This is a genomic window from Streptomyces sp. NPDC107498 (assembly GCF_055582805.1).
Window position 1 is genome coordinate 1 of sequence record NZ_JBVJPE010000001.1, and the last position, 115,343, is coordinate 115,343.

96 protein-coding genes, 1 tRNA gene and 8 pseudogenes (1 of these 105 running past the window's edge) are annotated in these 115,343 nt (G+C 70.4%); 51 read left to right on the forward strand and 54 right to left on the reverse strand.

Going from position 1 to position 115,343, the window contains the following annotated elements; all coding sequences use genetic code 11:
- Positions 1-781: FAD binding domain-containing protein (locus tag ACZ66Z_RS00005; protein WP_469931657.1), on the reverse strand; the 781-nt coding region annotated here is incomplete at its 3' end.
- Between the two features lie 226 nt (positions 782-1,007).
- Here ACZ66Z_RS00005 and ACZ66Z_RS00010 point away from each other — a divergent pair.
- On the forward strand, positions 1,008-2,534 hold the full coding sequence (locus ACZ66Z_RS00010; protein ID WP_469931658.1) for a PucR family transcriptional regulator: 1,527 nt from the start codon (positions 1,008-1,010) through the stop codon (positions 2,532-2,534).
- Between the two features lie 38 nt (positions 2,535-2,572).
- Here the strand turns inward: ACZ66Z_RS00010 and ACZ66Z_RS00015 are convergent, their stop codons facing one another.
- On the reverse strand, positions 2,573-2,971 hold the full coding sequence (locus ACZ66Z_RS00015) for a TOBE domain-containing protein (protein ID WP_469931659.1): 399 nt from the start codon (positions 2,969-2,971) through the stop codon (positions 2,573-2,575).
- Between the two features lie 109 nt (positions 2,972-3,080).
- On the opposite strand from ACZ66Z_RS00015, the gene ACZ66Z_RS00020 reads away from it, so the two are divergent.
- From ACZ66Z_RS00020 to ACZ66Z_RS00040, 5 genes are all read left to right on the forward strand, one after another.
- Complete coding sequence (locus ACZ66Z_RS00020; RefSeq protein WP_469931660.1) at positions 3,081-3,773, forward strand: M24 family metallopeptidase; 693 nt, start codon at positions 3,081-3,083, stop codon at positions 3,771-3,773.
- A 205-nt stretch (positions 3,774-3,978) separates the two neighbouring features.
- Positions 3,979-4,665 (forward strand): DUF488 family protein, N3 subclade, encoded by a 687-nt coding sequence (locus tag ACZ66Z_RS00025; RefSeq protein WP_469931661.1) that lies wholly within the window; start codon positions 3,979-3,981, stop codon positions 4,663-4,665.
- A 119-nt stretch (positions 4,666-4,784) separates the two neighbouring features.
- Positions 4,785-5,570, forward strand: coding sequence for a hypothetical protein (locus tag ACZ66Z_RS00030; RefSeq protein WP_469931662.1), 786 nt, complete (start codon positions 4,785-4,787; stop codon positions 5,568-5,570).
- A 519-nt stretch (positions 5,571-6,089) separates the two neighbouring features.
- Positions 6,090-6,791 (forward strand): M24 family metallopeptidase, encoded by a 702-nt coding sequence (locus tag ACZ66Z_RS00035; RefSeq protein ID WP_469931663.1) that lies wholly within the window; start codon positions 6,090-6,092, stop codon positions 6,789-6,791.
- A gap of 38 nt (positions 6,792-6,829) precedes the next feature.
- On the forward strand, positions 6,830-7,324 hold the full coding sequence (locus ACZ66Z_RS00040; protein WP_469931664.1) for a tRNA adenosine deaminase-associated protein: 495 nt from the start codon (positions 6,830-6,832) through the stop codon (positions 7,322-7,324).
- A 683-nt stretch (positions 7,325-8,007) separates the two neighbouring features.
- On the opposite strand, the gene ACZ66Z_RS00045 is transcribed toward ACZ66Z_RS00040, so the two are convergent.
- From ACZ66Z_RS00045 to ACZ66Z_RS00055, 3 genes are all read right to left on the reverse strand, one after another.
- Complete coding sequence (locus ACZ66Z_RS00045) at positions 8,008-8,310, reverse strand: excalibur calcium-binding domain-containing protein (protein WP_469931665.1); 303 nt, start codon at positions 8,308-8,310, stop codon at positions 8,008-8,010.
- 88 nt (positions 8,311-8,398) lie between these two features.
- A complete protein-coding gene (locus ACZ66Z_RS00050) occupies positions 8,399-10,072 on the reverse strand; it encodes a prepilin-type N-terminal cleavage/methylation domain-containing protein (RefSeq protein WP_469931666.1) in 1,674 nt (557 codons plus the stop codon).
- Positions 10,069-10,692 carry a hypothetical protein gene (locus tag ACZ66Z_RS00055; RefSeq protein WP_469931667.1) on the reverse strand — a complete coding sequence of 208 codons (624 nt, stop codon included), beginning with the start codon at positions 10,690-10,692 and terminating at the stop codon, positions 10,069-10,071. Before ACZ66Z_RS00055 ends, ACZ66Z_RS00050 begins: the two co-directional genes overlap by 4 nt.
- 298 nt (positions 10,693-10,990) lie before the next feature.
- On the opposite strand from ACZ66Z_RS00055, the gene ACZ66Z_RS00060 reads away from it, so the two are divergent.
- The gene (locus tag ACZ66Z_RS00060) at positions 10,991-12,220 is read left to right on the forward strand and encodes a type 2 periplasmic-binding domain-containing protein (protein WP_469931668.1); all 1,230 of its coding nucleotides are present in this window, start codon (positions 10,991-10,993) and stop codon (positions 12,218-12,220) included.
- Between the two features lie 280 nt (positions 12,221-12,500).
- A complete protein-coding gene (locus ACZ66Z_RS00065; protein WP_469931669.1) occupies positions 12,501-14,489 on the forward strand; it encodes an FG-GAP-like repeat-containing protein in 1,989 nt (662 codons plus the stop codon).
- Positions 14,490-14,638: 149 nt separating this feature from the next.
- Here the strand turns inward: ACZ66Z_RS00065 and ACZ66Z_RS00070 are convergent, their stop codons facing one another.
- From ACZ66Z_RS00070 to ACZ66Z_RS00080, 3 genes are all read right to left on the reverse strand, one after another.
- Positions 14,639-15,190, reverse strand: a complete 552-nt coding sequence (locus tag ACZ66Z_RS00070; RefSeq protein ID WP_469931670.1) for a PadR family transcriptional regulator — start codon at positions 15,188-15,190, stop codon at positions 14,639-14,641.
- 157 nt (positions 15,191-15,347) lie between these two features.
- A complete protein-coding gene (locus ACZ66Z_RS00075) occupies positions 15,348-16,310 on the reverse strand; it encodes a prepilin peptidase (RefSeq protein WP_469931671.1) in 963 nt (320 codons plus the stop codon).
- A complete protein-coding gene (locus tag ACZ66Z_RS00080) occupies positions 16,310-16,669 on the reverse strand; it encodes a type IV pilin protein (protein WP_469931672.1) in 360 nt (119 codons plus the stop codon). The genes ACZ66Z_RS00075 and ACZ66Z_RS00080 overlap by 1 nt, the downstream gene beginning before the upstream one ends.
- 255 nt (positions 16,670-16,924) lie before the next feature.
- Between ACZ66Z_RS00080 and ACZ66Z_RS00085 the strand changes: the two genes are divergently transcribed.
- The 6 genes from ACZ66Z_RS00085 to ACZ66Z_RS00110 all read left to right on the forward strand — a co-directional run bounded on the left by ACZ66Z_RS00085 (position 16,925) and on the right by ACZ66Z_RS00110 (position 25,983).
- Positions 16,925-18,766, forward strand: coding sequence for a GspE/PulE family protein (locus tag ACZ66Z_RS00085; protein WP_469931673.1), 1,842 nt, complete (start codon positions 16,925-16,927; stop codon positions 18,764-18,766).
- A gap of 75 nt (positions 18,767-18,841) precedes the next feature.
- A complete protein-coding gene (locus tag ACZ66Z_RS00090; protein ID WP_469931674.1) occupies positions 18,842-20,053 on the forward strand; it encodes a type II secretion system F family protein in 1,212 nt (403 codons plus the stop codon).
- A gap of 80 nt (positions 20,054-20,133) precedes the next feature.
- On the forward strand, positions 20,134-20,484 hold the full coding sequence (locus tag ACZ66Z_RS00095) for a type II secretion system protein (RefSeq protein WP_469932231.1): 351 nt from the start codon (positions 20,134-20,136) through the stop codon (positions 20,482-20,484).
- Positions 20,481-21,005 carry a type II secretion system protein gene (locus ACZ66Z_RS00100; RefSeq protein ID WP_469931675.1) on the forward strand — a complete coding sequence of 175 codons (525 nt, stop codon included), beginning with the start codon at positions 20,481-20,483 and terminating at the stop codon, positions 21,003-21,005. The genes ACZ66Z_RS00095 and ACZ66Z_RS00100 overlap by 4 nt, the downstream gene beginning before the upstream one ends.
- Entirely contained in the window at positions 21,002-24,874 is a 3,873-nt protein-coding gene (locus tag ACZ66Z_RS00105) for a hypothetical protein (RefSeq protein ID WP_469931676.1), read from the forward strand. The genes ACZ66Z_RS00100 and ACZ66Z_RS00105 overlap by 4 nt, the downstream gene beginning before the upstream one ends.
- On the forward strand, positions 24,871-25,983 hold the full coding sequence (locus tag ACZ66Z_RS00110) for a type IV pilus twitching motility protein PilT (protein WP_469931677.1): 1,113 nt from the start codon (positions 24,871-24,873) through the stop codon (positions 25,981-25,983). Before ACZ66Z_RS00105 ends, ACZ66Z_RS00110 begins: the two co-directional genes overlap by 4 nt.
- Positions 25,984-26,327: 344 nt before the next feature.
- Here the strand turns inward: ACZ66Z_RS00110 and ACZ66Z_RS00115 are convergent, their stop codons facing one another.
- Complete coding sequence (locus ACZ66Z_RS00115; RefSeq protein ID WP_469931678.1) at positions 26,328-27,218, reverse strand: SDR family oxidoreductase; 891 nt, start codon at positions 27,216-27,218, stop codon at positions 26,328-26,330.
- A gap of 522 nt (positions 27,219-27,740) precedes the next feature.
- Between ACZ66Z_RS00115 and ACZ66Z_RS00120 the strand changes: the two genes are divergently transcribed.
- The 5 genes from ACZ66Z_RS00120 to ACZ66Z_RS00140 all read left to right on the forward strand — a co-directional run bounded on the left by ACZ66Z_RS00120 (position 27,741) and on the right by ACZ66Z_RS00140 (position 40,613).
- The gene (locus ACZ66Z_RS00120) at positions 27,741-28,292 is read left to right on the forward strand and encodes an EF-hand domain-containing protein (protein ID WP_469931679.1); all 552 of its coding nucleotides are present in this window, start codon (positions 27,741-27,743) and stop codon (positions 28,290-28,292) included.
- 568 nt (positions 28,293-28,860) lie between these two features.
- A complete protein-coding gene (chcA, locus tag ACZ66Z_RS00125; RefSeq protein WP_469931680.1) occupies positions 28,861-29,661 on the forward strand; it encodes a 1-cyclohexenylcarbonyl-CoA reductase in 801 nt (266 codons plus the stop codon).
- A 239-nt stretch (positions 29,662-29,900) separates the two neighbouring features.
- On the forward strand, positions 29,901-37,094 hold the full coding sequence (locus ACZ66Z_RS00130; RefSeq protein WP_469931681.1) for an amino acid adenylation domain-containing protein: 7,194 nt from the start codon (positions 29,901-29,903) through the stop codon (positions 37,092-37,094).
- 4 nt (positions 37,095-37,098) lie between these two features.
- Positions 37,099-39,639 carry an FAD-dependent monooxygenase gene (locus ACZ66Z_RS00135; RefSeq protein WP_469931682.1) on the forward strand — a complete coding sequence of 847 codons (2,541 nt, stop codon included), beginning with the start codon at positions 37,099-37,101 and terminating at the stop codon, positions 39,637-39,639.
- 137 nt (positions 39,640-39,776) lie between these two features.
- Entirely contained in the window at positions 39,777-40,613 is an 837-nt protein-coding gene (locus tag ACZ66Z_RS00140; protein ID WP_469931683.1) for a methyltransferase, read from the forward strand.
- A gap of 212 nt (positions 40,614-40,825) precedes the next feature.
- Here the strand turns inward: ACZ66Z_RS00140 and ACZ66Z_RS00145 are convergent, their stop codons facing one another.
- Both ACZ66Z_RS00145 and ACZ66Z_RS00150 read right to left on the reverse strand, forming a co-directional pair.
- Positions 40,826-41,857: a 3-oxoacyl-ACP synthase III family protein gene (locus tag ACZ66Z_RS00145; protein WP_469931684.1), complete on the reverse strand. Its 1,032-nt coding sequence runs from the start codon at positions 41,855-41,857 to the stop codon at positions 40,826-40,828.
- A gap of 630 nt (positions 41,858-42,487) precedes the next feature.
- Positions 42,488-42,586 (reverse strand): annotated as a pseudogene (locus ACZ66Z_RS00150) (IS5/IS1182 family transposase); the annotation flags it as partial.
- Positions 42,587-42,988: 402 nt separating this feature from the next.
- Here ACZ66Z_RS00150 and ACZ66Z_RS00155 point away from each other — a divergent pair.
- The 6 genes from ACZ66Z_RS00155 (at position 42,989) to ACZ66Z_RS00180 (ending at position 47,568) form a co-directional block, all read left to right on the forward strand.
- A complete protein-coding gene (locus tag ACZ66Z_RS00155) occupies positions 42,989-44,566 on the forward strand; it encodes a prenyltransferase/squalene oxidase repeat-containing protein (RefSeq protein ID WP_469931685.1) in 1,578 nt (525 codons plus the stop codon).
- Between the two features lie 10 nt (positions 44,567-44,576).
- Positions 44,577-45,830, forward strand: a complete 1,254-nt coding sequence (locus tag ACZ66Z_RS00160; protein WP_469931686.1) for a cytochrome P450 — start codon at positions 44,577-44,579, stop codon at positions 45,828-45,830.
- A 5-nt stretch (positions 45,831-45,835) separates the two neighbouring features.
- Positions 45,836-46,402 (forward strand): HAD family hydrolase, encoded by a 567-nt coding sequence (locus ACZ66Z_RS00165; protein ID WP_469932232.1) that lies wholly within the window; start codon positions 45,836-45,838, stop codon positions 46,400-46,402.
- 33 nt (positions 46,403-46,435) lie between these two features.
- Positions 46,436-46,843, forward strand: a complete 408-nt coding sequence (locus tag ACZ66Z_RS00170; RefSeq protein WP_469931687.1) for a hypothetical protein — start codon at positions 46,436-46,438, stop codon at positions 46,841-46,843.
- Complete coding sequence (locus ACZ66Z_RS00175; protein WP_469931688.1) at positions 46,810-47,139, forward strand: arginine deiminase family protein; 330 nt, start codon at positions 46,810-46,812, stop codon at positions 47,137-47,139. Before ACZ66Z_RS00170 ends, ACZ66Z_RS00175 begins: the two co-directional genes overlap by 34 nt.
- Before the next feature lie 177 nt (positions 47,140-47,316).
- Complete coding sequence (locus tag ACZ66Z_RS00180; RefSeq protein ID WP_469931689.1) at positions 47,317-47,568, forward strand: hypothetical protein; 252 nt, start codon at positions 47,317-47,319, stop codon at positions 47,566-47,568.
- Between the two features lie 1,333 nt (positions 47,569-48,901).
- On the opposite strand, the gene ACZ66Z_RS00185 is transcribed toward ACZ66Z_RS00180, so the two are convergent.
- A complete protein-coding gene (locus ACZ66Z_RS00185; protein ID WP_469932233.1) occupies positions 48,902-50,014 on the reverse strand; it encodes a tyrosine-type recombinase/integrase in 1,113 nt (370 codons plus the stop codon).
- 423 nt (positions 50,015-50,437) lie between these two features.
- Here ACZ66Z_RS00185 and ACZ66Z_RS00190 point away from each other — a divergent pair, with 423 nt between their 5' ends.
- Positions 50,438-50,629, forward strand: coding sequence for a hypothetical protein (locus ACZ66Z_RS00190; protein WP_469931690.1), 192 nt, complete (start codon positions 50,438-50,440; stop codon positions 50,627-50,629).
- 87 nt (positions 50,630-50,716) lie between these two features.
- The gene (locus tag ACZ66Z_RS00195; protein WP_469931691.1) at positions 50,717-51,145 is read left to right on the forward strand and encodes a hypothetical protein; all 429 of its coding nucleotides are present in this window, start codon (positions 50,717-50,719) and stop codon (positions 51,143-51,145) included.
- 273 nt (positions 51,146-51,418) lie between these two features.
- Here the strand turns inward: ACZ66Z_RS00195 and ACZ66Z_RS00200 are convergent, their stop codons facing one another.
- The gene (locus tag ACZ66Z_RS00200; protein ID WP_469931692.1) at positions 51,419-53,482 is read right to left on the reverse strand and encodes a SpoIIE family protein phosphatase; all 2,064 of its coding nucleotides are present in this window, start codon (positions 53,480-53,482) and stop codon (positions 51,419-51,421) included.
- Between the two features lie 332 nt (positions 53,483-53,814).
- On the opposite strand from ACZ66Z_RS00200, the gene ACZ66Z_RS00205 reads away from it, so the two are divergent.
- A complete protein-coding gene (locus ACZ66Z_RS00205; protein ID WP_469931693.1) occupies positions 53,815-56,481 on the forward strand; it encodes a SpoIIE family protein phosphatase in 2,667 nt (888 codons plus the stop codon).
- A 122-nt stretch (positions 56,482-56,603) separates the two neighbouring features.
- Positions 56,604-57,746 carry an ABC transporter substrate-binding protein gene (locus ACZ66Z_RS00210; RefSeq protein ID WP_469931694.1) on the forward strand — a complete coding sequence of 381 codons (1,143 nt, stop codon included), beginning with the start codon at positions 56,604-56,606 and terminating at the stop codon, positions 57,744-57,746.
- A gap of 102 nt (positions 57,747-57,848) precedes the next feature.
- On the opposite strand, the gene ACZ66Z_RS00215 is transcribed toward ACZ66Z_RS00210, so the two are convergent.
- The 3 genes from ACZ66Z_RS00215 to ACZ66Z_RS00225 form a co-directional block, all read right to left on the reverse strand.
- Positions 57,849-58,022 (reverse strand): hypothetical protein, encoded by a 174-nt coding sequence (locus ACZ66Z_RS00215; RefSeq protein WP_469931695.1) that lies wholly within the window; start codon positions 58,020-58,022, stop codon positions 57,849-57,851.
- A 402-nt stretch (positions 58,023-58,424) separates the two neighbouring features.
- Complete coding sequence (locus tag ACZ66Z_RS00220) at positions 58,425-59,336, reverse strand: HipA family kinase (RefSeq protein WP_469931696.1); 912 nt, start codon at positions 59,334-59,336, stop codon at positions 58,425-58,427.
- A gap of 74 nt (positions 59,337-59,410) precedes the next feature.
- Positions 59,411-59,821 carry a hypothetical protein gene (locus ACZ66Z_RS00225; RefSeq protein ID WP_469931697.1) on the reverse strand — a complete coding sequence of 137 codons (411 nt, stop codon included), beginning with the start codon at positions 59,819-59,821 and terminating at the stop codon, positions 59,411-59,413.
- A gap of 232 nt (positions 59,822-60,053) precedes the next feature.
- Between ACZ66Z_RS00225 and ACZ66Z_RS00230 the strand changes: the two genes are divergently transcribed.
- The gene (locus ACZ66Z_RS00230) at positions 60,054-61,937 is read left to right on the forward strand and encodes a galactose oxidase-like domain-containing protein (protein WP_469931698.1); all 1,884 of its coding nucleotides are present in this window, start codon (positions 60,054-60,056) and stop codon (positions 61,935-61,937) included.
- A gap of 41 nt (positions 61,938-61,978) precedes the next feature.
- Complete coding sequence (locus ACZ66Z_RS00235) at positions 61,979-64,252, forward strand: Dyp-type peroxidase (protein ID WP_469931699.1); 2,274 nt, start codon at positions 61,979-61,981, stop codon at positions 64,250-64,252.
- A gap of 110 nt (positions 64,253-64,362) precedes the next feature.
- On the opposite strand, the gene ACZ66Z_RS00240 is transcribed toward ACZ66Z_RS00235, so the two are convergent.
- The 3 genes from ACZ66Z_RS00240 to ACZ66Z_RS00250 are packed head-to-tail and all read right to left on the reverse strand — an operon-like array spanning position 64,363 to position 67,011.
- Positions 64,363-64,923, reverse strand: coding sequence for a DM13 domain-containing protein (locus ACZ66Z_RS00240; protein WP_469931700.1), 561 nt, complete (start codon positions 64,921-64,923; stop codon positions 64,363-64,365).
- A 59-nt stretch (positions 64,924-64,982) separates the two neighbouring features.
- Positions 64,983-65,573: a phosphorylase family protein gene (locus ACZ66Z_RS00245; protein ID WP_469932234.1), complete on the reverse strand. Its 591-nt coding sequence runs from the start codon at positions 65,571-65,573 to the stop codon at positions 64,983-64,985.
- A gap of 19 nt (positions 65,574-65,592) precedes the next feature.
- Entirely contained in the window at positions 65,593-67,011 is a 1,419-nt protein-coding gene (locus ACZ66Z_RS00250; RefSeq protein WP_469931701.1) for a glycosyltransferase 87 family protein, read from the reverse strand.
- A 113-nt stretch (positions 67,012-67,124) separates the two neighbouring features.
- On the opposite strand from ACZ66Z_RS00250, the gene ACZ66Z_RS00255 reads away from it, so the two are divergent.
- Together ACZ66Z_RS00255 and ACZ66Z_RS00260 are read left to right on the forward strand one after the other, a co-directional pair.
- On the forward strand, positions 67,125-68,294 hold the full coding sequence (locus ACZ66Z_RS00255) for a molybdopterin-dependent oxidoreductase (protein ID WP_469932235.1): 1,170 nt from the start codon (positions 67,125-67,127) through the stop codon (positions 68,292-68,294).
- Positions 68,291-68,713, forward strand: coding sequence for a hypothetical protein (locus ACZ66Z_RS00260; protein ID WP_469931702.1), 423 nt, complete (start codon positions 68,291-68,293; stop codon positions 68,711-68,713). The genes ACZ66Z_RS00255 and ACZ66Z_RS00260 overlap by 4 nt, the downstream gene beginning before the upstream one ends.
- Here ACZ66Z_RS00260 and ACZ66Z_RS00265 read toward each other — a convergent pair.
- Genes ACZ66Z_RS00265 through ACZ66Z_RS00275 form a run of 3 tightly spaced genes read right to left on the reverse strand, consistent with a single transcriptional unit; the run spans position 68,686 to position 70,651 of the window.
- Complete coding sequence (locus tag ACZ66Z_RS00265) at positions 68,686-69,348, reverse strand: class I SAM-dependent methyltransferase (protein WP_469931703.1); 663 nt, start codon at positions 69,346-69,348, stop codon at positions 68,686-68,688. The genes ACZ66Z_RS00260 and ACZ66Z_RS00265 overlap by 28 nt on opposite strands.
- Positions 69,345-69,977, reverse strand: a complete 633-nt coding sequence (locus ACZ66Z_RS00270) for a TIGR04282 family arsenosugar biosynthesis glycosyltransferase (RefSeq protein ID WP_469931704.1) — start codon at positions 69,975-69,977, stop codon at positions 69,345-69,347. The genes ACZ66Z_RS00265 and ACZ66Z_RS00270 overlap by 4 nt, the downstream gene beginning before the upstream one ends.
- Entirely contained in the window at positions 69,974-70,651 is a 678-nt protein-coding gene (locus ACZ66Z_RS00275; RefSeq protein WP_469931705.1) for a glycosyltransferase family 2 protein, read from the reverse strand. Before ACZ66Z_RS00275 ends, ACZ66Z_RS00270 begins: the two co-directional genes overlap by 4 nt.
- 135 nt (positions 70,652-70,786) lie before the next feature.
- On the opposite strand from ACZ66Z_RS00275, the gene ACZ66Z_RS00280 reads away from it, so the two are divergent.
- Entirely contained in the window at positions 70,787-71,536 is a 750-nt protein-coding gene (locus ACZ66Z_RS00280; protein ID WP_469931706.1) for a response regulator transcription factor, read from the forward strand.
- The gene (locus ACZ66Z_RS00285; protein WP_469931707.1) at positions 71,533-72,645 is read left to right on the forward strand and encodes a sensor histidine kinase; all 1,113 of its coding nucleotides are present in this window, start codon (positions 71,533-71,535) and stop codon (positions 72,643-72,645) included. The genes ACZ66Z_RS00280 and ACZ66Z_RS00285 overlap by 4 nt, the downstream gene beginning before the upstream one ends.
- Positions 72,646-72,654: 9 nt before the next feature.
- On the opposite strand, the gene ACZ66Z_RS00290 is transcribed toward ACZ66Z_RS00285, so the two are convergent.
- The 9 genes and pseudogenes from ACZ66Z_RS00290 to ACZ66Z_RS00330 all read right to left on the reverse strand — a co-directional run bounded on the left by ACZ66Z_RS00290 (position 72,655) and on the right by ACZ66Z_RS00330 (position 81,830).
- Positions 72,655-73,716 carry an NAD-dependent epimerase/dehydratase family protein gene (locus tag ACZ66Z_RS00290; protein WP_469931708.1) on the reverse strand — a complete coding sequence of 354 codons (1,062 nt, stop codon included), beginning with the start codon at positions 73,714-73,716 and terminating at the stop codon, positions 72,655-72,657.
- 203 nt (positions 73,717-73,919) lie between these two features.
- A complete protein-coding gene (locus ACZ66Z_RS00295) occupies positions 73,920-75,395 on the reverse strand; it encodes a non-reducing end alpha-L-arabinofuranosidase family hydrolase (RefSeq protein WP_469931709.1) in 1,476 nt (491 codons plus the stop codon).
- Positions 75,396-75,408: 13 nt separating this feature from the next.
- Positions 75,409-75,687, reverse strand: coding sequence for a cupin domain-containing protein (locus ACZ66Z_RS00300; RefSeq protein ID WP_469931710.1), 279 nt, complete (start codon positions 75,685-75,687; stop codon positions 75,409-75,411).
- Between the two features lie 66 nt (positions 75,688-75,753).
- On the reverse strand, positions 75,754-76,140 hold the full coding sequence (locus tag ACZ66Z_RS00305; RefSeq protein WP_469931711.1) for a DUF6807 family protein: 387 nt from the start codon (positions 76,138-76,140) through the stop codon (positions 75,754-75,756).
- Between the two features lie 36 nt (positions 76,141-76,176).
- Positions 76,177-76,317, reverse strand: a pseudogene (locus ACZ66Z_RS00310) (carbohydrate ABC transporter permease); the annotation flags it as partial.
- An 80-nt stretch (positions 76,318-76,397) separates the two neighbouring features.
- Complete coding sequence (gene araD / locus ACZ66Z_RS00315; protein WP_469931712.1) at positions 76,398-77,111, reverse strand: L-ribulose-5-phosphate 4-epimerase AraD; 714 nt, start codon at positions 77,109-77,111, stop codon at positions 76,398-76,400.
- Between the two features lie 44 nt (positions 77,112-77,155).
- Positions 77,156-78,664 carry an L-arabinose isomerase gene (gene araA / locus ACZ66Z_RS00320; protein WP_469931713.1) on the reverse strand — a complete coding sequence of 503 codons (1,509 nt, stop codon included), beginning with the start codon at positions 78,662-78,664 and terminating at the stop codon, positions 77,156-77,158.
- A 72-nt stretch (positions 78,665-78,736) separates the two neighbouring features.
- Positions 78,737-80,443, reverse strand: coding sequence for a ribulokinase (gene araB / locus ACZ66Z_RS00325; RefSeq protein ID WP_469931714.1), 1,707 nt, complete (start codon positions 80,441-80,443; stop codon positions 78,737-78,739).
- 340 nt (positions 80,444-80,783) lie between these two features.
- On the reverse strand, positions 80,784-81,830 hold the full coding sequence (locus tag ACZ66Z_RS00330; protein WP_469931715.1) for a LacI family DNA-binding transcriptional regulator: 1,047 nt from the start codon (positions 81,828-81,830) through the stop codon (positions 80,784-80,786).
- A 226-nt stretch (positions 81,831-82,056) separates the two neighbouring features.
- Between ACZ66Z_RS00330 and chvE the strand changes: the two genes are divergently transcribed.
- From chvE to mmsB, 3 genes are read left to right on the forward strand one after another with little or no spacing between them, the layout of a single operon-like run.
- Positions 82,057-83,166, forward strand: a complete 1,110-nt coding sequence (gene chvE / locus ACZ66Z_RS00335) for a multiple monosaccharide ABC transporter substrate-binding protein (RefSeq protein ID WP_469931716.1) — start codon at positions 82,057-82,059, stop codon at positions 83,164-83,166.
- Positions 83,163-84,806 (forward strand): multiple monosaccharide ABC transporter ATP-binding protein, encoded by a 1,644-nt coding sequence (gene mmsA / locus ACZ66Z_RS00340; protein WP_469931717.1) that lies wholly within the window; start codon positions 83,163-83,165, stop codon positions 84,804-84,806. The genes chvE and mmsA overlap by 4 nt, the downstream gene beginning before the upstream one ends.
- The gene (gene mmsB / locus ACZ66Z_RS00345) at positions 84,803-86,047 is read left to right on the forward strand and encodes a multiple monosaccharide ABC transporter permease (RefSeq protein ID WP_469931718.1); all 1,245 of its coding nucleotides are present in this window, start codon (positions 84,803-84,805) and stop codon (positions 86,045-86,047) included. The genes mmsA and mmsB overlap by 4 nt, the downstream gene beginning before the upstream one ends.
- A 75-nt stretch (positions 86,048-86,122) precedes the next feature.
- Here mmsB and ACZ66Z_RS00350 read toward each other — a convergent pair.
- The 6 genes and pseudogenes from ACZ66Z_RS00350 to ACZ66Z_RS00375 all read right to left on the reverse strand — a co-directional run.
- Positions 86,123-86,266, reverse strand: a pseudogene (locus ACZ66Z_RS00350) (aldose epimerase family protein); the annotation flags it as partial.
- A 56-nt stretch (positions 86,267-86,322) separates the two neighbouring features.
- A complete protein-coding gene (locus tag ACZ66Z_RS00355) occupies positions 86,323-86,703 on the reverse strand; it encodes an aldose epimerase family protein (RefSeq protein WP_469931719.1) in 381 nt (126 codons plus the stop codon).
- Between the two features lie 118 nt (positions 86,704-86,821).
- A complete protein-coding gene (gene yjfF / locus ACZ66Z_RS00360) occupies positions 86,822-87,820 on the reverse strand; it encodes a galactofuranose ABC transporter, permease protein YjfF (protein ID WP_469931720.1) in 999 nt (332 codons plus the stop codon).
- Positions 87,817-88,932 carry an ABC transporter permease gene (locus ACZ66Z_RS00365; RefSeq protein ID WP_469931721.1) on the reverse strand — a complete coding sequence of 372 codons (1,116 nt, stop codon included), beginning with the start codon at positions 88,930-88,932 and terminating at the stop codon, positions 87,817-87,819. Before ACZ66Z_RS00365 ends, yjfF begins: the two co-directional genes overlap by 4 nt.
- Positions 88,929-90,488 carry a sugar ABC transporter ATP-binding protein gene (locus ACZ66Z_RS00370; protein WP_469931722.1) on the reverse strand — a complete coding sequence of 520 codons (1,560 nt, stop codon included), beginning with the start codon at positions 90,486-90,488 and terminating at the stop codon, positions 88,929-88,931. Before ACZ66Z_RS00370 ends, ACZ66Z_RS00365 begins: the two co-directional genes overlap by 4 nt.
- Before the next feature lie 68 nt (positions 90,489-90,556).
- Entirely contained in the window at positions 90,557-91,558 is a 1,002-nt protein-coding gene (locus ACZ66Z_RS00375; RefSeq protein ID WP_469931723.1) for an ABC transporter substrate-binding protein, read from the reverse strand.
- Between the two features lie 965 nt (positions 91,559-92,523).
- Between ACZ66Z_RS00375 and ACZ66Z_RS00380 the strand changes: the two genes are divergently transcribed.
- The 4 genes and pseudogenes from ACZ66Z_RS00380 to ACZ66Z_RS00395 form a co-directional block, all read left to right on the forward strand.
- Positions 92,524-92,946 carry a hypothetical protein gene (locus tag ACZ66Z_RS00380; protein ID WP_469931724.1) on the forward strand — a complete coding sequence of 141 codons (423 nt, stop codon included), beginning with the start codon at positions 92,524-92,526 and terminating at the stop codon, positions 92,944-92,946.
- Positions 92,947-93,516: 570 nt separating this feature from the next.
- A complete protein-coding gene (locus ACZ66Z_RS00385) occupies positions 93,517-94,344 on the forward strand; it encodes an AraC family transcriptional regulator (protein WP_469931725.1) in 828 nt (275 codons plus the stop codon).
- Between the two features lie 81 nt (positions 94,345-94,425).
- The gene (locus tag ACZ66Z_RS00390; protein WP_469931726.1) at positions 94,426-94,896 is read left to right on the forward strand and encodes a cupin domain-containing protein; all 471 of its coding nucleotides are present in this window, start codon (positions 94,426-94,428) and stop codon (positions 94,894-94,896) included.
- Positions 94,893-95,278: pseudogene (locus ACZ66Z_RS00395) on the forward strand (SGNH/GDSL hydrolase family protein); the annotation flags it as partial. The gene ACZ66Z_RS00390 and the pseudogene ACZ66Z_RS00395, both read left to right, overlap by 4 nt.
- A gap of 233 nt (positions 95,279-95,511) precedes the next feature.
- Here the strand turns inward: ACZ66Z_RS00395 and ACZ66Z_RS00400 are convergent.
- From ACZ66Z_RS00400 to ACZ66Z_RS00420, 5 genes and pseudogenes are all read right to left on the reverse strand, one after another.
- Positions 95,512-95,585 (reverse strand) — tRNA-Met (locus ACZ66Z_RS00400).
- A 98-nt stretch (positions 95,586-95,683) separates the two neighbouring features.
- Positions 95,684-96,261, reverse strand: a pseudogene (locus ACZ66Z_RS00405) (IS256 family transposase); the annotation flags it as partial.
- Positions 96,198-96,647, reverse strand: a complete 450-nt coding sequence (locus tag ACZ66Z_RS00410) for a hypothetical protein (protein WP_469931727.1) — start codon at positions 96,645-96,647, stop codon at positions 96,198-96,200. The pseudogene ACZ66Z_RS00405 and the gene ACZ66Z_RS00410, both read right to left, overlap by 64 nt.
- 150 nt (positions 96,648-96,797) lie before the next feature.
- Entirely contained in the window at positions 96,798-97,457 is a 660-nt protein-coding gene (locus tag ACZ66Z_RS00415) for a nucleotidyl transferase AbiEii/AbiGii toxin family protein (protein WP_469931728.1), read from the reverse strand.
- Positions 97,454-97,816, reverse strand: a complete 363-nt coding sequence (locus tag ACZ66Z_RS00420) for a hypothetical protein (RefSeq protein ID WP_469931729.1) — start codon at positions 97,814-97,816, stop codon at positions 97,454-97,456. Before ACZ66Z_RS00420 ends, ACZ66Z_RS00415 begins: the two co-directional genes overlap by 4 nt.
- Positions 97,817-98,098: 282 nt before the next feature.
- Between ACZ66Z_RS00420 and ACZ66Z_RS00425 the strand changes: the two genes are divergently transcribed.
- Complete coding sequence (locus tag ACZ66Z_RS00425; protein ID WP_469931730.1) at positions 98,099-98,575, forward strand: transposase; 477 nt, start codon at positions 98,099-98,101, stop codon at positions 98,573-98,575.
- A 144-nt stretch (positions 98,576-98,719) separates the two neighbouring features.
- Entirely contained in the window at positions 98,720-99,253 is a 534-nt protein-coding gene (locus ACZ66Z_RS00430; RefSeq protein WP_469931731.1) for an EF-hand domain-containing protein, read from the forward strand.
- A gap of 69 nt (positions 99,254-99,322) precedes the next feature.
- On the opposite strand, the gene ACZ66Z_RS00435 is transcribed toward ACZ66Z_RS00430, so the two are convergent.
- From ACZ66Z_RS00435 to ACZ66Z_RS00455, 5 genes are all read right to left on the reverse strand, one after another.
- A complete protein-coding gene (locus ACZ66Z_RS00435; RefSeq protein ID WP_469931732.1) occupies positions 99,323-100,282 on the reverse strand; it encodes a class I SAM-dependent methyltransferase in 960 nt (319 codons plus the stop codon).
- Complete coding sequence (locus ACZ66Z_RS00440; protein ID WP_469931733.1) at positions 100,279-101,388, reverse strand: NAD(P)-dependent alcohol dehydrogenase; 1,110 nt, start codon at positions 101,386-101,388, stop codon at positions 100,279-100,281. Before ACZ66Z_RS00440 ends, ACZ66Z_RS00435 begins: the two co-directional genes overlap by 4 nt.
- Entirely contained in the window at positions 101,385-102,794 is a 1,410-nt protein-coding gene (locus ACZ66Z_RS00445; protein ID WP_469931734.1) for an aldehyde dehydrogenase family protein, read from the reverse strand. The genes ACZ66Z_RS00440 and ACZ66Z_RS00445 overlap by 4 nt, the downstream gene beginning before the upstream one ends.
- A gap of 8 nt (positions 102,795-102,802) precedes the next feature.
- Complete coding sequence (locus ACZ66Z_RS00450) at positions 102,803-103,558, reverse strand: (5-formylfuran-3-yl)methyl phosphate synthase (RefSeq protein WP_469932236.1); 756 nt, start codon at positions 103,556-103,558, stop codon at positions 102,803-102,805.
- 329 nt (positions 103,559-103,887) lie between these two features.
- Positions 103,888-104,946: a hypothetical protein gene (locus tag ACZ66Z_RS00455; protein ID WP_469931735.1), complete on the reverse strand. Its 1,059-nt coding sequence runs from the start codon at positions 104,944-104,946 to the stop codon at positions 103,888-103,890.
- A 700-nt stretch (positions 104,947-105,646) separates the two neighbouring features.
- On the opposite strand from ACZ66Z_RS00455, the gene ACZ66Z_RS00460 reads away from it, so the two are divergent.
- On the forward strand, positions 105,647-106,282 hold the full coding sequence (locus ACZ66Z_RS00460; RefSeq protein WP_469931736.1) for a VOC family protein: 636 nt from the start codon (positions 105,647-105,649) through the stop codon (positions 106,280-106,282).
- 279 nt (positions 106,283-106,561) lie between these two features.
- Here ACZ66Z_RS00460 and ACZ66Z_RS00465 read toward each other — a convergent pair whose 3' ends face one another.
- The gene (locus tag ACZ66Z_RS00465) at positions 106,562-107,086 is read right to left on the reverse strand and encodes a peptidylprolyl isomerase (protein WP_469931737.1); all 525 of its coding nucleotides are present in this window, start codon (positions 107,084-107,086) and stop codon (positions 106,562-106,564) included.
- A gap of 444 nt (positions 107,087-107,530) precedes the next feature.
- On the opposite strand from ACZ66Z_RS00465, the gene ACZ66Z_RS00470 reads away from it, so the two are divergent.
- The gene (locus ACZ66Z_RS00470) at positions 107,531-108,802 is read left to right on the forward strand and encodes a competence protein CoiA family protein (protein ID WP_469931738.1); all 1,272 of its coding nucleotides are present in this window, start codon (positions 107,531-107,533) and stop codon (positions 108,800-108,802) included.
- 4 nt (positions 108,803-108,806) lie between these two features.
- On the opposite strand, the gene ACZ66Z_RS00475 is transcribed toward ACZ66Z_RS00470, so the two are convergent.
- Positions 108,807-109,292 (reverse strand): DUF6003 family protein, encoded by a 486-nt coding sequence (locus tag ACZ66Z_RS00475; protein ID WP_469931739.1) that lies wholly within the window; start codon positions 109,290-109,292, stop codon positions 108,807-108,809.
- A gap of 142 nt (positions 109,293-109,434) precedes the next feature.
- Positions 109,435-109,698 carry a hypothetical protein gene (locus ACZ66Z_RS00480; RefSeq protein WP_469931740.1) on the reverse strand — a complete coding sequence of 88 codons (264 nt, stop codon included), beginning with the start codon at positions 109,696-109,698 and terminating at the stop codon, positions 109,435-109,437.
- Positions 109,699-109,967: 269 nt separating this feature from the next.
- On the opposite strand from ACZ66Z_RS00480, the gene ACZ66Z_RS00485 reads away from it, so the two are divergent.
- The gene (locus ACZ66Z_RS00485; RefSeq protein WP_469931741.1) at positions 109,968-110,864 is read left to right on the forward strand and encodes a PP2C family protein-serine/threonine phosphatase; all 897 of its coding nucleotides are present in this window, start codon (positions 109,968-109,970) and stop codon (positions 110,862-110,864) included.
- A gap of 57 nt (positions 110,865-110,921) precedes the next feature.
- Positions 110,922-111,929, forward strand: coding sequence for an MASE1 domain-containing protein (locus ACZ66Z_RS00490; protein WP_469931742.1), 1,008 nt, complete (start codon positions 110,922-110,924; stop codon positions 111,927-111,929).
- 73 nt (positions 111,930-112,002) lie between these two features.
- Here ACZ66Z_RS00490 and ACZ66Z_RS00495 read toward each other — a convergent pair.
- Positions 112,003-112,191 (reverse strand): annotated as a pseudogene (locus ACZ66Z_RS00495) (hypothetical protein); the annotation flags it as partial.
- Positions 112,192-112,831: 640 nt separating this feature from the next.
- On the opposite strand from ACZ66Z_RS00495, the gene ACZ66Z_RS00500 reads away from it, so the two are divergent.
- Complete coding sequence (locus ACZ66Z_RS00500; RefSeq protein WP_469931743.1) at positions 112,832-113,245, forward strand: cytidine deaminase family protein; 414 nt, start codon at positions 112,832-112,834, stop codon at positions 113,243-113,245.
- A 62-nt stretch (positions 113,246-113,307) separates the two neighbouring features.
- On the opposite strand, the gene ACZ66Z_RS00505 is transcribed toward ACZ66Z_RS00500, so the two are convergent.
- Both ACZ66Z_RS00505 and ACZ66Z_RS00510 read right to left on the reverse strand, forming a co-directional pair.
- On the reverse strand, positions 113,308-113,835 hold the full coding sequence (locus ACZ66Z_RS00505; protein WP_469932269.1) for a VOC family protein: 528 nt from the start codon (positions 113,833-113,835) through the stop codon (positions 113,308-113,310).
- 138 nt (positions 113,836-113,973) lie between these two features.
- Positions 113,974-114,141: pseudogene (locus ACZ66Z_RS00510) on the reverse strand (ATP-binding protein); the annotation flags it as partial.
- Between the two features lie 158 nt (positions 114,142-114,299).
- Here ACZ66Z_RS00510 and ACZ66Z_RS00515 point away from each other — a divergent pair.
- Positions 114,300-114,677 carry an STAS domain-containing protein gene (locus ACZ66Z_RS00515; RefSeq protein WP_469931744.1) on the forward strand — a complete coding sequence of 126 codons (378 nt, stop codon included), beginning with the start codon at positions 114,300-114,302 and terminating at the stop codon, positions 114,675-114,677.
- Between the two features lies 1 nt (position 114,678).
- Here ACZ66Z_RS00515 and ACZ66Z_RS00520 read toward each other — a convergent pair.
- Positions 114,679-114,879: pseudogene (locus tag ACZ66Z_RS00520) on the reverse strand (transposase); the annotation flags it as partial.
- Positions 114,880-115,316: 437 nt separating this feature from the next.
- On the opposite strand from ACZ66Z_RS00520, the gene ACZ66Z_RS00525 reads away from it, so the two are divergent.
- Positions 115,317-115,343: the start of an STAS domain-containing protein gene (locus ACZ66Z_RS00525; RefSeq protein WP_469931745.1), read on the forward strand. It continues 351 nt past the right edge of the window; 27 of the gene's 378 nt are visible here — the first part of the coding sequence; the start codon lies at positions 115,317-115,319; the stop codon falls past the right edge of the window.

Consider the following 115,343-nt stretch of genomic DNA (forward strand, 5'->3'; position numbering starts at 1 on the left):
GGCGCAGCGCCATGTGCCGTCGCCACGCGGGCAGTCCGTGGATGTCGTCGAACCACTCGGCGTCGGATACGGCGGAGTCGATGGCCGTGCGGAGGTGTTCCGCGTCCGGCGGCAGGGGGAACCAGAACCGGAACGGCCGGGTGGTGGCCGCGGTCACCGTCACGGTCAGCGAACCGTCCAGGGGGTCGAGCGTGCCGATCACCAGCGCGCCGGAGCGGCCGAGGCCGTACAGCGAGGCCTGCCGGAACGCCGTACGGCATTCCAGCGCCCGCCCCGGCAGCGTCACCGAGCGCAGCAGCTCGCCCTCCGCGAGGTCCTTGACGCCCGCGCCCCGGATGAAATCGGCCACCTTCACCTCGCGCGTCGAGCCGTCCTGCGCCTGGAGGAGGCACGTGCCGTCGAGCGCGGCGGTGAGCGAGATCATCGGCCCGGCGGGCAGGCCGTTGCACAGGTTCCCGCCGACGGTCGCCATGTTCCAGATCTTGAACGAGGCCAGGAAGGCCCGGCAGCACTGCTCGAACAGCGGCGCCGCGGGCGCGTCCAGGGACCGCCGCCCGAAGCGGGACAGCTGGGCGACGGTGCACGTGGCGGCGATCTCCAGCGAGCCGTCCTCGTGCCGGGTGAGCGGCTCCCAGCCCGTCCGGCTCAGGTCGACCAGCCGGCGCAGATGCGGCTGCGGCTCCGAGAACAGGTACGTCCCGCCCCCCAGCCACGCGTCCCCCGGACGCCAGGGCTCGCGCCGGCGCGCGTCCCTCACGTCCACGATCGTGTTCAGATCCATCCCACGCCTGCCTCTTGACCGATGACTTCAGGCCAGTGAAGCCCGAGACGGACCTCCGGCACGACTGGACGGGAACCCGGAAATCATCCATGGAGCAGCCCTCTCCCCTGGATGATCAACCAAGAGCTATTTTCGGCTTCGACCTAGGCATCTACGATGCATCGACTCACATCATCCTCGTGAATGTGAGTGCGGGCCTGTCCCGCAACCGCACTAGGAGCCTCTGATGCACGTCGACCACCTCCTCCGACTCGACCGCCTGGACCTCTCCCTCGTCTGGGGCGACGACACACTCCTCGGCCAGGAGATCGGCGGGGTCACCGCGACCGACCTGGAGGACCCCGCCCGTTTCCTCCAGCCCGGCGAGATCGTGCTGAGCGGGCTCGTGTGGTGGAGCCACGACGGGACTGCGGCCAAGGCCGACCGCTTCGTCTCCGCGCTGCGCGAGGCGGGCGCGGTGGCACTCCTGGCGGGCGAGGAGACCCTCGGGCATGTGCCTCGCGAACTCACCGACGCCTGCCGCAGGCACCGCGTCCCCCTCATCGCCGTGCCGGCGCACACGACCTTCCGGGCCATCACCGAGGCGGTCTACCTGCGGCAGTGGAGCGGGCTCAACCGTCACCCGTCCGATCACCACGCCCTGCCGGAGAACGTCCGCCTCGACCTCGACCGCGCCTTCGAACGCGGCGCGACGACAGGTGAGCTCCTCGACCGCGCCTTCGCCCATCTCGGCGCACCCGCCTGCCATCTGCTCACCGCGAGTGGCCGGACCGTGGCCCGCACCGGCGATGCTGCGGAGCTCCCCGCACAGGAGGCCGTGGGCGCCCTGGCCGACGCGCGGGGCACGCTGCGCGTCGAGGCTCAGGACACCGACTTCGATGCCTGGTACCTGCACCTGCCCGAGAAGGACCAAGTGCCGCCGAGGGTCCTGCAGGAGATAGCCGAACTCCTGGGCCGCCACCGCCGCCGCGAGGACCGGAATCGTTCCGGACGGAGCCCCTACGCGGCCAGGCTGATGGAAGCCATCGGCGCCCTGCACGTCGACACCGACCACCTCCAGCGCGCCCTTGCCTCCTGCGGACTGGCCGACCGGTCGTCCTACCTGGTCCTCACCGCGACGCTGGAGCCGAGCGGCGACGCCGGCGCCGACGGCGTCGCCGCTCTCACCGAGGCGCTCGAACACCTGCAGCCGGCGGCGTTCGCCGCGGCCTTGGGCGACGGCGAGGAGGCGACAGCCGTCCTCGCGCACGATGACGGCACAGGGAACGACACGGTCGAGCGTCTGCGCGAGGCCTCGCAGCTGATCCAATCCTGTCGGCCGGAGAGCGCCTGGCACGTCGGCGTGAGCAACCCGGTCCCCGCATCCGCGTTGAACACCGGTCTGACGCAAGCACGTTATGCCCTCGCCGGTGCCCGTACCGCGACACCGTCATCGCCGCGGGTTGCCCACATAGGCGACCTCGGCGGTCTGGCCATGCTCCTGGCCGGCGTCCCCGCCTCCGTACGCGACGTCTACCGCGAAACGGTCCTGGGCCCCCTTGCGAGGGCCGGACGGGGGTCGGGCGCCATGCTCCTGGATACCCTGGAGGTCTTCCTCGCGCACGACTGCTCCTGGACCCGGACCGCCGAGACCCTCCACGTCCACATCAACACGGTCCACTACCGCATCGAACGCATCGAGGCCCTCACCGGCCGCGACCTGTCCCGCCTCGACGACCGCGTGGACCTGCGCGCCGCGCTCCTGAGCCGCTGATGCCCGCGCCACGGCTCCTCGCTCCCAGCCGGCGCGGTTCAGGGCAGGTCGATGTGTACGCTGGTCGACTTCACGCGGGCGGTCACGGTGACCCCGACGTCGAGCGCGAGCTCCTCGACGGCCTCGCGGGTCACCAGGGACACCAGCCGGTGCGGGCCCGACTGGACCTCCACCTGCGCGGCCACCTCGTCGGCCCGTACGCCGGTCACGATCCCCACGAAGGAGTTCCGCACCGAGGTCGGCACGTCGTCCTCCGGGACGGCGTGCAGCCCGGCCCCCCGCTCCTGGGCGAAACGGGCCAGGGCCACGCCCTCGATCACCCGCCGGCCGGACCCGTCGCGCTCCATGCCCAGCTTGCCGCCGTCCGCCCACCGGCGAACGGTCTCCGAACTCACTCCGAGCAGCTGCGCGGCCTGCCCAATGCTGTACGACGCCACATCCGCACTCTAGGACACACCCGGACCCCCGCGTCACAACGAGGTAGCAACATATGCAAACCTTAATGATCACTTCACCTGGCAAGTGTGAATTCGAAGAGGGGGCATCATGGCATTCGTGGAGGATGCGCGCGTCGCGGGTCTGGTCGCCGCGCAGGAAAAGGCCATCGCGCTGTTCGCGGAGGTGGAGGCACGCGGGCTCGTGGCACCCGGTCGAGGAGAGCGGGAGGTGAGCGACGCGATCCGTGACCTGGCGAACGACATGTTCGGCACCACCAAGCACTGGCACAAGCGGATCATCCGCTCCGGCCCCAACACGCTCCTGCCCTACCGGGACAACCCCCCGGACCGGATCATCGGCGAGGACGACGTGGCCTTCGCCGACTTCGGACCGATTTTCGAGGAGTACGAGGCGGACTTCGGCCGCACTTACGCCTTCGGCGACGACCCCGACAAGCACCGACTCCTGACCGACCTCCCGCGCATCTTCGATGCGGGTCGCGGGATCTTCGAAGCCGACGAGGACATCACCGGCGCGCAGCTCTACGCCGAGGTCGAGCGCATGGCCGCCGAATCCGGTTGGGACATCGGCATCTGGCACGCCGGCCACCTCGTCGGAGAGTTCCCGCACGAGACGAACGACGGTGCCAAGGCGGAGTCGTACATCACGCCGGAGAACCACACGCCGCTCCGCCGCACCGACCGATCCGGCCGCCGCTGCCACTGGATCCTGGAGCTCCACTTCGTCGACCGGGGGAAGGGATTCGGCGGCTTCTACGAACAGCTCCTGGACCTGGCGTGATCACTGCGGCGGGGTAGAAATGTGCTCCGGTCCACCTTCGCCGTGCGCGGTGGACACGACCGCTCAGGACTCCCCCATACGCCCCTCGGTCCGCGTCACCTGCCCTCGGCCGCATGAGGCGGTCGAGGGGCGAGCAGACCCGAGAGAGTGGAATGGAACGGGGCGGCACTGCTGGGGAGTTCGCCGCCCGTTAGGATCACGACCCATGGCCGGTCGACACCCCGCGAACACTTCTGACCACACTCGTGCCCGGGCGCTCGCGCGTCAGGTCCGAATTCTTCGCGGCGCGCTCGGGTGGTCGACAGAGCGCCTCGCCGTGGAGGCCGGCATCGGTCTCAGCACGCTCAAGCGCCTCGAAAGCGAAGGTGCAATCCAGCCAGGTTTCTTCACGGTCGGAGCCGTCGCGGAAGCGCTGAACGTCTCCCTCGACGAGCTCTATCGGCAGGCGACGCCCTCCCCCGGCCTCTGGTCCGCAGGCTACGAAGGGCGAGACATCGACTCGTTCGTCTCCTCCTTGCTGGAGAGTGACATCCAGGTAGTGGCCGACGTCAGGCTCACACCCATCAGCCGCAAGCCCGGATTCAGCAAGACCCGTCTCGGCCAGGCGCTCGCCGAGGCCGGGATCGAATACACGCACCTGCGTGCCCTGGGAAACCCCAAGGACAACCGGGCCCCCTTCTGGGACGGCCGGGTCGGCGTGGGCCGGGCTCGCTTCCGCAGCGTGCTCCGGTCGGACGAGGCCCAGTCCGACCTCGACCGCCTCACCGAGCGCGCCGTACAGTCCCGCGTCGCCGTGCTGTGCTTCGAGAAGGACGAGGAACGCTGCCACCGCAAGGTGGTCCTGGACACCGTTCGCCGACGGGCCTCCGTAGACGTACATCCCCTGGCCTGAGATCAACCCTCCTTATCGTCCGCGGTCTTGACCGCCGCCGGTGGCCTCCCTTCCCATCGAATCGGGGCGATCCACCGGAGGGGGCGACCATGGCAGGCGACTGGCAAAGAGCTCGGATCATGATCACGGTCAAGACCTATCCAGAGCTGTCGTCCAAATACCGGGAGACAAGCTGCGTCGCCGGCATCCGCCTGGACCTGGGAGCACCACGGCACGTCCGGCTCTTCCCGGTTCCGTTCCGTCTGCTGCAACAGGAGGCGCAGTTCAAGAAGTACTCGATCATCGAGGTCGATGTGCGCCCTCACCACGGGGACCGCCGCCCTGAAAGCCTGCGCCCCAACCTCGAAACACTGAGCGTCGTCGACCACGTCCCACCGACCGACGGCTGGAAGCATCGGTACACCCACGTCGAGCCCCTCATTGCCCGATCGCTGTGCGCCATCAAGCGGGACCAGGAGGCCAACGGAACGTCCCTCGGCATCTTCCGGCCTGCGGAGATCACTGATCTGCGCCTCGAAGCGGCAGAGCCCTGGCCCGCGGCGAAGGCCGCCCTGGCCGACCAGCTCGACCTCTTCGACCAGGAGCTGCGTCGCCTTCAATGGGTGCCGTACGAGTTCCGGTACAGCTTCCGCTGCGCGGAGGACGACTGCCCGGGCCACAAGATGGGTCTCAAAGACTGGGAAGCCGGCGAGTCCTACCGGAAGTACCTCCGCAACTACGGCGAGCAGGTGGTTCTGAACAAGCTGCGAGAGCGATGGTTCGACCGCATGGTCACGCCGGACAAGGCCGTGCACTGCTTCGTCGGCAACATCGCCGCCCACCCTCGGACTTTCATGCTGCTCGGTCTGTTCTATCCGCATCGCAACGTGGCCGACTTCGTCCAGGACGATCTGTTCTCCGTGTAACCGGCCGCCTGATGAACTGGTTCGTCCTGGCCGGCGATCGGCGTCCCGGAGGCCGCTACTCGGACGTGGAGCGAACAGCTGACCCTGGGGCACGTCCGACGGCAGCGCGCCGCTCACACAATCGCCTCAGCCGCGGACGCCGCCGCTGCCGAAATCTCCCGCTTGGCGGCGTCCGTGTCCGTGGCCTGACCCCCACAGCCGCGCGGCACGCACGCCCGAAGGCGCCCCGGGACACGGGGCCGAATACTACGCAGCCCTTGCTGCGCCGTCGGCCCCTGTATGACCAACCAGTGTAGGCAGGCGCCATCGGCCGAGCGCTGGATGATCAACCGGTGATGCCGCGCAGGTGGCCGCTGTTAGGTTCGGCCACGTGCTCAGGGCTCCTTCCTTCGCGCCGGTCGATCGCTCCTTGCGCTTCGGGCCCGCTCCGGCGCGCCACGGCCGGTTCGGGTGACCGCCCGGGCGTCGACGGGCCCGGCAGCAAGCGGCACGGGCATGGGCTGACAGCAGGGACGCACGATGACGACGTTGGACCGGATGGACATGGGGCTGCGGGCCTTGCGCCTGCTGGAAGGCCAGCGCATGGCGCGGCACTTGTTCACCCACGTGATGGCCACGCAGGTGATCAAGCCCGGACGCAGCGAGGAGGAGATAGACAACCGGATCGCCCTAATCGCCCGGGAGGAGTTCGGCGTACGGGCGGGTCTGGTCGGCCGTAGGTTCGTGCGGTCGGGGTCGAACACCGTGGTGGGCGGGCAATGGCAGGAACGGGTCATCGGCGCGCAGGACCTGGTCGTGCTGGACTTCGAGCCCCTGCTGGCCCCGTACGAGACGGGCTTCGCCCGGACCGTGGTCCTCGGTGACGATCTCGTGCACCAGCGCCTCGTGCATGACCTCGCCGTCGTGGCCGCCGGCGCCCGGGATGCCTTGCGGGCCGACACTTCCCTCACCGGTCGCGAGCTCTACGAGAAGGTCCGCAACCTGGCGGCCGAGGCCGACCGGAGTCTGGGCGACTGGCATTGCGGTCGGCTGACCGGCACCGCGCCCGCCACGCGCGCTGAGGCGACGCGGCCGGAGGTCTTCATCGGCCCGGCCAACGACCAGCCCCTGCGCCGCACGCTGGAGGAGGGGTGGCGGGCCCACTGGATCCTTCAGATCCACCTCGTCGACGAACTCCGTGGCCATGCAGCCGTGCACACGGAACTGCTCGACCTCATCTGATCCGACTGTTGGTCCGTGTGGACCGTGCCGGGCCACATGTGGCTACCGGGTGGGCCGACGGGGCCCTCTGGGGCCGCGACAGAACACAAGGACGTCAGGATCCGAATGCGGTGCTCGAGTTCTTCAACGGGGACGAATCGTTGTTCCTGATCCTTCGTCCCACACCGGCCGGAACTGTTCTGCTGCTGTCGGATGTACCCGCCGCGCACTGGCACACGCTCGCGAGCCAGGGTCTGGGCGTCCTGCGCATCGCCCCTTCTGGAGACGACGCACCCGGCGCCCGCCCGGCTGGAGATCTAGGCATACTCGCCGACCTGGGGCTCGCCGCGGAAGGCATGGGCCCCATCCTGGCCCGGCCGGACGGCCTGCCCGACGACCAGCTGCGGACCGTCGCGGAGCGTATGGCCACGGGCAGGCCGCCGACGTTCACGTCCACCTTCACGGAGGCTATGGCCGGGCCGGCGGCTGCGTCGACCTGGAGGGCGCGCTCGGCGGACTACGACCCAGCCACGCAGAGATCGTCACCTCGTTAAGAGCCTCCCTCATACGGGGTCCCTCAGGGTCGCCGCGCCAGTGGTCGCCCCGGGCCGATCGCCCGCGCCGCGCTCACCTGGGCGAGCACGGCGCCACCATCGCCTTCGCCGGGAACCTGTCCGGTGTCCCCCAGACTCGGCCGCTCCAGATGTACCTGCTGTCGCAGGACTCCCCCGAAGCCGCGACCTCACTGTCCCTGTTGCTCCTGTGGGCATGGCGGTGATCGTCCTGATCGGATCGCCCGGTCGGTGGACGTCAGAACACGTCGTCTGCGTCGCCCACTGCACCGCCCCCGCCGGGAAGCCGTCGCCTGCGCGTCCTCCTCGGCCTGGCCCCCGCGTGCCCGTGCCGAACTCCGGCTCGGCATCGTCACTCAGGGCCCCGTCGAGGCCGACTTCCTCACCGACCGGGCCTTGCCCTGGCCCACCGCTATGCCCCTCCCGGGGCGCCCCGCGCTCCGAGGTCATCTGCAGACCATGGTCTCCCCGGGTGGCGCGGCTGCCGGGCTGCAGCACCTGGCAAGGCACCACGACGGCAGACGGACTGAAGTTCGCCGCCGAGCAGGCTCCGCAGGTCGGGCCCTCGTCTGCTCCGAGGTTCCTCGCGTCGAGACGGCTCTGCGCCATGACCGGCTGTGCGCGTCGGAAAGACATCCGTGCCGGCCATGACACTTCCGCCGTTGCTACGTCGGCGGCGGCTTGATCGACCCGATGATCGGCGCTCCGTCCTTGTCGGTCATGAAGTCGCGGTGGACCGGCTTCTTGTCCGTCGGGGCGGGCAAGTTCGGGCACGCGATGCCGTCGCCGTCCCGGTCGAGTCCGTTCGGGTCGAGTGCGTCCGCTCGCAGCACCGCTTGCGCGGCGGCCTGGGCCTTGAACGCGTCGCAGTCGACCACGTGTCCCTTGTGCACATACGGGGCTACGTCAAAGGTGCGCTCCGGGGGTTCCTCGTCGGCGCATGCGGTCAGTGTGATCGCCGCGATCACACCGACCGTCGCGATGAAGACACGGCGCCCCGGTCGCAGTCGACGGTCCCAGCCTTTGTGGAGAGTGCGTGACTGGTCTGACATGGTCCTAGGCCGACCCCGTCCGGAACACCGCGACCGTTCCCGACGGATCGACCGCGTATACCTTCGCCGTCTTGTTGTTCACGGCCAGCGAGCCGAACTGGCGAGGCGTGCCGAGCGCAGCCTGCCCCAGGAGCGTGGTGCCGTCGACCACGCCGACACCGCCCGGCGCGACAACGGCGCCGGCCCCGTCGGTCCCATACGGTTGTGCGACGAAGACCCTGTTGAAGTTGTTCAGCACGGCCATCTTGTGTGTGAGGTTCCCGATGGCGGATGAGATCGCGCAGACCGACGTCTGCCTCCCGGCCGTCGTCCCGACGATTCGGCCGATGCGGCCCTCATTGCCGCCGCAGTGCGCTCCTCCCCCACGGGAGTAGACGTAGACCGACCCTGCTGCGGAGTTGTAGATCGCGGAAAACGGAGTGTAGGTCGCTCCCGCCGGGTCGTCGATCGCCGTTGAACTGCCGTCAGCGGGGTTGACGGCGATCGTCGTCGCAACGGTTTTCGCGCCCGTGGGAGTCATCCCGTCCGGAACGCACCTCTTGGCGAGGAGGTAGACGAGGTTGCGGTTCGGATCGACAGCGATACTGCCACGAACGGAGAGCGCTTCGAGGAAGTTCCCGCTGTAGATGCTGCCGCAGGCCGACTTCGTCCGGAACTTCCAGGCGAGTCTGGCCTCGTGGGTCTTCGACGAGATCGCGAAGAGGCCGATGCTGGCGGCGTCGCTCTCGCCGACGCCGACATTGTTCTTTGCGAGGTACACCGCGTGGTGCGCGGTGTCGAAGGCGAAGTCCGTGCCGCTGACTGCCCCCACGAGTCCTGCGACAGGCAGGAGGATCGGCGTCGCCGACGAGCTGCCGGCCGCTATGTAGGCAACCGCCGAGCTGCCGGACGAACCGCCGGCGACGTAGACGTCGCCGTTCTCGGGAGAGACGGCCAGGGCGCTCACGGTCGGCGTGAAGTCAATGTGGGTCACTCGATTGGCGTCGGCCGTGTCGATGACAGCGACACCGCCCGTACCCCCGACGTAGACCTGCCCCGTCTCGGTGTTGACGGCAATCCGCGTCGGCTTCGACACGGCGCTGGAAACGTCGACCGGAGAACCGATGGGGGTGTCGGTCTTGCCGTCGATCACTGTCACGTTGTTGCTGCCCTCGGCCACGACGTACACGCGATTGGCCTTCTCGTCCACCACGAGGTCGTTCGGTCCCGTGCCCACCGGGATCGCGTTCGCCCCGCCCTCCATCGGTGAGGTGTCGTACAGCGTGAACGACGATTTCTCGCCTCGACCGCACTTGTTCTCGTCGCCGACCGCCACCATGTTGTAGACCGGTTCGCCGGCCAACAGCCCGTCGGCCTTCAGATCGTCGATCGTCCCGTAGCGTCCGTGTTTGGCGCAGTAGGACTCTTCTGCCGTTCGCAGGGTCGCGGCGTCGGCGGCGACCGCGTTCTTGCGGCCCTTGTCGCCGATGCCCCGGACGGAGAACACCACGACCGCGGCAAGGACACCCAGGATCACGATGGCCACGAGCAACTCGATGAGCGTGAAGCCGTCCTGGCGTCTGGTGCGCAAGGTGAACAGGTGATGGTCCGGTTTCATGTCGGTCGGGGCTTCCTTCGATCGATGGGTCACGTCCGGCCCGAGCGCACGCGCGAGCCCTTGCCGCGTCGCGGTGTTCACCGGCGCACGGGCTGGTTGTCCTTGGGGCCCGGCAGGTCCGGGCACGCGATGCCGTTCCTGTCGTCGTCAAGACGATTCGGGTCGGCCGGATCGAAGCGCAGGACGGCCTGCGCGTCCGCCTGGCGGGCGAAGTCGGAGCAGTCGTAGGCGTCATTGCCGAAGCGCAGGAAATAGCGGGCGTCGAAGGCCCGCTTCGACTGCGGGCACAGCGCGCTGCGCGTGTCGCCGGGACCACACGTGGGCTGCCGCGCGCGCCGCACCGGTGTGGTGTCGCGCGGTTCCGGCAATCCGCGGCACGCGACGCCGCCTCCGTCATCGAGGCGATTCGGATCGCGGGGATCGGCCCGCAGCACCGCCTGGGCATCCGCCTGACTGGCAAAGTTGACGCACTCGAAGGCATTGCCATGGGTGGCGTACTCCTTCGCGTCGAACACCTCGCTGTTCGGGCAGAGCGCGGTACGCGGGGTGCCCGGCGTGCACCACTCGGGGTCGGAGTTCTGGGCCTGCGCCGCGGAATCCGACCCACCGCGCACCAGCATCGCCACTACCAGCGCCACCGCGACCAACGCGAGAACCAGCGCACCCCGCCCGATCGCGCGCGAGCGCGACAGTCTGCTCATCACTGCCATAAGACGCCTCTGCTCATCGTGCCGCCAGCCCTTCCCTTACGTGCCGCAGCGGACCGACGGCACTCGCCTGTCGGCCCGCTGCGGGCTGGGCGTGTGCATTACATCCACAGCGAGCAAAGTTGTCAATCATTGACTACCGAGTGATCGCGTGAGCACCATCTAGGCGTGCGCGGCACCACCACGCCGGGAAGCCCGGCAGATGCCTAGGAGTTATCGGACATCCGCTGACTCTTTTCAGCAGGGCGCTCATGCGGCAGTCGCCGCCATCCGGATCAACAAGGAGTAGCAAATGCAAAGACAGTCCAGGCGTACTCGGAGCGCTTACCGCTCCGGCCTCACCGCGATGCGCCGGATACGGAATGCGTTCGCGGCGGGCGCCCTGGCCACGGCGCTGATCGCCGCCGCGGCGCCGGCGGCGTCCGCCACGACGGATTCGCAGGTCGGTATCGCGAACAACATGTATCCCGCCCTGAAGGACGTGAAGGGCCGGATCGCGACGCTCGAGGGGTTCACGCCGTTCACGGCGAACGCCGCATCGCAGGTCGGCGGGTTCTGGAACAAGCCGGCGATCGACACGTCGACGATGCGGGGCATCACGTCGGGAAGCCTGCGTCAGCAGCTGAAGAGCGCCGGCCCCTACACCACGTGCAACCCCTCCACGTCAAACAACTGCGTCGACGGGCCGCTGCACATCGACGCGTTCCTGTCGGCGGACGAGGCCAACGTGGACGCGGTCATCCCCACCTCGGACGGCGGCACGTGCACGGCGAGCGCGAGCGTCCAGTGCAACGGCGATGTCAACAGCAAGCACCCCGTGGCGATCGGGCACTTGGCGATCTACAGCTGCAGCGGCAGCTGGGCGGGCTCGACCAAGGGCGATGACCCGTCCAACGGCGGGACTCCGCCGCTGGCGCTCGGCGCGGACGCGAATGGCAGCGGCAATGGCAAGGCACAGTCACCTCGCTGTGACGCCTCGCCGGTCTCCGGCGGCGCTCCCACGACGGTCTCGGGCCTGGTGACCTGGCTCGCGACGAGCGGACACCGGGTCGCGGTCGCCGACCCGGCTTCCGCGCCGTTCGGTGCGGCGTCCAAGCAGGCGCTGATCCAGAACGGGTTCACGTGGACCGACAGCGGTGCGGGCCAGAACGTGTTCCGAGGCAGTGCGTGCGACAGCGCGGGGACGGCGTGCAAGGTGCGGCTGGAGTCGGGGATCAGCCAGGTGCGTGGCGCGGTGACGGCGAACGCCGGCGGGAACACCCAGCTGGGTCTCGTCGCGAAGTCGAACGTCGTACACGTGAGCTGGACGTCGAGTTCGCTGAACGGCACCACGGGCAACGACCCCAACACCTGGACCGAGGTCGATCCGAGCGAGTACTCCGGCTACGGAGACATCCAGCAGTTCGGTGTCGCTCTGACCGGCGGCAACGCCGGCGCGGCCGCCGCCTGGAGCGACCTGTTCAACAACCTGTGGGACACCGACAGCACCATTCAGTCGACCCTCGCCGCCTACGGCTACTAGGAACCCCGAGCACGGACCGTCGGCCGGGCACGCACGTCGCCCGCCGGCGGTCCCGGTCCGCCGATCCTCGTCGTTGGTCCCGCCGCGTTGAACGGCACGTTTCGCGTACGCCTGCATCAATTGTCAACCATTGACTACCGCAATCGGGTAAACGACTTCATCCCGCCATGGGTGCCGACCGGATCGACAACATCCGGCTCGGCACCTCTCCCTTCGGCGGTCGCACCGCCGAAACGCGTCACCGACTCTCCGTTCTTCAGGCCCTAGGAGGGGCCTCACCATGAGCAGATCACCACGTCGTCGCCCCATGCCGGACGGCCACTCGGTCACGGCCACGCGCGTTCGGCCGCGCCGGATTCCGGCGCTCGTCCTCGCGGTGGCGACCGTCGCCATGGCCGCCACCGCGGCCTCGGCGACCGGCGCCAACACGACCGGCTTCTCCACCGCGGTGAACCTCGACGACAACGGCCGCGGCGGCTCCGCCGTGGCGATCGGCGATCTCAACGACGACGGGACGCCGGACCTCGTGACAGGGATCCGCACTGAGGGCCTCGGCGTGTTCCTCGGCTCGGGCGGCGGCAGCTTCGGCGCCGTGACGAAGTACGCGGCGCCGCGCACCTCGTCGAGCCTCTTCCTCCACTCGGCGGTGATCCGCGACGTCGACGGCGACGGCCACCAGGACGTCATCAGCCAGGACGCCCGCGGCAATGTCGCTCTGGTCTGGCTCGGCGACGGCTCCGGCGCTCTCGGCGACGGAACGGCCGTGCAGCTCAACCCGACGCCCGGGTGCGACACCACGGGCGACAACCCGTGTGTCGTGCGCTTCCCGACCGACGTCGCCGTAGGCGACTTCGACGAGGACGGCAAGCCGGACCTCGCGACGTCCAACACGAACACGAACAACGTCTCCGTGGTGCCCGGCGACGGCGACGGCACGTTCGGCGCGGCGACGCAGCTCGGCCTGGCCGCCGGCACCGGCCCGCAGGGCATCGCGGCCGCCGATCTCGACGGCGACGGCCATCTGGACCTCGTCACGGCGAACGCCGCGAACGGCACGCTCTCCGTGCTGGCGGGCGACGGGAACGGGGGCTTCGGCACGGCGTCGAGCGTCCCGGCCGGGGTGGCGCTGCCGTCCGGGCTCGAGCTCGCCGACGTCAACGAGGACGGCACGCTGGACGCAGTCCTCGTGGCGCCCGGCTCGCCGGGGCGCGTCGCCGTCCTGCTCGGCGACGGCGCGGGCGGGTTCGGCACCGCGAGCGTCCTGTCGGCGGGGGCGAACCCCACCTCCGTGTCCGTGTCCGACCTGAACGGCGACGGCCACGCCGACCTGGTCGTCTCCAGCGCCCAGTCGAACGAGGTCGTGGTACTCGAGGGCGACGGCACCGGCGCGTTCGGCGGCCCGCTCGCCTTCGGGCTCAACGGCGGCAGCAACCCGCAGGCCACCGCGGTGGCCGACCTCGACGGCGACGGGCGTCCCGATGTCGTCACGGCCAACAGCAACAGCCTGGCGACGTTCGTCAAGGACTCGTCGGTCCTCCTCAACGCGACGAACCGGACGCCGACCGCCGCGAACGAGTCGTACGGCAAGGTCGGCGCGGACACCCCGCTGGCCGTCGCCGCCCCCGGCGTCCTCGGCAACGACACGGACCCCGACGGCACCACGCTGACGGCCTCGGTCGTGACCGGGCCGACGCACGGCACCCTCACGCTGAACCCGGACGGCTCCTTCGGCTACCAGCCGGGCAGCGGCTACGTAGGAAGCGACAGCTTCACGTACAAGGCGACCGACGGCACGGTCGACTCGAACATCGCGACGGTGACCATCGGAGTCACGGCCGGCTGCAACGGCCTCGCCGCCACGATCACCGGAAACGGGACCGTGAACGGCACGAGCGGCTCCGACGTGATCGTGACCGGCAACGGGAACGACAGTGTCAGCGGGAACGGCGGCAACGACACGATCTGCACGTTCGGCGGCGACGACGCCGTTTCCGCCGGCAGCGGCAACGACTACGTCGACGGCGGTGACGGCAACGACGCCATCAGCGGCGGTGACGGCACCGACACCGTCAAGGGCGGAGCGGGCAACGACGCGCTCTCCGCCGGCAACGGCAACGACACCGTGGTCGGTGGCGTCGGCAGCGACACCCTCTCCGGCGGCAGCGGCGCGGACGTCTGCGCCGGCGACGCCAACGGCGGCCCGACGCTCCCGGGCACGGATGCGATCGCGGTCGGCGGCTCCTGCGAGACCGTCGTCGAGGTGCCGTAGCCGACGAGCCGTCCCGGGCGGCTGCCTAGAGGACGCTGACGTGCGAGAAGGGCTCGGCGATCGCGGGGAGCGATCGTCGAGCCCTTCTCATTGGTACGCGCGCGGCGGTGAAGGGGATACCGAAGGGCGGCACGACCACGAGCGTGACGTCAGCCGGTCTTGACCGCCGGCTGCGTCGAGTCGACGTCCACGGCGTCGAGAAACCGGCGCGCGGCGCGGACGTGCTCCTGGCGCCAGGCGTAGCTCGCGCGGGTGATGTGATCACCGGCGGCGTCCTCCTTGACGCGCAGCGCCTCCTCGATCTCGTCGAGGACGGCCCGCTGGCGCTCGACCAGACGAGCCGGGCTGGAGTCGCGGCGCTGGAGCAGCAGAAGCTTGCACGTGAGCTCGGCGCGGACGTCGAACAGTTCGGTCACGGGTTCGCTGAGCCACCGGCTGACCGTCGTCTTCGCCGAGCGGGTGGCGGCGTAGATCATGCGCTGCGGTCCGCGATTGCCTTCCTCGGCGCCCACCGGCGTGATCAGTTCGCGCTCGACCAGCCGCGTGATCGAGCGGTAGACCATGGGACGCGAGATGTACCAGAACTCACCGATTTCTGCGCCTTCCGCGGTGAGGGAGGCGATGGCGAAGCCGTGGGTGGGGCGCTCGGCCAGGAGCGCGAGCACGATCCACTCGGCGAGTGGCAGATCAGGTTTTCCCATGAGTAACAGAGTAAGGGCGTCGATGGTATCCGCGGTGTCGCCCCCGTACGAAGCCGGAAGGGCCGAGATCCGAAACAGGGACCTGGATGCGGGAGGACGGACCGCATGGTCCTGCGGGCGGTCGCGTGAGGGAAACCCTCCGGCCCGGGGGCCGTGGTCAGGGGTGGACCACGGCGAACGGCACACCTGTCGCGTACGGGTCACTCACGCTCTCGCACCAATGGACGACGGGAGCGCCGACGAGGAGGGCAGTGATGGCGCCGGCGGCGAGGAACACGCCGAAGGGGAGACGGGTGTGGCGGTTCGCTCGTCCCGCCGCCATGAGCGCGACACCCACCATCAACCCGGCGACGCTGCCGGCCATCAGCGCGAAGACGAGATGCCCGGGCCCGAGCCAGCCCAGCCCGGTGCCGAGCAGGCCGGCCAGGCGCACGTCGCCGAAACCGAGCCAAGCCGGCCGCACCCAGTGCAGGACGAAGAAAACGGCGAACCCGCCCACTCCGCAGGCCGCGGTCACGCCCAGCCTCTGCCACTGGCCGGTGGCCGCCGCGGCGACGAGCAGACACGCGGCGGTGAGCCCGAGAGTCGGGTAGATCAGCCGCCGAGGGAGCAGGAACCGCTCGGCGTCGCAGGCGGCCAGGGCCAGGAGCCCCGCCGTGAAGACCAGTGCGGCCGGAAGCACTTCCGACCGGCCGAAGCGCAGCGCCTCGGCGACGAACAGGATCGCGGTGAGCGCTTCGAGGAGCGGGTAGCGCGCGGGGATCGGAACCCGACAGGCGCGGCAACGCCGGCCCAGCAGGAGCCAGGACACGACGGGGATGTTGTCCCGGGCCGCGATCGGCGCGGCGCATCGCGGACACGCAGAGCGGGGCTGTACGAGCGAGCGGCCGGCCGGTACCCGGGATACGGCGACGTTGAGGAACGAGCCGACCGCGAGCCCCAACAAGCCGATGATTACGACATATATGGATGACATGGGAATAATGGTGCCGTACCGCTCGCGCCTCTCGCCACGGGGGCGAGACGCTCCAACGGCTCGGTGGCCGAGGTCGCGTCGCGGGGCGCGGACACCGGTGCGCCGGGTGGCGCTTCCACTGCCACCCGGCGACGATCCCCGCATCAGGGGCAGGTCGTGCCCAACGGCTTGATCTTGTAGTCGACGCCCTCGCCCACCAGCTCGATGCCGTACCACTGGGACCTGGTGGACAGGAACTTCCCCTCCAGGTCGTCCATGCCGCCGTACTTGTTGTTGGACGCGTAGTAGGCCTGCTCCGCGGTCTCGATCGTGGCCTTGTCGGCCTTGCACGCCTGGCTCTGACCCTTGTCGTTGATGCCACGGACGGAGAAGACGACGATGGCGGACAGGACGCCGAGGATCACGATGACCACGAGAAGCTCGATGAGCGTGAAGCCGGCCTCCGCCGTCTCGTTCGGCGCGCGCATGCGACGGCGCGGCTTGCCTTGCAGGTATGTGGACATCTTTCTCCATCTACAGCGACCGGCCCCACGGAACCGAGTACTAGTAACAACCTGATTAATCAGCGGCAGACTACGCAGCTCACGGTGCACTTACAAGAGGCGGTTGCGGCTGGCACCGCCGCTTCGGGACCGCAGATGACAGTGCGGACACGTGATGTAGTGTGCAGCTGACTAATCAGCGGCTGACGATTCCGGCGGACGTGTTCGCGTCGTGTGACCGGCCGTTCTTCCGGAAGCGCGAAAGGGGTGGGTTCCTTGGCGAATCGCCGACTTCTCCGGCGCCGCGCGGCGACGACGAACTCTGCGGGCGAGGACGGCACCCTCCACGAGGGAGCGGGGAGCCCGGCGCCGTCCCCGGTCCCGGCGGGCGAACCGGTCCGGGACGATCCGTCCGGCACCGAGCAGTCGTCGCCCGCGGGACAGGAGCGGCCGCGCCTGGGAGAACTGCTGGTGCGGCGCGGACTGCTCACCCCAGCGCAGGTGGACGAGGCGCTCCTGCAGCAATCGGCATCGGGCAAGCGACTCGGCGCCCTGCTGATCGAACTCGGCATGGTCGACGAGCGGTCGCTGATCGAGGCGCTGTCAGTTCAACTCGACGTCCCCGTAGCCGACCTGCGCCAGAGCGAGCCCGATCCCGAGGCAGCCGCCCGGGTGCCGGAGGCGCTGGCCCGCTCGCTGGGCGTCGTCGCGGTGCGGCGGACCGAGGGCACCCTGCTGATCGCGGCGGGCGACCCGGGTGACCCGCGCGTGCGCGACGAGGTCGGCCGGGCCGTCGCGCCGGATCAGGTGCGGTGGGCGATCGCGGCCCCCTCGGACATCCGGCGCTCGATCGACAGCGCCTACCGGGCGTTGACCGGCGTCAGCAGTCTGGTCGAGGCCTTCGAGGCGACCGAGACCGTCCGCAACGCCCAGTCGGGGGCCAGGGTGGTGAGCGAGGACGCGCCGGTCGTGCACCTCGTCAACCTCATGCTGACCCAGGGCCTGCGTGACCGGGCCTCGGACATCCACATCGAACCGCACGCCGACCGGGTCCGGGTCCGGTACCGCATCGACGGCGCGCTGCATGACGTACTGAGCCTTCCGGAGAGCATGGGCCCGTCCGTGGTCAGCCGTATCAAGATCATGGCCAACATGAACATCGTCGACAAACGGCGCCCGCAAGACGGGCAGATCGCCACCGAGATCGACGGCAGGTCCGTGGACATCCGGGTCGCGACCACCCCCACCATCTGGGGCGAGAAGGCGGTACTGCGACTGCTCGACAGCAATCGCACACTGTTGCGACTGGCCGAGCTCGGCATGCCCGCCGCGACCTACGAACGGTTCTCGTCCCTGCTGCGCTCGCCCTACGGCATGGTCGCCTGCGGCGGACCGACCGGCAGCGGCAAGACGACCACCCTGTACGCCACGCTCGGTGAGCTGAACCAGAGCGAGCGCAACATCACCACCATCGAGGACCCGGTGGAGTACGTGGTCCCGTCGGTCAACCAGATCCAGATCAACGAACAGGCGGGCGTCACGTTCGCGACCGGGCTGCGCTCGATCCTCCGGCAGGACCCCGACGTGATCCTGGTCGGCGAGATCCGAGACGGCGAGACCGCGCGGATCGCCGTCGAGTCCGCCCTCACCGGCCACTTCGTCCTGTCGTCCATCCACGCCGCCGACGCCTGCTCCGCGCTGCACCGGTTCACCGACATGGGCATCGAACCGTTCCTGATCACCTCCACGGTCTCCGGGGTGGTCAGCCAGCGACTGGTCCGGCGGATCTGCGACCAGTGCCGCGAGCCCCACCAGCCGGGCGTGGACGAACTGGCCTTCTTCGCGAAGGCCGGCGGGTCGACCGACATCGAATTCTGGCAGGGCCGGGGCTGCAACTTCTGCTCACGAACCGGCTACCAGGAGCGGATCGGCGTCTTCGAACTGCTCGTGATGAGCGACACGGTCAAGCGGCTGCTCGTCGAGAAGGCGCCGATCAGCAGCCTGCGCAAGGCCGCCCGCGAGCAGCACATGGACAGCCTCCTGGACGGAGGCGTCCGCCTGGTGGAGGAGGGGGTCACGACCATCGCCGAGATCATGGCCAGCGTGTACGTGGCCTAGTACCCGGCTCACCGGACACCGCACCCCACACCGACGACACGAACCTCTGACACCGGAAACCAGGAGGGCACCGGCATGGCCACCTTCAAGTACGTCGCGGTCGGCCCGGACGGGAAACAGGCCACCGGCGTACTGGCCGGCTCCAGTGTCGACGGCGTGACCGACAGCCTGACCAAGCAGGGCTACGACGTGCGTTCGGTCAAGGCCGCGGGCCGCAACCTGCTGCAGCTCGAACTCACCACGGAGAAGGTCGACCTAGTCGAACTGAGCAACTTCTCCCGGCAGATGGCCGCCTTCATCAAAGCCGGAGTGCCCCTCCTGGACGCCCTGGAGATCATCCGCGCCGAGACCAAGGACAAGAAGCTGGGCAAGGTGCTCGTCGACGTCATGGACGCACTGCGCTTCGGCGAAAGCTTCGCCGGCGCGATGGCCGTCCACACCAAGGCGCTCCCGCCGTTCTACATCTCCGTCCTGCGTTCGGCGGAGGCGACCGGTGAACTCGACGTGGTGATGGGCCAGTTGGGTCGGTACATCGAGCGGGACGTCGAAGGCCGGCGTACCATCCGCTCCGCCCTAACCTATCCGAGCCTGGTGATGGCCCTGGCAGTCGGCGTCATCCTCGTCCTCGTCATCTTCGTGCTGCCCCGCTTCAAGCAGTTCTTCGATTCCTTCAACGCGGAATTGCCTCTGCCGACCCGGATCCTGCTGGGCTTCACCGACTTCGTCACAGCCTGGTATCCGGTCATCGTCGGCGCGCTCCTCGCGCTCGTCGCGGCGGTGATCGCCGGTGTGCGGACCGAGCGGGGACGGGCACTGCGCGACCGCTTCCTGCTGGCGATGCCGGTGGTCGGCGACGTGGTCCGCTACATGGTCATCGAGCGGTTCTGCCGCATCCTGACCTCGATGATCAAGGCCGGCGTGCCCATACCGGAAGCGCTCGGCCTGGCCAGTGCGGGCGCCAACAACCTGGTGTACGAGCGGGCCATCGGGAGGGCCCGGGTGGAGATGCTCGAAGGCGGCGGCATCTCGGGGCCGATCGCCCGCACCAAGCTCTTCCCCGGCGCGGTCACCCAGATGATGCGCGTGGGGGAAGAGACCGGAACCCTCGACGACCAGCTCGAGAACGTGTCGGAGTTCTACGAGAAGGAACTGCAGCACAAACTCAAGCGGCTGACCAGCCTGTTCGAGCCGGCCATCGTGATCATGGTCGGGGTCGTCGTGGGGTTCGTGGCCGTCGCCCTCCTCTCTGCGATCTACGGCGTCTACAACCAAGTCGAGGTCCAATGACCGGCCGGACACGCCGCCCGCGACGCCCCCGTGGGGAAGAGGGCGAGACTCTGATCGAGGTTCTCGTCGCCGTGGCGCTCATGGGCGTCGCCTTCGTGACCATCTTCGGGGGCATCAGCACCGCGATCATCAGCTCGGTCAGGCAGCAGAAGGTGACCAGCGCCGACTCGGTCATCCGCAGCGCCGCCGAGAAGGTCCTCAGCGATCCGTACGTGCCCTGCGCCGACAGCTACGAGACTCCGGTGCCGCCGGCCGGGTACACAGTGGCCGTAGAGATCGAGTACTGGGACGGGGTAGGCGCCTTCGGCCCGTCCTGCCCGACGGCCGACACCGGAGTGCAGAAGGTGACGCTCACCGTGCACGCGACCGGCCCGCATCCCGTCAGGGACGCGACGCTCGAGGTCGTCAAGCGGGAGTCGATGCTGTCATGAGGACGCAACGGCGAACCGGACAAACGGAGTCGGGGTTCACCCTGACCGAATTGCTGGTCACGATCGTCATCGTGGGCATCATCGCGGCACTGCTGCCCAAGGCGATCCTCCTCGGACTGCGGTTGACGGCCGGCACCGAGAAGCGGGTGGCCGCCACCGGCACGGTGGGCACGCTCAACCGCTACTTCTACGACGACGTGCACAGCGCGGACGACGTCACGACCGACCCCGCGTGCGGCGTTGCCGACGCAATCGTCCACCTGAGCCGGCCCGGCACCGACGTCGTCTACACCTACGATCGGCCGGCCGGCGCCCTCAACCGGGTGAAGTGCACCGACGAAGGCGTCGTCACCACGTTGCTGGGCCGGTTTGACAACGCCCCCTCGACCCGTCCGGTGACTCTGAGCTGCGGTGCCGAGACCTCGTGCACCTCGCCCAAGGAGGTAACGCTGACCGTGCAGAGCGACCCCGCCGCTCCCCCGACGACCCTCACCGCCGTCCGACGATCGAGCTCGTCATGACCGGCCGCCCGGATCCGCGCCGCCTGCGCGACGACGAACAGGGCGCGACGCTGATCCTCGCGCTGGCCTTCGTCGTCGTCTTCAGCCTGATCGTCGTGTCGCTCCTGTCCTTCGTCGGCACGGGACTGAAAGCCGCGGGCGTATACGTCGACCAGGGCAAGCGGAGTTACAGCGCGGACGGTGCCACGCAGCTCGCGATCAAGAACTTCTCGCAGGGCAACCCGTGCGCCGACTACACCGCCCCGCCGATCAACGGCCGGCAGATGATCGTCCACTGCGACCCCCTCAACTCGTCCCCCGCGACCACGCGCGCGACCCAACCGCAGGACGCGCTGCGCAGCCTGGGCCGGGCGGCGAAGGACGGCATCAACGTGACCACGCGCGGCCTGCGCGTGCAGGGCAGCGTGTTCTCCCACTCGAACATCACCACCGGCACCGGCGCCTCGATGGTGGTGTCGGGTGACGTGTCCGCCGTCGGCGACTGCTCCGGTGCCGTGTCACAGACCCGACTACCCGCGACCCAGGCTCCGTACGTGCACGGCTGCGCGAACGACACCCCACCGGCTCCCGCCGACGAGATTGTGGGCGCCGACCCGGACTACACCCCGCCCGCCACGGCCGTCCCGGTCCGGCGGACGGTGCCCGCATGCCCCGGCCCCGGTTCCTGGCTGGTGCGGTTGCAGCCCGGCTCCTACGACGACGCCCGCGCCCTCACCCGTCTCACCGGTGGCGATTGTCCCAACGCCGTCGTGTGGCTGCAGCCAGGTGTCTACTACTTCGACTTCACCTTCACCGGCGGCACCGCGGTCTGGACGGTCAACGACCCCACGGTCAGCGTGGTCGGCGGGACGCAGACGGGCTGGGACCCCGGGGCCTCCACCCGTCCGGCCATCCCCAACCCGGGTGGTTGTGACAAGACGCGGTCCGAAGGCGTCGAGGTCATGATGGGCGGCGGCAGCCGGCTCCAGGTCGACCGTGGACACGTCGAGCTGTGCGCCCCGGTGTCCCCGGACACGCAGCAGGTTGCGGTGTACGGGGTCCAGCCGCCGAAGCCGTCACACACGCTGAAGCCGACAGCGGTGGTCACGAACACCGGCTTCGCCAACCCGGGCCATGCCCTGACCAGTGGCGAACGGCCGACCCTGCCCGGGTGCCCGCAGCCGACGGGCACCCCGAGCTGCACGGCCGACGCCGCCCTCGACCCGACGAAACACCGGTCGGCCTCGATGCAGCTCGCCGGCTTCACCCCCCAGGTGCCCCCCGGCTCGGTCATCACCAGCGCGACGCTGCGCGTCAGGCACGAGGACGACGGCGACCTGACCGCCCCCGGCGCGGTGAAGGTCACCACCGCCGTCGGCGGAGACACCTGCCGCACCGACGACCTGCCCCGCCACACGGCGCTCGCCACGGATCCCCCGATCGACCTGCTGGGCGCGTGCGGGCTCACCGACCCGGCCCGGCTCGCCGACCTGACGGTGACCTACGCCGCCACCCTGGAGTCCAACGGCACCACCGCCACGGAACGCCTGGACGGTATCTGGCTGGAGGTCGCCTACCGCACGCCCACCACGTTCAAGCCGACCGCCGTGACCGCGTCCACCGGGTTCACCGCCGCTGGCACCGCTCCCGACAACGCCCTGGAGATCGGCGAACAGCCGACAGCGTCGGTGGCCGGCGCCGACCTGACCACGGCGGCACCATCCGCGTCGATCACCCTGGCCGGGTTCGGTCAGCCACCCCTGCCGCCGGGGTCGACGATCGACTCCGTCGTGTTGCGGGTGGCCCATCAGGAGACCGGGGACGCGGCGGCACCCAGAATCAAGGTCACCCCCGCGGTCGGCGGTAGCGGTTGTGCTGACCTGCCGCTCACCGCGCGAGCCGACCTAGGCGACGACCGCGTCGACCTGAAGGCCTGCGGCATCACCGACCCCGCCCAGCTGACCGGTCTGACCGCGACCTACACCACCGGACTGAACGCGGGCGGCACCACGGGCGCCACTTCTCTGGACGGCATATGGCTCGAAGTCGTCCACGACCCGTCGGCGCCACGACCTGCGACGAGCGCCGAGTCGACGACGTTCGCCGCCGCGACCAACGCCCAGGCAATCGACGGCACCGACACGGCCCGCGCGGCACTCGACTCGGTCACCACGCCGACCGCCACCCTCGACCTCGGTGGTTTCGACAGCCCTGCGGTGGTGCCCGGCTCGGTCCTGGACGGGGTCCTGCTGCACGTCGCACACCGCGACGATCCCGGGCCGGCCGGAGGAGCACTGCCGACGGTCGCGGTCACCCTGACCGGGCCCGGCATACCCCGCTCCTGCAGCACCCCGCAGAAGCTCGCCACGCACCCGGGCGTCCTGGGCACCGACACCCTGGACCTGGTCGCCGCCTGCAGGCTGACCGACCCCACCCAGCTGACCGGCTTGGTCGTGACGTACACCGCCACCCTCGGCACCGGCAGCACCTCTGCCACCGATCAGCTCGACGGCGTCGCCCTGGAACTGGCCTACCGGCCCCCGATCTCGGTACGCCCCACCAAGGCGATCAGCACCGCGACGCCCACCGCTGCGGGGTTCCTCGACCCAAAGAACGCACAAGCGATTGACAGCACCACCTCGACCGCGACGCTTACCACGGCCACCCCGTCGGCGTCGATCCGGCTCGGCGGGTTCGCGAAGCTGCCCCTGCCGGCGGGGGCGGTGATCGACAAGGTCGTGCTGCGCGTATCGCACCAGGACGACGACACCACCCCGGCACCGCCTCCGCCGACGGAGCCGACGGAACCGACAGAGCCACCCGAGTCGCCTGAGCCGACGACGAATCCGCCCACGGCCGCGCTGACCGTCTCCGGTACCGGCACCGCCTGCGACGCGAACCACGCCCTGGCCGCCCGTGAAGGGACACTGGGTGTCGACGTGGTCGACCTCGGCGCCTGCGGGGTCACGAAGGGCGACCAGTTGTCCGAGCTCGCCGTCGACTACGCGGTGAGGCTGGGCACGGGCGGTACCGACGCCGCCGACCAGCTCGACGGCGTCGAGCTCGACCTCGTGTTCCGAGCACCGTCCATCAGGGCCCTGTCCGGCTGCCTCACCGTGGACAACCGCTGCGCGGTGCTGAAGTCGACCGACGGCGCAGACACCAACACCGATCACAGCCGTCTGGTGATCAACGGCACCGTCTACGCGCCGACCGCTGCCGTCGACCTGTCGATGAGCCGGGTCAGCTCGCAGGTCGTCACCCGCGGCATCATCGCCCGGACCATCGATCTCGGCGTCAGCCCGGCCACCGGGTACCTCCGCCCGGTGATCGGGATCCCACCGGAGCCGGTGCTGTTCACGACCTATCCGGCCGTGATCGCGAAACCGGTGTCGGTCACCGCGATCACTGGGTTCACGACCCCGGCTCCCGGCGCGCCCGTCGACGTCACGGACGCCACCATCCCTGACGGCAGCCAGGCGTCCCTCACACTCGGTGGCTATACCCGGCCGGCACCGGCAACGACCGGATCGCTCGACCACGTCGTCCTGCAGGTGGCGCACCACGAGGACGGCGACGTGGAGTCGGTGAGGATGTCGGTGGACTTCCCCGGCAGCACCTGCACCGGCGTCGACTCACTGGCCGTGCCGGTCCGTCTCGGCTCGAGCGGCCCGGTGACCGACCAGGTCGACCTGGCGCCGTGCGGGCTGACCAAAGCCTCCCAACTTACCGGGTTGACCGTGACCTACACCGTCACCGCCGGGAGCAGTGACGCGACCGCGCACCTCGGCGGAACCCGGATCGACCTGCTGTCCGGCCCGCTCGTCCGGGCCGCCGTGTCCTTCGACGGCCACACCAGCACCGTCAAGCAGTGGACGGTCCTGCCATGAGCAAGCACACCACCTTGGAGACCACCATGCCCGGGCCGAGTTCCGCGACCATCGACCATCTGCTCGGTGAGCTGTGGAAGCGGGGCGGCAGCGACCTGCTGCTCACCGCCGGATCGGCGCCGTTCCTCCGCGTCGACGGCGCCCTGCGCCCGGTCGAGGGGGCCGCGCTGACCGAGCCGGAGGTCGATCGCCTGGTGACCGGAGTGCTGGGCGAGGAGCTTACGGAGCGGTTCCGTCGGGAGAAGCAGGTCGATTTCGCGTTCAGCTGGGAGGAGAAGGCCAGGTTGCGCGGGAACGCCTTCGTGCAGCGTGGCTCGTCGGCGCTGGCTCTGCGGATCATCCCGTTCGACGTGCCGTCGTCCGAGCAGCTCGGGCTCCCCCCGGTCGTCATCGGGTGGGCGGGCATGCCGCGCGGGCTCGTGCTGGTCACCGGGCCGACCGGGTCGGGGAAGTCGACGAGCCTGGCGGCGCTCCTCGACCACGTCAACACGCACCGGTCCGCCCACATCCTCACCATCGAAGACCCGATCGAGTACCTGCACCGGCACAAGCGCTCGGCGGTCAGCCAGCGCGAGGTCGGCACCGACACCGACTCGTTCCCCGCCGCGCTGCGCTCGGCCCTGCGCGAGGACCCCGACGTCCTGCTCCTCGGCGAGATGCGCGACCCGGAAAGCATCTCCGCGGCCCTGACCATCGCCGAGACCGGACACCTGGTGTTCGCCACCCTGCACACCAACGACACGTCTCAGACGCTGGACCGCATCGTCGACGTGTTCCCGGCCGAGCAACAGCCCCAGATCCGCCTGCAGTTGGCGCACACCCTGGTCGGCATCCTCAACCAGACGCTCGTCCCCCGGATCGGCGGGGGCCGGGTGGCCGCCTTCGAAGTGCTGGTCGGCACGTCGGCGATCCGCAATCTGATCCGCGAGGGCAAGACCCGCCAGATCCGCAACATGATCTCGACCGGCCACCGTGACGGCATGCAGACCCTCGAGGCCGGCATCAACGCCCTCGTCGCGACGGGCACCATCGCCTACGAGGAGGCCGTGCTGCACACGGCCCACCCGGAGGACATCCAGCGGCCCCACGCCCCGGTCGGCCGCACCTGACCGTCCGACGGCCTCCTCCGTTGCGGGGAGGGCAGGCCAGCCGCCCTGTTGCCGGACGACCGCTCCCGGCCACTCCCGAAACTTCTCAGCTTACCCCCGCACCCTCCCAGGACCGCCGGGACCAAGATCCGGACCATTTCCGGACCAGTCCGGCAGAAGGCCGCGTCAAGCACTCTTTCACCTGATCAACATGGGTGCGGTTGCTGCATCCCAGGAGATGATGAACCGGTTGTGCCCTCAAAGCGGGAAATCAGGCTGCTTCGCAGGAGCCGAATTCCAGGACCCGGTTGGAATACCCACCCTTTCCCGGAACGCCTGGAGCAGCGGGGCCGGACCAGCCCGTCTCAGCGGCCTGGCCTGGTGGCCACGGCGAAGCAACTGTCCAGCGCAGCATCCGGTAGCAGCCGCGAGAGCACCGTCGCCACCCGGACGTCCACACCGACGTAGTAACGGCTTTTGGCACGAGTGGCGGTCAGCGCGCGGAAGACTTGCCGTGCAAAGTGCTCCGGCTGCGTCCTGCTCATCTGCGCCCGTCGCTCATTGAGCTGCAAGAAGCGCTCGAACGACGGACGGTAGACGGCGGCGACGTCAGCGGGCGCTTGGTTCAGGACCTCGTTGCCGGTCTCCCGCACCTTATCCCAGAGCGGCGTCATGATCGCACCAGGCCGCACGACCGATACCGTCACGCCGGAGGGCCGCAGTTCGCGACGGAGGGCATCGCTCATTCCTTCCTTGGCGAACTGCCCGGCGGCATAGGCACCAAGGTAGGGAAGGGCCACAGCGCCCAGGCCAGAGCTGATGTTGACGACACGTCCGCGCATTCGCCGCAGTTGAGGCAGGAGCGCCTGGGTGACGGCGAGAGCGCCGATGACGTTGATGTCCAGCTGTTGCCGCAGCTGTGCGGGTGAGACGCACTCCAAGGGAGCCGAGACGCATGTTCCGGCGTTGTTCACCAGAGCCCACAAGCCCTGTCCGTTCACTGCCTCGCTGACCGACTCCGCTGCGGCCCTGATCGATGCCTGGTCGGTCACGTCCAGAATCACAGGCTGCAGTCGAGTGGAGGACGCCTCGGCACGCAGCTTTTCACCGTCCACTTCGCTGCGTACACCAGCGAAGACGCGAAACCCGCGCTGTTCCAGGTAGAGCGCGCACGCCCTGCCGAGCCCGGATGACGCGCCGGTGATGACGACGGCGCGTCCGGACGGCGGAACGACAACCGTTGCCTGTCGGTTCAACAAAGCTCTTCTCCTACGCTTTCGGCAACCAGCAATCCTGAGGCGCGAAGCGGACAGGGCCAGGCCCAACTCCCCGGGCGCACTGTCGCACTGGGATCGCACCCTCACTGTAGGTGAAGATTTATGCCCTTCTGCTCACGATCGGTGCTGACCGCTCGTCACGGGCAATGACGCCATACCAGGGCCTGGTCATACTGTCAGACTTGCGCCCATCGGCTTTACCCATGAAGACGGATAACCCCTTCCGCTCCATGAAGCCAAAAAAGCGACCGCTTAAGCGGACTTGCGCGCAAGAAACTGGTCCCGGATCGTTGAAACCGCCACCATTTACCTCACCCGTCGCTCAAGGTGAATATCGCGGCGGAACGTTTCACCCAGATTAGTTACATCTACATCCGGCAGTGCGCCAATCGAAGCAAGCCGATACCCCGGAGGAGTGAAGGCCGAGGGGACCGGTTGCGCTCCTCCATTACCGACCGCTCATATTGATCATGACCCAACCCCCTCCCTGGAGGACGCAACATGTCTCCTGCAACGACTGACGTCATCGGCACCAAGAACGAGAACGCGTTCGACACCATGGACGCCAACAACGACGGCTACGTGGACTGGTCGGACTACCAGCAGCTCGCGGAGCGGTACATCAAGGCGTACAAGCTCAGCAAGGACGACCGCCGAGCCCGGGCGCTCCAGGCCTTCTGCCAGATGTACTGGCTGGAGCTGCTGCGTCACTCGGGCGTCCAGGGGGATCGCCTCACGAAGGAGCAGTTCGTCACGGCCAGCCGCCTCGCGAGCATCGACACCAGCCGGCTCAACGTGGCCGATGGCACCGGTGACGTGATCTTCGACGTCATCGACACCGACGGCGACAACCAGATCAGCAAGGAGGAGTTCTCCCGCTTCCTGAAGGATGTCTGGCAGGTCCAGGCGCCCGACGCGATGGACATGTTCAGCAGGCTGGACATCGACGGGGACGGCGCGATCTCGCGCCACGAGCTCATCCGCGCGCTGCGCGAGTACTTCCTCTCCAACGACGCGGACGCGCCGGGCAGCCTGTTCTTCGGGCACATCTGAGCAGTCCGCGGGCTCCCGGCCACCCTCTGCGCCCTCCTCAGGTCGGCGCAGGGGGTGGCCCCTGTCTGCCCCTTCCGCCAGACAGGTGAGGAAAGTACCCGAAGAGGTGAAATCTCCGTTCACCCGAACTGCCCTATTCACGGCCTTGGATACGCTTGCTCCGCCCCGCCCCCACTGAGGCCGCATGGGGCGTCTAGGCATATTGCGGCAACTGGCCTAACGGGCCGTGAAAGGGCACGTCGATGCTCACGCAGCACCCTCGCTCGTCCGGCGGAGCGAGGAACCTCCGCACCGTTCAAGCGGATGCGTCCGCTCCCTCGTTCGGCAGAGGTCTCCGCGTCTCCCACCAGGACGCCGTAACGGGTGACCGCCCCGCGCATGCGTCGATCGGCCGGTTACCGAACAACACCTCCGCACGCTCCGCCTTCGCCCCAGGCCATCAGCCGCTCGATCTGCGCGACCGTCACGGGCGTATCGCTGCTCATGTCGCCGCGTGCCACGTCCTGCGGATTACCGACTCCGAGGTCAGCAAGCAGCGATGACGTGTAGCGGACAGTTCCAGAACCAGGTGGCGCTGATCACCGGCGCCTCCCGCGGCATCGGGCGCGCACTAGCCTGCACCCTCGGACGCGGCGGAGCCACCGTGGTGGTGAACTACAAGAAGAACGCGGATCTCGCGGAGAAGGTCGTGGCCGGCCTCGAAGAGGCGGGGGGACGTGGCCTCGCAGTCCAAGCGGACGTCGAGACGGTCGAAGGGGTAGAGGCTCTTTTCGCCAGGGTGAAAGACGAGTTCGGCCGGTTGGACCATTTCGTCTCCAACGCCGCGGCCAGCGCTTTCAAGAAGATTCTCGATCTGAAGCCCCACCACTTGGATCGCTCACACGCCATGAACCTGCGGCCACTCGTCCTCGGTGCACAACACGCGGTGCCGCTGATGAAGGCCGGGGGGCGGATCGTGGCCCTGTCGAGTTACGGCAGCGCCCGAGCCTTCCCGACATACGCGGCTCTCGGCCCGATGAAGGCCGCGATCGAGTCCTGGGTTCGGTACATGGCGCTGGAGTTCGCTCCGTATTCCATCAACGTGAACGCGGTCAGCGGCGGCCTGATCGCTTCCGATTCGTTGCAGCACTTCTTCGGTACGCCCGGAATGCCGAGCATGAGCTCGGTGCTTGATCGCATCCCGAAGGGTCGCCTTGGCACGGTCCAAGAGATGGCCGATACGGTCGCCTTCCTGCTCTCGCCCGGCGCCGAGTACATCACCGGTCAGACGATAGTGGTGGACGGCGGGCTGAGCATGGTTGCCCCTCCCTTTTTCGCCGACAGCTCCGCGCCCCTCAGCCCGTCGAAAAGACCGGCAGGGAAGGAATAGACACCGAGGCGCGGCGTCTGCTCGGCCTCGGCCGACCACGCCGACTGGATCCCTGCCGGCCAAACCGCTCGGGTTAGAGCAGGCAGGGCGGACGCCGGCCGTCAAGCACGCCGGCCTCATCCTGATGACACGGCCATCCCTGACGAACACGGGATGTGCCCGGAAAGCCATGACCCGCTGCCTTCCGCCGCCTTCAGCAAGCACCGGGTGATCCAAGGTTCGAAAGGGAACCTCGACAGATGGGTACGAGCGACCAAGTGTTGCACCAACTGACGGCTTATCAGCGCGACCTGTGGTCCGTCGCTTCCCGAACTCCGAAATCACCGCAGTTCAACGCCGTTCTTCACGAACGTCTACGAGGCGAAGTGGATCGCGACAGGCTTGTCGCTTCCGCGGAACGCGTCTTGTACCACCACGACACTTTCCGGTTGCACTTCGGTGAAAGCGGCGGCGTTCCCTCTCAATGGGTGGCATCCGACCGAGTCCCCGTCACCGTGGTCGATCTTTCGCGAGAGCCCGAACCGGACGCGGCATGCGCTGAGTGGATGCGCCGTTCGATGGCGAGCGCCCTCCCGCTCACGGGTGGTCCCCTGGTAGAGGCCGCGCTGCTGGTACAGAGTCCGGACGTCACACATCTGCACATCAAGGCACACCACATCATCGCCGACGGCTGGACCCTCGACCGGTTGAGCTACGAGATCGTCCAGGACTACGTCCGAGCGACGCACGGCGATCGGTGCGGAGCAGCCCTCCGGTCGTCTTCTTACCTGCCGTTCGTAGAGGAGGATGCCGCTTTCCGCGTCAGCACGGACGGTGACCGTGCCCGGTCGTTCTACGGGGAGTACCTCCTCGGCGCCGCACCCGCTCTCTTCGCCCGTACGACGAGCGGAGACGCACGGGAACGCGGGCTCCACTCCTTCACGATCGACAGCGCTCTCGTGGCCCGGATCCGCGCCGTCGGCTTCTCGCCGTTCACGTACCTCGCCGGCGTGCTCGGCATCTATCTGACGCGCCTGCACCGCAGCGATGAGGTGATCCTCGGCGTCCCCTTCCTCAACAGGCCGACGAAGCGCCACAAGGACACCCTTGGCGAGTTCGCCAACATCCTGCCGCTGCGCGTCCCCGCACGTGGCGCGCGGGACCTGCGGGAACTCCTCTCCCAGATCCAAGAGGCGACCCGCGCCCTCAGGCAGCACGAGCGGCTCTCGATGGGCGACATCCTGCCCGTACTACCCGCATCGGCCCGAAACTCTCGGCAGCTCTTCGACGTGACGCTCTCCTACATGCACTGGCCTCCGCCGGAGCGGATTCCCGGAGTCGAACGGCTCCGGTCCCTGAAGGCCCTCTCGCACGACCAGGACGCGTTGAACGTCCTGGTGTCCGCCTTCGACGACACGGCCGACATCCATGTCGACCTGAACTACGCCTGTGACGTCTTCGACGAAGATCTCCCCATCACATCGGTGGTCGGCCACCTCACGACTCTCCTTCGGCACGGCCTCGACATGGTGGACCAACCCCTGTCCGAGATCCCGATGCTGACCCCTGCCGAATATGAGGACCTCACCTCCGGTCGCGCCGTCGGCCCGCAGGTGCCCTATGCGCATCAGGCCACCCTGCACGGCCTCTTCGAGGCTCAGGCCAAGCTGCGACCCGACCAGACCGCGATCATTTCGGTGTCCGGGGAGACGCTGACCTACGCCGAACTCGACGAACGTTCCAACCGCGTCGCACGTGCCCTGCGCGCCGAGGGCGTGGGCCCGGACGACCGGGTCGCGATCATGATGGAACGGGGACCTCGGCTACTGATCGCGCTGCTCGGCACGCTGAAGTCCGGCGGGGCCTACGTACCGGTGGACCCCGGCTATCCGGCCGAGCGGGTGGACTTCCTGCTGCGCGACAGCCGCGCCAAGGTGGTGATCGTCGATGACGACGCGGCAGCCGACCCTTCCGTAGACGCGCCCGTGCGGCCCATCGGTTCCCTGCTGACCGGCAGCGGCGCCCCGGTCGAGCCACTCGCCACCTCCCGGGACCTCGCCTACGTCATCTACACCTCCGGTTCCACCGGGCAGCCCAAGGGCGTCATGGTCGAGCACCACAGCGTGGTGAACCGCCTCGCGTGGATGCAGCGCCGCTATCCGCTCGGGGAACGGGACGTTCTCCTGCAGAAGACGCCGGTCTCCTTCGACGTCTCGGTGTGGGAACTGTTCTGGTGGGCCGTCGAGGGGGCAGCCGTGGCTCTGCTGCCACCCGGCAGCCAGAAGGACCCGCGTGAGGTCCTGCAGGCCATCCGCGAACACGGCGTCACCAACGTGCACTTCGTCCCCTCGATGCTCGGCCCGTTCCTCGACCTGCTGGAGGACTCGGCGGCGCGAGAGGGCATCGGAAGCTTGCGGTACGTCTTCTGCAGCGGCGAGGTCCTGCCCGGCCCGCGGGTCGAGCAGTTCAACCGGCTGGCCGATCAGTGTCGTCGCGAGGGCGTTGTCGAGCAACCGGTCCGACTGGCCAACCTGTACGGCCCGACTGAGGCCACCGTCGACGTCTCGTTCCACGCCTGCTCCGACGACCCCGTCGGCAGCGTTGCGCGTGTGCCCATCGGCCGACCGATCGACAACACCCGGCTGTATGTGCTGGGCGCCGACGATCTGCCGCAACCTGTCGGCGTGGCGGGCGAGTTGTGCATCGGCGGAGTCTGTGTCGCCAGGGGGTACCTCGACCGTCCGGAACTGACCGCCGAGAAGTTCGGCACCGACCCGTTCACCCCGGACGGTCGTCTGTACCGCAGCGGAGACCTGGTTCGTTGGCTCGCGGACGGGACCTTGGAGTACCTCGGCCGGATCGACGGCCAGGTCAAGATCAGGGGCAACCGTGTCGAGCCCGACGAGGTGGCCGCCGCCCTGCGCACGGTGCCTGGCGTCCAGGACGCCGTCGTGGTGGGCCGTACCACCCCAGACCGGGGAACCATTCTGGCCGGCTATTACGTCGCCGAGGCGCCGATCGACGCGGTGGTGCTGCGTGAACGGCTCGGGCGGATGCTGCCGACGTTCATGGTCCCGGCGTCCTTCACCCGAATCGGCGCCATCCCGCTGACCCCCAACGGGAAGACCGACCGCGACGCGCTCCCCTCGCCCCACGACGCCCTGCGAGCCAGTGAGGGGGAGCAGCCGCGCAACCGTACCGAAGCCGCTCTGGCCGAGATCTGGGCCCGTGCCCTGGGCCACGACGCCGTGGGGGTGCATGACGACTACTTCGCCCTCGGCGGCGACTCGATCACCATGCTCAAAGTGCGAGCAGAGGCGGAGTCCCGCGGCCTGTACTTCTCGCTCACCGATCTCTTGCGGAACCCGACGGTGGCGGGCCTCGCCGCGTGCACCGAGGAATGCGACACATCCCGGACCGCGACCGCTCCGGCTCCGTTCGCTCTCGTAGCCGATGTGGACCGAGCCCGTCTGCGGGACGCCGAAGACGCGTACCCGCTGACCCGGCTCCAGCTCGGTCTGCTCTATCACAGTCGCAGGCACGAGAAATCTGCCAGGTACCGGGACGTCTTCCGGTACACCCTGGAAATGCCCTGGGACGAGGAGGGGTTCCGTCGCGCCTTCGACCGACTGGCGGCACGCCATCCGGTCCTTCGCTCGTCCTTCGACCTGGCCGGAGCCGAGCCGCTGCAGGTCGTTCTCCCCCGTGTCACCGGTGGCTTGGAGATCACCGACCTGCGTCCGCTCGACAGCGCGGCGGCCGAGGCCGAAGTACACGCACACGTCGAGGCACGTCGCCGCCACTCCTACGTGTCCGATCAGCCGCCGTTGTATCTGTTCCGCGCCCATGTGCGGCCCACCACCGTCGACCTGGTCCTCAGCTTCCACCACGCCCTCCTCGATGGCGGCAGCGTCGCCACTCTGCTTCAGGAACTGCTCCAGGACTACGCGCACGGTCTCGGTCTGGACACCGACCCCGTCGAGGGCGCGGCTCCGCCCCCACCGGCGGCTTACGCACGGTTGGAGCAGATCGCCCTCCGGTCGGAAGAGTCCCGGCACTACTGGCGGGAGAAACTCACCGGATGCGAGCCCTTGCCGCTCGAATCGTTCTCGCCGCACCTGTCCGGTACCGCCCATCCGCCGGCCTCACGGCGGGTTGACCTTCCCCGCGACCTCGTCGGGCTTGTGCGGCACTTCGCGGCCGAGCACGCCCTGCCGGTGAAGTCCGTGCTCTTCGCGGCGCACGCGTTGACACTGGCCATGCTCGCCGGCACCGATGACGTGACCACGGGCCTGATCACCCACGGCCGGCCCGAACTGGCCGGGGCGGAGCGCACCGCCGGACTCTTTCTGAACACCGTGCCGCTGCGTCTGGACATTGCGAGGGACAGCTGGCTGGACGTGGCGCGCGAGAGCTTCCGCCAGGAGCAGGACGGGCATCCTCACCGTCGCTACCCGCTGAGCGCCATCCAAGAGGACCACGGTGGGCCCGTCCTGGACACCGCCTTCAACTACGTCCACTTCCATCAGCTCTCCCACGTCCTCGGTCTGCCCGGTCTGCGTCTCAGGGAGTTCCGTACCTGGGAGGAGAACGACCTCCGGCTCATGGTGCACGCCGTCACCGAACCGGACGGCAGCGGCATGTGGCTGCGGATCGACTGCGACGGCGCCACGTTTCCGGCCGAACAGGGTGACCTCTTCGCGGCCGGTTACCTGAACATCCTGCGGCGCATGGTGGAGGACCCGCACAGCACGCCGGACTTCGCCTTCCTCGCCCCTCGCCCCGTTCTCGCCTCCCCTCTGGAGCATCCGACGGTCGTGGCGCGCTTCATTGAGCGGGCCGCGCGCACCCCGGACGCGACCGCCCTGGTGATGGGCGAGGAGCGATGGAGCTACGCCCGGCTCGCCGAGGCCGTCGAGAACGTGGCCGGACGGCTGGCTGCGCTCGGCGCCCCGGCGAACGCCCGGATCGGGATCGCCATGAACCGGTCCCCGCTGACCATGGCCGTGCTGCTGGGCGTCATGCGTGCCGGATGCGCGGCCGTTCCGATGGACGTCGGATACCCCGCCGCCCGGCTGGCCACGATGGTGGAGCAAGCACAGCCCTTCCGCGTCGTGGCCGAGGCCCCGTACGCCCACCTCGCCGGTGACCCGAGGCTCCTGCTGCCCGCCGAATCCGTGACCGCGCCGGCGCCGCCGTGCCCGGCAGGGGGCGGGGAGGACCCCGCGAGCACCGCGTACGTCCTGTTCACCTCGGGCTCCACCGGGACCCCCAAGGGGGTCGCCATGCCGCACCGCACCCTGGCCGCCCTGGTGGCCTGGCAGGCCGCGGCGCCCAGCGCCGCCGCGGGCGGTGTGACCCTGCAGTTCGCACCGCTGAGCTTCGACATCTCCTTCCAGGAGATCTTCTCCACGCTCTGCTCCGGGGGCACCCTGTGCCTGGCCGACGACACGGAGCGGCGCGACATGCCCGCTCTGCTGCGCCTGCTCGATCGCGAGCGCGTCGAGCAGGTCTTCCTCCCCCCGGTGGCCCTCCAGCAACTGGCTGAAGCCGCCGGCACGCTGGGCATCCTTCCGAAGGCCCTGCGGGCGGTGATCACCTGCGGTGAGCAGCTCCGCGTCACTCCGGAGGTCCGCGCGCTGTGCGCCGCGCTCCCCGGAGTCGTGCTGGAGAACCACTACGGTCCGACCGAGACGCATGTGGTCACCGCGTTCACCATGGCCGGGGACCCGGAGACCTTCCCCGCCCTGCCACCGATCGGGCGCGCCATCGACGGGGCCGAGGTGCACGTCCTGGACGAACGGATGCGTCCGGTGCCGGTCGGAGCGCGCGGTGACGTCTACCTGGGCGGCGGGTGCCTGGCAGACGGCTACGAGGGACGCCCGGACCTGACCAAGGAGCGTTTCCTTCCCCATCCCTTCGCAGAGGAAGGCCAAAGGCTCTACTACACGGGCGACGTCGGCCTGGTGCTGCCCGGCGGAGACGTGGTCTTCCTCGGGCGCGACGACGCCCAGGTCAAGGTACGGGGCTTCCGCGTGGAGCCGGCCGAGGTCGAATTGGCCGTCGCCGGTCTGGCCGGGCAGTATCCGGGCCTGCGCGACACCGCGGTCGTGGCGCGTCGGCGTACGAACGGCGAGACCTTCCTCGCCGCTTTCCTCCTCGGTGAGGGCACGGACGAGGATTTGGCCGGCATCCGCGAACGGTTGCGTGCCGCCTTGCCCGACTACATGGTCCCCTCACACCTGCAATGGGTGTCCCAGTGGCCGCTGACCCCCAGCGGCAAGCGCGACGACGCCGCCCTGCGTCGCACTCCGCTGAGCACCTCCAGCCGCGCCCCCGGCACCGGGCCGCGCGACACCTACGAGCAGGCGCTGACCGAGATGCTGGCCGACGTGCTGTCCCTGGACTCGGTGGGTGTCCACGACAGCCTCTTCGACCTCGGAGGCACATCCCTGACCGCGATGCGGCTGGTGGTCCGGATCGAACAGCGCTACCGGGTGCACATTCCCCTGGCGGAGTTCATCGCCGCACCCACCCCCGCCTCACTCGCGGCGCGACTGCGCGAGGGCGGGGCCCGGGCCACGTTCGATCCACTGGTGGCGATCCGCCCGCAGGGCTCCCGCAGGCCACTGTTCATGGTCCACCCGATGGGCGGCAACGTGCTGTGTTACGTGGCTTTCGCCCGGCATCTCCCGGACGACCAACCGCTGTACGCCCTTCAGGCCGCTGGAGCCGAGCCCGGCACCACACCGCTGTGCACGGTGGAGGATCTGGCGGGCAGCTACCTCACCGCGCTGCGGAGAGTCCAGCCACACGGTCCGTACACCATCGGCGGATGGTCCTTCGGCGGCTTGGTCGCCTTCGAGATCACCCGTCGGCTGCGAGCGGCCGGCGAGCAAGTCACCCTGTTGGTGCTGGACACCGTGGCCCTGGACCAGGCGCCGCGCACCGCAGACCACGACGAGCCCTTGATGGAGTGGTTCTTCCACGAACTGCTCTGGCCTCGGGACGGTGGCGGGTCATCCGCTCGGATCATCCCCGACGGGCTCGGCTCCCCGGAGGAGAAGTTCGCCTTCATCGCTCGCGTCGCAAGCGAACAGGGCATCCTGCCGGCCGGAAGTTCCGGGGCTGTCATCCGTCGACTGTTCGAGGTCTACCGGGCCAACTGGAAGGCCACATTGGCCTACCGGCCCCCGCGTGAGGATCAGGACCTCACGCTGATCCGTGCCGAGGAGCCCCTGCCTGCCGTCCTGTCCGCCATGCACGACGCCGCCAAGAGTCGTTACCAGGACCTCTTCAACGGCTGGGGCGCCGTGACCAGTGGTCAGATTCAGCTCGTCCACACTCCTGGCGACCACCTGTCGATCATGGAGGAACCGTACGTGGCCCACATGGTCGGGACCGTCGCTGACCTGATCAGAACCGACGTATCCCCGTCCGAGCGGGGGAACTGACACCATGGCACCTGAACGACCCGCCAAGGCCCTTGTCGTCGGCGCCGGTATCGGCGGTCTGACCTGTGCGGTCGCGCTCAGACGGATCGGCCTCGATGTCGAGATTTTCGAGCGCGCCACCGAGCTACGCGCCGCCGGTTCCGCTCTGTCGGTCATGAGCAACGCCGTCACCGCCTTGGCCACCTTGGACATCGATCTCGACCTGGAAAAACGCGGCCAGGCCGTGGAGTCGTTCACGGTCATGGACCGGCGCGGCCGACGGATCAGAGACCTGCCGTTCAAGGACGCCTGCGGCCAGGCGGGGGCGCCCACCTTCTGTCTGAGTCGTGCGGACCTCCAAGAGGCCCTCCTGGCGGAGGCCGCGGACTGCCCGATCAGCTTGGGAGCCACCGCCGTCGGGTTCGAAACCGTCGGCACGGGTGTCACCGTCCGCTTCGCGGACGGTCGCTCGGCCGACGGGGACATCCTGATCGGTGCTGACGGCTTCAACTCGGCCGTACGGCGCCATCTCGTCGGCCCCGAGGCGGCACGGGACAGCGGCTACTTCTTCCGGCTCGGCATCGTCCCCTTCCAGCACCCACGTGTCACGAAGGGCAGTGTGCGCCACTACTGGGGCAGCGGACAGCGATTCGGCCTCGTGAACATCGGCCAAGGACGCTGCTACTGGTGGGCGGCCTTGAGCACGCCCGCCGACGAGCCTGCCTCCGGCCGCGCCAAGGACGCCCTCGTGCAGGCATACACAGGCTGGGCCGACGAAGTACGAGCGGTGATCGAGGCCACGCCTCAGGAAGACATCCTCACCGTGCCCTCCCATGACCGCGCCTTCCTGGAGCGATGGGGTGACGGCCCCGTCACCCTGCTCGGCGACGCCGCCCACCCCATGTTGACCACGCTCGCCCAAGGGGCCGCCATGGCCATGGAAGACGCCGTCGTGCTGGCACATACGCTCGCCGAGTCGGCCAGCGGCGACGATCTGGCCCCGGCCTTGCGTGCCTATGAAGAACGGCGCCGCGACCGCACCAGGACAATGGTGGCTGAGTCCCGGGCATTGAGCGATCTGGAACAGGGAGCTCACCTCCGGCGACGGCTGGCCCGGAGCAGCTACTTTCGTTTGACGCCCCGCCGCGTCCTGGCCCGGCGGACGGCGCAGGCCCTCACCTTCCCGGGCCGACCGCCTGTCGAAGTCAGCAACGTCCAGCGTCGGCTCAGCGCCGTGGAGCGCATGTACTGGATCGTCGACCAGACTTCCCCTCTCAACGTCATCGCCCGGGCTCGTGTCCATGGACATCTGCCCTCGTCACTGCTCCGCCGTTCCTTGGACGTCCTTCAGAGTCGGCACCCTTTGCTTCGCGTCGCTATCGCCGATGACGGCACCGGAGCGCACCCTGCCTTCGCGCCTCTGGAAGACCGGCAGATTCCGCTCCGACGAGTCCACGTCCCGCCGGACGATTCCACAGCGGGCACCCGCTGGGAGCGCGAGGTCAACGACCGCGAGCTCGTGGAGAGGATCGACTGGCAGACCGGGCCGCTGGTGCGCACGGTGGTGATCACCTCGGAAGGAACTGACGGCGGGGGTGAGAACGACGTTCACGACCTGCTGATCACGGCCTCGCACACCATCGCCGACGGCAAGACGTGCCTGTCCTTGCTTCGAGAGTGGATCGAACTCGCTGCGCGGTTGGACCGAGGCTCGGCACATCGAGTCGCCCCGCGGCGGGTGCTGCCCGCGACGGAAGACCTGCTCCCGCGTCGCCACCGTGGCGCGATCGGCGTCGCGGGCTTGAAGGCCATGCTGTTGCGAGACCGGCAGGCGGGCCGGCGGCACCCGGCACAGCGGATCGTCCCCAGCCGTCAGGTCCCGTTCGAGCAGCGGCGCACCCAGATGGTGCACACGTTCCTCACCACCGAGCAACTGGACCTGTTGGTGCGGGCGGCCAAGCTGCACGGCACGACCGTCCACGGGGCCCTGGCCGCCGCGATGGTGACGGCGGTCGCCCAGGACGTGGGAACCGCAACAGCCACATACTTCTCGATCGGCTCGCCAGTCGACTTCCGCGCCGACCTGGAGCCGGCCGTCCTCCATGACGAGGTCGGCACCTACGTGGCCACTGTCCCTTCCCGCGTCCGCTACGAGCCCGGCCATCCGCTCTGGTCCATGGCTCGAACGATCAGCCAAGACCTGGTACGCCGCCGCAAACGACAGGATCATCTAGCCACGGTCAGCCTGCCGCTTTGGGCAGGACCGAAGTCGCTGGCTGACAGCGCATCATTCATGCACTTCATGGACGAGAAAGGACCGGTCAACCTGTGCCTGTCCAACGTCGGCCGCTATGAGTTTCCCGACCAGGCAGGCTCATGGCTCGTCTGCGACGCCCAGTTCCTCACGGGTGTCTCGGTGATGGGGGCCATCGTGGCAACAGCCACCACCAGCCACGGGCAACTCGCTTGGAATTTCAGCTACGTAGAGGACATGATCTCCGCCCCTCGGGCACAACGCATCGCTGACGAGTCGGTTCGTACCGTCCTGTCCGCCCTATCCGAATGAGCGGCCTGCCCGCCAGGCACCCCGCCTCCCGGAAAGGAATCCGAACCACTCTCACCTGCCCTCAACCGCGCCGCCCCACACGTTGCGCCAACCAACATGTTGATGGCCGGCTCCCGATCTGAAAGGTCCACACTGCAATGACCGTCTCCCCGATTCAGACGCTGACACAGCGCCGTGTCCTGCCCGTCGGAGAAAGCGGATCCCTGTGGATGGCCCGACCCTCATGCGGGATCTTCGAGTTCCGTGGCATGCATCTGCGACTCGAGGTGACAGACCCCACTGAGGTCCTGTTCCCGACCGATTGCGGCCTGAGTCTGATCAGCGCCCTCAACGAGGAAAGCGCTCCCGATCTGAAGGGCGTCAACGCCCTTGACATCGGGGCAGGCTCCGGCCTCTACAGCGTCGCCCTGCTCGCGGCCGGTGCCGAACGGGTGACTGCGCTGGACATCAACCCTGCTTCCGCCGCACAGACAGCGGCGAACGTGCTGAGCAACGGCCTTGACGTCACGCGGCTGACCTGTGTCACCTCTCCGCTGGAGGAGTACACACCAGGCGAGCAATTCGATCTTGTGATCACCAACCCGCCCCACCTCCCCTACGATCCGAGTTATGCCAGGTCTGACGGGCTGGAGACCGCTCTCGTGGCCCGAGGGGGCGGCCGAGCGATGTACAACGCCGTCGTCGAGCAGATGGACACACTCCTCGCACCGGGCGGCACCCTGCTCATGGCTCACTCCTCACTCGCCGACATCCCTCGCACCGTCCAAGAATTCACAGGGCGCGGCTACAAGTGCAGCACCCTCAAAATCTTCGAAATGGACATCCCGCTCCTGGCCTACGCCGAACACAGGGACACCCTGCTGGGCCTACTGGAGCAGCAGCGGGAAGCCGGCCAGGCCGAATTCGAGGGGTCGCGCTTCACGGTGCACGCCCTGATGTTCCAGCGCCCTCACACCGCATTGCCGAAGTACTGACAGAGCAGAACTCGTCGGCCTTGCTGGCATCACCGACCAGGAACGCTTACAGCAGAAAGCGTCCCACTATAAAGGGAACGGTAAGACTACCCGGCGCATTTACGATGGATGCCCGCGAGGAACAATCAACTCCAGCGGGCATCCATTGAGGCTGACGAGAAAACAGAAACCGCCCAGAAAGAGCGTCGCTCCCAGGAAACGAGGCTTTCCTCTTATGAGTGCGACGGAGCCACAGAAGGCCACTGCAGCAGCATCCGCCCCCAGGACATCCCTGCGCCGAAAGTGATCATCAAGATCGTATCCCCGTGCCGGACCCGGCCATCCTTTACCGCCACGTCGAGTCCGATCGGGATGGACGCCGCTCCTGTATTGGCCAACCGATCTCCAGTGACGACGAGCTGCTCGGGCTGGAATCCAGCCGCAAGAGCTACTTCCTCGACGAGCCGAGGGTTTGCCTGGTGGCTGATTACGTGGTCGATCTCGCCCAAAGTGATGCCGCGTTCCTTCACCGCATCGTTGACTAAGTGGGGGAATTTATCCCGGACCAGACCAGCAACGTCCCGGCCGGCCATCTTGAGATAGTGGTCGTCGGCGGCAGGTGCCGTCGACGGCCTCGGGATGCGAGGGCCGCCGGTGACGTAATGAGCGAGCCTGCCATCGGTGCTGATCTCCGCACTGAAGATCCCCTCACCGCCTGGCACCCGACCGAGTACCACGGCGCCGGCTCCGTCGCCGAACAGCGGATACGTCCGCCGATCGGCCGGGTTCATGTAGCGCGAGTACGTGTCGCTCGCAACGACCAGCACATATTTCTGCTGTGGATTCGTGGCCAGCAGGCCGCGACCGATCTCGCAGGCGACAAGGAACCCGGCACACGCCGCGTTCACGTCGAAGGCGAAAGCATCGTGCGCCCCGATCGCGGCTTGCACCTGAACGCCGACGCCCGGAACGGGCCGATCCGCGGTAGATGTTGTAAGCACTACCGCGCCGAGCTCCAGGGGCGACACCCCGGCTGATTCGAGTGCCGCCTTGGCCGCGTTGATCGCGAAGTCGAGGCACGTCTCGTCCTGAGCTGCAAAACGTCGCTCCAGAACACCGATGCGTTCGGCGACCCAGCCTCTTTCTACACCGACAACATCAGCGACTTCACTGCTGAGAACTCGCCTCTCAGGCAGGGACGACCCCGTCCCGAGAATGCTCACATCGGTGCGCCCAGAAAATCCAGGTGAGCTGTGACCAGCCACGCGAACTCCATTTGAGAAAAAGAAATACTTCCCGTATATAATCAACTTCGAACTGCCGATCTATTTTCGGCAACCCGAGTACCCATGTGCCCCTGACTCTACGCTGAAATTGGATAGCGTATGTGCCAAGTAGGTTGGCGTGGCGTGCATGTTGCCTGGCGTCGAACGACGTGGGCCAGCTGCGATCCTCCGTGCGTCGCAGCATCCCCACGAAAGGTAGGGGCATCTCCCAACCGAGATCAGCCAGCGCGCCGTCTCGAATCATCACGCTGCCGTCGTCACTGCCGGCCGCACGGCCCTACAGTTCTCGAATCGCCTCACTGAGCTTTTCCACCCTCATGTCGACCTGCGGTGAAGGGCGATGACGACCTTCACGATCGCGGTGATGCCGTTGGTGCTGCATCGGAGCTTCTGCAGAAGTCGCCAGTCTTTGAGAGTTGGCCATGACCTGCTCAGCGACGCAGCGGATCTGGGCATGGGCGCTGTTGCGCCGACGCTGCCAGCGTCTGAGTCGGCGCCCCCGGAACGGAGCCCGGCCGGAGCTACCGGCGCCTCGAAGCGTGTTGCAGAGGGTCGTGTCCGGGCAGCTTTCGGGCTGGTCTGATCATGCGGCAAGGACGAGGTTGCGCAATGAGCGACAGCATGGACCGCGTGGTGGAGACCGTTGCCGCGTTGACGGCAGTCGCGAAGGATCTTGTAGTGCCTCATGCGGGCGAAGGCGGGCTCGACCATAAAGGTGCTGACTGGGCTGAGCTCTTCGGCGGAACTGCCCGCGCGCTGGACGGCTGGCCGTAAGAGATGCCTCTCGGCGAACGCCAATGGAGACGGACGGCGACCGCATGCGTGCGGTCAGGCGGGGCGACGGCTCAGGACTCGTTCCTTGCTCCGACGCCCAACGAACTGATTGGCACCCCGCCAGAGGTGCACCAGCCTCCGGGGACACCCGCTCCACCCGCACGGCTCGGCGTCCTAACCCCAGGCCTCTCAGTTCAGTTCAGAGAAGACAGCAGCCCGAACTCGTGGCCGTCCACTTTGCGTGTCGTCCCTCCTGTTTATTTCGGCCGCGCCTGTGGCAGAAAGCGTCGCTCCTGCGTGGCTGGGATTGCGTGGGGGTAGCTTCCATCCGCCTTGATGACAGCAGGGAGCGTGACGATGACGTACGGCGACTTCGATGCGGCCGGACTCGGTGCCGCCCGGGCCCGAGTGGTCGCTCACCTGAGCGCGGCCGTCGGCAGCGACGGGGCGGTGCGGAGGCCCTGTGCGAGCCGGACGCTGGAGTCGGCGCTGCTCCTCGTCCTGCTGCGGCGGCACGGTGGTCACCCGGGGGTGGAGGAGCAGCTCGCCGGGTACCTGGCCGCTCCGGGGGCGCAGACGACCGGGTTCGACGCGGCTCTGGCGCAGGCGGTTCTGCACGGGCGGACGGCAGAGCGCGATGTGGTCGCCGACGAACTGCTCGCCGGTTTCGACCACTTCTCCCTCGGCCGCAAGCGGCTGCTGTTCGACGTGTACCTGGCCGTGACGGGCGCGGTCCCGTTCGAGCCGTCGATGCTGCGCCCGGTGCGCACGGCCGGTCCGGGTGAGGACAACACGGTCACCTGGATCGAGATGATCATGCTCGGCGCCCGGGTGCTGGTCGCGTACGGGCTGGGCTCGACATCGCTGATCGGCGAGGCGGAGCGGGAGCGGCTGCTGGAGTTACTGGGTTCCAGCCGGGCCCCGGTGTGGGAGAACTACCCGGCCGCGCACCTGCTGGCGCTGCTGGCCGGGCAGAGGTTCGCCCCCGGCCACCCCCTGGTGGCTCGTGGCGTCGAGGCGCTGGCGGCGTGCCGGAATCCTGACGGCGGGGTGCCGAGCATGTCGAACCTGGACGTGTTCAGCACCGGCCCGGCCGGGCTGGCGCTGGCCCGCGCGAAGGCGGCGCCGGAGCTGCTGCGGCGCATCAGCGACTACCTCCTCGCACGGCAGATGCCGGACGGCGGGTGGTCGTTCGGTGAGGACATGGGGCACAGCGACGTGGACGCCGGCTCGTACGCGGCGGCATGTCTGGCCGCCGTGGATCCGGTACGGCACCGGGATGCCCTGGAGCGGGCCGCCGGGTACTTCCGGGGCATCGTCGGCGAGGACGGCGGCTACCCCACCTATGTGAAGGGCGACCCGTCGGAGGTCGGCATGACCGCGGGCGCGGTCAGTGCGCTCGCCTGGGATCAGGTCGGCAACGCCGATCTGCTGCACGGCGCGGCCCGCTGGCTGCTGGACGCGCAGCGCGCGGACGGGACGTTCGAGCGGAGCTGGAGCCTGAGCGAGGCGAACACGATCTGGCGGGCGATGTGGGCCCTGCACGCGATGCCGGAGCCGACCCGTACCGCCCTCAAGCAGCGCATCGCCGACGCGAGCGCCGCCTCGACACGGTTCCTCGTCGAGGCGCAGAACGCGGACGGCGGCTGGGGCTACCGGCCCGGGGACGCGAGCGACGTCGTCAGCACCTGCTACTCGGTGCTCGCCCTGTCGGCCATGGGCCGGCGCGTCGACGAGGACCCGGCCGTACGCGCCGGCGTGACGTTCCTGCTCGCCCGCCAGGACCCGGACGGAGGCTTCACCGCCGTACCCGATCAGGTGGCGCCCCGGCCACTGCTGTTCGATGCCCCGGTCTTCTCCGACATCTGGGCCCTGCTGGCCCTCGCCGGCTGTGACAGCGACAGGAACGGGTGACACCTCCGATATGGAGACCGCTTCCTCCAGGCCGGAGGACACCGCCCCCGACCGGCCCCCGATCCCGCTCCCGGTAGACCGACCCGGCCCCCTGGAGCTGCCCGCCGACTTCCGGTGGCTGCGCACCGAGCTGCCCGTGGCGCCGCTCGCGTTCCCGGACGGGCCGCCGGGCTGGCTGGTCACCCGTTACGACGACGTCCGCGCCGGCCTGGCCGACCCCCGGCTCTCCTCCCGGCGTCCACACCTCAACTCCCACGTACGGGCCGGGCTCGTCACCGCCGAGGAGATGGCCGTGCTGCGCCCGTCCGACCTGCTCACCAGCGACCCGCCGGAACACACCCGGCTCCGCCGTCTGGTCGCGGGGCAGTTCACCACCCGGCGGATGAACCGACTGGCCCCGCGCATCCAGGCCATCGTCGATGACCACCTCGACGCCCTGGCCACCGCGCTCCGCCCGGCGGACCTGATGAAACACGTCGCCCTCCCCGTGCCATCCCTGGTGATCAGCGAACTCCTCGGCGTCCCCTTCGCCGATCGCGCGCTGTACCAACGCCTCACCGCTGAACTGCTCTCCCTCGACCGCACCCGGGAGCAACTCCTGGCGAGCAAGGCCGAAATGAAGACGTACCTGCTGAGCCTGGTACGCGCCAAACGTGCCGCGCCCGCCGACGACCTGCTGTCCGGTCTCGTCCAGGCCCAGGCCACAGACCCCACGCTCACCGACGACGAGATCGCCGCCCTGGGGCAGCTCATCCTCATCGCCGGACACGAGACCACCGCCAACGTCTTCGGCCTGGCCGTCCTGCTCCTGCTCCGCCCGCCCCGTTTGTGGGGCACACTGCGCGAGCAGCCCGACCTGGCCGCGTGCGTCGACGGCGTGATCGAGGAGACGCTGCGGTTCGCGACCGTGCTCCAGTTCGGCCTGCTCCGCGTCGCCCGCGAACCCCTCACCCTCGCCGGCCAGGCCATCAAGCCCGGCGAGCGCGTCGTCCTGCACCTGCCCGCCGCCAACCACGACCCGGCCCGGTTCCCCGGCCCCGGCCTCTTCGACCCGCGCCGCCCCGACGCCGCCCGGCACCTCAGCTTCGGCCACGGCCCCCACCACTGCCTGGGCGACCAGCTCGCCCGCATCGAACTGCGCACCCTGCTCACCACGCTGCTGACCCGGTTCCCCGACCTGCGCCTGGCCACCGCCCCCGACAAGCTCCGCACCCACCGACACAGAGTCGTCCACGGCCTGCGAGAACTCCCCGTCGACTGGTGAGCAGGATGAGGTACGCCGCCTACGCCTTCGATTTCGACGGCACCCTGGCCGACACGGCGGAGGTCAACCTCGCCGCGGTGCACGCCTCGCTGGCCGCGCACGGCATCCCCGTGCCCCTCTCCTGGGTGACCGCCGAGGCGGTGTTCACCGCCCCTCAGCTCCGCCGCCGGCTCGGCCTCGCACCGGCCGCCCTGCCTGATGACACCTTCGTCCAGGCCGCCCGCGCCTACTGGTTCGCGCACACCGACCGGATCAGGCCGATCGCCGGGGCCGAGACCGCCGCCCGCACCGCCGCCGAGCAAGGCGCCGTCGCGGTCGTCACCGCCAACTACGGCGACATCGTGCGCCACGGTCTCGCGGTCGTGGGACTGGACGACCTGCCCTGGGTCATCGTCGGCCGCGACGACGTCGCGCACCCCAAACCGGCCCCGGACGCCTACCTCCACGCCGCCCGACTACTGGGCGTCGACCCCGGCCGGTGCCTCGCCCACGAGGACACCGACGACGGTGTCACGGCGGCCTCGACCGCCGGGATGGACGTGATCGACATCAGGCTCCGGGCTTGGCGGTGAGGCCCCCGATACGGACAGACCGGAGGCACAGCCATGACAGCCCGCGAAACAGCCGAGTACGCGGCCCGGCCGGGCGCCGTGCTGGTGCACGATCCGGTCCCCGCGGGCGCCTTGACCTCCATGAGCGACGTACCGTCGGCGGAGCTGGAGCGGCGATTGCTGTTCCGCGCACGCCCCGACGCGGCACTCCTCACCGCCCAGCACCGCGCCTTCACCCAGGCGATCGAGGACGCGGGCGTGCCCTGCCTGCACCTGCGCGAACTCCTCGGCGACGAGGACTGGCGGAAGGTCTCGGCGGACGACCCGAACCTCATGTTCACCCGTGACCCGGCGATCACCCCCCGCTGGGAACCAGGCGTCTGCCTCCCGCCCGTATGGCCCGACCCTTACGGCGGCCGGAGACGGCCGTGCTCTCGCGAGCGCTGGAGGCACTCGGGCTGACCCGCGTCGAGTGGGACGGCGGGGCGGAGGACGCGTATGTGGAAGGAGGCGATGTCGTCCCGTATGCACGGGAAGGACGCCGCACCCTCCTCGTCGGCCACGGCCGGCGCACCACCGCGGCCGGCGTACGGCTGCTCGCGGCGGCGCTCGTGCTCGCACTGGTGGCCGAGGTCATCGCCGTCGCCTGCTTCCTCGCCCCGACCCCGAAGCAGCCGACAGACGTCGCGGACCAATCCGAACCGAGAGCCGACAACCTCAGGCCCGTCCTCGGGCGCTGGAGCCCCTACGGCCCCTGAAGCGCCACCCGCCCGATTCCATGTGGACTACGAACATCACTGTCTGGTCGCGTGTGTTCCCTCCTGGAGACAGCGTTCCATCGATCAGGTATCCCCGCGTCCACACGAGCGACCGCTCAGCGAGTGAGCCCGCGAGAGCACGCGCATCCTGAGGCAGGAGCGCTCGTTGCTCCGTACATGAAGAAGATCATGATGCTCGCCAGCCTGCCGCTGGCGGTCCTCGCCCTGTCGGCCCCCGCGCAGGCCGGCAACGACAGTGACCTCGGCAGCGGGGACAATGCCGCTGGCAACTGGAACTTCACTGCGGCTGCCGTCTGCATGCAGGAAGTCGCGGTCGTGCCCGTCCTTGGTGACTGGGTCGGCGACCACGTCAACAACTGCAGCAACGGCAACGTGATCGACCACGCCGTGGGTGCCCTCGGAGGTTGAGTCGAAGGCCCCTCGTCTGCGGGGCGGTGCGGCATCGTGCCGCACCGCTCCCTCGGGTACCCGGTACAGGCGGCAAAGTCCCCAACGCCACCGCGACCAGGACGCCGTACGTTGCTGCCACTACAGCCCGGAGAGGAGGAAAGCCGCAGTTCAGTACCGCTTAAACACCTATCTGCACAGACCAATCCCATGAGGCCGACGACTTTACGAAGACCTCCCCCTGGCAGCAAAACGCTCCGTCGCAGCGTTTATAGCCGGGGTTTCTGAGTCACGGCACCAGATAGCTAACCACCGGCATCAAGGTCCCCAAGCATGTCAGGAATGTAAGCACTGAGAAGCTCACGGCTTCGTGGAAGCTGTCGTTCGCCCGCCGTCGCACCATCCCTGCAATCAGAGCCGCGCAGAGAGAGGTCATAGTCACGAGAAGAACCAGGAGTAGCTTTGTCATCAAATACCCCAGCAGCTATACAAGATGCTGAGCGCTTCGCGCAGAACCTGACAAGTCCCGGACGAACCGCTGCAGCAGCCAAATCGGCCACGACAAGCAGTAAGTCCGCCTGTGAAGGATGACCTGTCGGGTTCGGGTAGACGAACGGCCCGGCCGCGGCTGCGGCTTCACCCCAAGGAACGGTCTCGCTGTAATGACAACGCGATCGTCCCACAATGCTGGGTCCAGTCACTCCTGCCAGACACCAGCGCCCCTCCTGACGCTTATGCATTCACGATCGGGCTGCTGGCAGGACTCGGCGTGCGCCCGGTCGACGCGCATGAGCTCACGCGCCACCAGGATGCTACTCCTACAGACGCAAGCTGTACCGCATTCACCTCGGTCTCGTGCCACTTCGACCTCGCGCGTACGAAGCCGAACTTGACCGCCGAGCTGGCGAGCGGCGAGCCTGAGGGGATTGCCAGGACCTCGACCAGATCAAGGCGGGAGTGGTGACGGACTCGGACTTGGCCAATGCAAGAGCCGCCTGAACGAGGCCGACGGCCGGACTGTTCGGCTTCAAGGTAGTGGGCCGTCTCGTGTGCGAGCAGCACCATCAGCAACCCGGCGGGGGATCACCGTCCCCGCCTGGACACGCGGGCTGGTTGCCAGACGGGGCCCGATCGGCTCATGCAGTCCGAGCAGGCACCGCACGCACAGCCAAGATCCCGTACGCCAACTGCTCCACATCGACTGCATCGTCAGTACGCCTTCACCAAGATCCGGACCATACGCGGCCCAGTGCCCCGCCGCTGACGCCCTGGACCATTAAACCTGCTGGCCAGTGGGGCGTCCCTCCTGTACCACCAGCAGACCAAGAACCTGCTGTTCCCTCAAATCCGGAAATCAGGCTGCTTCCCAAAGGCCGGCGTCCAGGATCCGGGCGGCCTTGGTGATGCTGCCCGGCATCAGGTGCCGGTACGTGCGGTAGGTCTCCTCGATGGACCTGTGCCCCATCCACTCCGCCACGTCGGTGATCGGGATCCCGTTCCCGAGGGCGTTCGAGGCGAAGTAGTGCCGGAAGCCGTACATCCCCACTCCCTCCTCCGGCGGGAGGTCCGCGAAGAGCTTCCTCACCCGGCGTCGCTCCATGCCTTCGGTGAAGTAGCCGCCCGGGCCGCGCAGCAGGTAGCCGTCCCGCGTGGTGCCGTGCTTCTCCACGTACCGCTCGATCGCCTCCCGCACCGACCGCGGCAGAGGCACCTCGCGGAACTCCCCCGCCTTGCGGTGCTTCAGCTTCGCCGGCCGCAGCGTGTTGGAATGGATCTGCTCCCGCACCCGGTACACGTCCTGAGCCACGACATTGTGGACGTTCACCGCCCGCGCCTCGCCGTTGCGCAGGCCGCACCCCGTCATCATGACGATCTCCAGCGCCAGGTCCTCGTCGGCAACGGCCAGCGCCTTCGTCACGTAGCCGAGCGACGGAATGGCCACCGTTCCCCGCACGTATTCCGGCTCCTGGACCCCCTGCACCGGGTCGTCCGCCATCGCCCCCTTGGCGTACGCGTCGCGCAGGATGGTCTTCAGGACCCGGAAGATGTTCACCTGGTTTCCCCGGCCGACCCCGTCGCTCTCCATCTCGTCCAGGAAGCGTTCGACCACCATCGGGGTGACCGAGTTCAGCTTCCGCGCTCCCAGGCGCGGGACGATGTGGACGTTGATCGAGCTGTCGACGTGCTCGCCGGTGGAGTAATCCGTCATCCGGCGCTGCCTCGGCCGCCACTGCCTCGCGTACTCCTCGACCGTCAGCCGGCCCAGCTCACGCCGGGCAGCTGCCACCGACGGCGCCGTGGTCTTCTTCTCCGCATACAACTGGGTGAGGCGTTCGATCGCGTCGTCCTGCGTGGCATATCCGGACTCCTCGCGCTGTTTGCCGAGCGCGTCGCGGAAACGGATCGAGTAGGGGTGGGGGCAGCGGGTGGGCTTCGCGCAGTCGCAGTCCTTGAAGAAGGAACCCATGCCGCGGGCAAGCTGTCGGGCCATCGATGAACCATCCGTTCCAGCCCAAGAATCCTGCTCAGGCGCCGCACTGTAGGTCGAAGGCCGGCAAGCGGGGACAGCATGCGGACGCATGCTGACCGTTTGCTGACCTGAGGGGGGCACATGATGCCCCTGACCTGCGGCGACGCCAAATAGTCAGATCTTGGACTTGAACATTGTCCGGAACATGAAGAAACTCCCGATATTTCTGCTCCCTGCCTACTTCTGCAGGTCAAGGGCGGTCTTCGGAGCGTACAACCATTCGCATGTCCGGTCAGCTGTCCCCAGATGTCGCAGAACTCACGCTGGCCGATGGCTGACTTTTCCGAAGCGCCATCAGGCCAGGTCGGACCATCCTGAACATCCGGTGGCGAGTGGTTCCCGTCCGGTTCGGTGAATGCCGTGACACGTGCTCCGGGCTTCACCGAGGACGAGGACGGCGGGCTCGCCGGCTGGTGCGACTGGCCGTACGGGCGGGAGGGCGATTTCCGCGAGCACCGTGTGGTGGTGGGCCTGGCTGTCCTGGGGCGGGCCGAATCCGTGCCTCGACAGCGGTCGGCCGCCGCGTCGCGTACCCGGCTGCCGGACGCCTGACCGAAGTTCCGTACCGCGAGGAACTGCTCGCCCTGGCACGGGAACGGCTCGCAGGCGACCGCGGCCTGCGCCGCCGCCTCGAACTGCGTGCGGCCGCCGCCGGGGAGGACACCGGGCATCGCCATCGCCCGGGAGCGCATCCTGAGCCTCCTCGACACCCGTCCCTTCGCCCGCTACGGCCACGTCGAGTGCACCGACGCCCGCGCATACGGACAGCAGGCGGCGGAGGCGGTCACCGCCCTGCGGGCGCTGACGGCGAGCGGCCGGGCCGCCGACGCGGTGGGGGTGGCCCGCGAGGCCCTGCGGGCCTTGGAGCGGACGTACGGGGAGCTCGGCGACTCGGACGGGCTGATCGGGGACGTCGCGAACGGCCTGGCCGAGGCCCACCCGGAGGGCCTGCCTGACCGCCCGGCCCGATTCGGTGGAGACCGCCGGGCGGCTCTTGAGCCACCTGCTGGACGACACCGACGACGCCACGGACACGGACCTGTTCGACTACCGGTGGGTGCCGGGTGAGCCGGGCACGGTCCGGGCGCGCGACTTGGTGGTGGTCGCCTGGCGGGCCGACCCCGAGGGGTGGGCGGAGAAGTCCCCCGTGGAGCGTCTCCTGAAGGCGGACGACGGCAGCGTGGACGCGCTGGTCACGATCCACGCTGCGGGCCTCGCCCCGAACGGCCACGCCCACCTCTTGACCGCCGGGGAGCTGGAGGGCCCGCCTCTCGCTGTCCTGAATGGAGCTGCCCACGAGCGCTGCAGCGGCTGCCGGGACACACCGGGCCCGACGCCTCCTCAGCGGGCGCGGCGGACGCGAGCCAGGACCAGAACCGCGTCGTCGGCCGGCGGGGCGGGCAGCAGGCTCGCGAGGATGCGGTCCGCGGTTGCTTCCAACGGGCCTGGGGCTCTGCCCAGTTCGGCGCGCAATGCCTCCAGGCCGACCTCGAGGTCCGCGCCTCGTGTCTCGATGAGGCCGTCGGTGTACAGGGCGAGACTCGCGTTCCCGGGGAGTTCGATCTCGATCGTCCGGAAAGGACAGCCGCCGACGCCGAGAGGGACTCCCAGGACGTCGTCGATGGTCTCCACTGTGCCGTCCGGCCGGAGCACCAGGGGCGGGGGGTGGCCGGCGCTGGCGATGCGGGCTCCTCCGCTCTTCGGGTCGTAGACGATGTACAGGCACGTCGCCAGCTCGATGCCGGCCTCCTGGGCGCATGCGTCGAGCTCGGTGAGGAGTTCGTCGGGCTCGCTGTCGTGCCTGGCCAGGGCCTTGGTGGTGATACGAAGGCGGCCCATGGCTGCGGCGGCCGACACACCGTGCCCCATCACGTCGCCCACCACCAGAGCGACTCGGCCGTCGGGCAGGCTGATCACGTCGTACCAGTCCCCGCCGACCTCGGTGATCCGACTGCCGGGTACGTACCGGTGGGCCACGTCCACGTACGGGCTGGTCGCCAACGCGCTGGGCAACAACGCCCGCTGCAGGGTGAGGGCGATGTCCTGGACGCGGCTGTACAGACGGGCGTTGTCCAGGCAGATCGCAGCCCGCGAGGCGAGCTCACCGGCCAGGCTGACATCGTCCCGGGTGAAGGCCGGCCGGCCCGCGGACCGGCCGAACATGGCGATTCCCTGGACCGTGCCCCTGGCGATGAGCGGGGCGACGAGGACGCAGGCCAATCCACTCTCGGCGAAGAGCCGTGAGCGTGACTCGATGAGGACGGTCCGGGCCAGGAACTCCTCGTCCACCACGGCGGAGACGGCGCGACCGGTCCTCAGCATGTCGTGGATGACGGAGCCGGGCGGATACCGCACCGTCTCCACCCCGCTCACGAGTTCGGTGGCCGGAGGGGGCAGGATCGTCCCGGAGGCGATCCTGCGGGTGAACAGCGGTCGCGCCGGGTCAAAGTCCTCTGCCTCGTCCATCCGCTCCACGACTTCGACCACGGCGCCGTCGCAGAAGTCCGGCATGGAGGCGTCGACCAGCTCCTGGGCGGTGACGTTCACGTCCAGGGTGGTCCCGATGCGAGTGGAGGCGCCGTCCAGCAGAGCCAGCCGTCGACGGCTGGCGGTGGATTCCAGGATGGCCCGTTCCCGGTCGGTCACGTCCAGCATCAGCCCGCCCACTCCGGGGCGCGAGCCGACCGCCTGGCTCAGGGGGAAGAAACTCACCGACCGCACCTGGTCACGGTCCGGATGCCCCCGCGGACGCGTGCCCACCAGGGTCCCCACGACCGGTGCTCCGCCCAGGGCGACGCCGCGGAGCATGCGCCGGTACTCGCCGCCGTCGGACATGATCATGATTTCGTCCATGCGCCGCCCGAGGTGGGCCTCGATCGGCAGACCGTCCATGTCGGCGAGCGCCTGGTTGAGGTGGACGTACCGGAGGTCCTGGTCAAGCATGACCAGACCGATGGGGCACGTCTCGAAGAGGGCGTCGAGGAAGGCGAGGTTGGTCTTGACCCGATCGAGCTCGTCACTACGGCTCGCCAGGACCATCACCACCGGAGGTCCGCCGGATCCGGTCACGGAGAAGGCCCGGAAGCCGCAGTCGAAGACGGTGCCGTCACGATGCCGGGCCGGCAGCCGCCCCCTCCAGTAGCCCCGGGTCCGGCCCCGCTCGGTCAGCCGGGCGCACGGATCGGGGGCGTCCCGGGGCCCGTCGGCGAAGAGAACGGCGCCGGGCCTCGACAGGACGGCGGCGGCGTCGTGTCCGAAGAGGTCCCGCGCGCCGGGCCCCCAGTGACAGACGAGGTCCCCGTCATCGAGGCCGAAGACGGCCACGGGCACGTGCTCGAGCAGCGTCCCCGGCTCGGACCAGAACGGGCCGTGGGTCTCCTCGCCCCCCGGCCGAGCCGATGGCACGAGACGTCCCCTTCCACTCGCCGTTCCATCCATTATCCGGACACCACGGGCATTCCGCGGCGCGAAGCGTGCCGGGACGAGGACTGGGCCGAGAGAAACGCCCCCGGTCGCCGGCGACCGTCGCTCCCCGCTGCCGACGGCCCATAGAGGTTGGAAAATAAAGTATGAGCGACCTACTTGGACAAGTCCGACGTCGGCTGCTCGGCTCGACCACGAGCTCTTCCTCTCCCCCTCGGCGTCCCCGCTCAGGAAGCCACCAGGAGCGTCAGGAGCACGCCCGGCCCCTCGGGGGAAGGGCGCGGCGGCCGCAGCGCCTGTCCTCCCTCCTGAGCGTGCGCAGCGTGGCCGGCGAGGTGTTCCTCCTGCAGCTGGCCGTCGTGGTGCTGCTCGTCGTCGCCGCGGTGGTGGCGCTCGTGGTGCAAGCCCGGAGCGCCGGCATGGTGGACGCCCGGCACCGTACGCTCGCCGCCGCCGGAACGTTCGCGGAATCTCCGGGAATCGTCGCGGCCCTCCGCAGCCCCCATCCGAGCGCAGCGCTACAGCCGAGCGCCGAGGCGGCCCGGAAGATCGCCGGGGTCGACGGCATCAACGTGTACACGCTCTCCGGGGTCACCCTCGCCCACAGCGACCCACGGCAGATCGGGAAGCACGTCGTCGGCCCCTTCTCCAGGGCGGCGGCCGGCCAGTCCTTCACCGAGACCTTCGAGGGGTCCCTGGGGCAGTCCGTGGTGTCGGTGGTCCCCGTCAAGGACTCCGACGGCCGCGTCATCGCCATCGTCTCCTCGCCGGTCACGGTCCAGAACGTGCAGAGCATGGTGAACCGGCAGCTGCCGGTCGTCCTCGGCAGTGCAGCCGCGGTGCTCGCCCTGTCCGCGGGCGGAACCGCCCTGGTGAGCCGTCGGCTGCTGCGCCGGACCCATGGCCTGGGACCGGCCGAGATGACGAGGATGTACGAGCACCACGACGCGGTGCTGCACGCGGTGCGGGAGGGCGTGCTGATCATCGGCGGCGGCGGACGGCTGCTGCTGGCCAATGACGAGGCGCGGCGGCTGCTGCGTCTGCCCGTGGACGCGGAAGGCCTCCCCGTCACGGACCTGGGTCTGGAGGAGGGAATCGCCGAGCCGATCGCATCGGGCCGTTCCGCGACCGACGAGCTGCACATGGCGACCGATCGGCTGTTGTCGGTGAACATCCGGCCCACCGCCCCCTACGGGCCGGCCGGGGCCGTCGTCACGCTGCGGGACACCACCGAGCTGCGGGCACTCTCCGGCAGGGCCGAGGTGGCCCGCGAGCGGCTGAAGCTGCTCTACGACGCGGGGGTGCGGGTGGGAACGACGCTGAACGTCGAGCGCACTGCGGAGGAACTGGCGGAGGTGGCGGTCCCGCGGTTCGCCGACGTGGTCACGGTCGACCTGCTGGACCCGGTGCTGCGCGGCGAGGAGCCGACCGAAGCGAGCACCGAGATGCGCCGCACCGCCGCCGTCGGCCTTCAGGGCGACCACCCGCTCTACCCCGTCGGCGAGCTGATCCGGTTCGTTCCCACCAGCCCCATGGCGGCTGGGCCGGCCGACGGCCGTGCGGTCCTGGAGGCGGACCTGCGCACCACCCACCGCTGGCGGGCCCAGGACCCGGCCAACGCCCTGCGGATCCTGGACCGCGGCATCCACTCCCTGATCGCCGTGCCCCTGCGGGCCCGGGGCACGGTGCTGGGGATGGCCGGCTACTGGCGGGGGCAGGACTCCCCGCCGTTCGACGAGGAGGACGTGTCCTTCGCCGAGGAACTGACCGCCCGGGCGGCACTGGCCGTCGACAACGCCCGCCGCTACACCCGCGAGCACACCATGGCCGTCACCCTGCAGCGCAGCCTGCTGCCCCGGGGCGTACCGGAGCAGTCCGCCGTCGAGGTCGCGCACCGCTACCTGGCTGCCCAGGCCGGTGTGGGTGGTGACTGGTTCGATGTCATCCCGCTGCCCGGCACCCGGGTGGCCCTGGTGGTCGGCGACGTCGTCGGCCACGGCCTCCACGCAGCCGCCACCATGGGCCGCCTGCGCACCGCCGTGTACAACTTCTCCACCCTCGACCTGCCTCCGGACGAACTCCTGAGCCACCTGGACGAACTGGTCGCCCACATCGACACCGACGAGCAGGAGTGGCAGGGGATCACCGGAGCCACCTGCCTGTGCGCCGTCTACGATCCCGTCTCGGGGCAGGTGACGGCCGCCACCGCCGGGCATCCGGGCCCCGCTCTGGTCCGCCCCGACGGAACCGTGTCCTTCCCCGAGGTGCCGGTCTCCCCGCCGCTGGGCCTGGGCGAGGGCCTGCCCATGGAGACCATGACGGTCACCCTGCCCGAGGGCTCCCGGCTGGCCCTCTTCACCGACGGGCTGATCGAGAGCCGCGACCGCGATCCGGACGCGGGCCTGGCAGCGCTGCGCGCCGCCCTGGCCGGGCCCGCCCGCACCCCGGAGGAAACCTGCACCGCGGTGATCGACGCGATGCTGCCCACCAGGCCCAGCGACGACGTCGCGCTGCTGGTGGCCCGCACCCGCCGACTGGACCCCGCGCGGATCGCCGAGTGGGACGTGCGCCCCGACCCTGCGGCGGTGTCCCCGGTGCGCAACGCCTGTGCCCGCCGACTGGCGGACTGGGGTCTGGAAGACATCGCCTACACCACGGAACTCATCCTCAGCGAGCTGATGACCAACGCCATCCGCTACGGCACCGAGCCCATCCGGGTGAGGCTGCTGTACGACCGCAGCCTGATCTGCGAGGTCTCCGACGGGTCCAGCACCTCCCCGCACCTGCGCCGGGCCGAGGCCACCGACGAGGGCGGTCGCGGCCTGTTCCTCGTCGCGCAGTTCGCCGAGCGCTGGGGCACCCGCTACACCGCCCGCGGCAAGATCATCTGGAGCGAGCAGGCCCTCCACGACGGGGCCGCACCGCCCGCGATGGATCTCGGGGAGGCGCTCCTGGCCGGGTGGGACGACGAGGGGTTCTGAGAACGCGCCGGTACGGCAGCCGCAGGGAAGACAGCGGACACCACCGTCTGGGACTGCGCTGCCGGGGCCGCCGAACGTACGCTGGCCCCGATCAGTACGCGACCGCCCGTTATGGAGCCTTCGTGCCCGCACCTCGTCTCCGGACAGCCTCCGTCGCCGCCTGCCTGGTCCTCGCGGCGCCCCTCGGTGCCTGCGGAGACAAGCCCGCCACCGCGCCCAGAGCACCCGCGGTGGCCACCTCCGCCGCGGACGCCGGCGGCATGGCAGCACTGACCACAGCGGCGAGGAAAGAGGGCTCGCTCCACACGATCGCGCTCCCGAGCGACTGGGCCGGCTACGGCGCAGTGATCGACGGCTTCGAGAAGAAGTACGGGATCAAGGTCATGGTGGAGAACCCGGAAGGCACCAGCCAGGACGAGATCAACGCCCTGAAGGAGCACAGGAGCGGAGGCCGCGCCCCCGATGTGATCGACGTGGGGGACTCGTTCGCGCAGTCCGCGGCACGGCAGGGCCTGCTCGCTCCGTACGAGGTCGCCGCGTACGACGAGATCCCCAAGGAACAGAAGGACGACCGGGCCCGCTGGTACAACAACTACGGCGGTTACATCTCGATCGGCTGTGACGCCAAGCGCGTCAAGACCTGCCCCGCGACCTTCGCCGACCTGAGCAAGCCCGAGTACAAGGGCAAGGTCGCGCTCAACGGCAACCCCACCGACTCCGGCTCCGCCTTCGCCGGGGTCTACGCGGCGGCCCTGGCGAACGGGGGTTCCTTCGACGACATCCAGCCCGGCATCGACTTCTTCGCCGAACTCAGCAGGAACGGCAACTTCATCCCGGTCGAATCCACCCCGGCCACGATCGCGAAGGGCCGGACCCCGATCAGCATCGACTGGGACTTCCTCAACCTCGAATACGCCGACGAGTTCCGCGAGAACGGCACGGACGTCGACTGGCGGACCGCCATCCCCTTCGACGGCAGCTTCGCCCAGTACTACGCGAACGGGGTGAACAAGGACGCTCCGCACCCCGCGGCGGCACGTCTGTGGCAGGAGTACGTCTTCAGCCCGGAGGGCCAGAACCTCCGGCTCGGCGCCTATGCACGCCCCGTCCTCATGGACGCCATGGAGAAGGACGGCACCCTCGACGAGACCGCCGCGGAGAAACTGCCGACGGTCGAGGGCACGCCGACGTTTCCGACGGAGGCACAGACGGAGAAGGCGAGAGCGACCGTCAACCGCGGCTGGGCCGAGGCCGTCTCGAGCTGAGGGCCAAGAACGCTCCTGGCCAGGCGTGCACCCGCCCGTCCGGGCCTCACACCGGTGGCCACGGAACCCGCGGCCGCTGTCCGGCCCGACTGCAGGCCGTGCTCACCGTTCGACGATCAGGTCGAGGAGCCCGGCGAGCCGGTCCCTGACCGCCTCACGGTGGTGAAGGGCGTCCGGTGTCGACTCGGCGCTCGGCCGCACGTCCCGGTCCGCGAAGGCGTAGAGCATGCGCAGCGTGCGCAGGCAGTCGGTGAGGTGCGCGGGAACCGGGGTCATGATGCGGATGGGCTCACCCGCCTCTGCGACATCAGCGAGAACGTCATGGGCGTCGACCTCGAAGACCGCCGCGGTGCCGACGCGCCGGGGCTGCCCCTTCGGGCTCCGGATGCCGGCCCGATCGTTCTCGATCGGCCACCCGTCCGGCGTGGGCCCGGCCCGCCTTCCGCGCGTGTGAAACGCAGCAGTTGGCGAGGTCGGCGGGCTCGCGCTTCTTCAGCGAGGACCACGGCAGTTCACCCGGTTGAGCTCCGGTGCGTAAGCCGGTGATCGCTCGAGGGCAAGCCGGTCCTGCTCGGCAACCCAAGCTCGCATCGCCCGGCTCCAACGCCGGTCAGGCCGCGCGCGGCGGCCAGCGGCACTGCGTGCAGTACTCGATCTGGACCCGGCGGATCTCGGACGTCATCCCGGATGCACCGACCAATCCTGTTCGGCCGCGGGCCTGCCGTGCAGGTCGGGGACCTGCTTGAGCCACGCGGGGCGTCCTCGCCGATTCCTCGCCGCCCGCCGCGCGTCCTCGGCGGCGAGCTCGTCCCGGCTGGGGAAGTCGGTGGGCAGCCACTGCCGCGACGCCCGCACGCGCGCGTGGAGGTGGGCCACGTACGCCTCGCGCGCCTCGTCGGGCGTGGCGAACCCGCCGTCGGTGAGCCAGGCGTCCGGCACCTCGGCGACGATCCCGCGCAGCAGCTCCTCGGTCACCTTCGGCGCGAGTTCGGCGTCGGCCGCGCGCACGTCGGGGCCGTAGAGGCCGAGGGCGTGGTGGCGGAAGTCGTACGCCTTGGCGGGGTCCGCGCCGTCCCAGCGGTGGTGGAAGACGAGCGCCGCGCCGTGGTCGATGAGCCACAGCCGCGGCGGTACGGTGCCCAGCGTCGGCCACACCATCAGGTTGGAGCTCTGGACCGTACGGTCGACGTTGACGGTCAGCGCGTCCATCCAGACGATCCGGCCCGCCTCCAGCGGGTCCACGGGGAGGACCTCGGCGATCTCGGGGGTGAAGTCGCGGGCGCCCGGCAGGTGGTCCATGCCGAGGTTGAGGCCGGCGCTCGCCCCGTGCAGGTCGCGCACCTCCTGATGCGGCTCGTGCGCGGCGACGGCCGGGTCGAAGTGCACCAGCACCAGTTCGGGGAAGCGCAGCCCGAGGGCCCGGGCCAGCTCGCCGACGATCACCTCGGCGACCAGCGCCTTGCGGCCCTGTGCGGAGCCGGTGAACTTCACGACGTATGTGCCCAGGTCGTCGGCCTCCACGACTGCGGGCACGGAGCCGCCGGACCGCAGCGGGGTCACGTATCGAACAGCGGTCACGTCGCGCAGCACACCGGCCAGGGTAGTTCAGCGCCGCGGGACCGCCGGCGCGGGACGAGGCGCCGGCGGTCCCGCGGCGGGGACGGTCACATGCCGTGCGTCGGCACGTCCTGTGTGCACACGACGTGGACGACCAGGTCGGCCGGCTCGATCCGCGGGTGTGCGCGGTGGTGGTGCGGTGACGGCAGGAGCTGGCCCTTGCGTACGGCGACGATCCAGCCGGTCGCGGTGTCGTTGGGGCGGCTCTCCAGGAGGTCGGCGGGTTCCTCGATGAAGCGGGCGTCCTTGCGGGCCTTGATGGTGAAGCCGCCGCTGTAGGCCTGGAAGGGCGCGGGACAGAACAGCTCGCGGGGGCGGCCGTCGGCGCCGCCGCGGATCACCTTGCCGGTGATGTGGCGCGGCGGCTGGGGCGGGTCCGCCGAGACCGGGGCGGCGCAGAGGCCGAGCAGGGTCACGGCACTCGCGACGGCCGCGAGAGCGGCCCGAGTCGTGCGCATGGCGGTGGTCCTCCTTGGAGCGGGGGAAGGGGAGACGGCCCATTGCTAGCAGCGCTTCGATCCGCGCCCCGGTGGACACGCAGAGTGAGACACCAACGGGCCATGCCGAATCGTTCCGCTCGGACGTCACCTCCCAAATCGCTACGGTGTGTGATCTACTCGCCCCGTTCAGTCACTCTGTGTGGTCACCCGGCTCCGTCCGGGTGGCTGCCCTGCGCTCTTAAGGAGCCTGATGTCCCGCAGAGGGAGATGGGCGCTCGCGGTCGGCTGTGCCGCGATCGCACTGTCCGCCACCGCGCCCGCCGGCGCCTCCGTCCCGTCCGCCCGCTCGAAGCCCTCCTCGGCGCACGAGTCCCCCGTCCGGTCGGGCGGCATCCGCATCACCGAGGAACAGGTCCGCGCGGAGGTGCGCCCCGCCGAGGTGGAGGCCCTCGGCCAGGACGCCGCCGAACAGCTGGCCCGCGACCGCATCGGCATGCGGGCCATGGACCACGGCTACTCGCAGCCCATGCGGACCCGCAGCCTCAAGCGGCTGACCGAGTCCCAGAAAGAGATCAACTCCGCTTTCGACGCGGAGACCTGGGGCAAGTTCACCGAATACTTCCCCAGCCCGGACTTCGGTGACCACGTCGCGCTGCTGCCCACGGGCAAGGTCCTGCTGTTCTCCTTCGAGCCCGTCGAGGACAGCCCGAACAAGGAGACCGCGCCCACCGACGTCATCGGCGGCGCCAACGCCGGGCGCGCCTACGTCTGGGACCCGGAGGAGGGCACGAAGGCCTCCGCCTTCAAGGCCGTACCGCCACCCGTCGTCGAGGTGGACGACGGCACGGACGAGCCGCGGCCCGCACCGGTCTTCTGCGCCGGGCACTCCTACCTGCCCAACGGCATGGTGGGCGTCTTCGGCGGCAACCTCGGCGGCAACCACGGCTCCGGTGCCCACCTCGCGCTGGTCTTCGACCCGTGGAAGGAGGCCTGGCTCCAGCAGCAGGACATGACGGAGGGCCGCTGGTACCCGACCGTGGTCACCGGTGCCGACGGCCGGCAGTTCATCACCTCCGGCCACGGCGACGTCGGTTGGGGCGTGCTGTCCAAGTCGATCGAGCGCTTCCCGGCCAAGGGCACGGCCGTCTCCCTGGACCCGTCGGCCAGGCCCCGGGGCCAGTCGCTCGACAAGTGGCCCGTCAAGGCCGAGTTCACGGTCGACTACCCGCATCTGTTCTCGCTGCGCGACGGCCTGATCTACGGCTTCGGGCGCAACTACGACGAGCAGTACGTCTTCGACCCGGAGCAGGAGACCAGCCGCAAGCTCACCAACCGGCCCGACGGCGGCATGCGCAACTACGGCTCCGCCGTCGCCCTGCCCAACGGCGTCAACGGCCCGGACTCCGTCCTGATCCTGGGCGGCAACCGCAACGACCCCAACACCTACAGGTTCTCCGGCGGCCGCTGGACGAAGGACACCCCGCGCGCCTTCGGCCGCACCCAGGACGACACGCTGATCCTGCCGGACGGCACGCTGTTCACCGTCAACGGCGGCTACGACATCCGCGACTACGGCAACGGTCCGTACAACCCCAACGCCGACGAGAAGTACCGGCAGATCGAGCTGCGCGACGACAGCGGCCAGTGGCGCCTCGGCCCCGTCCAGCGGCTGCCGCGCGCCTACCACTCCAACGCGGTGCTGCTGCCCGACGGCCGCATCATGGTCACCGGCGACGAGCTCCAGCAGATCGCCAACGACCCGGACGTGAAGTCCGACATGAACGGCACGATCGAGATCTACGAGCCGGCCTACCTGCACCAGGGCGGCCGGCCGGCGCTGTCCGGCGTCCCCACGTCCCCGCAGGGGTACGCCGCCAACCTGCGGGTCAGCACCAGCACTCCGGACCGGGTCAGCCGGGCCGTCCTGATGGCCCCCATCACCTCCACCCACTCGGTGGACACCAGCCAGCGCCGGCTCGAACTGCCCATCACCAGCCGCGCCGGCAACAAGCTGGTGCTGCGGGCCCCCGCCTCGGCCAAGGAAGCGCCCCCCGGGTACTACCTGCTGTTCCTGCTCGACGACCAGGGCGTGCCCAGCACCGCCCAGTGGGTGCAGCTGCGCCCGGGCGCCTGACCGCGCCTCCCCGTCCGTCCCCGACACCCTCAGGGAGACTCATGCCCGCTCAGCTCACGCTGCGCGACAGCACCGAGATCCAGGGCGACATCCTGGCCGGTTTCAAGAAGGACAACATGTCCTTGCTCCTCCTCCAGTTCGGCGACGTCACCGCCGCCCGCTCCTGGCTGGAGGCCCTCGTCCCGCAGATCGCCACCACCCGGCAGGTCGCCGAATTCAACGCCCGGTTCAGCGAGGCCCGGCGCAACTCGATGGGCGACGACCCCCAGCACCTCAAGGCCACCTGGCTGGGACTCGCGCTCACCCATCCCGGACTCCAGTTCTTCACCGGCAAGGAGAAGATCTTCGACTCCGTGCCCGGCGGGAGCACGGTCGAGGCGTTCGTCCAGGGCGCGTCCGACCGGGCGCTGGCCCTGGGCGACACCGACGACAGCGACCCGAAGGGCTGGCTGTTCGGCTACGACCACTCCCGCATCGTGCACGCCGTCCTGACGATCGCCTGCGACACCGAGGACGACCTCAGGAACGAGCTGGACCGGCAGCGTGAGGCGGCTTCCCGCGCCGGGGCCCTCGTGGTCTTCCAGCAGGACGGGACCACCCTGCCCGGCGACTCCGCGGGCAAGGAGCACTTCGGCTTCAAGGACGGCGTCAGCGAGCCGGGCGTGCGCGGCTTCGAGGAGGAGGACCCGGCCCGCCCCGGCTACGTGCTGGGCCACCCCGGCACCCGGCTGGTCCCGGCCGACAAGTTCGTCGTCGACGCCACCGGCGACGGCAAGCGGCCCACCGGTGTCCCGCCCTGGATGCGCAACGGCTCCTTCCAGGTCCTGCGCCGCCTCCACCAGGACGTGCCCGGCTGGTGGGCGCAGGTCGGCGTCGAGCTCAAGCGGCTCAAGGCCGCCAAGGCGGTCGACGACCGGACCACCCAGGAGTGGCTCGCCGCCCGTCTGGTGGGTCGCTGGCCGTCCGGCGCGTCGGTCGCCAACTGCCCGGTGAAGCCGGCCGGGAAGCCCGAGCCCGAGCCGGACAACGACATCACCTTCAAGGACGACCCCGACGGTCTGGTCACCCCGCTCTTCTCCCACCTGCGCAAGACCAACCCGCGCGACGGACTGGTCGACGAGGGGGAGCTCGTCGACGAGAAGTTCATGGACGAGCGGCGCATCATCCGCCGGGGCATCCCCTACGGGCGGCCCTTCAACCCCACCCAGGGCGAGGGAGGCGGCGCCGACGACCCCCGGGGGCTCGTCTTCGTCTGCTACCAGGCCGACCTGGTGCGGCAGTTCGAGTTCATCCAGGCCGACTGGGTCAACGACCCCGACTTCCCGCACGACCGCCCGCACCGGCCGGGCCCCGATCCCATGGTGAGCGGGCAGCTGACCGATGTGAACGACGGCCGGATCAGCTTCGAGAGCCGTAACGCGGCGGGCGAGCGGCAGACCACGACGCTCGGGTTCCGTCCTTTCGTGAGGACCGAGGGCGCGGTGTACGCCTTCTCCCCCTCCCTGAGCACCCTGCGCGGTCTCGCCCAGGGGCGCCTGGAGAGCGGCGGGTCGGTCACGCCCGTGCCGGATCCCCAGGCGCGGCCGGTCGACGCGGTGGTCCCCCGGCCCGGGCACCCGGGCCGCTACCTCGCCTTCCAGGGCGGCAGGGCCGTCCCGCTCGGCTCCTCGGTCGGCGGTGGCGACGCCACCCTCGCGCTCGAAGGCTCGGGCGGGCGGCCGCTGTCCTTCTGGGACGACCTGCACGACGTCAAGCGGGTCGACGCCGCCTGGTCCGTCCCGGGCCGGCAGGAGGTCGGCGGGGAGTCCGGCCACTGGCTGTTCTTCACGGGCGACGACGGCAGGCAGCGCTACCGGTACGTCCTCGTCGACGGACAGGAGCCCGTCCGGGTCAGGGTGGACGGCAACCGGGCGCGGCCGCTGAGCCAGTGGAGCTCGTTCGACGCCGCGCCCGACCCCGTCACCCATGTCGACGCGGTGCTGCCGATCCCCGACAAGCAGCCCGGGGGTGACGGCCGGTACCACTACTGGATGTTCCACACCACGCCCGCGGGCCAGCGGTACCGGATCATCTCCCTGCAGGCCGGGGGGTACCGGGACCGCCGCGAGACGGACGACAGCGGGCTCGGCATGTGGCCGTCCCTCGCCGGGGTGGAGCATGTCGACGCCGTCCAGCCCGTGCCGGGCCGGCAACCGGGCAACGCCCAGAACTGGTACTGGGTCTTCCACAAGGGCGGCTACCGGGTGATCAGCGTCGCCGACGGCTCGGCGCACACCGACGCCGTCGTCCAGCGGGACCGCCCGCTGCCGGGCTGACCCCACCCCACCGCCGAGGCCCCCGGGAACCCGTCCCGGGGGCCTTGCCGTGACCGCTCACCCGCCGGTCAACGGGCTGGGCAGGGGCCGGTGGCGGGCGTCGCGGTCCGTCAGACACGGACGAGTGCGGCAGCTCCGAAGGAGACGTCGAACCGGTCGCACCAGATGCTGACGCTGGGGTGCTTCGACCAGTCGACGCCTGCAGGCAGGGGATAGTTCTGGTCACCTCTGTTGCCCTTGAGTTCAGCCAGGTCGACGTGCTTCCCCTCGTCGAAGACCCTCCAGCCGGCCGGACCCTGCTTGACGGGGGCGTCGCTCAACAGGACGTGCAGGTCGGGGCCGTTGCTGGTGTCGAGCCCCTCCAAGCGCAGGGTGTGGGTGCCGTCGGCAAGACGGACGACCTTCGCCGTGCCGGTGGTCGTGTGCTCGTGGCTGATGAAGGTGCCCTGCGCGACCGTGACCGGCACGACGGACGAAGGGGAAGGGCTCGGATCCATCGCCGGCGTTCCGGTGGACGATGTCGCGGCCGGGGCGTTCGCGACAGGAAGCGTCTCGTGGACCGTCTTGTCCGCCAACACGGCCCACGGCTCGAACCACACCAGTCCTGCCGTCGTGACCACCGCGGCGGTCACGAGGCCCGCCCACCGCTTCCTCTTCCGGTTCTTCTCCACCCGTGCTCCTCCCCGACTGTGACTTCGTCGTCTGATCGTCGTCCTCGGACAGGACTTCCTCATGGCAGCTCGAACGGCAACTCCATGCCGTCGAGCGCCGCGGAACAGGCGCACTCCCTCTCGGGTTCCATGATCCGGACGGTGTGGAGGACGAGGTCCTTCAGCCGCCGGACGTTCGCCGAGAACGCCTCGAACACCTCGTGCTGCGAGACGCCCTCCCCGCCCTCGCTCCCCGCCTTGAGGACGGCGGTCCGCCCCCTTTCGCAGTACGGATCCGCGAAGGAGACGTGCACCGCGCCCCGGTCGTAGTACGTCTGCACGCGCCCGGTCGTGCGGTCGACCAGTTGGTCGGGGACGACCACGCTGCCGGGGCAGAGGTCGTCGCGCAGGGATCCGACGGCGCAGGGTGCGAGGATCCGCCGGACGCCCAGTGAGCGGAGGGCCCACGGGTTGGCGCGGTGGTCGATGCGGTGGGCGGGGAGGGCGTGCGTGGATCCGTGCCCGGGGAGGAAGGCCACCCTGCGCTCGTCCACGGTGCCGATGGTCACGGCGTCGGAGGGCGGACCGTACGGGGTGGTCACCTCGACGCGGTGGGCCGGATCCAGCAGTTCGTGGAAGCCGCTTCCGCCGATGATCGCGATGTCGGCCATCGGGTTCCCGTCGGGTCGTTCATGCACGGTGTCGTGTCTCCGTGGTGGGGACGGCCGGTTCGTCACGCGGCCGTGTTCGTGGTCGTCCCGGATCGGGCCGTGGGCCGCTCGGGCGTCGCCGTGCCCACCGGCCCGCGCAGACCGCAGCCGCCGCAATCCCGTAGGCCGTGGTGGCCACCCCGTACCCCGCCGAAGGAACCGCGAGGTAGGCGGTGGCACCGGCGAGGGCCACGCCCAGCCACTCCCAGCGGCCGTCGAGGGCGACGAGCGCGACCAGGAGGAGGGCGTACCAGGAGTAGCCGGGGGTCAGCAGGAGGAAGGCGGTGCCGGTGGTCACCAGGGCGCCGCGCCAGGGGCGTTCGGGGTCTCCGCGCCACCAGACCGTGAGCACCACGGCCGTCATGCCGAGGGCGACGCCGGGCACCGCCCACGCGTCGGGCAGGACGAGCCGGAGCAGGGCGTACCGGCCGCTCGCGCTCGCGTCGTCGTACCCCTCCTCCTGGGCGTAGCCGCTCAGGTACCCGAGGACGGATTCCCGGGAGAGGAGGACGTACGGGAGGTACAGCGCCCCGACGGTGGCGGCCACCGGCACCAGGACCGCCGGGGCCGCGCGCGGTCGCCTCGCGCCGGACAGCGCTCCGGGTACGAGGAGGGCCGGGAGCATCTTCGTGGCGACCGCGAGGCCGAGCAGCACTCCCCCGGCGACGCGGCGGCGTGCCACGACGGCCAGGGCGGCGACGGAGAGGAGGACCGCGAGGACGTCCACGTGGGCGTTGTTGACGGCTTCGACGGGGACGGCCGGGCACCAGGCCCAGAAGGCGGTCCTCCAGGGATCGCCCCGGCGGCGGGTGATCACGACCAGCAGGCCCGTGACGGCCAGCGCGAGCAGGGCGGCGGCGGTCTGGAGGGCCTTGTGGCGGACGCCGTCCGGTGACAGGGCGTGGACCAGCAGGAACCAGACCTCCGCGGTCGGGGGGTAGACGGTGTGGACCCCGGGCCGGTTGATGCGGGTGCACAGGCCGTCGTCGAGCGGGGCGAGGTCGGTCTCATTCCGCGCGCAGGTCGCGGCGTCGGGGAAGAGCCATCCGTCGCGCAGCCCGGCGAGTGCCGGATCGTCCGGCGCGTGGTCGTACGGGGAGACTCCGGACGCCTGTACCCGCCCGTCCCACGCGTACCGGTAGGAGTCGGTGCTCGTGGCCGGTGCCGCCGTCAGGCCGGTGGCCGTGACCGCGATCGCCCCGGCGACGAGGAGCGGGACGACCGAGCGGCCGGGGACCCGGCGCAGGACGGCGACCGCCGCCGCGAACAGTGCCCACGCCCCCGCGTAACCGGCGAGGAGGCCGGCGCCGCGCGCGTTCCCGTGCAGGAGGACGGCGAGGAGGGCGGTCAGGGCCGCGAGCAGAAGAGCGGCGGCGACGGCGGGGCGGTTGCGGATCACCCACGCAGCCTGACAGCGCGCGGGACCGGCGGGGAGTCGACCCGGCGGGACGTTCGAGTTCCGTAAGGTGTCGAACCGTTCGTACGGCTCCTCGTGGGGGTGTCATGGACCTCATGACCTTCCGCGTGCCCAAACCTGCGGTCCGGGCCCTGTCCGCGCTGCGGCCGCCGTCCTTCGACGGCCGGCTGCACGACGCCAGGACGGCGACGGCCGTCGGCCGGTGGCTCGGCGCCGCCTTCGGCGTCTGCCTGCTGACCGGTCTCGTCAGCCACTACCTCCAGCACCCGCCGGAATGGCTCGCCGATCACCTTCCCGCCCGGCCGGTGTGGGGTTACCGGCTCACTCAGGGCCTGCACGTCGCCAGCGGCATCGCCGCGCTCGTGCTGCTCCCGGTGAAGCTCTGGGCCGTGTACCCGCGCCTGTTCACGTGGCCGCCGGTCCGGTCCGTACGGCACGCGCTGGAACGCCTGTCGATCGCCGTCCTGGTGGCGACCGCCGTCTTCCAGGTGATGACGGGGCTGCTCAACACCGTCGAGTGGTACCCGTGGTCGTTCTCCTTCGTGCCGGTGCACTTCGCCGTCGCCTGGATCGTGGCCGGCTCGATCCTGCTGCACGTCGCCGTCAAGGCGCCCGAGATCGGGGCCCATGGGAGCAGGCGCTCCGAAGGGACGCGCGCGTTGCCGGCCGAGGACGTCACCGACCGGCGTTCGCTGCTCCTCGCCGTGGGCGGAGCGGTCGGCGTGGTGACGCTGACGACGGTCGGCCAGTCCGTCACCCCCCTGAAGGCGTTCGACCTGCTCGCGCCCCGCAGTCCCGACCACGGGCCCCAGGGGCTGCCGGTGAACCGGACCGCCGCCGCGGCGGGCATCACGGCCGACGGCCTGGGACGGTGGCGCCTGGAAGTGCTCGGCCCCCTGCCGTACGTCCTCGCGCTCGACGAGCTGCTGGCGATGCCTTCCGCGCGGGCACGGCTGCCGATCGCCTGCGTGGAGGGCTGGAGCGTCGACGCGGAGTGGGAAGGGGTGCGGGTGCGGGACCTGCTGGAGAGGGCCGGCGGACGGGCGGGCCGGGACGCCCTGCGGGTGACCTCCCTGGAGGCCCGGGGCGCCTACCGGGTGATGGAGATGGGTGCGGAGTACGCGGACGATCCGCTCACCCTCCTCGCCCTCGCGCTCAACGGGCAGCGGCTCTCCCCCGACCACGGCTTCCCCGCCCGGATCATCGCGCCCAACCGGCCCGGAGTCCTGCAGACCAAGTGGGTACACCGCCTGGAGGTGCTGTGAACCCGCTGCGGACGCTGCGTTACGCGGTCGGCGCTCTCGGCGTCGGCCTGATCGGCCTGGGGGCCTGGCTGGTGGCCGCCCAACCGGCTTCCGGCGACGTACTGGTGTGGCTGGCCGGAGCCCTCGTCGTCCACGACGGTCTCCTCGCCCCGCTGGTCCTGGCCGTCGGCCTGCTGATCGCCGGTCGGCCCGAACAGCGCTTGTGGCGCGGGGCGCTGGTGATCTCCGGCAGTGTGGTCCTGGTGACGCTGCCGCTCCTCCTGCGGCCCGGCCCGGCGCCCAACCCGTCGGCGCTGCCGCTCCCCTACGGGCGGAACCTCGTGATCGTGCTGGCGGCCGTGGCCGTGGGAGCGGTGTCGCCGCACCTCGTGCGGCTGTGGCGGCAGCGGTCTCAACGGCGGACCGGCGAAGAGGGCTGAGGAACGAGGGAGAGGAAGGAGCGTCCCGCGGCCGTCCAGCTCTCGGACACGGTCCATCCGGCTCCGGCCGCCCGGGCGGAGAGGGCCCGGGTGCCGACCCGGGCCCAGGGGAACGACTCGCCCCGGCCGCCGCGGCCGTCGTCGACCCGCACCTCGCAGCGCTCGTCGACGTCGACCGGCGCGCACTCGGCGAGGACACGACCGGTGCGGGAGACGATCCGGCGCAACCGTCCCAGCAGGCGGGCCGGATCGCCTCCGATCCCGATGTTCCCGTCGATCAGGAGGGCCGTGTCCCAGCGGCCCTCCCCGGGCAGCGGTTCGAAGACGGACCTGCACAGGGCCGTGCCGCCGACCCTCTCCGTACGGGACACCGCCTCCGGGCTGACGTCGATGCCCAGGGCCCGCCGCCCATCGGCGGCGAGGGCGGCGACGAGCCGTCCGGGACCGCAGCCGATGTCGAGGACCCGGTGGCCGCAGCGCTCCAGGACGGACCGGTCCGCGGCGTCCGGCGCCTCGCACCAGCGCTCGACCTCCAGGGGCAGCAGCCAGCCGTCGTCGCGCCGCAGGAACAGCGGGCCCCGCCCGGTGCGCAGGGCGTCGGTGTACGGATCGGAGCGCCAGGCCGTCGTGGTCACGAGGCCGTCCCCACCGTCGTGGCCGTCAGTCGGGCGTGCCGGGCCGCGAAGCGGGTGTCCGGTGCCTCTGCCGCGACCTGCCGGGCGTCCCGCGCGGTGTCCACGTCCCGCAGGACCGGCAGGAGGCCGACGCCCAGTCCGGCCGTCCGCAGCCGCGCGTGCTGCACGGCCCCCGTGTCGGGCCGGGACATCGGCACGCCGAGCAGGAGGGCGGGATCGGGAGCGGCGAGGCCGAGGGCCCAGAAGCCCCCGTCGGCGGCGGGGCCGAACCAGGCGTCGTGGGTGTCCCAGCACAGGGCGGGGGCGAGGACCTGCGGGGTGAGCTGCGGGGTGTCCATGCCGATGAGGAGCGCCGGACCGTCGCAGGCGGCGAACGCGGCCGCGAGCCGGACGTCGAGCCCGCCCGCCGTCTGGGGGACGACGCGGAAGCCGGGCGGCAGCCACGGTCCCGGTGCGCCGTCGAGCACGAGGACGTGCCGGTCCGCCGGGACGCGCGCCGCGGTGGCGAGCGTGTCCGCGAGGGCCGCCTCGGCGAGGGAGGCCGCCTCCTCCGGAGTGAACGGAGGTGTGAGCCGCGTCTTCGCACGGCCGGGCAGCGGCTGCTTCGCGATGACCAGGAGGGTGGTCACGGGCGGGCACCTCCGACGGCGACGGGCGCGTCGAGCACGCGCCTCATGTCGTTCACGGTCTGCCAGGTGCCCTTCCAGGTGCCGGTGACCTTGGAGCGGCCCGCCCGGGGCAGATAGGGCACGTCGACCTCGCGCACGCGCCAGCCCGCGTCGGCGGCCCGCACCACCATCTCCAGCGGATAGCCGCTGCGCCGGTCCGAGAGGTCCAGTGCCAGGAGGGCTGCGCGGCGGGCCGTGCGCATCGGTCCGAGGTCGCGCAGCCGGAGTCCGGTGCGGCGCTTGAGCAGCCAGGACAGGGCGGTGTTCCCCGCCCTGGCGTGGGCGGGCCAAGTGCCGCGCGCGGTGGGGCGACGGCGGCCGAGGAGCAGGTCGGCGGAGCCGTCGGCCACGGAGCGGACGAGGCCGGGCAGCAGGGCGGGGTCGAGGGAGGCGTCGCAGTCGCAGAAGCACACGAACTCGGCCTCGGCGGCGAGCAGCCCGGCCTGGCAGGCGGCGCCGAACCCGCGCCGGGGCTCGTGCACGACGGTGGCCCCGAGGTCGGCGGCGAGCGCGGCCGAGCCGTCGGTGGAGCCGTTGTCGACGACGATGGGCCGCCATCCGGCGGGGATCCGGGACAGGACCCAGGGGAGGGCCTCGGCTTCGTCGAGGCAGGGCAGGACGACATCTGCGGTCATGGGTGTCACACGTCTCACCGTAGGAACCGCGGGCGGCCTCCAGGCCCTTTCACTCCTTACGAAACGCGGACATCGGTCCGTGTACCCCCGGGTGGACGTGGCCTGCGGAGGCTCGCGGATGCGAGGGTGGGCGCCATGAGCGAGCACGACGCCCCGACCGCACCCGCCCGGATCCTGGTGGTGGACGACGACCCCACGGTGGCCGAGGTGGTCGGCGGCTACCTGGAGCGGGCGGGGTGCTCCGTCGAGCACGCAGCCGACGGCCCCGACGCGCTGCTGCGGGCGGAGCGGCGGCGGCCCGACCTGGTCGTGCTCGACCTGATGCTGCCCGGCCTGGACGGCCTGGAGGTGTGCCGGCGGCTGCGGGCCGACCGGCCCGTGCCGGTGATCATGCTGACGGCCCGCGGCGACGAGGAGGACCGGATCACCGGCTTGGAGGTGGGCGCGGACGACTACGTCACCAAGCCGTTCAGCCCGCGCGAACTGGTGCTGCGGGTCGAGTCGGTGCTGCGACGGACCCGTACGGCCGCCGTCCCGGCGGGCACGGGCCCCGTGCTCCGTGCCGGAGACCTCACCGCGGATCCCGCGACCCGCCGCGCCACCCGGGCGGGACGGGAGCTCTCCCTCACCCTGAGGGAGTTCGACCTGCTCGCGTACTTCCTGGGCCGCCCGCGCGCGGTGCACAGCAGGGAGGAGCTGATGCGGGAGGTGTGGGGCTGGGACTTCGGCGACCTGTCCACCGTCACCGTCCACGTGCGTCGGCTCCGCGCCAAGATCGAGGAGGATCCGGCCCGGCCCCGGTTCGTCCGGACCGTGTGGGGCGTCGGCTACAGCTTCGAGCCGGAGGGCGACGGGGAACACGAGAACGACGGAGAAGCGGCGTGAAGGACGTCCTGTTCATCGCCCTCTTCGCACTCGCGGGGGCCTTCTGCGCCGGTCTCGCGGGCGCGGTGGTCCTCCGGCTCGTGCGCCACCGCTCGGTCGCGGTCTCCCTGACCGTGGTCGCGGCCGTCACGGTGACGGCGATGCTCGCCGGGACGCTGGCCGTCGCCCAAGCCATGTTCCTGTCCGCCCACGACCTGTGGGTCGTGACCGTCGTGGCCGCCATGGCCGCCCTCGTCTCACTGGCCGTCGCGCTCCTCCTCGGACGCTGGGTCGTGGCCCGCAGCCACGCCCTGACGAAGGCGGCGCGGGACTTCGGCGACGGAGGAAGCTTCTCCGCCCCCGGCGGTACCGCCACCGCCGAACTGGCCGCCCTCACCCTCGAACTGGCCTCGACGAGTGCCAAGCTGGACGAGTCCCGTCGGCGCGAGCGCGCCCTGGAGGCGTCCCGGCGGGAGCTGGTCGCCTGGATCTCCCACGACCTGCGCACTCCGCTCGCCGGGCTGCGGGCCATGGCCGAGGCGCTGGAGGACGGCGTGGCGGCCGACCCGGCCCGCTACCACCGGCAGATCCGCACCGAGGTCGAACGCCTCACCACCATGGTCACCGACCTCTTCGAGCTCTCCCGCATCCACGCCGGCGCGCTCACCCTCACCCCGAGCCGCCTGTCCGTCTACGACCTGGTCGGCGACGCGCTCGGCGGCGCCGACCCGCTCGCCCGCGAGCACGGCGTGCGCCTGTCGGGAGATGCGGTCCAGCCGGTGCCCGTCGAGGTGGACGGCAAGGAGATGACCCGCGTCCTGGCCAACCTCCTCGTCAACGCCATCCGCCACACTCCGCCGGACGGCACGGTGGCGGTGGCCGCCGAGCGGCGCGACGACGCCGTCGTCCTGTCCGTCACCGACGGCTGCGGAGGCATCCGGGACGAGGACCTGCCCCGGGTCTTCGACACCGGCTGGCGCGGTACCGAGGCGCGTACCCCGCCCGCCGGAGCGGGCCTGGGGCTCGCGATCGTGAGGGGCATCGTCGAGGCCCACGCGGGCAGCGCGGAGGTGCGCAACGTTCCCGGAGGGTGCCGTTTCGAGGTCACCCTCCCGGCCGCCGCGGGCTGAGCGCGCCGGTCAGCCCGCGGCGGCGGAGGCCCGCTGTCCGGCGCGGGCGAACTCCTCCATCCCCTCGGCGAAACCGACCTCCGGCAGCCAGCCGAGGTCGTGCCGCAGTCGGGTCGAGTCGGCCGTGACGTGCCGGACGTCCCCGAGCCGGAACTCTCCCGTCACCACCGGTTCCGGGCCGCCGTGGGCGCGGGCCAGGGCGGCGGCCATCTCCCCCACCGTGTGCGGCTCCCCGCTGCCGACGTTGTACGGGGTGAGCGCCCCCGCCGGCAGGTCGTCGGCGGCTTCCAGCGCCAGCACGTCGGCGGCGGCGACGTCCCGCACGTGCACGAAGTCCCGGCGCTGTCCGCCGTCCTCGAAGACACGGGGTGCCTCGCCGCGCGCGAGGGCCGAGCGGAACAGGGACGCCACCCCCGCATAGGGGGTGTCGCGGGGCATGCCCGGCCCGTACACGTTGTGGTAGCGCAACGAGACCGCCGTCCCGTCCACCGAGCGGGCCCAGGACGCCGCCAGGTGCTCCTGGGCCAGCTTCGTCGTCGCGTACACGTTCCGGGGGTCGGCCGGAGCGTCCTCCCGGACGAGCCCCGGGACGAGCTCGGCGCCGCACGCGGGGCAGCGGGGCTCGAAGAGTCCGGCCGCCAGGTCCTCGGCGCGCCGGGGGCCGGGCCGTACCGGGCCGTGGCCGGGGCACTCGTACCGCCCCTCCCCGTACACGACCATGGAACCGGCGAGGACGAGGTGCCGCACGCCGCTCTCCGCCATCGCCGCGAGCAGGACCGCGGTCCCCAGGTCGTTGCAGCCGACGTAGTCCGGCGCGTCGGCGAAGTCCTTGCCCAGGCCGACCATGGCGGCCTGGTGGCAGACCGCCCGCACCCCGTCGAAGGCGGCCCGCACCGCCTGCGGGTCCCGGACGTCCGCGTGCAGGAACTCCACCGGGGAGGGGTCCGGGGCCGTGGGGTGTGCGCCGGGCAGCAGCGCGTCCAGGACGACGGGCTCGTGGCCCGCCGAGAGCAGTGCGGTGACGATGTGCGAGCCGATGAACCCGGCTCCTCCGGTGACGAGTACGCGCATGGTGCGACGTTAGGGGCCGATCGCCGTGCGGCGGGAGCGTCCGCGCCGTGACGTAAGGATTCCGTCATCGGGCGGCCCTTCGAGATGCCTCGCGCCCCGACTCCGTGCACACCAGGAAGAACCGCCGAGGCGACGCTGGTCCCGAACGCGGCCCCGGCCCGCGACCGTGGCGGGCTCGGGTGACGACCGAGCCCGCCACGTGGTCAGCGCTGGAGCGTCAGCAGACCCGGGCGGTAGGCCCACTGGCCGTAGTCACCGCCGGAGTCGGGGTCACGACCCTGGTAGAGGAACTGCAGGTTGCAGGGGTCGATCGTGAAGGTCTGGTCGGCGCCGGCGCGGACCAGCTCGCCGTGGCTGATGTCGTTGGTCCAGGTGGCTCCGCTGTTGGCCCTGCCCGCGAAGGGGCTGTTCTCGGTCGCGGCCTGCGGCGTCCACGAGCCGTTGAGGCTGGTGGCCGTGAACGAGCGGAAGTAGCGGCGTTCGTTCGCTCCCCGGGCCTCGACGATCATGAGGTACTGGTTCTGGCCCTTGACCCTGTAGACCTGGGGGGCCTCGAAGAGGTTCTTCTCCGTGTCGCTCATGACCGTCGTGTACGAGGAGCCGAAACTTCCCGGGAAGTTCCCGATCGGCATGCTCGCCCGGTAGATCCTGCCGTTGTCACCGGCGAAGAACAGGTACATGTTCGTCCCGTCGCCGATGAGCGTCTGGTCGATCGGGCCCGTTCCCGAACCGGTGATGCTTCCGGAGAAGAGCTCCTGCTCCGCCGACCACCCGTTCGGGTTGGTGGGGTCGGTCGACGTCCGGTAGGAGAACGCGGTCCCGCCCCACTGGTGGGCGAGCACCCAGATGTTCTTCGGCGCGAAGTAGAAGAGCGTGGGCGCGACGACGGAGTTCGTCATCGCGTTCTGGCCGGTGGAGGCCATCTGCGACCAGTCGGTGAACGGGGTGAAGTTCATCGAGCCCCAGCCCACTCCCGTCCCCGTGGTGCCGTGGGTCGTCGCGTAGACGAGGTGCTTGCCGTTGTGAGGAGCCACGGTGAAGTCCTTGAGCGAGGCCCATCCGGTCTTGGGCTGCGCCAGCGCGCCCGTCGACGACCAGCGGTAGGACGAGGGCAGGGCACAGGTGCCGGGGGTGCCGCCGGCGACCTTGACGAGCTGCCACTGCTGGTTGGCGCCGCCCCAGTCGTCGTACTGGACGACGTTCGCGTTGTCGGCGGTGGAGGCGCCCTGGACCTCGAGGGCCTTGCCACTGTGGCGGGCGACGAGCCTGAGGTGGCCGTCCGCGCTGTCGGCGAGCCGCCACTGTTGGTTGGTGCCGTTCGCATCGGTCCACTGGACGACCGCGGCGCCGTTGGCCGTGGAGCTGTTCTGGACGCCCAGGACCTTGCCGGAGTGGCGGGACTTGACGCGGTAGTAGCCGTCGCCGGAGGCGACGAACTGCCACTGCTGCTGGTTCTGGTCGTTCCTGGTCCACTGGGTGACGCGGGCGCCGTCGCCGGTGGCCAGGTTGTAGACGTCCAGTGCCTTGCCGCTGTTGCGGTTGACCAGCACGTACCAGGCGTCGGTGTCGACGGCCGCCGCTGCGGCGGGCGGGGCGGTGACGAGAGCGGCACCGAGCAGCAGGGACGCCAGGACGGCGAGGACGAGGCCCAGGATCAGCGGTGGCCGACGACGTGTCATCGGGGTTGCTCCTTCAAGGGAGGACGATGGGGATCTGCGGGGACGGTGCAGGAGTGGAGACGGCGTCGCCGGCCTCGGGCAGGCCGCTGTTCTGCATGAGGACCACGAGACGCAGGTCTCCGGCGTTGACGAGACGGTGGATCGTTCCCGGCGTGAACCCGACGACGTCGCCGGGGCGCAGCGGCGTGTCGGCGAAACCGGAGGTGGTGGGGGTCTGGACGCTGCCCGCCCCGCCGATCACGACGTAGGCCTCGGAGCAGACGAGGTGCACGTGGGGGGGGTGCCGCCGCATGCCCGTCGGCGCCCTCCCCCTCGTACACGGTCAGATCGGAGAGTCCCACGCCGCCGGGGAGCGGTGTCACCACGGGCGCTCCTCGACCTGCCGGGTCAGGCGCGCGAGATCCCACGCGCCGTCGGCCACGACCATCCGGTAGCGGCGCGCCAGGGTGTCGCCCAGGGCGAGGGGTGCCTCCTTGTCGAACGCCAGGGACGGATTGACGGCGGGGATGGGCTCGCTGCGGACGAACCACTGACAGGAGTCGTCCGGGTCGTCCAGGAACAGCGGGGTGGAGGATCGGTCGACCTCGTCGTGCGCGTCGACGAAGGCCGGTGGATGGGCTGGAGTTCGCCCCGGAAGTCGATGCCGACGCGTGCGAGGTTGGCCTGAGGCGCGTGCGGAGTCGGCCACTGCATGCGATGTGAGCGCTAACACAATGCCGACTGTCAGGGCGGTCGAGCGTTTCACAGAGTCTCCTCGGGGAGGGAGGCCACGCGGTACGGGTCAGCCCTTGGTCGCGCCGGCGGTGGGGCCGCCGATCAGTCGGCGCTCCGCGACGGCGTAGAAGGCGGGGGCGGGGACCATGGCGAGCACGATGTGCGCGAGGACCAGCGCGTAGTCGGTCGAGTACCGCCCTTGGAACTGGGCAAGGGCAGACGACAGTTCCAGTGACACGACCGCACCGGTGAGGGGAACCAGGATGATCCTGGCTCCCCTTCGTGCGGTCAGAGGGAGGGGGAATTGCCGTAGTAGGCGTCCGGGCCGTGCTTGCGCGTGAAGTGGCGGTCCAGGAGGTGCTGCGGAGGTTCGACCGTGCCCAGGGCGATGGTGTGGAGGGCCATCTCGGCCACCGCCTCGCAGATGACGGCGTGCTCCAGGGACGCGGTGGCGTCGGCGCCCCAGGTGAAGGGGCCGTGGTGGGCGACCAGGGCACCGGGGACCTCGCGGGCCCGGGTGTCGTCACGGCCCAGCAGGTCCACGATGACCTGGCCGGTGTTGTACTCGTAGCCCGTGGCGCACTGCTGGGGGGTGAGGGCCGCGGTGACGGGGACGGGACCGTTGAAGGTGTCGGCGTGGGTCGTGCCGAGCACCGGTATCGGGCGCCGGGCCTGGGCGAAGGCGACGGCGTGGGTGGAGTGCGTGTGGGTCACGCCTCCGATGGAGGGGAAGGCCAGGTAGAGGCTCCGGTGCGTCTCCGTGTCGGTGGACGGTCGCAGGTGGCCCTCCACGACGCTTCCGTCGGACAGGGAGACGACGACCAGGTCCTCCTCGCTCAGCACGTCGTAGGCCACGCCCGAGGGCTTGATGACGAAGACGCCGGCTTGTCGGTCCACACCGCTCACGTTGCCCCAGGTGAGGGTGGCCAGACCGGCCCGGGGGATGCGGAGGTTGGCCTCCAGCACCTCCCGGCGCAGTTCCTCGGAGACGGCGGTGGTCACGGAGGGCTCCGTCCTCGTGGGGGTGGAGGGGGTGGCGGGGGTGCTCACAGGCTCTGGGCCAGACGGTGGTAGGCCTGGCTCCAGCGCAGCTCGCGCGTGAAGGCCCGGACCGTGGTGTCCTCGTCGATGACGGCGAGTTCGGTCCGCAGCATCTCGGCGAGGTCGTCGAGCTCCTCGCCGCCGAGGGCGGTGGTCAGGACGGTGTGGTGCGGTGCTCCGGCCGTCAGCCAGGCTTCGGTGGAAGTGCGCAGGTCGGGACGGGGACGCCAGACGGCCCGGGCGACGGGGAGCTTGGGCAGCGGCTCGGGCGGAGCGACGACGTCGATGTGGTTGGCGACGAGGCGGAACCGGTCGCCCATGTCGGCGAGACCGACGACGACGGCCGGACCGGGATCCGCGTCGAAGACGAGTCGGACCGGGTCCTCGCGTCCGCCGATCCCGAGCGCGTGGATCTCGCAGCTGGGCGTGGCCGTCGTGAGGGAGGGGCAGACCTCCAGCATGTGGGCGCCGAGGATGAGTTCCCGGCCTGGCGTGAGGTCGTACGTGTAGTCCTCCATGAAGGAGGTGCCGCCGGGCAGGCCGTGGGCCATCGCCTTCAGCGCGCGCAGCAGGGTGGAGGTCTTCCAGTCTCCTTCGCCGCCGAAGCCGTAGCCGTCCGCCATCAGGCGCTGCACGGCGAGGCCGGGCAGCTGGCGCAGGCCCCCGAGATCCTCGAAGTTGGTGGTGAAGGCGCGGAACCCGCCTTCCGTGAGGAAGGTGCGCAGACCGGCTTCGACACGGGCGGCGTAGCGCAGGGATGCGTGGCGTTCGCCGCCGGGCCGCAGCTCGGGCGCGAGGGCGTAGAGGTCCTGGTACTCCTTGACGAGGGCGGTGACGGTGTCCTCGTCGGTCGCGTCGACCGCGGCGACGAGGTCGTTGACGCCGTACGTGTTGACCGAGACCCCGAACCGCAGCTGCGCCTCAATCTTGTCGCCCTCGGTGACGGCGACGTCGCGCATGTTGTCGCCGAACCTGGCGAGTTTGAGGGTGGTGAGCTCGGAGCGGCCGACGGCGGCGCGGGTCCAACCGGCGATGCGGTCGACGACGTCGGGGGCGGAGACGTGGCCGGCCACGGTCTTGCGCGCGACACCGAGGCGGGTCTGGACGAAGCCGAACTCGCGGTCGCCGTGGGCGGCCTGGTTCAGGTTCATGAAGTCCATGTCGATGGTGGACCAGGGAAGTCGGCGGTTGGCCTGGGTGTGCAGGTGGAGCAGGGGCTTGCTCAGGGCGTCGAGGCCGGCGATCCACATCTTGGCCGGGGAGAAGGTGTGCATCCAGGCGATGAGGCCGATGCAGCGGTCGTCGGCGTTGGCCTCCAGGCAGATCGCGCGGATGGCGGCCGCGTCGGTGAGGACCGGCTTCCACACCACGCGGACGGTCATCCGGGGCTGCCCGGCGAGGGTGTCGCAGATGGCGCGGGACTGGTCGGCGACCTGGGCCAGGGTGTCGTCGCCGTAAAGGGCTTGGCTGCCGGTGAGAAACCAGATCTCGCGGTCGGGCTGGGCGGGCGTCATGTCGGGTGTGCTCCTCGGAGGTGCTGGGGCGGAGAGGTCGGGCCGGCGCCCGGTGGCGGGAAGGCGCCCCGGTCAGCCGGTGGTGACGAGGCGTGCGGTGTTGCGGATCCGTCGCAGGCGGTGCAGGAGGAGGTCCGCTCCGGTACCGAAGTGGTCGTGCAGGGCGCGGTACTCCTGGAACAGCGCGTCGTAGGCGTCCGCCCGTGAGGGGTCGGGCACGTACGCCTGGCGCTGGACGCTGCCCATCACGGAAGCGGCGGAGCGGACGTCGGGGTAGGCGCCCGCGGCGACGGCGGCGTGGATGGCGGAGCCGAGCGCCGGCCCCTGCTCGGAGGTGCCGACGGACACGGGCCGGCGCAGCACGTCGGCGTAGATCTGCATGAGCAGCGTGTTCTTCCTCAGCCCACCGGTGACGATGAACTCCTCGACCGGGATCCCGCCGCCCTCGAAGGTCTCGACGATCACCCGGGTGCCGTAGGCGGTGGATTCGAGCAGCGCCCGGTAGACGTCCTCGGGCCGGGAGTCGAGGGTGAGGCCGGCTATGACTCCGGAGAGGTGGTGGTCGACCAGGGTGGAGCGGTTGCCGTTCATCCAGTCCAGGGCGACCAGCCCGTGCGCGCCGACCGGCTGGTCCGCGGCCTTGCGGGTCAGGAGTTGGTGGAGGTCCTCGCCCGATGCCCCGGCCTCGGCGCGGTAGTGGTCCGGGACGCCCTGGCGGAGCCACCAGGCGAAGATGTCGCCGACCGCGCTCTGACCGGCCTCGTAACCGTAGGCACCCTCGACGATGCCGCCGTCGACGACACCGCAGATGCCGGGGACCTCGGCGAGGGTGGCGCCGTTGAGGACGTGGCAGGTGGAGGTTCCCATGATGGCGAGCATCCGGCCGTTCTCCACGGCGCCCGCCGCGGGTGCGGCCACGTGGGCGTCGACGTTGCCCGCCGCGACGGCGATGCCCTCGGGGAGACCGGTCCAGTGGGCGGCCCGGCTGCTCAGGGTGCCGACGCGGGAGCCCAGCGGGGAGAGGGGGTGCTCCAGGCGGGTGGCGGGGAAGTCGGCGAAGTCCGGGTGCAGTCCGGTGAGGAAGCCGGGCGAGGGGTAGGTCCCGTCCTGATGGATGCCCTTGTAGCCGGCTGTGCAGGTGTTGCGGGACTCGGTGCCGGTCAGCTGCCAGACGATCCAGTCGGCCGCCTCGATCCAGCGGGCACAGGCCGCGTAGACGGCCGGGTCCTCTTCCAGGACCTGCAGGGCCTTGGCGTACTGCCACTCGGCGGAGATCTTGCCTCCGTACCGTGCGATCCACTTCTCGCCGCGTGCGTGAGCGAGGGCGTTGATGCGGTCGGCCTGGGCCTGGGCCGCGTGGTGCTTCCACAGTTTGGGCCAGGCGTGCGGGCGGTCGGCCCACTCGGGCGTCAGGGCGAGCGGAGTGCCGTCCGGGGCGGTCGGCAGGACCGTGCAGGCGGTGAAGTCGGTGGCGATGCCGATGACACGGGCCGGATCGACTCCGGCGTCGGCGAGCGCCGCCGGAACGGCGGTACGCAGGACGTCGCGCCAGTCCTCGGGGTGTTGCAGTGCCCAGTCGGGGGGCAGGGGGGCGCCGGTGGGGGGAAGGCGGTCCTCGATGACTGCGTGGCGGTACTCGTGGACCGACGAACCGAGTTCTGCGCCGTCCCGGACCCTGACCACGACGGCGCGCCCGGAGAGGGTGCCGAAGTCGACTCCGATGGTGCATGCCTCGGGGTGGTGAGGGGCTGCGGGGCCGGAAGGGGGGCGTGTGGTCACGATGTGGTCTCTCTCGTCATGAGCAGGGCCGGAGAAGCACCCTGATTGTTAACGCTCACAATTACCTTGGACAAGAGTTGCGTGGAGTTCTGTCGAACTTTCGGCAAGAAGAGGGGCCTCTGAAGTGAGCGCTCACCTGCTGCCCAGAGGCAGCCCGGGCGTCGCGACCGGCCCGGCGGGAGAGCCGGGCGGACGGAACGGTCGACGGAGCGCTTGCGCGGGCGGACCGACGCGCGCGCCGCCGGACGCCGGACATCAGGCGGCAGGCGGCAGGCGGCAGACCTGTCACCGGCCTCCACGAGGGCCGCCAGGAGGTCGTGGCGAGAGACCGGCCCCCGCGTCAGGATTCGTTCGAGGGGCGCGTACTCGCGCGCATGATGAGCTGCGGTTCCACCAGGAGGTGCTCGGCCTTCCGGGCGCGACCCTCGATGTGGTCCACCAGGAGCCCGATGCTCCGGCGCCCGATGGCGGCGAAGTCCTGGCGGACCGTCGTCAGCGGCGGAGGGAAGAACTCGGCCTCCGGGATGTCGTCGAAGCCGGCGACGGCGACCTGTCCGGGGGTGCGGATCCCGCCCTCGCGCAGCGCCCGCAGGACGCCGAGCGCCATCTGGTCGTTGGCGACGAAGACGGCCGTGACCGGTGTCGCTCCGCGGCGGGCCAGGGCGAGTCCGGCGAGTTCCTGCCCCGCCCGGTAACCGGACAGCGGGCTCCAGTCACCCGTCAGGACGCGCGGAGGGCGGATGCCGCTCGCCTCCAGGACGGTGCGCCATCCCGTGGTGCGGGCCTCGCTCTCCAGCCAGTCGTCGGGCCCCGCCACGTGCCAGACATTGCCGTGCCCGGCGGCGAGCAGGTGCTCCGTGACCATGCGCGCGCCGAGTTCCTGATCCAGGGAGACGCCGGGCAGGTCGAGCTGGTGCCCCCCCTCCACGGTGACCACGGGGAAGGGTGCGTCCAGCTCGGCGAGCGCCTGCACGTGCGAGCGTTGCGGGGTGATGGCGACGACGCCTTCCACACCCCAGGACGCGAGGTGGTCGATGGCGTCCTTGAGCCCCTGCCCCTCTCCGGTGCGCAGGCTGACGGTCGAGACGAGGTAGCCCTGCTCCCGGGCCGCCTCCTCCAGGCCGGTCAGGGTGCTGGCAGGGCCGTACAGGGCGGTGTTGACGGCGATGACACCCAGCGTCCTCGTGCGGCGCGTCACCAGGGCGCGCGCGGCGGAGTTGCGACGGTAGCCCAGCCGTTCGATGGCCAGGGTGACCTGTTCCCGCGTGGCCGCGCGCACGTTGGGGTGATCGCTCAGCACTCGGGAGACGGTCTGGTGGGAGACCCCCGCCTCTCGCGCGACGTCGGCCATCGTCGGCGGGCGGACGTCTTCCGCGGGATGCGCCACGTTCGCCTCCCTTCTCCCTGCTTACGGCTGTGCATCGATACGAGAAAAACCTTAGCGCCTCTTGTATCACGCCGTTGTGAGCGCTAACAATCAACTTCGACCGGGACGCCGACGTCCCGGCCACCCAGCCGGAACGGCGCCGTCCCGGCGGTGCGAGGTCGCGCGCCGCCGCCGAACCCGTTCCTCGGCCGGAGCCGCCCTCGACGACGGGATTACCGGGTAACCCATGAAGAAGTTCCGATCCGCATCCGCCCTCCTGGCCGTGACCACCGGCTGTGCCCTGCTCCTGACAGCCTGCGGGCAGAACAGCGAGGGCGGCAGCCAGGAGTCGAAGGACTCGAAGGACCACACCATCGGCATCGCGATGCCCACCAAGTCCTCCGAGCGGTGGATCGCCGACGGCCGCAACATGACCGAGAGCCTGAAGAAGGCCGGCTTCGCCACGACCCTGCAGTACGGCGAGGACGACCCCGACCAGCAGGTCGCCCAGATCGAGAACATGATCACCCAGGGCGTCGACGCCCTGGTCGTGGCCGCCATCAACGGCGAGGCACTGTCCAACGTCCTGCAGCAGGCGGCCGACGCCCACATCCCGGTCATCTCCTACGACCGGCTCATCCTGGGCTCCCCGCACGTCGACTACTACGCCTCCTTCGACAACGAGAAGGTCGGCGAACTCCAGGCCTCGTACATCGTCGAGAAGCTGGGACTGAAGGCCGGCACGAAGAAGGGCCCCTTCAACATCGAGTTGTTCGCCGGGTCCAACGACGACAACAACACCAAGTACTTCTTCAACGGTGCCATGAAGGTGCTGAAGCCCTACATGGACAAGAAGCAGCTGGTCGTGCGCTCCGGGCAGACCCGGCTGAACCAGGTCACCACGCTCAGGTGGGACGGCGGTACGGCCCAGAAGCGCATGGACGACCTGCTGACCTCCGCGTACTCCACGGCCAGGGTCGACGCCGTCCTCTCCCCCTACGACGGCATCTCCATCGGCATCCTGTCCGCCCTGAAGTCCGACGACTACGGCAGCAGCGCGAAGCCACTGCCGGTCGTCACCGGCCAGGACGCGGAGGTCGCCTCCGTGAAGTCGATCATCGCGGGCCAGCAGACGCAGACCGTCTACAAGGACACGCGCGCACTCGCACAGGTCGCCGCAGACATGGTGACCGCCGTCCTCGCGGGCAAGAAGCCCGAGGTCAACGACGACGCCACCTACGACAACGGCAAGAAGGTGGTCCCGGCCTTCCTGCTCGATCCGGTCAGCGTCGACAAGACGAACTACCGGAAGGTCCTGGTCGACTCGGGCTACATCGACGCCGAGGAACTGCGGTGACGCCCGCCCCGGCCCCCTCCCCCGAGGTTCCCTCCTCCGCCCCGTCCCCGGCCGGCCCCGTCCTCGAGATGCGGTCCATCGTCAAGACCTTCCCCGGGGTCACAGCACTGTCCGACGTGACCCTGTCCGTGCAGCGCGGCGAGGTGCACGCCCTGTGCGGAGAGAACGGTGCCGGCAAGTCGACGCTCATGAAGGTCCTGTCCGGCGTCCACCCGCACGGCACCTACGAGGGCGAGATCCTCTTCGAAGGCGAGCCGTGCCGGTTCAGGGACATCAAGGCCAGCGAGCAGCGCGGCATCGTCATCATCCACCAGGAGCTCGCACTCGTTCCCCATCTGTCGATCGCCGAGAACGTCTTCCTCGGCAACGAGCCGTCCCGGCGCGGGATCATCGACTGGCACGAGGCGCTGCGCCGTGCTTCCGAACTGCTCGGGCGGGTCGGGCTCGACGAACACCCCGAGACCCGGGTCGCCGACATCGGTGTCGGCAAGCAGCAGCTCGTGGAGATCGCGAAGGCGCTGGCGAAGAACGTCCGCCTGCTGATCCTCGACGAGCCCACCGCGGCGCTCAACGACGAGGACAGCGCGAAGCTGCTGCGGCTGATGCGGGAGCTGAAGAGTCAGGGCATCACGTCGATCATCATCTCGCACAAGCTGAACGAGATCGCCCGGATCGCCGACTCCGTCACCATCCTGCGCGACGGGCGCTCCATCGAGACCCTCGACGTCAGGGACGCCACCACCACCGAGGAGCGCATCATCCGCGGCATGGTGGGGCGGGACCTCGACAGCCGGTTCCCCGACCGCACGCCGTACGAGGGCCCGGCCGACGCCGCCCCTGTCCTGGAGATCCGGAACTGGACCGTACGTCACCCCCTCGACCGCGGCCGCAAGGCCGTCGACGGGGTCTCGCTCCAGGTCCGCCGCGGTGAGATCGTCGGCGTCGCGGGGCTCATGGGTGCCGGCCGGACCGAACTCGCGATGAGCGTCTTCGGACGTTCCTACGGTCACTACGAGCAGGGCACCGTGCTCAAGGACGGCCGTGAGGTACGGACCCGCACGGTCCCCGAGGCGGTCGCCCACGGCATCGCGTACGTCACGGAGGACCGCAAGCACTACGGGCTCGACCTCGGGGACTCCGTGAGCCGGAACATCTCGCTCGCGTCCCTCGGCGCCCTCGCCCGCCGCGGCGTCGTCGACGGGCATGAGGAGCGCAAGGTGGCCGAACGGTACCGGCGGACCATGAACATCAAGGCTCCGAACGTCCTCGAGCCGGTCGGCCGCCTTTCCGGCGGCAACCAGCAGAAGGTCGTTCTCAGCAAGTGGATCCTCGCCGGGCCGGACGTCCTCATCCTCGACGAGCCCACCCGCGGAGTCGACGTGGGAGCCAAGTTCGAGATCTACACCGTGATCGACCGGCTCGCCGCCGAGGGCAAGGCGATTCTCCTCATCTCCTCCGAGCTGCCCGAACTGCTCGGCATGTGCGACCGCGTCTACACCATGGCCGCAGGCCGGCTGACCGGCGAAGTCGCCCGCGAGGAAGCCACCCAGGAAGTCCTGATGCGGCACATGACGCAGGACGCCCCCGCACCACCGGCGGTCACCGCAGGCGCCGCCTCCAGCGAAGGACACCAGGCATGAGCACCGACGTCAGCACGAAAACGACCACACCGACGCCCCCGGGCCGCGGTGCCCCGTCCACCGGGACACCGCTGGCCCGGGTACTCCTGGACGGCGTCCGGCGGAACATGCGCCAGTACGGGATGCTCTTCGCACTCGGCCTGATCGTGCTCCTGTTCCAGATCTGGACGGGCGGCGACCTCCTGCTTCCGCGCAACGTCTCCAACCTGGTGCTGCAGAACAGCTACGTCCTCATCCTGGCGATCGGCATGATGATCGTCATCATCTCCGGGCACATCGACCTGTCGGTGGGCTCCCTGATGGCCCTGGTCGGTGGGATCGGGGCGGTGCTCATGGTCGAGCACCAGGTGCCCTGGCCCGTCGCGGCGCTCCTCACCCTGCTGCTGGGAGCCGTCGCCGGCGCCCTGCAGGGCTTCTTCATCGCGTACCTCGGCATACCGTCGTTCATCGTGACCCTCGCCGGCATGCTGCTGTTCCGCGGACTCACGGAGATCTTCCTCAAGGGTCAGACGCTCGGCCCGTTCCCGGACGGACTGCAGAAGGTCGCCAACGGCTTCCTGCCGGAGGTGGGACCGCAGACCAACTACCACAACGGGACCCTGCTCCTCGGCCTGGGACTGGTCTCCTACGTGGTGTTCCAGGAGGTACGGGACCGGCGTCGCCAGCGTGAATTCGCTCTGGAGCCGCTCCCCACGGGCCTGTTCGCGCTGAAGCTGACGGCACTGGTCGCCGCCGTCCTGGTCACCACCCTGCTGCTCGCGAGCTACAAGGGCGCCCCCGTGGTCCTCCTGATCCTGGCCGCGCTGCTGGTCGGCTTCGGTTACGTGATGCGCAACGCGGTGATCGGCCGCCACGTGTACGCGATCGGGGGGAACCTGCCGGCCGCCAAGCTGTCCGGGGTCAAGGACAAGAAGGTGACCTTCGCCGTGTTCCTCAACATGGGAATGCTCGCGGCGCTCGCCGGGCTCGTCTTCGCCGCGCGCTTCAACGCGGCCTCGCCGAAGGCGGGCGTCAACTTCGAACTGGAGGCCATCGCGGCCGCGTTCATCGGCGGGGCGTCGATGAGCGGTGGGATAGGGACCGTCCTCGGAGCCATCATCGGCGGTCTGGTCCTCGGCGTGCTCAACAACGGCATGAACCTCGTCGGGGTGGGCACCGACTGGCAGCAGGTCATCAAGGGCCTGGTGCTCCTCGCGGCGGTCGGCTTCGACGTGTGGAACAAGCGCAGGGCGGGTGCCTGACACCGCTCCGGACACGGCTGTGCCCGCCAGTTCCTCCCCCGGCGGGCACAGCCGTGTCGACGTGTCCGTACTCGATCAGTCGCGGGTGCTGGACCGCAGGACCGTCCTCGACCGGTACTCGCCGCCGGGTCGCAGCACCGCGGACGGGTCGCCGGAGCGGTTCGGGGAGTCGGGGAAGTGCTGGGTCTCCAGCGCGATGCCGGCGCCCGCCCGGGAGGGCGTACCGCTCTTGCCGAGGACCGCGGCGACCGGTGTGCAGGGGGAGGCGTCGACGGTCAGTGCGTGGTCGAGGACGTCGCCTGCGTCCTCGCCGTCGAGGTCGAAGTAGGGCAGTGGCCGTCCTCCTGCGTGGTCGGCTGGTACGGCTTCGCGTCCGGGGAGAACCGACCGTGTGCGATGCGGTGGGCGTAGCGGCCGACGGCGGCGCCGAAGTACCGGGCGGTGGCGGCCGTCCGGGCCGGGTCGCGAGGAGCGAGGACGGTGTCGGCCGAGGTGCCGCCCCGGTCCGGCGCCCACGGCCCGTGGAGGCGGGCGCCGCGGGTGTGCACCTCCGCCGTGAGGCCGCCGGGGAAGCCGAAGGTCCGTCGTTGTCCGGCGTACGGATCGGGGCGGCAGACCGGGGGGACCCCGGCGAAGGGGGACGGTGGCGGGTTCATGGAGGTTCCCTGTCGGCGAGAGGCGACAGCCGGAAGGGGGCAGGGAAGACCCTGCCCCCTCCTTGGGCGCGTTCGTCCGCGGAGGACGACGGTTCGGGGTTCACTCTTGACGAGGCGTCTATTCCGCCTGGCGGGACCTTCCGAAGAGGCGTTGGAGGAGGATGAAGACGAACAGCAGACCACCGATGACGATGCGGGTCCACCACGAACTGAGCGTGCCCTGGAAGCTGATGACGGTCTGGATCAGGCCGAGGACCGTCACGCCCAGGGCGGTTCCCAGGACGAAGCCGGAACCACCGGTCAGCAGTGTCCCGCCGATCACGGCGGCGGCGATGGCGTCGAGTTCCATGCCGACGGCGTGCAGGGCGTAGCCGGACAACATGTAGAAGGTCAGCAGCAGACCGCCGAGGGCGGAGCACAGACCGCTCACGGCGTACACCACGACCTTGGTGCGGCCCACAGGCAGGCCCATGAGACGGGCGGAGGACTCGTTGCCGCCCAGGGCGTAGACGGTGCGGCCGAAGCGGGTGTGGTGGAGGACGACGAAGGCGAGCACCAGCACGACCAGGGCGATGACCACGGCGGGTGAGACGAACAGGCCCCCGGGCAGGAGCACCCGCGTCTGGGCGATGCGGGTGGTCGTCGGGTCGGTGACGGAGACGGACTCGGTGCTGATCGTGTAGCAGAGGCCGCGGGCGAGGAACATGCCCGCGAGAGTGACGATGAAGGGCTGGATCTCGAAGGCGTGGATCACCCAGCCCATGAGGGCGCCGCCTCCTGCTCCCACCAGCAGGACCACCGGCACCGCCAGGGCGAGCGGCAGGCCGTTCTGTTCGACGAGCCAGGCCGTCAGCATGGTCGACAGGGCCACCACGGAGCCGACCGAGAGGTCGATCCCGCCGGTGAGGACGACGAACGTCATGCCGATCGCCACGACGAGCAGGAAGCCGTTGTCGATCAGGACGTTGAGCAGGATTTGTGCGGAGAAGAAGCCTTCGTACTGCACGGAACCGATCGAGAACATCGCGACCAGCAACGTGGTCGTCACCATGAGCGGCAGGCGGGAGGCGTGCCTCGCCGAGAAGCGGTGGAGCGGCTTGGTGAGGATGGTGCTCACGGGTGGACCTCCTGCCGACGGGCCGTCAGGTCGCCGGCCGCGGATGCCGGGTCCGGGGCGGCCGTTCGGCGACGGCGTGAGAGCCGCGCGCGGAACGCGGGCGACTGGACGAGACACACGACGACGACGACCAGGGCCTTGAAGACGAGGGTGGTCTCGGGCGGTACGCCGAGGGTGTAGATCGTGGTCGAGAGGGTCTGGATGATCAGCGCGCCCAGGACCGTCCCGCCGAGGGAGAAGCGACCGCCCGTCAGGGCGGTGCCACCGATGACGACGGCGAGGATCGCGTCCAGTTCGATCCACAGGCCGGCGTTGTTGCCGTCGGCACTGGACACGTTGGAGCTGATCATCAGGCCGGCCACCGCGGCGCACACGGCGCTGACGACGTAGACCGTGACCAGGAGGCCGGCTGCCCGGATGCCGACGAGTCGGCTGGCGGCCGGGTTGCCGCCCACCGATTCGATGAGCAGCCCGAGCGCGGTCCGCCGGGTGACGAGGGAGGTGACGGCGACGAGGGCCGCGGCGAGGAGGACGGCGAAGGGGAGGGTGAGCCAGTATCCGCCGCCGATCATCCTGTAGGCGCTACTGGAGACGCTGATGATCTGGCCGTCGGTGATCAGTTGGGCCACGCCGCGTCCGGCGACCATGAGGACCAGCGTGGCGACGATGGGCTGGACGCCGAGCCGGGCGACGAGGAAGCCGTTCAGCAGTCCGATCGCGGCGGCCACGCCGATCGCCAGCGCGATCGCGGACAGGAGGGCGGACGAGCTCCCCGGGTCCTTCGCGGTGGCGATGTGCTCGCACGCGAGGGCGCCGGCGATGGCGACCGTCGAGCCGACCGAGAGATCGATGCCCCGGGTGGCGATCACGAGCGTCATGCCGAGCGAGACGAGGGTCAGGGGGGCACCGAACTGCAGGATGTCGATCAGGCTGCCGTACAGGTGTCCGTTCTGGATGCGGACGGCGAGGAAGTCATGGGTGAAGACGACGTTCCCCACCAGCAGGGCGGCCAGCACGGCGGCGGGCCAGAACAGGCGGTGCTCGATGGGCCGCCGGGTGCCGGGCGCCCGGACCGGGCGCTTCCCGGTGCCGGTGTCGTCAGGTGGTGTCATGAGGTGGCTCCGGTGGCGATGGCGCCCAGGATCCGGTCGGGCGTCAGGGTCGTGTCGTTGGGAAGGGTGGCGACGAGCCGGTGGTCGCGCAGGACGCCCACGCGGTGGCTCAGCCGCAGCACTTCCTCGAGTTCGGCGGAGATGAAGAGGACCGCGGCGCCTTCCGCGGCCAGGTTGGTGACCAGTTTCTGGATCTCCGTCTTGGCGCCGATGTCGATGCCCCTGGTGGGTTCGTCCAGGATCAGCAGATCGGGGTCGGTGAGCAGCCACCGGGCGAGCAGCACCTTCTGCTGGTTGCCCCCGCTGAGGTTGCGGACCTGCGCCTCGGGGGCGGCCGGGCGGATGTCGAGGACCTCGATCCACCGGGCGGCGATCTCTTCCTGTCGGGTGCGGGAGAGGGGCCTGGTCCAGCCGCGTGCGGCCTGGAGGGCGAGCACGATGTTCTCGCGGACGGTGAGTTCGCCGATCAGGCCCTCCGCCTTGCGGTTCTCCGAGCAGAAGGCGATCTTGCGGGCGATCGCGGCGCGCGGCGAACGCAGGACGGCGCGCCGGCCGTCGATCCGCAGCTCACCGCCGTCGGCGTGGTCCGCGCCGAAGAGCAGCCGGGCGGCCTCGGTGCGTCCGGAGCCGAGGAGTCCGGCCAGCCCGATGACCTCGCCACGGTGGATGTCCAGGTCGTAGGGCTGGACGGCCCCGGCCCGGGCGAGGCCACGGGCGCTGAGGAAGGGCGTGTCTCCGGAACCGGGGCCGGCCTTGGGACCGGTGTGGGACGTCTCGGCGAGCTCGTCGAGGATGCGCAGTTCGCTGCCGACCATGCGGTGTACGAGGGTGACGGGTGTCAGCTCGTCGATCCGGTACTCGCCTTCGAGACGCCCGTTGCGCAGGACGGTCACCCGGTCGCACAGGTCGAAGACCTGGTCGAGGAAGTGGGTGACGAAGAGGATCGCGGCGCCCCGGTCGCGCAGTCTGCGCACCAGGGTGAACAACTGGGCGACTTCGTCCCGGTCGAGGCTGGAGGTGGGCTCGTCGAGGATGAGGACCTTCGCCTTGACGTCCACGGCCCGTACGATCGCGACCAGTTGCTGGACGGCGAGGGAATGCGCGTTCAGCGGCAGGCGGACGTCGAGGTCCAGGTCCAGTTCGGCGATGAGCCGTGCCGCGCGTTCGCGGAGGGCCGGCCAGTGGACCAGCCCCAGGCGCCGGGGTTCACGGCCGATGAGGATGTTCTCGGCGACGGAGAGGTTGGGGCACAGGTTCACCTCCTGGTACACCGTGCTGATTCCGGCGTGCTGCGCTTCCAGTGGTTCGGCGAATCGCTGGGGGCTGCCGTCGACGGAGACCGTTCCCGCGTCGGGTGGGTGGACGCCGGTGAGCACCTTGATGAGGGTGGACTTGCCGGCGCCGTTCCCGCCCATCAGGGCGTGGACCTCGCCGGGGAAGAGACGCAGATCCACGCCGTCGAGGGCGAGGACTCCGGGGAACACCTTGCGGATGCCCTGGGCCTCCAGGACCGGCCGGCCGGTGTGGGTGGGTGCGGGGGTGGGTGGGGCTGCCATCCGCCCTCCTCTCCTGAGGGGTCGGGGGCGGCGCGAGGACCGCCCCCGGTCCGGTGCGGGCGTCGGGTTCAGTACTGGCGGCCGGGCAGGGCGGCCGCGGCCTGGTCCTGGGTGAAGACGCCCTCCTCGACCTCGACCCGCCGCGGGACGCTCTCCCCCGCCGCGACCCTCTTGGCGAGTTCCATCAGCTGGTCGCCGAGGAGCGGGTTGCACTCGACCACCACGTTGATCTTCTTCTCCCGCATGGCGACGAAGGCGTCCTTGATGCCGTCGACGGAGATCACCTTGATGTCGGTGCCCGGCTTCTTGCCCGCCTCCTCGATGGCCTGAACGGCGCCGAGGGCCATGTCGTCGTTGTGGGCGTACAGGACGTCGATGTCCTTGTGGGACTTGAGGAAGGCCTGCATGACCTCCTTGCCCTTGGCGCGGGTGAAGTCCCCGGTCTGGGACGCGACGACCTTGAACTTGGAGTCGCCCTTGACGACCTCGGCGAAGCCGGCCTTGCGGTCGTTGGCAGGTGCGGAGCCGGTGGTGCCCTGGAGCTCGACGACGTCGACCGGTTCGGAGGACCCCTCGTACTCCTTCACGAGCCACTTGCCGGCCTCCCGCCCCTCCTTGACGAAGTCGGAGCCGAGGAAGGTCCGGTAGAGGGAGGTGTCCTGCGAGTCGACCGCACGGTCGGTGAGGATCACCGGGATGCCGGCGCTCTTGGCCTCCTTCAGGACGGTGTCCCAGCCGGACTCCACCACCGGGGAGAAGGCGATGACGTCCACCTTCTGCTGGATGAACGTGCGGATCGCCTTGATCTGGTTCTCCTGCTTCTGCTGCGCGTCGGAGAACTTCAGCGTGATGCCGGCCTTCTCGGCCGCCTCGCGTACGGACTTGGTGTTGGCGGTGCGCCAGCCGCTTTCGGCTCCCACCTGGGCGAACCCGAGCACCAGCGTGCCGTCGGGGGAGCCCTTGCCCGTGTCGCCGGTGGTGCCGGTGGACGCGGGCTCGGTGGTGCAGGCGGTCAGCACCCCAGCGGCCAGAACGGCGGCGGTGATGACACGGAGGGCTCTGTGGGCCATGTCGAGGTTCCTTTCGGGACGTGCGTCGTACAGGGCGGTGCCCTGAAGGGGCTGGGCCCGGCGAAGGTGGGGCCGCGCAGAGCTGGTCGGGCCGAGCGGAGACGAGTGTGCATGGGCCCCCGACGGCCATCGGGGGTGCCGAACGCGACACATTGTGAGCGCTAACAGAGTCGTAACTCAAGGGCTCGTACAGCCGTTACCCGTTTTTGATGCAGAGAGGCGAGTCGAGTGCACCGTCAGTCGCGACTCAAATATGTGAGCGTTAACAGCAGCCCGCAGGGGCGCCCTGCGACACAGAAGGCCCCACGGAACGAAGCCCGTTGACGCACCCCACCGTGCTTCGTATCGTCGCGACGTCGGAGACGACGCCGAAGCCGAGGCACATGGCGTCGGCGCACGCGCCGTTTCGGCACCGAACGCAGCCCACTCCCTCAGAGCGGGCCCATGCCGCGGACGAGCCGTCGCGTCATGCGGCGAACCTCCCGAAGCGACGGCCTCGCGAGCCGGAGGCACGGTAGGGAACCGGCCCCGGCCGACGGCACACGGGCCCCTTCGGCGCTGGGAGCGGAAGCGCGTACGGGCCCGGCTGCCGACGTTGCCGCACGCGAGCAGCACCGAGCACCTGGGGTGCGAACGTCTGTTCCATGATCCGCAGGACCCGTCAGTACGCGGCCAGTGCGTAACGCGATGGTACAGAGCATCAGGATCTCCCCCGGTGGGGTCACCATGGAACCGGATGACGAGTTCCGCCACCGCAAGCGCCGCCGGCGACGGGTGGATGGCCACCCGTCGCCGGCCCTCAGGATGACGAACGCGTCACGGAGGCCAGTGCGAAACCGGTCCCTCAGAAGCCGTTTCTCCACCGATCGCGGTGGGCGCGAGTTCGAGTGTGCCCGCCCGGCCGGGTGATCTTTCGGTGCTCTGGGTATCAAGCCAAGGGTGATCGGCGAACGGGAGGACTTCGAATGGGGGCAGCGGACGAGCAGGGCCTTCAGGACGGGGAAGGCTGGCTGACGAAGGCCGAAGTCCGGGAGATCTGGCCGCAGATCAGGCCGATCAGCATCAGGGCCGTGGCGCGGGCCAACGGCGTGCGCACCTCGGCTGCGCCCTCCCGGGACCTGACCCGCGAGCCGACCTACCACGCGGCCGACGTGCACCACGTGGCCGCGCGGATCGCCCGGGGCGAGGCCGAGGTCGCGCCCCGGCAGCGCGCCGACTCCGACGCCGCACGCGACGACGCCACACCCGGCCCGCCGGTTCGACAGCCCGTCAGCTGGGGGTCCGAGAACGTGCCGGGGCTGATCCTGCTGGCCATCGTCGTGGGGCTGGTCCTCTGGGGCCTGACCTCTCCCGACAACCACGGCACGGTAACGGGCTTCGTGCGCTGAGTGCACGGTCCTCGTGCCGTGGCTCGCGAGGACCGCGTCCGCCGGAGGGGCCGCCCCCAGCAGCGACAACGACGGGGCGACGACCAGCGATGCGGTCGAGCCGCGCACGAGCAGCGAGTTGCCGTACGGATGAGCGCCTCGTCCTTCGCCGACGAGCACGCTGACTCGACCGCACCCTGCCGGCCCGTACCTTCCGACGGGCGTGTCCCTCACGTGTGGATCCTCCGGTCCGGCATTCGGTTTCAGGGCTCGCGACGTGCGCGGCCGCCGCATCGGCCATCGAACCGCCTCCGCCCCAACCGCTGTACACCGCTGCGCCGAGGACATCCGAGACGGCACCGCCGGCCTGCCCCGTGACGAGCGTGCTGCCCGACGGACAGGTCGTCCAGGGCCGGCTCTGCGCCCGGCAGTGGACGAAGGAGACGCGGGTGCACCGGGTCCGGGATCCCCACGCGGGAGACGGTCGACGACGAGGGGTGCCGGTAAGAACCGTGTCACCGGCCGCAAACGGTGGCGACCGGCCCTTGGACGGTGATCTTGCCGGACTGGGCGGCTCGTACACTGACGAAAATGGAGGACCACACGGCAACCGGGATCGGTGCACGTCCGGCGCCCGCCTTGCGGCAGTACGTCGACTCGTATGTCGGTTTCGACCTCCGCGGGCTCCCGGCGGGGGTGCACTGCGGCCCGCCGAGCCGCGCGCTCACTGCGGTGATCAGCCTGTCCGGCCCTTTGGAGGTGGCGGCGGGCGTCGACGACGGGTCACCGGTCGTCCGATTCAGCAGCGTGGCCGGCGGCCTGATGTGCCGGTCCGTCGCGGTCCACCACGACGGACGCCAGCAAGGCGTGCAGGTATCGCTGACACCGCTCGGGGCCCGGGCCGTCTACGGCATGCCTGCCGCCGAGCTCGCCCACCGACTGCTCCCACTCGACGAGCTTCTCGGAACGCTTGCCGTCGAGCTGGTCGACCGGCTCCGAGCGGCGACGACATGGACCGCGCGGTTCACCGCGCTGGACGAACTGCTCCTCCGAGCCGTCGGCCGCGGCTCCGGCGGCGACCACGTGCGCCCCGAAGTGGCCGAGGCGTGGCGCCGCCTCGTCGCCGCGCGGGGTTGCGTCCAGGTCGGTGCGGTCGCCGCGGAACTCGGCTGGAGCCGTCGGCACCTCACCGAGCGGTTTCGCGGTGAGATGGGCCTGTCGCCGAAGACCTTCGCCCGAGTCCTGCGCTTCGAGCACGCGCACGAACTGGCGACGGCGCACGACCCGCTCCCGTGGGCCGATGTGGCAACCGTCTCCGGCTACGCCGACCAGGCCCATCTCGTTCGGGACTGGCGCGAGTTCACGAACCGATCGCCAACGGCTTGGCGTCGCGGCGAAGTCCTCCTCGGAGCCGGGTAGCCGTCGACCGTCTGCCCGTCGCGTCGGCTTCTCTTCCCTTTCCTTCAAGACCGCCCGATCGCTGTCGTGGACGATCGCCGCATGAGACTCGTCAACCACGAACGCAACGCCGTGGACCTGCGGACCACCCCCGTGCACCTCGGACTGGGATCGAGGGCGAAACCCGTCGAGGGCTTCGCCTGGGACCCGGAGGTGCTCCAGGCCTACAGCGCCGCGGTCGCGACAGACGGTGCCGAGGGCCGGATGGTGATGATCTTCGACGGCGACGGCCCCGGCGACCATTGGGAGAGCCACCCCGCGGGCGACGAACTGGTCGTTTGCCTCAGCGGGTCCGTGACGGTCACCCGCGACGTGGACGGGGTTCACGACCGCGTTCTGCTCGGTCCGGGCGAGGCCACCATCAACCCGGCCGGGGTCTGGCACGTGGTCGACATGGAGGGGCCGACGTCCGTCCTGTCCATCACCGCGGGCCTCGGCACCGACCACCGTCCTCGGACCGGCACCCGCCCGACCGGACGCGTCGGCACGCCCGGCCCGGAAGAAGCGCCGTGACGACACGCATCGCGTGCCTCGGCGACAGCCTCACCCGCGCGCAGTTCGGCGTCGACCACCTGGATCTTCTCGGACGACGCCACCCTCCCGGTGGCGTGCGGCTCGCCCGCTTCGGCGCCAACGGCGACTTCGCCTCCAACCTCTTGCAGCGCCTCGATGCCGTCGTCGCGGACCCGCCCGATGCGATCACCGTGTCGATCGGGACCGACGACGCCCGAGCGAGCCTCGCCGGCTGTCCCGTCGAGCAGGCCATGAAGCGCAAACAGCTCCCCGAACGCCCGTCAGCCGACCGGTTTCCCCGGTACTCGGCCAACGACTCGACGGAGCAGCGGCACAGTCATCGCAGGCGTACAGCCGGATGATCGCCGAGGTTCTCGACGCCGGTCTGCTGCCCCGGAGCGCGTAGCCGGTTCAGGCGCCCGGCCGGTCGGATGCCCCCTACCGCACGGAGGTGGCATCCGGTCCAGGCGGTCAACGCCTACGGCACCAAGATCAACCAACGGTTACGCAACGGGGGGCTCTCCGGCCCGGGGACGAGAACCGGACGGACAGCTTGAGACTCAGGCGCACGCATGAGGCCCGGATCCTGTGGATCCGGGCCTCATGTCACTTCAGTAGCGGGGACAGGATTTGAACCTGCGACCTCTGGGTTATGAGCCCAGCGAGCTACCGAGCTGCTCCACCCCGCGTCGGAAGGCCCAACTGTACGCCATCCACGGCACCGCCCAAGACCAGGCTGCCGAGGGTCCGTCGATCGAGCGGTGCAACCAGGGTGGTGGGGGTGTTGCTGACGGGCTGCCGAGAGCCGGCCGTCAAAGGTGATGTCGAAGGCGTTCAGAGCGGTCTTCCAGCGCAGGGTCCAGCGGGTTTGTCCCTTGCCGACGGGGTCGAGGGACATGACTGCCGTGGAGACGCACTTCAGGGCGGCGGTCTCGTTCGGGAAGCGTCCGCGGGCCTTGACCGCCCGCCGGATCCTGGCGTTCACCGACTCGATCGCGTGGGTGGTGCAGCCGATGGGGCGGATCTCGGCGTCGAACCGCAGGAACGGGGTGAACTCCTCCCAGCCGTTCTCCCAGAGCCGGACGATCGCCGGATACTTTCGGCCCCAGGCATCGGCGAACTCGGCGAACCGTTCCCGGGCCGCTTCCTCGGTCGCCGCGGTGCAGACGGGCTTGAGAGTTTGGCGATCTTGCCCCGGTCCTGGCGGGCCGCATGGCGGAAAGAGTTCCGCAGCAGGTGGACCGCACGGGTCTGGACGGTGGTACGGGGCCAGACGGTCTCGACCGCGTCGGGCAGGCCCTTCAGGCCGTCGCAGACGAGCACGGGGACGCCGTTGACGCCCCGGTTCCTGATTTCGGCGAGGGTGCGCATCCAGCCTTGGTGATTCCGCCCGGCATCAGGTGCCGGTAGGTCCGGTACGTCTCCTCGATGGACTTGCGCCCCGTCCACTCCGCCACGTCGGTGACAGGGATGCCGTTGCCGAGGGCATTCGAGGCGAAGGGGTGCCGGAAGCCGTACGTCCCCGCACCCTGCTCCGGCGGCAGGTCCGTGAAGAGCTTCCTCACCCGGCGCCGCTCCGTTCCCACGGTGAAGCAGCCGCCGGGCCTCGCAGCAGGCAGCCGCCCTTCGTGTTCCCGCGCCTCGCCGTTGCACGGGCCCTGCCCCGCCATCATGACGATCTCCAACGCCAGAGCCTCGTCAGCGGCCGTCAGCGCCTTCGCCGTGCAGGCAAGAGGCGGGATGCGGAACACGCCCTCTTCTGCCCTCAGCCGGTCGGCGGTCGACCGCTCCGCCGCGCAGGGCAGCCTCCCACCGTGGACGACTCCGGGCGGGAACCTGCCGGCTGCACCGCACCCTCTCGTCGCAACGGCGGTAGAGGGGATGGACGCGATGACCGCCTCTCAGGCGTTCTCGTCATGGATCCGTGCACCCAGATCCTCCGCCCACTCCAGCGCCCACGCCTTGAGCTCCTCGATCTGCCGGGAGGCGAGTCCGTACGCGGTGTAGTCCTCGTCCTCGTACCAGTCCGCGCCGATCAGCCGGTCCCGGAGGTCTTCGAGGCTGAACTCGTCACGGGCGCGACGGCGGCCCAGGGATTCCAGGTCGGCGGTGGAGCGGTGGCGGGAAGCGGCCTGGACGTCGATGAGGTCGCGGACGGTGCCGCGGTCGGCGAGGGCACGGACCTTGGTGCCGATCACGTCGTCGAGGGAAAGAACGGGGCCGTAGGGGGTCTGGGCGGGCGGAGCCCAGAACGCCTCCTTGAGGACGTCGACCTCGCACTCCTCGCCGGTGTCCGGATCGGTGACGAGGAACCGGCCGCTGAGCGGATCGGTCTGGACGTGCGCGGTCCGCCATCCGCGCGCGCCGAGGCCCGCTGTGAGCGAGGCGACGATCTCCTGCATCGGTGCGGGGTTCTCGGTGGCGACGTCGAGGTCACGGCTGAAGCGTTCGACCAGGCCGTGGGCCTGCACGGCGTATCCGCCGGTGAGGACCAGAGGGTAGGGGGAGCCGAGGTCGAGGATGTCGGCGAGGAGACGCTCGTGGAGCGGAGTGAGCTTCACGCGGCGGCCGTGTCGGCCGGAGCGGTGCGCAGCAACTCGGGGAAGGCGTCCTCCCAGACTTCGCGGATGTAGGGACTGATCAGGCGCCGCAGCACGGGCCACTGCTCGGTGAGCAGCCGGTGGTGCAGGAGGGTCACCAGGTCCTCGCGCAGTCCTTCGGCGAGGACGGTCCGGTAGAGCGTCATGCGGGACTTCGGACGGTCCAGGCTGTAGCTCGTCCGCCCGGACCAGACGATGTGGAGCGGCAGGTCCACGTCGCCCTCGACGGGGCCGGTCAGCTCCCGCAGGCGCTCGGGCAGGCGGCTGCGGTAGCGGTCCCGCAGCACCTCGGCACGGGGTGCGGTGATCGTCGTGTCCATGCGTCCAGTATCGCTGCCGGGAGGCGACGACACGGTGGATACGGGGATCCGCTGTCGTACGTACGGGTCGGGCGCCGCCCGCCCTTCTCGCGGACATCTCACCCAGCGGGCGCTTGGCGCATCACGGCCTATTCGTGCAGCCCCCGGGTGGCGCGGCAACCGGCTGCCCTGCCGACCCGGCACCGGCCCCGTTCTCGGGCGCGGGCGCGGGCGATCATGAGGCGGCAGATCACGCGGAGGGCCGCGGTGGAGTCGGCTGCGGCTTCGGTCTCGCTGTCGGAAATGCGGACCGGCAAGGTCCACCTCGCCGCCGACCGCAAGCGCCGCCCGACGGCGTTCGTCCTGACCACAGGCCAGGCAGCGGACGGCCCGCAGTTCACCCCCGTCCTGAAGGAGGTACGCGTACGCGGACCCGTCGGTCGCCCCCGCATCCGGCCGGACGCGGTCACCGGGGACAAGGCGTACTCGTCCTGCGGAAACCGCGCCCAGCTGCGCAAACGCCGCATCAAGGCGGTCACCCCGGAGAAGAAGGGCCAGGCCGCCAACCGGAAGGAGAAGGGCTCCAGGGGTGGCAGACCCGTCAGCCACGACGCCGATCTCCACGAGGAGCGGAACGCCGCCGAACGCCTGGTCGGCAAGCTCGAAGCGCGGCGAGGCATCGCCACCCGATACGGCAGGACTCCCGGCAGCCGCCTCGCCGGCCTCCACCTGCACGCCTCGACGATCTGGATCGAAGACCCCACCAGGACCGTCCGATGACCACGACCCGATACGCGCCCCGGATCACTCCTTCCGGTAACGACGACCGCCTCACCGTCACGGCTCTCCCTCCGGCGCGGTTACGTGGGAGAACTCATTGAGCCGGGCCCGGCACCGACGGGCCGCACGAGACAGGTGACGGACATGCGCACTGAGGCCGCCAAGCGGGTCGAGCTGGTCTTCTCCCTCTTCGACGCCAACGGCAACGGAGTCATCGACTCCGGCGACTTCGACCTGATGACGGGACGTGTTCTGGAGGCGGCGGTCGCATCGGACGCCGGCGCCAAGGAGGCCGTCCGGGTCGCGTTCCGCCGTTATTGGACGACGCTGGCCACCGAGCTGGACGCCGACGGCGACGGCGTGATCACCGTCGAGGAGTTCCGCCCCTTCGTGCTCGACCCCGAGCGCTTCGGCCCCACGATCACCGAGTTCGCCCAGGCGCTCTCCGCGCTCGGCGACCCGGACGGGGACGGCCTGATCGAGCGCCCGCTCTTCATGTCGCTGATGACGGCGATCGGCTTCGAGGAGGCGAACATCCACGCGCTCTTCGACGCCTTCGGCCCGGACGCCGATGACCGCATCACCGTGGCCACGTGGGCCGCCGGCATCGAGGACTACTACGCACCGGACCTGGCCGGGATCCCCGGCGACCGGCTGGTGGGCGCACCGGCCGTCTGACACCGCCCGCTCGCGGGCGTCCCGGGGCGGGGTCGACCGTCCCGGGACGCACCGTCGGCCCGGCGGACGTCACGCCCCGGGTTTGTGGGCGAAGACCCATCGGTTCCCCTCCAGGGCGTCGTTCGGCTCGGGAAGGGGACCGCGGCCGTGCCGGCGGGTGAAGTCGAAGGGCGTGCGCATCGACGTCGACCAGCCCCTGGCCGTCAGGTGGCCCGCCGAGTCGGGGCGCGGTCCCGGGTCGAAGAGGTCGAGCAGGTCGATGCCGATCTGCTCGCGCGTCGCCGTGTAGATCGCGCTGTCGCGGTACGCCAGCAGGTCCTTCTCCAGCTTGGCCTCGAAGGCCAGGGCGCTGCCCCCGGTGGTCAGCCGGTCCACCGCGTCGATGAGGTGCGTCTCGGCGGGACCCGGCAGGTAGAAGAGCAACCCCTCGGCCAGCCAGACGCTCGGTGCGGCCGGGTCGAAGCCGGCGGAGCTCAGCGCGGTGGTCCAGTCCTCGCGCAGGTCGACCGGTACGGAGACGCGCTTCGTCCTCGGGGCCGCCGACAGGTCCGTGAGGACCTGCTGTTTGAAGGCCAGCACGCCCGCCCTGTCGATCTCGTAGACCACGCAGTCGGGCGGCAGGTCCAGCCGGAAGGCGCGCGTGTCCAGCCCCGCGCCCAGCAGGACCACCTGGCGGGCGCCGTCGTGGACCGACCGGAGGGCGAAGTCGTCGAGGACCCGGGTCCGCAGCCCGAAGTAGCGGGCGAACCTGCCCCACAGCGGGTCGTCGTCCCCCTCCGGGACCTGCGTGATGCGTACCGGCCAGTCCGCACACGCCGGGGCGGCGCGTACGAAGTGTTCGGCGTGCACGTCCTGGGCCAGGCTGTCGTGGCGGTGGGTCTCGATCGCCCGGGCCGCGGCGACCAGGAGGGCGGTCAGCCCCACACCTCCTTCCACGCCTTCCGCGTCGGCCTGCCGAGTCGCCGTGGCGGCCGCGCCCCCTCCGTCGGCGGGACGGGGGGATTCATCGGTGGTCACGGTTTCCCTCATCGGTCTCTTCTTTCCGGCAGCAGGACGGGTTTGACCACACGGCCGGCGTCGCAGTCGCGTTCGGCCTCGTTGACGTCGGCCAGCGGGTAGGTGCGGATCAGCTGGTCGAAGGGGAAGCGGCCGGCCTGCCACAGACCGGTCAGCCGGGGTATCAGCAGTCCGGGTACCGCGTCGCCTTCGCAGATGTGGCGCAGGCATCGGCCTCGGTCGAGCGTGCCCGGTTCGAGCGGCAGAGGGGTGTGGAGGCGTGCCACGAGTCCGAGGGTGCCGGTGGGTCGCAGAGCGTGGAGCGCGTCGTTGATGAGCGGGGCCGAGGCCGTGGTGTCCAGGGCGTACTGGGCTCCGCCGTCGGTCAGTCGGCGGATACGCTCGGGCAGCCCGCGCGATCCGGCGGACAGAGGTGTCGCGCCGAACCGTTCGGCCAGGTCCAGCCGCACGGGATGGCGGTCGACGGCCACGGTCCGTACGCCGGCGGCGGCGGCCGCCATCACGGCGGCCAGGCCCACCGCTCCCGTGCCGAGGACCACGAGGGTGTCGCCGGGGCCCGCGGCGAAGGTGTTCAGTACGGCTCCGGCACCGGTGAGGAAGCCGCAGCCGAGCGGCCCGAGCAGTTCGAGCGGCAGGGCGGGGTCGACCCGGACGGCGTTGCGGGCCGGGACGAGCGCGTACTCGGCGAACGAGGACTGGCCGAACCACCGGGGAGCCAGCGCCTTTCCGGCCGCGTCGGTGAGTCGCGGCGGGTCCTCCTCGCGTCCTCCGAAGAGGTTGAGGGAGGCGAAGGACTCACAGTGGGCGGGGGCGGCGGCCCGGCAGTTCCGGCAGTGGCCGCAGGAGTCGAAGCTCAGCACGACGTGGTCGCCGACGCCGAGCGCGATGCCGGGGCCGCCCGACGCCACGACGACCCCGGCGCCCTCGTGGCCGAGGATCGCCGGGAGCGGGCTGCGGCCGGCCGACCGCCGTACCGCGAGGTCGGTACGACACATCCCGGCTCCCGCGATCTCGACCAGGACCTCGCCGGGGCCCGGCTCCGTACGCAGGGCCACTTCCTCGACCGTGAACGGGCCCTCGTACGAGCGGAGTACGGCTGCCTGGAACCTCGTGGTCACGCTTCCTCCTTGCGCGGGCGGTGGACGACGAACGGCCGGAGGTTGCCGTAGAGCCCCCACGGCCCGCCCGCGACGCCGAACCCGCTGTCCTTGACGCCCGCGAAGGGCTGGGCGAGGGACAGTTCGGCGTGGTGGTTGATCCAGGCCGTGCCGCATTCGAGCCGGTCGGCCGTCGCCTCGGCCCGGTCGAGATCGGTGCCCCAGACGGAGCCGCCCAGTCCGAAGCCGGTGCCGTTGGCCGCGTCGAGGGCCTCGTCGAGGTTTCGGTACGGAAGCACCGGCAGGACCGGTCCGAACTGTTCCTCGGTCACCACCGGGCTGTCGGGCGGGACGTCGGTGAGGATCGTGGGAGCGAAGAAGTACCCCGCTCCGTCGAGTCGGTGGCCACCGGCCGCGACCCGGGCACCGTCCGCCAGGGCCCGCCCTGTGACCTGCTCGACCCGGGCCAGCTGGGGAGCGTTGTTGACCGGACCGATCCGGGTGTCCGGGTCGAGTCCGGCTCCGACCGGGACGGTCTTCGCGCGCTGGGCGAGGGCTTCGACGACCTCGGCATGGAGTCGGGCAGGGGCGTAGACGCGTTTGACCGCCATGCAGACCTGCCCGCAGTTGCGGAACGCGGCCCAGAACAGCCGGTCCGCGATCCGGTCCACGTCGACGTCGTCCAGGAGGACGGCCGCGTCGTTGCCACCCAGTTCCAGGGTGACCCGGGCGAGCGAGGCCGCCGCAGCCTCGGCGACGGCCCGGCCGGTGGGCACCGAGCCGGTGAAGGTGACGTGACGGATGCCCGGGTGGGCAGCGAGACGGGCACCGAGGGGTTCACGGCCGGTGACGACGGTCAGGACGTCCTCGGGCAGGACGGTGGCGAGGACGGAGCCGAGCAGGCGGGTGGCGAGCGGGGTGTGCGGGGACGGTTTGAGGACCACGGTGTTGCCGGCCGCCAGCGCGGGCGCGAACTTCGCCGCCGCGAGCTGGAGCGGGAAGTTCCACGGCACGATCGCGGCCACGGGCCCGACGGACCGCCAGCGGACCTCGCTGTGCACGGGTCGGCCGTCGTCGATCCGGCGGGTTCGGGGGGCCAGGTCGGCGAAGTAGCGCAGCCGGGCCGCCGTACGGGCGATCTCGGCGTACGCCTCGGCCAGGGGCTTGCCCTGTTCCCGCGTGAGCAGCCGGGCGAGGTCGTCTCCGGCCGTTTCCACGGCGTCGGCCGCGGCGCGCAGGGCGGTGTTGCGGGCGGCGGGGTCGGCGCGCCAGCCGTGCCAGGCGCGCCGGGCGCGGGCGATCACGTCGTCCCATTCGTCCGGCTGCTGGTCGGGGGCCTCGTCGAAGGCCTCCCCCGTGGCGGGGTCGACGACGGAGAAGCGTGCGGCACGGCGCTCGGGGACGTGACCGGCTTCCGGTGTCGGCATCCCGGTGGTCAGCCCACGGCCCGAGCGCCGACGGTGTGCTCCCGGTCCTGCCGGTCCATCTCCGCCCGGAAGGCGGCGATCAGATGCGGCTGGATCCTCCCGGCGTTGCGGTCACCGCCCGCGCAGACCGCTCCCCGCACGCCCACGATGTCCGTGCCCATGCGGGTCAGCGGACCGAGATCGGCCTGCTTGACGCTGCCGGCGAGGGCGGCGAGCAGACCGGAGGCGTGGGCGCGCCGGACGAACTCGGCGCAGGCGTCGGGCGGGACGTGGTCGAAGAGCCGTGTGCCGTCCTTGATCGCGGTGTCCAGCATGGCCGCGTCGGCACCGGAGCGGGCGGCGATGTCGGGCAGGGCGAGTGGGTTGACGCAGCCGATGCGGTGGGCGTCGGCGTAGCCCGAGGCGACGACGAGCGCCTCGGGGCGGTGGTCCTTCACCGCACGGACGACCGCCCTCATCACCTCGACCCCCTGCTCGGGAGTCGTGCAGCCGTACAGGCCGACCTTGATGTACGTGGCGCCGGAGGCAGCCGCGCCCAGCGCGGCCAACGCCACCGTACCGGGCTTGTACGGCACGTCCCCCATGGTGGCGGACACCGGCTTGTCCACCGGCACCGCGTCACGGATCTCCCGGATGACCCAGGGGAAGTTGGCGCCCAGCGAGCCCTCGTCGGGCTTCTTGACATCGACGATGTCGAGGTGTTCCGCGGCCTTCGCACAGTCGAGGGCTTCCTCGACGCCGTCCGGGGAGATGAGAAGCAACACCGTGAGCTCCTTCCGCCGCATGTCCACCTGGCCGAGGACAGGGGTGCGGATCACCTGGTTCACCTGCGGTGCGCTCATCCTTTCCGTCGCCCCGTGGGCACCGGTAGGGCGCACGGAGCTCCAGGGAGGTGCGTAAAGGCACGCTCATGATGCGGTGTGCACCGGCGCCTGCCGGCGCACACCCGATCCTGCCGACCGCCCCCCGATGCCCACTTGTGTGCTCCGCGGGGCCCTGTCTGCCTGCCCCGTCCCGAGGCACGGAAGCCCGAGGCACGGAAGGCCTCGCAGGGGGCGCACGCTCCCCGCGGCGGCGCGCCCCTGGGAGGCCGTCAGCCGGTCGGCAGGCCCAGCCCGTAGTAGGTGACGTGGTAGCCGTCCACGTACCCCGCCTCGCCTCCGACGATCAGGTCGGTGGGATCACTCGCGCCCGCCGCCCTGGCCGTGGCCACGAGCATCTCGGCGAGTGCGTGACCCTTCGGCTCTCCGGGGCCGCCCGCGTCCACACGCCAGACCGGATCGTCGTCGCCGAAGACCGATGACGTGTGCGGGAACTCGGCGACCGTGCCCCAACCGAGTGCGGCCGGCTCGACGTCGTCGGGGGCGAAGCAGGCGATCGAGAGCCGGTCGCCGCACACCACGTCGAAGAGGAGGGGCGCGCTTCGGCCGTTGCGTCCGTAGAACGGCATCCCGAGCCGGATCCCCAGGGCGGTGGTCTCGGCGGGCAGCGCTCCCAGGAACTCTCCCAGCGACCGGGTGACGGTCTCCCAGCTACGGGCGGTCCACCCGCCCGGAAAACCGAGGCCGACGTTGGCCTCATCACGGTTGCTTCCGAAGAAGCCGCTGATCGCCTGCTCCTCGCCGTGGCCTTGACGCCAGAACCAGCTCTCCGCGGGGTCGGTGGGCTGTAGGACCAGCTCCGGTCCCGACTTCCCGGCACGCAGTTCGAGCGTGTCGGGCCTGCCGCGCCAGCGCAGGAAGGGAGCGCCCCAGAGCGGCTGGCTGTCGTAGAAGGGGCCCATGTCACCGTGCGAACCCATGATGGACGGCTTGCCCAGTGCGGCGGTCACTTCCTCCTTCGCGGCGCGGAAGGCCGCCGCCTGCGCCGCGGCGTCCGGCGCGGCGTCCGCCACGGGGACCGCGAGCTCCACGTACGACTCGCCGTCGACGTGACGCTTCTCGTAGTCGCCGACCGGGCGCAGACGAGCATCGCCCGAAGCCCGCCCGGTGATCAGTACAGGAGCATCCGACGTGCCGCCCCAGGCCCACCCCAGCCCGGCCGCCACGGCCCTCACGCCCTCCGGTGTCCAGCCGTCGGTGTCTGCTGCGAGGAGGCGCCGGGCGAGCTCCCCGACGGATTCCTCTTCCGTGCTTCCCTGTTGTGCGTTCATCGGGCCATCCTGCCGCATCCCAGACTGCGTCTCCGCAGGTCGCGCACCGGTGGCCGCCGGTTCCCCTCCGCAGGCGACGGCACACCTCCTACGGCAGAACGAGTCGCAGGTCCGGGCAGCGTTCCCCAGGTCCTTCAGGACTCACGCTGACCACTCGCCGACTTTCCTGACGGATCGGCAGGGGATCCGAGAGGGCTTCGATCGCCCTGCCGAGACCCACCGCGACGGCTGCACAAGCCTACGCAGCCCCCTCCGAACGGCGTCCGCGATCACCGTCACTCCGGCGGTCCGGGCGACGGTCAGGAGCGAGGCCGCAGCCGCACCTCGACGACACCCGCTCCGCGACGACGTCCCACGAAGCTTTCCTCGTCCTCGGACGCGCACCGATCCGCCGGCGACGCCTGACTCGGGGATCCTGATGGTCCGCGGATCGACCACAGGAGCGGACGGGGTGACCGCAGGCGTGCCAGCAGCAGTGGTTCCGGAAGCGCTGATCGGGGGCCGGTCCCGCAGTTGCCCGAGAACCACCAGGAGGTGTTCCGCAGTGGCCGGCGGCACGGCCATTGCCGACCGTTTCATGCCGGATCCCGCCGCCATAGATGACGATGATCGATCCGCTCCACGGCTGAATCCACGGCGGACGCGGTCGGGGCGGGCGTGGCATCGGGGTCTGGACGGGTTGTCGGGTGATGATGCCGACGTGCGACTTGATCACGTGTCTTATGCGGTGGCCCGCGACAGCTTCGTCTCGACCGTCCAGCGGATCGGATCGGCCCTCGGCGCCGGGTTCGTCGACGGGGGCGTGCACCCGCGATTCGGCACCCGGAATTTCCTTCTCCCGCTGAGCGGCGGCACCTACGTCGAGGTCGTCACCACACTCGACCACCCTGCCGCCGACCGCGCGCCCTTCGGCCAGGCGGTCGCGCGCCGCGCCGCCGAGGGCGGCGGCTGGCTCGGTTGGGTGGTCTCCGTCGACGACATCGCCCCGGTCGAGGCCCGCCTCGGCCGCACCTCGACCGAGGGCCACCGTGTCCGCCCCGACGGGTTCGACCTGAGGTGGAAGCAGATCGGCCTGCTGGAGCTACTGGAGGACCCGCAACTGCCCTATTTCCTGCAGTGGTTGGTTCCCAGCGAGGAGCGCCCGAGCGCCGACCCGCGCACCTCCACCACCATTCACGGAGTCTCCATCGCCGGTGACGCCGCCTCCATCGCCGAATTCCTCGGCGAACCGGCCGACCACCCCCTCGACCAGATTGACGTCACCTGGGTCGAGGACGAGGAACCGGGCCTGGTCTCGGTCGAGTTCGCCACCCCCCACGGCCCGGTCACGATCTGACCAGGACCCGACTGCCCCGCGGGAGCAGCCGGCTGGAGTCTCCTGGCTGGCGTGTGCCTCTTCGACGGGAGGCGCGTCACGGCGGACGATTCGGGGCCTCCCGGACGCCGGCGGGCAGCCGTGGGCGCACCGGCGACGGCTGGTGGCGCATGCGTTCGGAGTTGTGCGGGTCGGGCCGCCCGTACGCCCAAGACGGAGTCCGGCCCCGGCAGGGAGCCGGGACCGGACAACTGGTGCGATGTCCACGGGCGGCATCGTACGGAGTGCAGCGGTTGGGCCTTAATGCCGACAGGACGGTCGGACGCGGAGCAGTTCGGTCCGCAGGACGGGTGTGCCGTCGACCGGTGCCGGGTTCTCCGCGGTCGGCTCGATGCCTGCGGCGGCGATCTTGTCGAGTGTCGTCAGGCCGTCGGGGCCGACCGTGCCGAACACCGTGTAGTTCGGTCGCAGGGCGGAGTCGCCGTAGACGACGAAGAACTGCGAGCCGTTCGTGTTCGGACCGGCGTTGGCCATCGCCAGCAGGCCGCGCCCGTAGAGGCGGCGCGTGCCGGTGGGATCGGTGGGTGCGGGCGGCAGGTCCACCGGCAGCTCGTCCTTGTACTTGTACCCGGGGCCGCCCTCACCGGTACCGGTCGGGTCGCCGCACTGCAGGACCTTCAGCGTCGGGTACGCCGTCAGACGGTGGCACACCGTACGGTCGTAGAACCGGTGTCTTGCCAGGTGCAGGAAACTCTGCACCGTGCACGGCGCCTTGGCCCGGTCCAGGTGCAGCAGGAGCGAGCCCTGGCTGGTCGGAACCGCCATGTCCACCGTGCCGCGACCGGGGGTGTGCCGCGGGTCGGGCGGCAGCGGAACAGGGCGCGCCGGCGGCTCGTCCGGGGTCTGCGTGTACTGGCAAGGGCCGTGCGTGGTGCGTGGCGGAGCGCTGTCGGAAGCGGTGGCGACGCTCCCCCCGGACACGACTAACGCCACGGCCGCGAATGCGCTGATCAGTGCTCGTCTCATCTTGCACGCCCTTCCGAAGATCTCCAGGTCTTGGAGCGGTCGCAGTCTAGGGCGTGGTGCGGTCTGCGGGAGTGGAAGTTCCGGCCGATCAGCGTGGCCACAGCCCAATGCTTCAGGAAGACACGCCCTCGGCCGTGCCAGGACGATGGGATCCCCTGCGCGGACGCCGACCGTCAGAACTGCCGCCTCCCCCAACTGCGGTCGTCCTTCCCGTACTTCGCTCGAGCGCTTATCGTCCTTTCCATGGCCAACGGGGTGTACCACACCAAGTACGGCATCACGATCAATCTGACCTTCGAGGACCTGGGCCACCCGGACCGCCCTGGACTGCTGGAAGAAATCACCCGGCCCGTCGGGGAGCGGGACCGTGATCTTCTGCAGTGCCTGACCGACTACCAGGGCGGCGATTGCCGGTGCGCACTCGCCGACAAGACGCCGTGGATGTTCGTACGTCGGCAGCGCCGCGCCGGCCGTGTCGTGTGGGTGGCCGCACACGTACCGCTGACGCACGCCGCGACGCCCGAGGAAAGCGACAAGCACAAGGCCATGAAGGAGCGCATGGCCCGCTCCGCCTTCCGTCACGGGCTTGACGTCCAGGTGGAGGCCCGGTCGTCGGACGGCCGGATCGTCACCGACGTCCTGGTGTCGGGTGCCGGCGGACGGGTGGGGTGGGAGGCACAGTGCTCCCCTATCAGTGCGAGCCGAGTACGGCGGCGCTCCGGGCGGGCCCGGGAGAACGGCATAGCGCCCCTCTGGGTGACCGGCGACGTCTCGTCGGAGGTCATCGATCGCGCACCGTGGACGAGGGTCGACGACGTGCCCTGGCAGCGCATCGTCTCGCCCCTGGCGATGATCGTCCGAGGTGGTGTGCGGCACCTCCAGATCTGGAAGTGCACCGCGAGCAGCGAGCGATCCTGCCCTGAAACGGGTTCCCACTGCGGCAAGTTCCACAGCGGCTGGTTCCTGCCCGCCCTGTGCGTCCCGCAGGAACGCGCCACCGCCCTGGATGAACTCGTCGTCACCAGTGCCGAAGGCGAACACGTAGCCGTGCGTGTCCGCAACGCCCAGGACCCGAGGCGCGCCTCCTCCCTCTGGGCGCTTGCCGAAGACGTGCAGCGGTGGCGCGACCTCACGGACCACGGCGAAGGCGAGCCGGAGGACCTGTCGGCGGATGACGAGCCGGTCACCTACACCGAAGAGGAACTCGACAGTTCCTGCCGCTACGGCAACCAGGACCGCCCGTACTCCAGCGACCCGCGGCCCCGGCGGGGCATGACGTCCGCCACGGGCCTCCACACCTTCGACACCGCCCCCGATCACCCCTACCGAGCCCCCAGCCGGCCGGTGCAGATGCGCCGCCTGTCCACCCGCGAGCGCGCAGTCATCGCAGACGGACTGGGCCGTCCGGTGTGGGAGATCGGACCATGCACGCTCTGCGCGGAGCCGATCCACCGTTACGGCCGGTCGAGTGGCCTCGCCTGCGTCAGCTGCAGGGCCACGACCCTGAGCAGGTGATTGGTCACCGCCGCGGACGACGGCCCGTCCCTACAGCACCACGTTCCACAACGCCCACATGCGGGCTCACGTCCCTGGAGCCCGCCTTCGGAGCAGCGGTGCCGGCCATCGCCGGGAGATTCGCCGTCCGCCGAAGTCGCCAGGTCGGAGCGTCCGCGCAACCCAACGCGCCGCGTGGGACCAGGGTGCCGTCCACGATCCACGGTGACGCGGTGCGGGGCGATTCCCGCCACGGCCCGGGCGAGGAGCGCGTCGCGGTCACCGGCGCAGTCGCAGTGGGCCGGCGGCTCCTCCTCCACCCGAGCGGAGCACCGGGTGCGAGCGCGTGGCGCAGTCGGAGCAGTTCCTCCTCGCTCAGCGGGACGGGCAGTTTCTCCACTCCTTCCGGGGCGGCCGCCGCCTCCTCGGGCGGCAGCAGCCGGAGCGCGCCTGATGAGGGCGGACTCCCTGTGCGTCCAGCCAGGCCCGTATCGCCGGGGTCTCCGGGCACTCCAGGTCCCCACGACGGCGACCGGCGCGCCCGGCCGGGTGGCCGGGCCGTCCGCGAGAAACAGGAGGGCGTCGTCAGTCGTGTTCTCTCCTCGGCGCACGCGACGGCCCTGCGCTGCCCCGCCTGCTCCCTCCGACGCCGGTCACCGCCGTCCTCGTGCGGGAACGCGGTGGAACCGGGTGGTGCAGGGCCGCGCCTCGTAGATCTGGGCGCCCTGCCGGGTGCGGTCGCCGACGACGGAGAAGTGACTGTCGGTGACCAGCAGGGTGCCCGGCCGGGCCTGGTCGGGCTGGATGTCGTGTCCGTTCCCGGCGATGGTGACGTCGGGCCGTGCTTCTCCAGCCGTGCCCCGCGCCGCGTGCCCCCGACGCGACAGGTGCGGACGAGGGTGCCTCCGGTGGCCCACAGCAGCTCGTTCCGGTCGTCCCACAGCACCGCGTGCGCCGAGGTCAGGGGTGGGGTGGTGCCTTCGATCCCGTCGAACCGATGTTCGTTTCCGGCGGTGCGGGGTGACCCCGCCGGGATCCGCCGCGTTCTCCGCCGATGAGATGCGGACGCCGTCCCCTCCGGGCAGAGTGGGGAACGACCTGTTCGTACCGAGGTGGTCCCCCGTGGTCCCGCGTGCTGGAGGCGGGACGGACCGATGCGAGGATTGTCGTGACGTCGGAGTGATCGATGTTCCGCAGACGGCCGGCCGACAACAGCGAGGACCTTCTGGTCCGGCTCGGGTCGCTGACCGCCAGGGCGCGGGAGTTGGCCGAGACGCAGCGTTCCCGCGTCGAGCTCGCCGTGGCCCTGCAGCGCGACATGCTGCCCTCGGACCTGCCCAGTTTTCCGGGTGCCCGGCTGGCCGTCCGCTATGAGCCCGCCAACCACGGGCTCAACGTCGGCGGTGACTGGTACGACGCCTTCTCCCTGCCCGGCGGGCAGATCGGCATGTCCATCGGTGACGTGCAGGGGCACAACATCGAGGCCGCCGCCTTCATGGGACAGGTCCGCGTGGCACTGCGCGCGCTGGCCTCCGTCACCGGGGACCCGGGAGAGCTGCTCGGTCGCACCAACGACCTGCTGATCGCTCTGGGCGCCGACCTCTTCGCCACCTGCACCTTCCTGCGGCTCGACCCCGCTGCCGGCACCCTGGAGTGCGCCCGGGCCGGTCACATCCCCCACATCTGGGCCACCACCGACGGCCGCTCCGGCATCGACGACAGCGAGGGCGGTCCTCCGCTCGGTGTGCTCCGCGGCGTCGACTACCCGGCCACGCGCCACCGGCTCACCGCCGACGGCGTCTTCGTCCTCCTGACCGACGGGGTGGTGGAGGGGCCCTCGCTCCACGTCGACGAGGGTCTGGACCGGGTGACGCGGCTCGCCGGGATCACCGCCGTCGCCGGGCTGGACGTCGACGCACTCGCCACCGCCGTCATGAAGCTGGCGGCCACGGTGGGGCACGAGGACGACGCGGCCGTCCTGGTCGTCGGCCACGACGGCGGTCCGGCCCGGTCGGCGGTCGAGGAGCGGGGGGAGGGGGCTCGCCCCGGCATGGGCCGGTCCTCGGACCGGCCCGTGCCGTAAGGCGGCGCCCGACACGCAGGGGTCCTTGCCCGGTCACGGGGGCCCGGCCGGTGTCTGATGGCTGACGTGTTGGACACTCGGCAGTTCCGGCCCTCTACGGAGGCGGCTCTGATGTCGCTGGCCGTGACGGTTTGCTACTACGCGGCCGGACGACTCGGACTGATGGGTCGCCTCGTCGTCGAAGGCGTGGTGGTCACCCCCATCTGGCCGCCCACCGGCGTCGCCGTCGCCGCCCTGCTGCTGCTCGGCGCGCGGGTCTGGCCCGGGATCGCCCTCGGCTCCTTCCTCGTCATCGCCTCCCTCACCGCTCCGGGGCCCACCACAGTGGTCACCGTGGTGAGCAACACCGTCGCGCCGCTCTGCGCCTTCCTGCTGCTGAGACGGGCCGGCTTCCGGCGCGACATGGCGCGGCTGCGGGACGGGCTCTCCCTGGTCTTCCTCGGCGGGTTCGGCGCCATGCTGATCAGCGCGACCGCGGGGGTCGGACTGCAGGTGGCGAAGGGCTCTCTGGACAAGAGCCAGTTCTGGCCCGTCTGGCTGGCCTGGTGGGTGGGCGACACGATGGGGGTGCTGCTCGTCGCCCCGCTCCTGCTCGTCCTCGCGGGGCCGGCCGGACGGTTCCCGGTACGGCGCTGGAAGGAGGCGGCCTTTCTGGGGCTGACGACCCTGGTCCTCATGCCCATGGCCGTGCTCAGTCCGATGAGCATGCTGTTCCTCGTCTTCCCCCTGCTGATCTGGGCAGCGCTCCGCTTCCAGCTCGCCGGAAGCATGCTGTGCGCGCTCTTCGCCTCCGTGCTCACCACCTTCGAGGCGACCTCCGGGCGGGGCGCGTTCCTCCACCTGACGGACGTCGAGATCATGGCCAAGCTCCAGGCGTTCAACGGTTCCGCCGCCCTGACCGCCCTGCTTCTCGCCGCCGTCATCACCGAGCAGCGTGCGACCCGCCGGTCGGTGCGCCGCGCCTGCCAGGAACTGGCGGAGGTCCTGGAGCACCTCGCGGCGGGCGAGCCCTCGCCGGGTCCACCCAGCCGGGCGGCCCCACACGGCGGGCACCGGGATCCGTGACACCCGCGCCGGAGCCGGAGCGGGGATCAGGAGCCGTACGACGACTGCAAGGCACGGGAACTGTCCGGCGCTGTCAAGCTGGTGCATGATCGCGTGGGAGGTGCACGGTCCTGAGCCGGTGGTTCTGCCGGGTGGCGGCATTGCGGTCGGAGACGAGGCAGTCGATGGCCCGGTAGGTGTCGGGCAGGACCTCTCGCCGGTGGGTCCGACGGGTCAGCCGCTTCCAGCGTTGGTGGTCGGCGCGCGCGTGCTCGACGGTGACGGTGGCTACCGCGGCACCGGCCTGATCACCCCGCTTCACCGAGAACGCGGTCAGGCGGAGCCGTTGGCCCCGAAGGAAGAACACAACGCCTCCCACCGCAGGTCCGCTCGTGTACGGGTGCGGACAGCGGGTGGACGTGACGCAACAGCAGTCCTTGAAGAAGGAGCCGATGCCGCGGGCGAGCTGTCGGACCATGTGACGCACCATCCGATCCAGCCCAGGAATCATGCCCAGGCGCCGTGTTGCGGGTTGAAGGGGGGAGCTTCACCTGCCCCCGCTGGACCCGCCACGACGACTTCACCGGCCTGCGCAGCCCTCGCCCACCAGCCCCCGTGTTCACCGTCCTCCCAACCGATCGGCGATGGCCCCCGATCCCTGCATCCGCGAGGAGGGGGTCTCCTTTCCACGTCTGGAGGGCTCGAAGGCCTCGAACACGAGCCGAGGCCGCGCCGTCGGGCCGCCTGCACCCACCCGCACGGCGTCCGCCACCTGTTCTTCGCCGCCCACGACCCGGGCGAGGAGCAGGGCGGCATGATGCGCCGGTTCGTCATCCGACGGAACGAGCACACCGCCGATACTCGCTTGCGCACCCCCGTCACACGGGTCAACGTCACCTGACACCTGACGAAGGCAGAAGAAGATGACCAGGCGGACCCACCCCGTCGACCACGAACTCATCCAGGCGGCGGCACACGTCGCCCGCGCACGCTGCCGGGGCGACAACCACACCATGGCAGCCGCGGCCCGCGCCCAGGACGGCCGGATCGTCACCGCCGTGAACGCCTACCACTTCACCGGAGGGCCCTGCGCCGAGCTGGTCCTCATCGGCACCGCGGCCGCCCGGGGCGCCTACGACCTCGACACGATCGTCGCCGTGGGCGACCGCGACCGCGGGGTGGTTCCCCCGTGCGGCCGGTGCCGTCAGGTCCTCCTCGACCACTTCCCGGCCCTCAAGGTCGTCGTCGGCCAAGGGGACCGCATCCGAACCGTCCCCGTCACCGACCTGCTGCCCGAAAGCTACGTCTGGGCCGACCACCGGCTCGACACCGAGTGAGCCGCCCGGTCGGGCGCGAGCGCCACCACGTCGCGGGCGTGGTGCTCTGCGAGGGGAGCCGGTCAGGCGGCCAGGGCCGTGCGCGCGGCGTGCAGGGCGTCGTCGAGGGTGTCGGCGGTGCGGTCGTGGCCGGTGAACCCGCTCGCCTCGTCCGGGTCGATGCTCCATCCCCAGCCGGTCTCCGGGTGGCCGTCGACGACGAGGACGTGGCCGTCCAGGGCGATGGTGAGGGAGACGTTCCCGCCGGGGCGGGGGACGGCCTTGACGGCCGCTCCGGGGCCGAGGATGTGGGCGGCGGCGGAGCGGGCTTCGTCTGCGCTGGTCATGCGGTTCTCCTCGTGGGGGACGGTCGGGACGACGGTGCGGTCGTCGGGGTCGGTCGGAATCCGCCGGCCCGGGACGGCGCCGGTGCCGGCGGGCGCGGTCAGGCCGAGCCGGAGGTAGCCGGTGGCCGGGCGGTGGACGGTCGGGTACGGCTCCGGGACGGCGCCGTGCGCGAGTGTTGCGGCGCAGTGCTCGGGGCCGGTGCCGTGCTGTTCGCGTACGAGCGTGGGCCCGGGCCCGCTTCGGTCCAGCGGCCTCCTGCTCACCTGTAGCCCTCCTCGCCGGTGTGCCTGCTCGTGATCCTCGGTGTTCCGTCGGGTTCCGCGTAGATCATGTTGCCCCTGATGGCCGCGATCAGGCGGGAGCCTGTGCTGCCACGTGGCAGCCGCGGTGCCGCTCGCCGTCCCGGGTGGAGTCGCGCCGGGGTCGTCGGTCAAGGCGATGCGGACGGTGATCCGTTTGCCGACCGGTCCGCGCCGGACCTCGAAGCCTCCGGCCACCGCCCTCACGATCTCGAGGCCGCGTTGACCCGCCCGGCCTGCGTCGGCGGCGCGGGTGAAAGGCAGGCCCGGGCCCAGGACAGCCGTGTGTTCCCCGTTCACGGTGGGGTCACTTGCCCCGGTTCTTGTGGGTCACACCCCTGTCCGCTGTGGAGTCGGGCACGTCGGCGCTCCCTCATCGCCGTGGGCGGTGCTGCGGGTGGGCACCCGTCTGTGCCAGGATCACGCACATGCATGACGGAGCGAGTACGAGCAGCGAAAACGCTGGAAGCGCGGACCAGCTGACGGCGGTGGTCACCGCCAGCGACGGCATCCGTGTGTTGAGTCTCGCGGGCGAGATCGACCACCACACCGGTGATGTTCTGCGTCAGGCGCTGCGGGCCCCCGGCGCACCCGGCCCCCACACGGTGGTCGACCTGCGTCAGGTCACCTTCATCGATTCCAGCGGCATCAACATCTTCCTTGCCGCCCATCACGACCTCACCCGGGTCGGTGGCTGGCTGCGCTTGGCCGCCCCGGGCGAATCCGTACGCCGCACCCTCGAGATCGTCGGCATCGATACCGTCATCGACTGCCGCGAAACGCTGCGCCAAGCTCTCGCCGACTGAGCGCCGGGTCGGCGTCGGCCCGGCCGGCACACAGGACCCGGTCCCACGTGCCGTCCGCCGACCAGCGGCGGTGTCGTTCGTCAACGGCCTTCCCACTGCCGAAGCGCTCAGGAAGGTCCCACCGCGGTAGGCCGGTCCGCACGCGGAAGAGGATCCCGTCGACCGCCCTTCGGTGATCGCGCCGACGCCCGCCGCGAGACCCCCGAAACCCGTAGCACCCCGTGTGTCCGCCTCGGCACGCCGGACGCCTCGGGGGCTGGAGGAGGACGAGTCGACCTTGGTGCCGGTCTCGTTGCCGACCCTGTCGTACGGGCAGTTCGCGGTGACGCCGTTCTTCGCGGTGATCTGCTGTGCGTCGTTGACCGTACAGGTGGTGCCGCGCGGGCGGACAGGACCGCCGTGCCGCCCGGGCCCCGTCATCGCGGTTTGACGCACCCGCTAATATTTGCCGGACGACAAGATATGGGGGCGGTCCGAGGTCGAACTCACCGGCGGTGGCACCGATGCGTCCGGGCCGTCGGCCATGAGCTTTCCCGGCTCGTCGCCGGGCGTCCTCCGCCGTGCCGCTCCGGTTCTGCGCCACAAGGCGGGCGCCCCGCCGCTCGCCGGAACCCGTCACGTCTTCAGAAAGCAGGAACCATGACCACTCGTGAAGAAAACCTGGAC

Bases quoted from the DNA above. Each gene is read 5' to 3' on its own strand.
- ACZ66Z_RS00235 (WP_469931699.1), top strand. From the start codon at position 61,979: ATGCCCGCTCAGCTCACGCTGCGCGACAGCACCGAGATCCAGGGCGAC.
- ACZ66Z_RS00275 (WP_469931705.1), bottom strand. From the start codon at position 70,651: ATGACCGCAGATGTCGTCCTGCCCTGCCTCGACGAAGCCGAGGCCCTC.
- ACZ66Z_RS00355 (WP_469931719.1), bottom strand. From the start codon at position 86,703: ATGAACCCGCCACCGTCCCCCTTCGCCGGGGTCCCCCCGGTCTGCCGC.
- ACZ66Z_RS00120 (WP_469931679.1), top strand. From the start codon at position 27,741: ATGTCTCCTGCAACGACTGACGTCATCGGCACCAAGAACGAGAACGCG.
- ACZ66Z_RS00140 (WP_469931683.1), top strand. From the start codon at position 39,777: ATGACCGTCTCCCCGATTCAGACGCTGACACAGCGCCGTGTCCTGCCC.
- ACZ66Z_RS00470 (WP_469931738.1), top strand. From the start codon at position 107,531: ATGGCCAACGGGGTGTACCACACCAAGTACGGCATCACGATCAATCTG.
- ACZ66Z_RS00430 (WP_469931731.1), top strand. From the start codon at position 98,720: ATGCGCACTGAGGCCGCCAAGCGGGTCGAGCTGGTCTTCTCCCTCTTC.
- ACZ66Z_RS00225 (WP_469931697.1), bottom strand. From the start codon at position 59,821: ATGCGCACGACTCGGGCCGCTCTCGCGGCCGTCGCGAGTGCCGTGACC.
- ACZ66Z_RS00110 (WP_469931677.1), top strand. From the start codon at position 24,871: ATGAGCAAGCACACCACCTTGGAGACCACCATGCCCGGGCCGAGTTCC.
- ACZ66Z_RS00215 (WP_469931695.1), bottom strand. From the start codon at position 58,022: ATGACCCCGGTTCCCGCGCACCTCACCGACTGCCTGCGCACGCTGCGC.
- ACZ66Z_RS00365 (WP_469931721.1), bottom strand. From the start codon at position 88,932: ATGACACCACCTGACGACACCGGCACCGGGAAGCGCCCGGTCCGGGCG.
- ACZ66Z_RS00230 (WP_469931698.1), top strand. From the start codon at position 60,054: ATGTCCCGCAGAGGGAGATGGGCGCTCGCGGTCGGCTGTGCCGCGATC.
- ACZ66Z_RS00465 (WP_469931737.1), bottom strand. From the start codon at position 107,086: ATGGCGGTTCCGACCAGCCAGGGCTCGCTCCTGCTGCACCTGGACCGG.
- ACZ66Z_RS00300 (WP_469931710.1), bottom strand. From the start codon at position 75,687: ATGCGGCGGCACCCCCCCCACGTGCACCTCGTCTGCTCCGAGGCCTAC.
- ACZ66Z_RS00295 (WP_469931709.1), bottom strand. From the start codon at position 75,395: ATGACACGTCGTCGGCCACCGCTGATCCTGGGCCTCGTCCTCGCCGTC.
- ACZ66Z_RS00105 (WP_469931676.1), top strand. From the start codon at position 21,002: ATGACCGGCCGCCCGGATCCGCGCCGCCTGCGCGACGACGAACAGGGC.
- ACZ66Z_RS00255 (WP_469932235.1), top strand. From the start codon at position 67,125: ATGACCTTCCGCGTGCCCAAACCTGCGGTCCGGGCCCTGTCCGCGCTG.
- ACZ66Z_RS00185 (WP_469932233.1), bottom strand. From the start codon at position 50,014: ATGGGTTCCTTCTTCAAGGACTGCGACTGCGCGAAGCCCACCCGCTGC.
- ACZ66Z_RS00130 (WP_469931681.1), top strand. From the start codon at position 29,901: ATGGGTACGAGCGACCAAGTGTTGCACCAACTGACGGCTTATCAGCGC.
- ACZ66Z_RS00155 (WP_469931685.1), top strand. From the start codon at position 42,989: ATGACAGCAGGGAGCGTGACGATGACGTACGGCGACTTCGATGCGGCC.
- ACZ66Z_RS00485 (WP_469931741.1), top strand. From the start codon at position 109,968: ATGTTCCGCAGACGGCCGGCCGACAACAGCGAGGACCTTCTGGTCCGG.
- ACZ66Z_RS00390 (WP_469931726.1), top strand. From the start codon at position 94,426: ATGAGACTCGTCAACCACGAACGCAACGCCGTGGACCTGCGGACCACC.
- ACZ66Z_RS00095 (WP_469932231.1), top strand. From the start codon at position 20,134: ATGGGCGTCGCCTTCGTGACCATCTTCGGGGGCATCAGCACCGCGATC.
- ACZ66Z_RS00160 (WP_469931686.1), top strand. From the start codon at position 44,577: ATGGAGACCGCTTCCTCCAGGCCGGAGGACACCGCCCCCGACCGGCCC.
- ACZ66Z_RS00385 (WP_469931725.1), top strand. From the start codon at position 93,517: ATGGAGGACCACACGGCAACCGGGATCGGTGCACGTCCGGCGCCCGCC.
- ACZ66Z_RS00100 (WP_469931675.1), top strand. From the start codon at position 20,481: ATGAGGACGCAACGGCGAACCGGACAAACGGAGTCGGGGTTCACCCTG.
- ACZ66Z_RS00055 (WP_469931667.1), bottom strand. From the start codon at position 10,692: ATGAGCAGACTGTCGCGCTCGCGCGCGATCGGGCGGGGTGCGCTGGTT.
- ACZ66Z_RS00060 (WP_469931668.1), top strand. From the start codon at position 10,991: ATGCAAAGACAGTCCAGGCGTACTCGGAGCGCTTACCGCTCCGGCCTC.
- ACZ66Z_RS00375 (WP_469931723.1), bottom strand. From the start codon at position 91,558: ATGGCCCACAGAGCCCTCCGTGTCATCACCGCCGCCGTTCTGGCCGCT.
- ACZ66Z_RS00370 (WP_469931722.1), bottom strand. From the start codon at position 90,488: ATGGCAGCCCCACCCACCCCCGCACCCACCCACACCGGCCGGCCGGTC.
- ACZ66Z_RS00180 (WP_469931689.1), top strand. From the start codon at position 47,317: ATGAAGAAGATCATGATGCTCGCCAGCCTGCCGCTGGCGGTCCTCGCC.
- ACZ66Z_RS00135 (WP_469931682.1), top strand. From the start codon at position 37,099: ATGGCACCTGAACGACCCGCCAAGGCCCTTGTCGTCGGCGCCGGTATC.
- ACZ66Z_RS00380 (WP_469931724.1), top strand. From the start codon at position 92,524: ATGGGGGCAGCGGACGAGCAGGGCCTTCAGGACGGGGAAGGCTGGCTG.
- ACZ66Z_RS00425 (WP_469931730.1), top strand. From the start codon at position 98,099: ATGCGGACCGGCAAGGTCCACCTCGCCGCCGACCGCAAGCGCCGCCCG.
- ACZ66Z_RS00290 (WP_469931708.1), bottom strand. From the start codon at position 73,716: ATGCGCGTACTCGTCACCGGAGGAGCCGGGTTCATCGGCTCGCACATC.
- ACZ66Z_RS00515 (WP_469931744.1), top strand. From the start codon at position 114,300: ATGCATGACGGAGCGAGTACGAGCAGCGAAAACGCTGGAAGCGCGGAC.
- ACZ66Z_RS00090 (WP_469931674.1), top strand. From the start codon at position 18,842: ATGGCCACCTTCAAGTACGTCGCGGTCGGCCCGGACGGGAAACAGGCC.
- ACZ66Z_RS00455 (WP_469931735.1), bottom strand. From the start codon at position 104,946: ATGAACGCACAACAGGGAAGCACGGAAGAGGAATCCGTCGGGGAGCTC.
- ACZ66Z_RS00035 (WP_469931663.1), top strand. From the start codon at position 6,090: ATGACGACGTTGGACCGGATGGACATGGGGCTGCGGGCCTTGCGCCTG.
- araA (WP_469931713.1), bottom strand. From the start codon at position 78,664: ATGACGCCCGCCCAGCCCGACCGCGAGATCTGGTTTCTCACCGGCAGC.
- ACZ66Z_RS00010 (WP_469931658.1), top strand. From the start codon at position 1,008: ATGCACGTCGACCACCTCCTCCGACTCGACCGCCTGGACCTCTCCCTC.
- ACZ66Z_RS00445 (WP_469931734.1), bottom strand. From the start codon at position 102,794: ATGCCGACACCGGAAGCCGGTCACGTCCCCGAGCGCCGTGCCGCACGC.
- ACZ66Z_RS00030 (WP_469931662.1), top strand. From the start codon at position 4,785: ATGATCACGGTCAAGACCTATCCAGAGCTGTCGTCCAAATACCGGGAG.
- ACZ66Z_RS00245 (WP_469932234.1), bottom strand. From the start codon at position 65,573: ATGGCCGACATCGCGATCATCGGCGGAAGCGGCTTCCACGAACTGCTG.
- mmsB (WP_469931718.1), top strand. From the start codon at position 84,803: ATGAGCACCGACGTCAGCACGAAAACGACCACACCGACGCCCCCGGGC.
- ACZ66Z_RS00070 (WP_469931670.1), bottom strand. From the start codon at position 15,190: ATGGGAAAACCTGATCTGCCACTCGCCGAGTGGATCGTGCTCGCGCTC.
- ACZ66Z_RS00500 (WP_469931743.1), top strand. From the start codon at position 112,832: ATGACCAGGCGGACCCACCCCGTCGACCACGAACTCATCCAGGCGGCG.
- ACZ66Z_RS00435 (WP_469931732.1), bottom strand. From the start codon at position 100,282: ATGAGGGAAACCGTGACCACCGATGAATCCCCCCGTCCCGCCGACGGA.
- ACZ66Z_RS00080 (WP_469931672.1), bottom strand. From the start codon at position 16,669: ATGTCCACATACCTGCAAGGCAAGCCGCGCCGTCGCATGCGCGCGCCG.
- ACZ66Z_RS00280 (WP_469931706.1), top strand. From the start codon at position 70,787: ATGAGCGAGCACGACGCCCCGACCGCACCCGCCCGGATCCTGGTGGTG.
- ACZ66Z_RS00020 (WP_469931660.1), top strand. From the start codon at position 3,081: ATGGCATTCGTGGAGGATGCGCGCGTCGCGGGTCTGGTCGCCGCGCAG.
- ACZ66Z_RS00165 (WP_469932232.1), top strand. From the start codon at position 45,836: ATGAGGTACGCCGCCTACGCCTTCGATTTCGACGGCACCCTGGCCGAC.
- ACZ66Z_RS00490 (WP_469931742.1), top strand. From the start codon at position 110,922: ATGGCTGACGTGTTGGACACTCGGCAGTTCCGGCCCTCTACGGAGGCG.
- ACZ66Z_RS00420 (WP_469931729.1), bottom strand. From the start codon at position 97,816: ATGGACACGACGATCACCGCACCCCGTGCCGAGGTGCTGCGGGACCGC.
- ACZ66Z_RS00025 (WP_469931661.1), top strand. From the start codon at position 3,979: ATGGCCGGTCGACACCCCGCGAACACTTCTGACCACACTCGTGCCCGG.
- chvE (WP_469931716.1), top strand. From the start codon at position 82,057: ATGAAGAAGTTCCGATCCGCATCCGCCCTCCTGGCCGTGACCACCGGC.
- ACZ66Z_RS00065 (WP_469931669.1), top strand. From the start codon at position 12,501: ATGAGCAGATCACCACGTCGTCGCCCCATGCCGGACGGCCACTCGGTC.
- ACZ66Z_RS00170 (WP_469931687.1), top strand. From the start codon at position 46,436: ATGACAGCCCGCGAAACAGCCGAGTACGCGGCCCGGCCGGGCGCCGTG.
- ACZ66Z_RS00075 (WP_469931671.1), bottom strand. From the start codon at position 16,310: ATGCGGGGATCGTCGCCGGGTGGCAGTGGAAGCGCCACCCGGCGCACC.